82 protein-coding genes, 2 pseudogenes and 1 riboswitch are annotated in these 103,707 nt (G+C 41.4%); of the genes and pseudogenes, 13 read left to right on the top strand and 71 right to left on the bottom strand.

Annotation, left to right across the window (positions count from 1 at the left end):
- Positions 1 to 241: 241 nt before the first annotated feature.
- From C509_RS24135 to C509_RS0116705, 4 genes and pseudogenes are all read right to left on the bottom strand, one after another.
- A complete protein-coding gene (locus C509_RS24135) occupies positions 242 to 1,180 on the bottom strand; it encodes a phytoene desaturase family protein (RefSeq protein ID WP_018708084.1) in 939 nt (312 codons plus the stop codon).
- 439 nt (positions 1,181 to 1,619) lie between these two features.
- Positions 1,620 to 1,748 (bottom strand): annotated as a pseudogene (locus tag C509_RS27375) (VOC family protein); the annotation flags it as partial.
- A gap of 393 nt (positions 1,749 to 2,141) precedes the next feature.
- A complete protein-coding gene (locus tag C509_RS0116710) occupies positions 2,142 to 3,155 on the bottom strand; it encodes an HAAS signaling domain-containing protein (protein ID WP_018708082.1) in 1,014 nt (337 codons plus the stop codon).
- Positions 3,142 to 3,492: a PadR family transcriptional regulator gene (locus tag C509_RS0116705; RefSeq protein WP_018708081.1), complete on the bottom strand. Its 351-nt coding sequence runs from the start codon at positions 3,490 to 3,492 to the stop codon at positions 3,142 to 3,144. The genes C509_RS0116710 and C509_RS0116705 overlap by 14 nt, the downstream gene beginning before the upstream one ends.
- Positions 3,493 to 4,419: 927 nt before the next feature.
- Between C509_RS0116705 and bla the strand changes: the two genes are divergently transcribed.
- Entirely contained in the window at positions 4,420 to 5,310 is an 891-nt protein-coding gene (gene bla, locus C509_RS0116700; protein WP_373315373.1) for a class A beta-lactamase, read from the top strand.
- Between the two features lie 393 nt (positions 5,311 to 5,703).
- Positions 5,704 to 5,981: pseudogene (locus C509_RS0116695) on the top strand (tyrosine-type recombinase/integrase); the annotation flags it as partial.
- A 73-nt stretch (positions 5,982 to 6,054) separates the two neighbouring features.
- Here C509_RS0116695 and guaA (C509_RS0116690) read toward each other — a convergent pair.
- The 21 genes from guaA (C509_RS0116690) to C509_RS0116585 form a co-directional block, all read right to left on the bottom strand.
- A complete protein-coding gene (guaA, locus tag C509_RS0116690; RefSeq protein ID WP_018708078.1) occupies positions 6,055 to 7,608 on the bottom strand; it encodes a glutamine-hydrolyzing GMP synthase in 1,554 nt (517 codons plus the stop codon).
- A 251-nt stretch (positions 7,609 to 7,859) separates the two neighbouring features.
- Complete coding sequence (locus C509_RS0116685; RefSeq protein WP_018708077.1) at positions 7,860 to 9,194, bottom strand: NCS2 family permease; 1,335 nt, start codon at positions 9,192 to 9,194, stop codon at positions 7,860 to 7,862.
- A gap of 236 nt (positions 9,195 to 9,430) precedes the next feature.
- Positions 9,431 to 9,532, bottom strand: a riboswitch (purine riboswitch).
- A gap of 140 nt (positions 9,533 to 9,672) precedes the next feature.
- Positions 9,673 to 10,287: a glutamine-hydrolyzing GMP synthase gene (gene guaA / locus C509_RS0116675; protein ID WP_018708075.1), complete on the bottom strand. Its 615-nt coding sequence runs from the start codon at positions 10,285 to 10,287 to the stop codon at positions 9,673 to 9,675.
- 77 nt (positions 10,288 to 10,364) lie between these two features.
- Positions 10,365 to 12,128, bottom strand: coding sequence for a DUF4129 domain-containing transglutaminase family protein (locus tag C509_RS0116670; RefSeq protein WP_169509229.1), 1,764 nt, complete (start codon positions 12,126 to 12,128; stop codon positions 10,365 to 10,367).
- Positions 12,129 to 12,547: 419 nt separating this feature from the next.
- A complete protein-coding gene (locus tag C509_RS0116665) occupies positions 12,548 to 13,756 on the bottom strand; it encodes a DUF58 domain-containing protein (RefSeq protein ID WP_018708073.1) in 1,209 nt (402 codons plus the stop codon).
- Between the two features lie 2 nt (positions 13,757 to 13,758).
- The gene (locus C509_RS0116660) at positions 13,759 to 14,715 is read right to left on the bottom strand and encodes an AAA family ATPase (protein WP_026319922.1); all 957 of its coding nucleotides are present in this window, start codon (positions 14,713 to 14,715) and stop codon (positions 13,759 to 13,761) included.
- A 132-nt stretch (positions 14,716 to 14,847) separates the two neighbouring features.
- Complete coding sequence (nadE, locus tag C509_RS0116655; RefSeq protein ID WP_018708071.1) at positions 14,848 to 15,672, bottom strand: ammonia-dependent NAD(+) synthetase; 825 nt, start codon at positions 15,670 to 15,672, stop codon at positions 14,848 to 14,850.
- A 29-nt stretch (positions 15,673 to 15,701) separates the two neighbouring features.
- Complete coding sequence (locus C509_RS0116650; RefSeq protein ID WP_018708070.1) at positions 15,702 to 17,168, bottom strand: nicotinate phosphoribosyltransferase; 1,467 nt, start codon at positions 17,166 to 17,168, stop codon at positions 15,702 to 15,704.
- Positions 17,169 to 17,186: 18 nt separating this feature from the next.
- Positions 17,187 to 17,735, bottom strand: coding sequence for a cysteine hydrolase family protein (locus tag C509_RS0116645; protein ID WP_018708069.1), 549 nt, complete (start codon positions 17,733 to 17,735; stop codon positions 17,187 to 17,189).
- A gap of 27 nt (positions 17,736 to 17,762) precedes the next feature.
- Entirely contained in the window at positions 17,763 to 18,428 is a 666-nt protein-coding gene (locus C509_RS0116640; RefSeq protein WP_018708068.1) for a DNA alkylation repair protein, read from the bottom strand.
- 33 nt (positions 18,429 to 18,461) lie between these two features.
- Positions 18,462 to 18,776, bottom strand: a complete 315-nt coding sequence (locus C509_RS0116635; RefSeq protein WP_018708067.1) for a DMT family transporter — start codon at positions 18,774 to 18,776, stop codon at positions 18,462 to 18,464.
- Between the two features lies 1 nt (position 18,777).
- Positions 18,778 to 19,131, bottom strand: coding sequence for a DMT family transporter (locus C509_RS0116630; RefSeq protein ID WP_018708066.1), 354 nt, complete (start codon positions 19,129 to 19,131; stop codon positions 18,778 to 18,780).
- Positions 19,132 to 20,002: 871 nt separating this feature from the next.
- A complete protein-coding gene (locus C509_RS24130) occupies positions 20,003 to 20,746 on the bottom strand; it encodes a type 1 glutamine amidotransferase (RefSeq protein WP_018708065.1) in 744 nt (247 codons plus the stop codon).
- An 83-nt stretch (positions 20,747 to 20,829) separates the two neighbouring features.
- A complete protein-coding gene (locus C509_RS0116620; protein WP_018708064.1) occupies positions 20,830 to 22,224 on the bottom strand; it encodes a purine-cytosine permease family protein in 1,395 nt (464 codons plus the stop codon).
- Positions 22,225 to 22,339: 115 nt separating this feature from the next.
- Positions 22,340 to 23,635, bottom strand: coding sequence for a M20 family metallopeptidase (locus C509_RS0116615; protein ID WP_018708063.1), 1,296 nt, complete (start codon positions 23,633 to 23,635; stop codon positions 22,340 to 22,342).
- 66 nt (positions 23,636 to 23,701) lie between these two features.
- Positions 23,702 to 25,069, bottom strand: coding sequence for a glutamine synthetase family protein (locus C509_RS0116610; protein WP_018708062.1), 1,368 nt, complete (start codon positions 25,067 to 25,069; stop codon positions 23,702 to 23,704).
- A gap of 14 nt (positions 25,070 to 25,083) precedes the next feature.
- The gene (locus C509_RS0116605) at positions 25,084 to 26,265 is read right to left on the bottom strand and encodes a M20 metallopeptidase family protein (RefSeq protein ID WP_051088716.1); all 1,182 of its coding nucleotides are present in this window, start codon (positions 26,263 to 26,265) and stop codon (positions 25,084 to 25,086) included.
- A gap of 22 nt (positions 26,266 to 26,287) precedes the next feature.
- A complete protein-coding gene (locus C509_RS0116600; protein WP_018708060.1) occupies positions 26,288 to 27,445 on the bottom strand; it encodes an amidohydrolase family protein in 1,158 nt (385 codons plus the stop codon).
- A gap of 36 nt (positions 27,446 to 27,481) precedes the next feature.
- Positions 27,482 to 28,816, bottom strand: coding sequence for an aspartate aminotransferase family protein (locus tag C509_RS0116595; protein WP_018708059.1), 1,335 nt, complete (start codon positions 28,814 to 28,816; stop codon positions 27,482 to 27,484).
- A 40-nt stretch (positions 28,817 to 28,856) separates the two neighbouring features.
- A complete protein-coding gene (locus tag C509_RS0116590) occupies positions 28,857 to 30,197 on the bottom strand; it encodes a glutamine synthetase family protein (protein WP_018708058.1) in 1,341 nt (446 codons plus the stop codon).
- A gap of 103 nt (positions 30,198 to 30,300) precedes the next feature.
- A complete protein-coding gene (locus C509_RS0116585) occupies positions 30,301 to 31,662 on the bottom strand; it encodes an APC family permease (RefSeq protein ID WP_018708057.1) in 1,362 nt (453 codons plus the stop codon).
- Between the two features lie 309 nt (positions 31,663 to 31,971).
- Here C509_RS0116585 and C509_RS0116580 point away from each other — a divergent pair, with 309 nt between their 5' ends.
- Positions 31,972 to 33,717 carry a sigma 54-interacting transcriptional regulator gene (locus tag C509_RS0116580; RefSeq protein WP_018708056.1) on the top strand — a complete coding sequence of 582 codons (1,746 nt, stop codon included), beginning with the start codon at positions 31,972 to 31,974 and terminating at the stop codon, positions 33,715 to 33,717.
- Positions 33,718 to 33,830: 113 nt separating this feature from the next.
- Here C509_RS0116580 and glaH read toward each other — a convergent pair whose 3' ends face one another.
- From glaH to C509_RS0116535, 8 genes are all read right to left on the bottom strand, one after another.
- Positions 33,831 to 34,763, bottom strand: a complete 933-nt coding sequence (glaH, locus tag C509_RS0116575) for a glutarate dioxygenase GlaH (protein WP_018708055.1) — start codon at positions 34,761 to 34,763, stop codon at positions 33,831 to 33,833.
- Between the two features lie 919 nt (positions 34,764 to 35,682).
- Positions 35,683 to 36,012: a DUF3870 domain-containing protein gene (locus tag C509_RS0116560; protein ID WP_018708052.1), complete on the bottom strand. Its 330-nt coding sequence runs from the start codon at positions 36,010 to 36,012 to the stop codon at positions 35,683 to 35,685.
- Between the two features lie 23 nt (positions 36,013 to 36,035).
- Positions 36,036 to 37,253 (bottom strand): L-2-hydroxyglutarate oxidase, encoded by a 1,218-nt coding sequence (gene lhgO / locus C509_RS0116555; protein ID WP_018708051.1) that lies wholly within the window; start codon positions 37,251 to 37,253, stop codon positions 36,036 to 36,038.
- 257 nt (positions 37,254 to 37,510) lie between these two features.
- Positions 37,511 to 38,182 (bottom strand): GntR family transcriptional regulator, encoded by a 672-nt coding sequence (locus tag C509_RS0116550; protein ID WP_245542494.1) that lies wholly within the window; start codon positions 38,180 to 38,182, stop codon positions 37,511 to 37,513.
- Between the two features lie 118 nt (positions 38,183 to 38,300).
- Positions 38,301 to 39,689, bottom strand: coding sequence for an APC family permease (locus C509_RS0116545; RefSeq protein WP_018708049.1), 1,389 nt, complete (start codon positions 39,687 to 39,689; stop codon positions 38,301 to 38,303).
- Between the two features lie 558 nt (positions 39,690 to 40,247).
- Positions 40,248 to 41,705 carry an aldehyde dehydrogenase family protein gene (locus C509_RS0116540; protein WP_018708048.1) on the bottom strand — a complete coding sequence of 486 codons (1,458 nt, stop codon included), beginning with the start codon at positions 41,703 to 41,705 and terminating at the stop codon, positions 40,248 to 40,250.
- Positions 41,706 to 41,862: 157 nt separating this feature from the next.
- Positions 41,863 to 42,252, bottom strand: a complete 390-nt coding sequence (locus tag C509_RS26560; protein ID WP_169509228.1) for a hypothetical protein — start codon at positions 42,250 to 42,252, stop codon at positions 41,863 to 41,865.
- Between the two features lie 540 nt (positions 42,253 to 42,792).
- On the bottom strand, positions 42,793 to 43,248 hold the full coding sequence (locus C509_RS0116535; protein ID WP_018708047.1) for an N-acetyltransferase: 456 nt from the start codon (positions 43,246 to 43,248) through the stop codon (positions 42,793 to 42,795).
- Positions 43,249 to 43,426: 178 nt separating this feature from the next.
- Between C509_RS0116535 and argJ the strand changes: the two genes are divergently transcribed.
- Positions 43,427 to 44,581, top strand: coding sequence for a bifunctional glutamate N-acetyltransferase/amino-acid acetyltransferase ArgJ (argJ, locus tag C509_RS0116530; RefSeq protein ID WP_018708046.1), 1,155 nt, complete (start codon positions 43,427 to 43,429; stop codon positions 44,579 to 44,581).
- 253 nt (positions 44,582 to 44,834) lie between these two features.
- On the opposite strand, the gene C509_RS26205 is transcribed toward argJ, so the two are convergent.
- The 5 genes from C509_RS26205 to C509_RS0116505 all read right to left on the bottom strand — a co-directional run bounded on the left by C509_RS26205 (position 44,835) and on the right by C509_RS0116505 (position 48,370).
- Positions 44,835 to 44,984 (bottom strand): hypothetical protein, encoded by a 150-nt coding sequence (locus C509_RS26205; RefSeq protein WP_018708045.1) that lies wholly within the window; start codon positions 44,982 to 44,984, stop codon positions 44,835 to 44,837.
- Positions 44,985 to 45,236: 252 nt separating this feature from the next.
- Positions 45,237 to 45,965 (bottom strand): amino acid ABC transporter permease, encoded by a 729-nt coding sequence (locus C509_RS0116520; protein ID WP_018708044.1) that lies wholly within the window; start codon positions 45,963 to 45,965, stop codon positions 45,237 to 45,239.
- Between the two features lie 21 nt (positions 45,966 to 45,986).
- Positions 45,987 to 46,688: an amino acid ABC transporter permease gene (locus tag C509_RS0116515; protein ID WP_018708043.1), complete on the bottom strand. Its 702-nt coding sequence runs from the start codon at positions 46,686 to 46,688 to the stop codon at positions 45,987 to 45,989.
- Between the two features lie 65 nt (positions 46,689 to 46,753).
- The gene (locus C509_RS0116510; protein ID WP_018708042.1) at positions 46,754 to 47,602 is read right to left on the bottom strand and encodes a transporter substrate-binding domain-containing protein; all 849 of its coding nucleotides are present in this window, start codon (positions 47,600 to 47,602) and stop codon (positions 46,754 to 46,756) included.
- 15 nt (positions 47,603 to 47,617) lie between these two features.
- Positions 47,618 to 48,370: an amino acid ABC transporter ATP-binding protein gene (locus tag C509_RS0116505; RefSeq protein ID WP_018708041.1), complete on the bottom strand. Its 753-nt coding sequence runs from the start codon at positions 48,368 to 48,370 to the stop codon at positions 47,618 to 47,620.
- Positions 48,371 to 48,575: 205 nt separating this feature from the next.
- On the opposite strand from C509_RS0116505, the gene C509_RS0116500 reads away from it, so the two are divergent.
- Positions 48,576 to 49,751 carry an acyl-CoA dehydrogenase family protein gene (locus C509_RS0116500; RefSeq protein ID WP_018708040.1) on the top strand — a complete coding sequence of 392 codons (1,176 nt, stop codon included), beginning with the start codon at positions 48,576 to 48,578 and terminating at the stop codon, positions 49,749 to 49,751.
- A 786-nt stretch (positions 49,752 to 50,537) separates the two neighbouring features.
- Here the strand turns inward: C509_RS0116500 and C509_RS0116490 are convergent.
- Positions 50,538 to 51,965 carry a sigma-54 interaction domain-containing protein gene (locus tag C509_RS0116490; RefSeq protein ID WP_018708039.1) on the bottom strand — a complete coding sequence of 476 codons (1,428 nt, stop codon included), beginning with the start codon at positions 51,963 to 51,965 and terminating at the stop codon, positions 50,538 to 50,540.
- A 305-nt stretch (positions 51,966 to 52,270) separates the two neighbouring features.
- Here C509_RS0116490 and C509_RS0116485 point away from each other — a divergent pair, with 305 nt between their 5' ends.
- The 6 genes from C509_RS0116485 to C509_RS0116460 all read left to right on the top strand — a co-directional run bounded on the left by C509_RS0116485 (position 52,271) and on the right by C509_RS0116460 (position 62,059).
- The gene (locus C509_RS0116485; protein WP_018708038.1) at positions 52,271 to 53,509 is read left to right on the top strand and encodes a M20 family metallo-hydrolase; all 1,239 of its coding nucleotides are present in this window, start codon (positions 52,271 to 52,273) and stop codon (positions 53,507 to 53,509) included.
- A 39-nt stretch (positions 53,510 to 53,548) separates the two neighbouring features.
- On the top strand, positions 53,549 to 55,174 hold the full coding sequence (locus C509_RS24125; RefSeq protein ID WP_018708037.1) for an amidohydrolase: 1,626 nt from the start codon (positions 53,549 to 53,551) through the stop codon (positions 55,172 to 55,174).
- 16 nt (positions 55,175 to 55,190) lie between these two features.
- Positions 55,191 to 56,633: a sodium:solute symporter family protein gene (locus C509_RS0116475; protein ID WP_018708036.1), complete on the top strand. Its 1,443-nt coding sequence runs from the start codon at positions 55,191 to 55,193 to the stop codon at positions 56,631 to 56,633.
- A gap of 788 nt (positions 56,634 to 57,421) precedes the next feature.
- Positions 57,422 to 59,041, top strand: coding sequence for an amidohydrolase (locus tag C509_RS0116470; protein ID WP_018708035.1), 1,620 nt, complete (start codon positions 57,422 to 57,424; stop codon positions 59,039 to 59,041).
- A 114-nt stretch (positions 59,042 to 59,155) separates the two neighbouring features.
- Positions 59,156 to 60,511, top strand: coding sequence for an APC family permease (locus tag C509_RS0116465; protein WP_018708034.1), 1,356 nt, complete (start codon positions 59,156 to 59,158; stop codon positions 60,509 to 60,511).
- Positions 60,512 to 60,736: 225 nt separating this feature from the next.
- Positions 60,737 to 62,059: an aminotransferase family protein gene (locus C509_RS0116460; protein ID WP_018708033.1), complete on the top strand. Its 1,323-nt coding sequence runs from the start codon at positions 60,737 to 60,739 to the stop codon at positions 62,057 to 62,059.
- Between the two features lie 58 nt (positions 62,060 to 62,117).
- Here C509_RS0116460 and C509_RS0116455 read toward each other — a convergent pair whose 3' ends face one another.
- Entirely contained in the window at positions 62,118 to 63,068 is a 951-nt protein-coding gene (locus tag C509_RS0116455; RefSeq protein WP_211214284.1) for a carbon-nitrogen hydrolase family protein, read from the bottom strand.
- 135 nt (positions 63,069 to 63,203) lie between these two features.
- Here C509_RS0116455 and rraA point away from each other — a divergent pair, with 135 nt between their 5' ends.
- Complete coding sequence (gene rraA, locus C509_RS0116450) at positions 63,204 to 63,686, top strand: ribonuclease E activity regulator RraA (RefSeq protein WP_018708031.1); 483 nt, start codon at positions 63,204 to 63,206, stop codon at positions 63,684 to 63,686.
- A 120-nt stretch (positions 63,687 to 63,806) separates the two neighbouring features.
- Here rraA and C509_RS0116445 read toward each other — a convergent pair whose 3' ends face one another.
- The 20 genes from C509_RS0116445 to C509_RS0116345 form a co-directional block, all read right to left on the bottom strand.
- A complete protein-coding gene (locus tag C509_RS0116445) occupies positions 63,807 to 64,550 on the bottom strand; it encodes an SDR family NAD(P)-dependent oxidoreductase (RefSeq protein ID WP_026319918.1) in 744 nt (247 codons plus the stop codon).
- Positions 64,551 to 64,914: 364 nt separating this feature from the next.
- Positions 64,915 to 66,873: a hydantoinase B/oxoprolinase family protein gene (locus C509_RS0116440; protein ID WP_018708029.1), complete on the bottom strand. Its 1,959-nt coding sequence runs from the start codon at positions 66,871 to 66,873 to the stop codon at positions 64,915 to 64,917.
- Positions 66,874 to 66,922: 49 nt separating this feature from the next.
- Positions 66,923 to 68,965 (bottom strand): hydantoinase/oxoprolinase family protein, encoded by a 2,043-nt coding sequence (locus C509_RS0116435; RefSeq protein ID WP_018708028.1) that lies wholly within the window; start codon positions 68,963 to 68,965, stop codon positions 66,923 to 66,925.
- A gap of 97 nt (positions 68,966 to 69,062) precedes the next feature.
- Complete coding sequence (locus C509_RS0116430; protein WP_018708027.1) at positions 69,063 to 70,034, bottom strand: 5-oxoprolinase subunit C family protein; 972 nt, start codon at positions 70,032 to 70,034, stop codon at positions 69,063 to 69,065.
- On the bottom strand, positions 70,031 to 70,921 hold the full coding sequence (locus C509_RS0116425; protein ID WP_018708026.1) for a 5-oxoprolinase subunit B family protein: 891 nt from the start codon (positions 70,919 to 70,921) through the stop codon (positions 70,031 to 70,033). Before C509_RS0116425 ends, C509_RS0116430 begins: the two co-directional genes overlap by 4 nt.
- Positions 70,905 to 73,034, bottom strand: coding sequence for a sigma 54-interacting transcriptional regulator (locus C509_RS24120; protein ID WP_018708025.1), 2,130 nt, complete (start codon positions 73,032 to 73,034; stop codon positions 70,905 to 70,907). The genes C509_RS0116425 and C509_RS24120 overlap by 17 nt, the downstream gene beginning before the upstream one ends.
- 295 nt (positions 73,035 to 73,329) lie before the next feature.
- Positions 73,330 to 75,288, bottom strand: coding sequence for a TRAP transporter permease (locus C509_RS0116415; protein WP_018708024.1), 1,959 nt, complete (start codon positions 75,286 to 75,288; stop codon positions 73,330 to 73,332).
- Between the two features lie 236 nt (positions 75,289 to 75,524).
- Positions 75,525 to 76,562, bottom strand: coding sequence for a TAXI family TRAP transporter solute-binding subunit (locus tag C509_RS0116410; protein ID WP_018708023.1), 1,038 nt, complete (start codon positions 76,560 to 76,562; stop codon positions 75,525 to 75,527).
- A 214-nt stretch (positions 76,563 to 76,776) separates the two neighbouring features.
- A complete protein-coding gene (locus C509_RS0116405) occupies positions 76,777 to 78,744 on the bottom strand; it encodes a TRAP transporter permease (RefSeq protein WP_018708022.1) in 1,968 nt (655 codons plus the stop codon).
- A 4-nt stretch (positions 78,745 to 78,748) separates the two neighbouring features.
- On the bottom strand, positions 78,749 to 79,192 hold the full coding sequence (locus tag C509_RS0116400; protein ID WP_018708021.1) for a DUF1850 domain-containing protein: 444 nt from the start codon (positions 79,190 to 79,192) through the stop codon (positions 78,749 to 78,751).
- A 68-nt stretch (positions 79,193 to 79,260) separates the two neighbouring features.
- The gene (locus tag C509_RS0116395; protein WP_018708020.1) at positions 79,261 to 80,253 is read right to left on the bottom strand and encodes a TAXI family TRAP transporter solute-binding subunit; all 993 of its coding nucleotides are present in this window, start codon (positions 80,251 to 80,253) and stop codon (positions 79,261 to 79,263) included.
- 129 nt (positions 80,254 to 80,382) lie between these two features.
- Positions 80,383 to 81,762 (bottom strand): sigma-54-dependent transcriptional regulator, encoded by a 1,380-nt coding sequence (locus C509_RS0116390; protein WP_018708019.1) that lies wholly within the window; start codon positions 81,760 to 81,762, stop codon positions 80,383 to 80,385.
- On the bottom strand, positions 81,759 to 83,792 hold the full coding sequence (locus C509_RS24115) for a transporter substrate-binding domain-containing protein (RefSeq protein WP_018708018.1): 2,034 nt from the start codon (positions 83,790 to 83,792) through the stop codon (positions 81,759 to 81,761). Before C509_RS24115 ends, C509_RS0116390 begins: the two co-directional genes overlap by 4 nt.
- 90 nt (positions 83,793 to 83,882) lie before the next feature.
- Positions 83,883 to 84,413, bottom strand: a complete 531-nt coding sequence (locus C509_RS0116380; RefSeq protein WP_018708017.1) for a chromate transporter — start codon at positions 84,411 to 84,413, stop codon at positions 83,883 to 83,885.
- Positions 84,414 to 84,453: 40 nt separating this feature from the next.
- Positions 84,454 to 85,014, bottom strand: a complete 561-nt coding sequence (locus tag C509_RS0116375) for a chromate transporter (protein WP_018708016.1) — start codon at positions 85,012 to 85,014, stop codon at positions 84,454 to 84,456.
- A 53-nt stretch (positions 85,015 to 85,067) separates the two neighbouring features.
- Positions 85,068 to 86,237: an ROK family protein gene (locus C509_RS0116370; protein ID WP_018708015.1), complete on the bottom strand. Its 1,170-nt coding sequence runs from the start codon at positions 86,235 to 86,237 to the stop codon at positions 85,068 to 85,070.
- Between the two features lie 606 nt (positions 86,238 to 86,843).
- Positions 86,844 to 87,344: an HAD family hydrolase gene (locus C509_RS25165; RefSeq protein ID WP_018708013.1), complete on the bottom strand. Its 501-nt coding sequence runs from the start codon at positions 87,342 to 87,344 to the stop codon at positions 86,844 to 86,846.
- 439 nt (positions 87,345 to 87,783) lie between these two features.
- Complete coding sequence (locus C509_RS0116355; protein ID WP_018708012.1) at positions 87,784 to 88,611, bottom strand: alpha/beta hydrolase; 828 nt, start codon at positions 88,609 to 88,611, stop codon at positions 87,784 to 87,786.
- Positions 88,612 to 88,713: 102 nt separating this feature from the next.
- Positions 88,714 to 89,448: an SDR family NAD(P)-dependent oxidoreductase gene (locus tag C509_RS0116350; RefSeq protein ID WP_018708011.1), complete on the bottom strand. Its 735-nt coding sequence runs from the start codon at positions 89,446 to 89,448 to the stop codon at positions 88,714 to 88,716.
- Between the two features lie 36 nt (positions 89,449 to 89,484).
- Positions 89,485 to 91,110, bottom strand: coding sequence for a flavin-containing monooxygenase (locus tag C509_RS0116345; protein WP_018708010.1), 1,626 nt, complete (start codon positions 91,108 to 91,110; stop codon positions 89,485 to 89,487).
- 177 nt (positions 91,111 to 91,287) lie between these two features.
- Here C509_RS0116345 and C509_RS0116340 point away from each other — a divergent pair, with 177 nt between their 5' ends.
- On the top strand, positions 91,288 to 91,986 hold the full coding sequence (locus C509_RS0116340) for a response regulator transcription factor (RefSeq protein ID WP_018708009.1): 699 nt from the start codon (positions 91,288 to 91,290) through the stop codon (positions 91,984 to 91,986).
- A gap of 101 nt (positions 91,987 to 92,087) precedes the next feature.
- Here C509_RS0116340 and C509_RS0116335 read toward each other — a convergent pair whose 3' ends face one another.
- The 11 genes from C509_RS0116335 to C509_RS0116280 form a co-directional block, all read right to left on the bottom strand.
- Complete coding sequence (locus tag C509_RS0116335) at positions 92,088 to 93,251, bottom strand: MerR family transcriptional regulator (protein WP_245542493.1); 1,164 nt, start codon at positions 93,249 to 93,251, stop codon at positions 92,088 to 92,090.
- Positions 93,252 to 93,280: 29 nt separating this feature from the next.
- Positions 93,281 to 93,601, bottom strand: coding sequence for a uroporphyrinogen decarboxylase/cobalamine-independent methonine synthase family protein (locus tag C509_RS0116330; RefSeq protein WP_018708007.1), 321 nt, complete (start codon positions 93,599 to 93,601; stop codon positions 93,281 to 93,283).
- A gap of 19 nt (positions 93,602 to 93,620) precedes the next feature.
- Positions 93,621 to 94,343: a sulfurtransferase TusA family protein gene (locus C509_RS0116325; RefSeq protein WP_018708006.1), complete on the bottom strand. Its 723-nt coding sequence runs from the start codon at positions 94,341 to 94,343 to the stop codon at positions 93,621 to 93,623.
- A gap of 11 nt (positions 94,344 to 94,354) precedes the next feature.
- Positions 94,355 to 94,714, bottom strand: a complete 360-nt coding sequence (locus C509_RS0116320; protein ID WP_018708005.1) for a DsrE family protein — start codon at positions 94,712 to 94,714, stop codon at positions 94,355 to 94,357.
- 20 nt (positions 94,715 to 94,734) lie between these two features.
- Positions 94,735 to 95,010 (bottom strand): sulfurtransferase TusA family protein, encoded by a 276-nt coding sequence (locus C509_RS27060; RefSeq protein ID WP_245542492.1) that lies wholly within the window; start codon positions 95,008 to 95,010, stop codon positions 94,735 to 94,737.
- 408 nt (positions 95,011 to 95,418) lie between these two features.
- Entirely contained in the window at positions 95,419 to 96,756 is a 1,338-nt protein-coding gene (locus C509_RS0116305) for an aminotransferase family protein (RefSeq protein WP_018708002.1), read from the bottom strand.
- 26 nt (positions 96,757 to 96,782) lie between these two features.
- On the bottom strand, positions 96,783 to 98,333 hold the full coding sequence (locus C509_RS0116300) for a BCCT family transporter (RefSeq protein WP_018708001.1): 1,551 nt from the start codon (positions 98,331 to 98,333) through the stop codon (positions 96,783 to 96,785).
- A 221-nt stretch (positions 98,334 to 98,554) separates the two neighbouring features.
- Positions 98,555 to 100,015: an aldehyde dehydrogenase family protein gene (locus C509_RS0116295; RefSeq protein ID WP_033370278.1), complete on the bottom strand. Its 1,461-nt coding sequence runs from the start codon at positions 100,013 to 100,015 to the stop codon at positions 98,555 to 98,557.
- Positions 100,016 to 100,051: 36 nt separating this feature from the next.
- Complete coding sequence (locus tag C509_RS0116290) at positions 100,052 to 101,257, bottom strand: M20 metallopeptidase family protein (RefSeq protein WP_018707999.1); 1,206 nt, start codon at positions 101,255 to 101,257, stop codon at positions 100,052 to 100,054.
- Between the two features lie 24 nt (positions 101,258 to 101,281).
- Positions 101,282 to 102,289: a cyclodeaminase gene (locus tag C509_RS0116285; RefSeq protein ID WP_018707998.1), complete on the bottom strand. Its 1,008-nt coding sequence runs from the start codon at positions 102,287 to 102,289 to the stop codon at positions 101,282 to 101,284.
- Positions 102,290 to 102,300: 11 nt separating this feature from the next.
- On the bottom strand, positions 102,301 to 103,494 hold the full coding sequence (locus C509_RS0116280) for a M24 family metallopeptidase (protein ID WP_018707997.1): 1,194 nt from the start codon (positions 103,492 to 103,494) through the stop codon (positions 102,301 to 102,303).
- Between the last annotated feature and the right edge of the window lie 213 nt (positions 103,495 to 103,707).

The raw sequence follows: 103,707 nt of genomic DNA, 5'->3' as shown, positions 1-103,707 counted from the left end.
GGATTGAAATCTTCCATGTCGGAATACTTTTTCACCGTCCGCCGATCTACCCCCATCTGCCGTGCTACTTCTGCATAGCTGCGACCTTTTGTATTCGTTTCGTATCTGATATAATTAACTTCAGCCATTGCTAACATCTCCTATACTACCTCCTGTAAAGATATGCCCAAACAGGAGTGTATGTATTTTTTCGGATGTTGGCAAGTGGCCTTTTTTATGTACATAAATTAGCTGCCGTTTCCTACATTTCTAGTGTGCCATAAACAAAAAATAACGATTGATCAAGACCGATTGCAAATTGGTGTCGTGAAGTAGGTAATTTTTTCAACCCTAAATCAATACAGCTTGCCGTGATAGGAATCGCCTGTTTATTCCATAGACCTAATGAAGTGTGTTCTGCATCTTTAATCATTTTCACGGCTTCTTTAGGAGGAGCCGCAACGATACAATCAGTTACATTAAAGACTGTTCCATCTGAACAGAGTATACTTTGATAGTCCCCATAATGCTCAATCTTTACGACATTTTTACTCGGAAATATTTCAACTCCTGCGGCAATTGCCTGCTGCCTAAGTTTCTCTACTATCGTTCCCCAACCTCCATCAACATACAAAACTCCACCCTTCAAAGAACGTTGCACTTGCTTCAATACTGGCTTTGCAAGCTGTAAGGTCGGTGCATTAGTATATGTCGTCAATCTGCAGATTGAATAAAAAATATGCCTTACCATCGGATCGCTTATTTCCGCATCAGCCCACTCCGTAAGGCTAACCTCTGGAATAGAATCAACATTTAATTTCATTAAATTTAACATTAATTTTCCGAACACAAACTTAGATTTCCATGATAAGAGAGAAGATGACATAATTGATGAAAAATCCGTTGGAATGACTTGAACTGACTTATTAAGAATGCCATGAATTTGAACAGACTTTGAAGCATTTCCACCCGGAATGGATAATCCAAGTTCAGTTAAAATCGTCATGGTTTCTCCTGAAAGATACAGTCCATGCGTTCCCAAATTCATAAGGATTCCATTTTTATCATTCGTCATTGCCCTGCCACCGAGACGATTCGACTTTTCCAAAACAACGACCTTTTTTCCTTCCTTTACCAGAAAATTAGCTGCTGTCAGCCCAGCCAATCCTCCACCAACGATCGCAACATCATATTTAAACATAAAAAAATCCCTCCTAGATATTGTTCTGTAATCAAAACGATTGAGGAAAGGATTTTGTGACAGCCAATATGAATGATTTAAAATTAGGATAGTTGAGAAATAAGAGGATTTATTTGTCAACCTTGTTTTTCAATATAAAGAATTGCTTCAGTCCAATTAATAAAAATCATCCTTATTTCACTTCTTCAAGTTGTAAATTTGAAATAAAGTTTGGACAAAAATCCCTTTTACCCCCTTATTTTACGATAAATAAGAAGAATCCATATTGAAAAATAAGTGATATATGTCCCACTTAGGTAGACGATAAAAAAATAAATAACATTATTGAAAAATGTTGACAAACTATTAGCTGGTTTTATGGAATAACTGTAAGGCTTATATTTTATGAAACTTTACACATCCACTAGTTAAGTCTAATTCTTTGCAATCTCAATTTCCCTTAGTCGCTTTCGATTGGCTCATAAATTTCAACTAAGTTGTTATCTGGATCTCTGAAATGAACCACTTTAATTCTCCATTCAACTTGGTTATGTGCTTCATTAATAAAATTTATTCCCTGTTTTTTAAGAGAATGAAAAGTATTATATTACACTTTCAACTAATATGGATCCTAGAATTAATGTCTGGAGATAATGGTTCTGTATCGATTGTTTTAGCCATAGCTGTTCAGTCGAATAAACCTATACCTGCTTCTCCTGCCTTAAATTCAGCATATCGGGATTCTTCATTTCCCCAAATAGCTTCGAATCCAAGAATATCCCGATAAACAAAAAACACTCTCTAAAAATTATAATCTAACATGGCTTAACCTCAAGCGAATCAATCTTACTTTTAAATTATAGTTCATCACACTAATCAATCTTCCTTTAATACTATCAACCAAATTTAAAGAACATTTCAAACACTTTAAACAGGTAAATGGAATGCTAAAAAACATTTGACGGAATAAATAGTTCAGTTTCTATTTATTTATGCCTGTTTTTATAGTTGCCCTTTTATACACATCAAAAATTCCCCAACCTGCAAACGCTACAAAAATCGTGATCGTCCCCCAAATGAGGCTGTTCTCAATCCTTGTTGGAGTCGCTGTAAAAATATCGCCCATTTGATTAAGAAATTCTGGAGTAAAAAGATTGGCGTGCGTTAAAATGATGACCAAGATGACAAGCGATGCAATTTGATGAATCGAAAAAAATGTCGCTAATTTATATGTCCATTGTTTATTAATTAGTTTGTAAATAGCCAAGGCAATTTCTGCTCCAATCAACAAAACGATTAATGGCCAAAAGGATAGAAGTACATCTTGATTAAACGCTGGCGTTACCATTCGCAGACCATTTTCGCCATTCTCATAAATCCCCAGTAAATGATTGGCATAAAAATAAGTCGTTCCCCACATTGCCGTCCATACTAAACCACAAGACAATTCAAAGCTTTTGATCTTCTTATACTTGGGAACGTAGATACTATGCTTTAAATCCTCAGGTGACCATGGTTTGAAACCTGAGGATACAGGGGAATTATCCTTGATCCCATCTACACGTTCAGCAATGACAAAGGTGACAGTAAACCAAAAAAATGTATGAATCAACACATTGAAGGTATTCCCAATCCCTTGCCCCATAATAGAAAGCATGGTTTCTAAAACGGCGCCATCATCAACTGGGCTAAAAACTTTCACAGCTACAATTGCAATAAACGAAATAATGGCCGCTATGGGCAGGACTAATTTCAGTAATGTAATATACGCATCATAGTACTTCGGACCGATCAAATGCATCGGTTTATCATTATATTTACTAGCTAGGACAGCAGGATTGCCTAATGTTTCAAGCACCCGGTGAACGTCCTCTTCCGAATAATCCTCAGGCAACATATCATAAATCGTTGACTCTAATTCCAACGCAATATCATTTCGGGTTTTATCCGGCAGCCTCCGGGTGACCTCCTGAATGTAGAGCTTAATTAAATTCATGTTCATCATTCTCCTCTTTTAGGACTTCATAAAGTTTTCTTGTGTTTTTCATCCATTCCGCTTTTATTTGCTGAAAAACGACTTCGCCATCACGACTTAATTCGTAATATTTGCGTGGCCTTGTACTGGACGTATCCCAATAACTTGTCACTAGCTTTTGTTTTTCTAACCTCCTTAGCAGAGGATAAAGTGTGCTTTGCTCGATTACCACACCAAGTTCTGCGAGCAATTGCACAAGTGAATATCCATATTGCGGCGTTCGCAGTTGACTTAAAACTGCAAGCGTTAAATTTCCCCTTCTTAATTCAGTTGAAAGTGAATCGATTATTTGCTCCATTCAATTCCCTTCTCCTTTATACTGTATGATGTACATTATTGTTTATACTGTGCATAATACACTATTGTATAAAGTAAAATCAAGCGTTTTTCCAAAAATGGGCGTTACTAATAAATATTTGGCAGCAATATACGCTAGGCAAGATTCGGCAAATAAATTCCAGTTATTCCTGTTACTTTGAGAGGTAATTAGATAATTTGCACACCCAACGTTAAAAACCCAGCCATCACAATGTGGCTGGGTTTCTTAATAATTTACATCCTATATTAATGAAGCATTTTGATTTGTTTAGGTCGATTTGGTATAAATTGTTCCCTGCAATAATGCTTTGAGATTCAATAAAAAGCTTTAAGGTATTGCTGAAAGCACTGTTCAATAGCTCATTAAATATATTAATGCAAATATCTTTTAAGTTCTTTACTTCCTTATAAGTGATCACTAATTTGTTTTCTATTTTCCCTATCCTTTTGTAGTTTTATAACTCTTTATAGTACTCGAAGTTTAACACTTCATTACTAGTTTATCAATTTTTGGTATAAAGGATTGAAACTAATAGCCTTAGAGCATGATGGACTTTATGATCTTTTTCTGACAGAAAGAGTGTGGAATTATTTTAGTTTAAGGGATTGACATTAAAATACTACAATTGTAGTATTTGACTATAGTTGTAGTCTGATGATTAAAGGAGGGAAATATTAGGTATTATGTGGCTACATCAGTAATTTTGGATGGTTGCTGTAAGTAATGACACAGCAACCAGCTAACAAATTCATATTTTTTATTAGCAATTAGTGAAAACAGTGCACATTTATCATTGCTAGGTAAAAGAAACCAGTTATATTTTGGATAGATAAAAACTAGAAAGAGGTTATGAATTTGACAAAAACATATAAATGCAAATCTTGCATGCACCATTTTACATTGCTTATGTTGTTGGTCGCAGTGATGACACTTACTGCTTGCATGGATAAAGACAATCCGACTAATGCTCTGTCTAAAGAGGAAAATGAAGTAGGACAAACAGCAAATATAGATGAAAAGTTTACCCAACTCGAGAATGAGTTTGACGCTCGAATTGGTGTCTATGCAATTGATACGGGCTCGAATCAGACCATTGAATATAGACCTGAAGAGCGCTTCGCTTTTGCATCTACTTACAAAGCTTTAGCCGCAGCCATCTTGCTTCAGCAAAACTCTTTGGAAGAGCTCCAGGAAGTTATTACTTACACCGAGGATGACTTGGTTACCTATTCTCCAATTACAGAGAAACATGTGGATACCGGGATGACCCTTTTGGAATTAAGTGAGGCGGCGGTCCGTTTCAGTGATAACACCGCAGGAAACCTATTATATGAAGCATTGGGAGGTCCTAAAGGATTTGAACAAGCCTTAAGAGAAATAGGTGATAATGTTACCAAGGCGGATCGCTTTGAACCAGATTTAAATAATTTCACCCCGGAAGATACTCGTGACACCAGCACACCGAGAGCTCTTGCCACCAGTCTTCAGGCTTTCGCAGTCAGCGACTTACTTACCGACGATAAACAAGAATTGTTCACGGATTGGCTAAAAGGCAATGCTACAGGAGATACACTAATTCGTGCAGGCGCACCTGAAGGCTGGGAGGTTGGTGATAAGAGCGGTGCCGGAGGTTATGGAACAAGGAATGACGTTGCCATTGTTTGGCCGCCAAACAGAGAACCAATTGTCATTGCGATTCTGTCTAGACATAATACGGAGGATGCTGAGTATGACGATACGCTGATCTCGCAGGCTGCTGAGATCGCACTGAACGCAATAAAGGGAATGAGAGACTGATTAGTTTTTAACAAGAAGCTGGAAGATTGAAGCGTTTTTGGATATGCGTTGCTCATATGAGGTTATATTGAACCTGTCATAAAGAAATGAGCAAAGTTGTTAAAAGTTTTATAGGTGGGATAGCGTCAGGAAAAGCATTTTCCTGATGCTACACCTGTTAAAAAATCCTTGATTTTAGCTGCAGCATATTAGCATTATTTGGGATATCTTTTCCCTTTACCGTCTATTGAGGCCCGTTAGGATAGGTACATATAAACTTTCTAGGGGGACATTCACTTAAAACGGAGAATTCGAACTTCATACATTCCCTGTTTCACTTAGGTTCGTATAAAGGAATATTTATGTGCTCAATTGAAAAAAAGGAATATAGATGCGTGCCATTACAAGCTATTCAAAAAGGCTGTAGTTCATCAAATCAGATTGCATGCTTTAAGACATTCTCACGCTTCTCTGCTTATTAGTATGGGTAAAATCCGTTGATCATCGAAGATCTTTTAGAACATGAAATTATTGAAACGACACTCGTCATCTATGGGCAACTGTATCCTAATAGTAACTTTGAAGTAGTTCAAAAACTAGAAGGTATTCTCTCGTATCAAACATCTACTGAAAATAAAGATACTTCTCCTAAGAATCAATTCACTGCTCATTACCTACGTAAAGATTTTTAAAAAATTAATGCAATGAAAATAAAGAAAAGAGCCGAAACCCTTATGAACAAAGGGTTTCCGACTCTCCTTCTACCTATTCCCACTCAATCGTCGCAGGCGGCTTACTTGTAATATCGTATACCACTCTGTTGACATGCTCCACTTCATTAACGATCCGGGTGGAGATCTTTTCAAGAACTTCCCATGGTATACGCGCCCAATCGGAAGTCATTCCATCAATGGAAGTAACAGCTCTGATTCCAATGGTATGATCATATGTGCGAGCATCACCCATTACACCGACGCTTCGAATATCAGGAAGCACTGTAAAATATTGCCAAATTTCTCTATCGAGACCAGCTTTTTTAATTTCTTCACGTAAAATATAATCGGATTCTCGAACGATTTCGAGCTTGTCGTCTGTAATTTCTCCAAGAACTCTGATTCCAAGACCAGGCCCAGGAAATGGCTGGCGCCATACGATTTCATCAGGGATTCCCAGTTCTGTACCAAGTGCTCTTACTTCATCCTTAAATAATGTGTTTAAAGGCTCAATTAATTTAAATTCCATATCTTCCGGCAATCCGCCGACATTATGGTGAGACTTAATAGTTTGTGCAGTCGCTGTTCCACTTTCAATAATATCCGTATAAAGGGTTCCTTGAGCAAGGAATTCAATGCCTTCCAGTTTTGCCGCTTCATCGTCAAAGACGTAGATAAATTCGTTTCCGATAATTTTTCTTTTTTGCTCTGGATCAGACACACCTTTTAATTTAGATAAAAAGCGGTCTTTCGCATCCACTTTGATGACATTCATGTGGAAGCCTTCACGGAACGTTTTCATGACGCTGTCGGCTTCGCCTTTTCTAAGTAAACCGTGATCGACAAAAATACAGGTTAACTGGTCACCGATTGCTTTGTGAATAAGAACCGCTACAACGGAGGAATCCACACCGCCGCTTAGTGCACATAAAACTTTCTTATCTCCGACCTCTTGTCGGATTTTTTCCATTTCAACATCAATGAAACTGCCCATTGTCCACTCGCCTTTACAGCCGCACGCATCAAAAACAAAATTTTTCAACAGGTCATTGCCATATTGAGAGTGTTGGACTTCCGGATGGAATTGAACTCCGAATAACTTTTTCTCTTCATTACTGATCGCAGCAATCGGGCAGGAAGCACTAACAGCATCCACAACAAAACCTTCAGGTGCTTGTTTGACCAAATCACCATGGCTCATCCATGCCACTTGCTCTGCAGGAAGGCCTTTAAAAAGGTCAGCGCCTTCTCTTACTTCAATGGAAGCTTTTCCGTATTCCCTTCCCTTCGCTCTTTCGACAATGCCTCCAAAATGCATCGTCATTAGTTGCATTCCGTAGCAGATCCCAAGAATAGGAATTCCCAATTCAAAGATTTTCTCGTCAGCACGAAAAGCATTTTCTCCATACACACTATTTGGTCCACCGGATAAAATAATTCCCGCTGGTTTAATGGCTTCAATCTCTTCAATGGTAACAGTGTGCGGATGAAGCTCACTGTAAACACCGAATTCCCGGATTCTTCGAGTTATCAACTGATTATATTGACTTCCGAAGTCTAATACCATAATCATTTCTTGATTTTGCAGTTCTGTTTTTCCTGGCATGTAGGTACCCTCCATATCTCAAAACTCCACCATGAACATAAGCGGAGCACTTCTACAAATATCATATCATGATTTCTTGTCTTAAAAGGTTATTATCAAGATTGGTTCCTATGATAGTCAATTTTTTTCATTTTATACTCGTTTTTCTTCATGGTCAACCTGTTGTCATTATGATTTAATTTTCCATTAAATTACTTCATTCAAAAAAGCTTGCAGAGTAAAGAGGCCTTACTCTGCAAGCTGCAGCGATATTATTTTATAAATATGAAGTAAAGAACGAAGATCACGAAAAAGAAATACATTATTGGGTGAATTTCTTTCGCTTTTCCTTTAACGATCATTGTAATTGGATAAAAGATAAAGCCAATTCCGATACCGGTAGCAATGGAATAAGTCAATGGCATGGAAACAATTGTAAAAAATGCCGGAACAGCAATTTCAAATCTCTTCCAGTTAATTCCACCAATCCCAGACACCATCAATACCCCGACGATGATCAGCGCTGGTGCAGTGACAGATGCGGTGATGACACCTAACAATGGATAGAAAAACAGGGAAAGCAAGAATAAAATCGCTGTAACGATATTAGCAAAACCTGTTCTTGCACCTGCAGCCACCCCTGCAGTTGATTCAACATAAGAAGTTGTAGTTGAAGTTCCCAAAATGGCGCCCGCCACTGTTGCTGTAGAGTCAGCCAACAATGCTTTGCCGGCACGTGGAAGCGTATTGCCTTTCATTAATCCGGCCTGCTGCGCAACGGCTACAAGCGTACCTGCTGTATCAAAGAAATCAACAAATAAGAATGTCAATACAACAACTAGCATTTGAAGTGTAAATACCTCAGCCGGCGTACTAAAAATCGGTTCCAATGCAACCCCGAAAGTAGGAGCAATACTTGGTACGGAACCAACAATCGCATCAGGTTTAGGTACAACCCCTGCAACCATACCAATGATGCCGGTAATTAAAATCCCGAAGAAAATACCGCCTTTGACGCCTCTCGTCATTAAAATCACCGTAATAGCAATTCCAACAACCGCCAAGATGACATTTCCGTCTCTTAAGTTTCCGAGACCAACAAGAACGGCATCATCATTCACAATCAGGCCTGCATTTTGCAATCCAACAAATGTGATGAATAGCCCGATTCCTGATCCGACTGCTATTTTTAATTCAGGTGGGATCGAATTGATCAGTTTTTCCCGGATACCAGTTAGTGTTAAGCATATAAATATAATTCCTGAAAATAGTACGCCGGTTAAAGCCGTTTGCCATGGAATCCCCATTGTTAAAATGACGGTATAGGCAAAAAATGCATTTAATCCCATTCCCGGAGCAAGAGCAATCGGATATTTTGCAATAAGCCCCATCAGAAGTGTACCAAGAGCAGCAGCCAAAGCTGTTGCAACAAAAACTGATCCGTGGTCCATCCTCAAAGCATCAGGAAGATCTTTTACGGTTTCAAGGGATAAGGTAATTGGATTCAAAATAAGAATATAAGCCATGGATAAAAACGTTGTGATTCCGCCGATGGTCTCTCTGCGATAGTTTGTGCCTAATTCATCAAACCTAAAATAATTCCTCAATAGTTTTTCCTCCAAGATGAGGTCTGATCGTCAAACCTGCATAATATAATCATTATCATTAAATGAGCTTTTTTCATCATCCCTTTGAAAACCTTCAAAGTTATGTTGTACCAGCCCGGTCAATATATCCTCTCGCCCCCCTTTCAGAAAACAGAAAAACGCCTTAAGCGACTACGGCTCAAGGCGTTGACTGAGATAGATAACTTATAAAATAAGGGATTACACAAAAATAAAATAATCCCCGTTTTTTATCTCGTAGTCAAGCTATTTACGGCAGCCTGGTAGAAACTTGTGGGCCATATCCCCACGATTATACGATATAAAACGACAAATTTCTGTTTTATTCTACTTTATCAGCATTGTTACAACCGGTCAATACTTTGTTCCTATTCAATGGAGTGTGAATACTCTTTAGAGCAAAGCTTCCGCCTCATAATGCGCATAGTACTTTTCACCCCGACTGTAACCATAAAATACTTTATGATTGTTCATTACAATGGCACAAACCAAAGACAAAGTTTTTAAGTATTTCAGTCCCATACTCCGATTGTTCTGCTTCCGGATGAAACTGGATGCCATAAAACTTGCTGGCCGTATTACTGATCGCTGCAACCGGAACCTTTTCGCTTTCCGCATCAATGACAAAACCTGCAGGAATTCCCTTCAAACTATCACCAAAGCTCATCCAGACGTCTAATTTTTCAGGGATTCCTTTGAATAGTTCGGGGCCTCCGTCCTTGATTTGAATAGTGTCTTGGCCATACGTGCGCTTTTCTCTTCTTTCGACCTTTCCATCGAATTGGGCTGCTATCAGCTGCATGCCATAACAGATGCCCAAAATAGGAATCCTAAGGTTAAATATTTCCTTATTAAGCGAAATAGCATTGTCTGAATGGACATGCCTCGGGCCTCCGGATAAAATAATCCCTTTCGGATTTAACTTTTTGATTTCATCTGTACTCGCCGTTCTCGGGTGCAGAAGCTTGCTATTGACCCCCAACTCGCGAATTCTCCGAACGATGAGCTGATCGAATGGATCGCCGAAATCGAGAACAACGATCATCTCTTGTCTGATTTCATTGTTTTCAGTCATTCCAGAACCTCCGTCAATAATATTTTTATCAAACATATGTGTTCAAAAACGCTCTGGAAGGAAGTATTGATTTCATGTTAAATTTTTGTTTTCTTGATTAAATTTCCCCATACCTCTCTGCTATATTCCCAATTGACAGCATCTTCATCACCGCCGTAGACAAATTTTTCGTACCGCTCTGTCAAAAGGCTCATGTCAGTCGTATCAAAATGGCTGTCAATATAAGTTGCATAACTTCGCAGCGTCTGTCCGGGTTCTCTTTTTAACCCTAATCTGTCCAGCCGTTTAAGTAATGCTTCGTATGCTGAGGCAAATGTTTCATCTGCTGGTCTTTTGTTATATTTCCATATTAATAGTCGGGGAATCCAGCGATTCCTGCTTATCAGTAATCCAACAACAATTATACTGATAAAAATGATTCCAAGACCAATTGCCACCCAATATTCATTGAGTTTGGCTGCCTTTGCTTTTTTATCCTTCATGTTCACGGACGTTATTTTTTTCTCTTCCTTCTCTACTGGCTGATTTTCAGAAGTTTCCTCGGAATCCTGACGGGCAACTGGTGCGGTAAATGAACTTTTCTCTTCATCATTGATTACATTTACAGGATTGTTAAATCCTTTTGTCGGTTCAAATGGCACCCATCCCAATGAAGGAAAAAATACTTCGACCCATGAGTGCGCCTCATTGTTTGTTATTTCATAAATTCGATTTTCATTTTCGCCCCTTCCTTTGTACTGGCCTGGAGCATATCCTTTCGCCCATCTTGCAGGGATATCCAATGACCGCAGCATGACAACCATCGACGTGGAAAAGTTATCGCAATACCCTCTTTTTGTATCAAAAAGGAATTGATCAACATAATCTTCATCTCCCGCTGGAACTGCCACCCGAGTTTGGTCGTACGAAAATCCACCTGTCTGAAAATACTTTTCAATCGCTTTGGCCTTATCATACCAGTTATCGTATTCGGCAGTCAGTTCGACAGCAAGATTCCGGACACGCTCCGGAAGAGTCTCCGGCAATTGGGTATACTGTTTTTGAAGGGTTGAAAAATCCGATTCATCCATCATGCCTTTTGTTCCCCGTAAATCCTTCAAACTATAAGATGCAAGCCGGTATTTAATTGTATACTTGGATAACCGCACCTCTTTAAAATCGCCAGTGTAATCGCCAGTGTAAGAGGTAAGTTTATCTAATCGCATATCATAGCGAAGAAAGCCTGTACCTTCGTTTTCCATAAATAAAAACCCATAGGGCCTGACAACATGCGGATATACGATGTCAAAGTTAAACATTGCTTCCCGTACAGGATCATTGCTCGATGAGCTCTCATCAATCTTCCGTTCCTCGCCATACTGGATTACTTCCGGTTCCACTCCCGCCTGATTGGAAGCAACCCACCCTTTTCCGGTATATACATCTTTCGTTTCAATCTTCCAGTATTGTCTTGTCGGGGTTGACACAGTAAAAACGACTCGGTCATCATTAATAAAAGGTCCGCCTAAGTGAGTATCGTCCATCCCATAGCCGATTTTTGAAATCCCGCCCCTGCCCACATTTTCAGCCTTCGACTCAATAAACGGGACGGGATCTGGCCAGATTGATGCAGCTTTCGGCGACAAGTAACCGATTGCCACCCCAAAGGAGATCATGAAAACCAATGGGACCATCCAGCGTTTCAGCAGAAACCCCTGTCCATCTATTTGTTCCTTCTCAAGCATTCTTTTGAAAGACAGCAAGCTTAAAAGAATGAACCCGGTAATGACAGTACGGACAATAGCTCGCTCCCCATTATATTCTGTAAAGGTATCCAGTAAGGTAATATAAAAAACGGTCATAAGATAAAATGCAAATATTTTCCTTTTGACCGTCAACCAATACCTCAGCAAATAGGTAATTTGCCAAAGCAACAGAAAAAAAAGCAGGCTTCTGTATGATGAAGATAGATTAAGCCAGTCCCTTGACAAAACCTTTACAGTATTAACCTTAACCGACTCAAACATCTGGAAAACCCAGGGAAACAATCCGAGACCGTCAGAAAAAATGGCAAAAAGGGAATAAAAGATAAAAATTCCTTTTACCGGCCATGTGATATACCAAGGGCAATGAAAGAAATTAAGGAGCAATGAAAAAATAACAAAAAATATAAAATATTGGACTTCAGTTGTCTTTGTAATTTGCTCAAGTGGTAAAAGCCATTCCCAAAGCAACATAAAACCGAGAGAATAAAGGACAAATGAGAATAATTTACTTCTATTCAACGTGCCTTTTTCACCCCCGCAAAGGCCATACGGAAATTTTGCTCATCAAAAGAGTGGACAATTGGTCCATTCCCTGCCGCTATCGCCTTTAGAGCTGTTTCCTCCGAAGTCAATTTTTGTCCTCTTGCCTTAATAAGACAAATAATCACCCGTCTTTTCTTATTGAACATTTTTGCCGCACCATCAACCAATTCTTTGGACAGTTTGGAAGTAACAACAAAAACAGTGTATTGCCCGGCCAATATCTGGTCCTCTAAGTGATCTTCCAATCCAACCGAGTCATCTTCCCTCACTTTTGCCAACTGATAAAATATGGCCTCTTCCTGGCCTACACCGCTGCGGGGCGGGATCAGCACCCGCTCTTTTCCACCTATCAAAATTCCTATTTTACCTCCGTTCCTGACGATATTCCTTGTAGCGGATGCAGCAAAACTAACGAGCCCCTCAAAGTTTTTTGCAGGAATCGTATCTAATACGATAAAAAAATCATTAGACTCACTCGCTTCAAATTCCTTTGTCATTATTTGATTCGATCTTGCGGACGCTTTCCAATCTATCCAAGAAAATCGGTCACCCGGTTCATATTCCCGAATCCCACCAACCAAGGAGGTGCTATTGCGCGATGCTGAAACCGATACTCCCTCTCCATGATCTAGCAAATTGCGAAATGATTTGTAGGTAATATCTTCATATGGGGGATAGACAAGTATGGCTTGTTTGCAGGGTATTCTCTTTCCTTTCGAAAGAAGTCCGAGTGCATCACCCGTTTTTAGCCTGATATATTGGAAATTGTGCTCTCCACGAGCAGCATTTCTGATTGTATACGTCACCTTGAAATGCTTTTTAAATCCTGGGAAAAACACCCGCTTTATTTCTTTTTGATTTAGAGAATCCAACATAACATCTTCTATTAAAAGAAATAGAAGAGGGAATGGAAACTTCCTTATTAAAGTTAAATTTACTTCAATGTCATCTCCGGCATTGTACATTCGCGGGGAGATGGATCTTTCCACCTGGAAATTCATCGGGTAAAAGAAGAGGAGTATGGAATACAATGCAAATGGCAAAAAACTGTAAAATAAGAACCAACTGACGAAACCGCCTTGAAACATAGCGTAGGCGAAAGCTGAGGCAAGCAAGATGAAGACAGTTACAAAAGAGAGAATGGCTTTTACCTTTTTTAATTTGGACAGAACCGCCAGCATTTTTATTTCACTGCCCTTTTCACTGGAACATGAACACTTGAAAGTATGTTCTCCATTATTTCATCCGCAGTGATTCCCTGATATTTCGATTCTGATTTTAAGATAAGGCGATGACAAAAAACAAAAGGTGCCAAGTATTGAACATCGTCTGGGAGAACGAAATCGCGGCCTGATATGAACGCCAATGCCTTGGAGGCTTTCAGCAAAGCAATGGCTGCCCGCGGACTTGCACCAAGCTGAACCTGCTGATGCATTCTTGTTTTATTCGCCAGCTCGACAATATACTGCTTCATCGCTTCCTCGACAAAAACATCTTTTACATGATCCTGGAGGCTCCTTAAGTCATCCAGGGAAATCATCGGCTGAAGTTCATCAATTGGAGATGCCTTTTGGCTTAGTGTCAACATTTCGACTTCTTCTTCCACGGTAGGATAACCCATTTCAAGCTTTAATAAAAAACGGTCCAACTGCGCTTCGGGAAGAGGATAAGTTCCTTCATACTCAATCGGATTTTGAGTAGCCATCACAAAAAAAGGCTTCTCCATGTCCAAGGTGACCCCATCAATCGTTACACTATGCTCTTCCATTGCTTCCAACAGAGCTGACTGGGTCTTTGGCGATGTCCTATTGATTTCATCCGCTAAAATAATATTCCCCATGATAGGCCCGGGGCGGAATGTGAATTCCATTTCTTTTGGATTATAGATGGAAACCCCGACTACGTCTGATGGCAAAAGATCCGGAGTAAATTGAATCCGCTTGAACTCAGCATTCACAGATTTTGACAAAGCTTTGACCATCATCGTCTTACCCACGCCCGGTACATCTTCCAGAAGCACATGGCCTTCTGCCAATAAGGCGACAATGCAGAGCCTTGCCACTTCGTTCTTTCCGATCATGACCTTTTCGATATTTTGGATAATCTTTTTGATTTGCTGCTGAGTGATCTCGACCGTCACATTATTCACCTGCCGCTCAATTTTTTCCTGCAAACATTCTTTGAAACTCTCAAAATTATTTTTCAATTCAAGATAGCCCAGAGAAAGTGAACAAGAATAACGCTCAAAGCAAATTCCCGTTCACTTAACATTTCACTTCCAGAAATCATCGAACACACTGACAGGCAAGTGCCGCTTATGTTCCGATTTCCGGTATAAAGCTTCAATTGTATTTTTTGCTGTTTCTGAAACCTGCTTTCCTTCTAGATAGTCATCAATATCCTCATAAGTGACTCCTAGAGCCACTTCATCTGCCAGCATCGGGCGGTCGTCCTCCAAATCTGCTGTAGGTACTTTCTTATATAAATGCTCGGGGCATCCCAGTTCCTGAAGCAGCTTTCGCCCTTGCCTTTTATTCAATCTGAAAATCGGAACTACATCAGATGCACCGTCGCCGTATTTTGTGAAAAAGCCTGTTAAAGCCTCAGCTGCATGATCTGTCCCCAATACGACACACCCGTTCATAGCAGCAATGCTGTATTGGGCTTTCATTCGTTCGCGGGCCTTTTCGTTCCCTTTTGTAAAATCAGAAATCTTCACTCCTGCTTTTTCAAGAGAAGCAACACTTGCATCAACCGCTGGTTTAATATTCACTTCGTACGTGAGGGAAGGCTGGATGAACTTCAGGGCATCATCCACATCTTTCGAGTCCCTTTGCTTGCCGTAGGGAAGCCTGACAGCGATGAATGTATACTTATTCGTACCATGTGATTTGTTCAATTCATCTACTGCTATTTGAGCAAGCTTCCCAACCAGAGTGGAGTCTTGCCCGCCTGAGATGCCAAGTACAAATCCGTTAAAAAAATCATGTGCCTCCATGTATTCCTTGAGAAAATCCACACTTATGCGGATTTCCTCCTTAGGATCGATTGACGGCTTCACTTTCAGCTCGCCAATGATTTTCTGCTGTAAATCCATGATGGGATTTCCTCCTTCAAGAGCCCAATCTACTTTTTCAACTCATCAGTCTTTTCTTTGACCGCTTCAATATTCTTCATTTTATTGTCCCAGCACTTTTGGCTTAGATCGACCGGATATTCTTCCGGATTAAGCATACGCCGATATTCATCCCACAACACATTGAGACTCTTAACGGCATACGATTTGATCTGCTCAAGTTCAGGAAGTTCGTAAACCAGTTCGCCGTCCACAAATATATCATGAAGCAGATTTTTCGCTTCGAAATTTGTAACAAACTTGCTGATGAATGTATGGACTGGGTGAAACATTTTTAGCCTTTTTTCTTCCTGGGGATTTTCATCCCATAAAGTGATATAGTCACCCTCTGATTTATGATTTAACCTATTAATGATCCTGTAAACCTTTTTACGGCCCGGTGTTGTAACTTTTTCTGCATTTCCGGAAATCTTGATTGTATCCTGCCACTCACCATGTTCATCCTGAATCGCAACGATTTTATATACGGCACCAAGAGCAGGCTGGTCATAGGCGGTAATCAGCTTTGTCCCGACGCCCCAGGAGTCGATCTTTGCTCCCTGCGCTTTCAGGTGAAAGATGGTGTACTCATCCAAATCACTTGACGCTACAATTTTCGTGTCATGGTAACCTGCCTCATCCAACATCTTTCTCGCTTCTTTTGACAAAAATGCCATGTCTCCGCTGTCGATCCTGATACCAGCAAAATTGATCCGATCTCCCATTTCTTTAGCCACTTTGATGGCAGCCGGTACGCCTGACCTCAATGTGTCGTATGTATCAACTAGAAAAACGCAATCATAGTGGCTCTCCGCATACTTTTTGAATGAAGTGTAATCATCTTTATAAGCCTGTACAAGAGAATGGGCGTGTGTACCAGCGACAGGCATCCCGAACAGTTTTCCTGCCCTGACATTGCTCGTTGCATCGAAGCCACCGATATAGGCAGCCCTGGTTCCCCACAATGCAGCGTCCATCTCCTGGGCACGCCTTGTTCCGAATTCAAGGGCGGCTCCGTCACCGACAACCTCTCTGATTCGAGATGCTTTTGTCGCTATCAAAGTCTGATAATTGACTATGTTTAAAAGCGCTGTTTCAATAAGCTGGGCTTCAGCAAGCGGCGCTTCTATCTGCATGATCGGTTCATTGCCAAAAACAATTTCACCTTCACGCATTGAACGGACCGTTCCGGTAAATCGCATGTCTGCAAGATAGTCTATAAATCCGTTGTCATATTCCAATTCTTCACGCAAATATTTGAGATCACTGTCCGTAAATCGAAACTCGCTTAAATAATGGATGGCTTTTTCAAGCCCCGCAAATATAGCATACCCGTTTTTGAAGGGAAGCTTCCTGAAATACAAGTCGAACACCGTTTTACGGTCATGCACCCCGTCCTGCCAGTATGTTTTGGCCATGTTAATTTGATATAAATCGGTATGAAGCATTAAGCTGTCATCCGGATGATGATATTTCATTTGTTGTCCACTCCTCTACTAAACGACCTCCGCACCAAGCGTGTGGGTAAAATGGGACAATGCCCATTCATGGCCCGCTTCATTGAAGCTTGCCACAGCATCTTGATGAATGACGATTTTAAAGCCCTTATTATAGGCATCCACGGCCGTGTGCAGCACACAAATATCTGTGCAGACGCCGCAAATATGCACCTCTTCTACCCCTCGTTCACGCAATTTAATTTCAAGATCTGTTCCTGCAAAAGCGCTGTACCTCGTTTTATCCATATAATGTACATTCGAGTCATCTTTATGTCGCTCATATAAATCTTTCAGGGACCCGTAAAAATCGCGCCCTGATGTGCCTGCTATGTTATGTGGAGGGAAGAGTTTTGTTTCCGGGTGCAGCTTGTCACCCTCAATGTGTTTATCAACAGCAAATACGACAAAGTCGCCAGCTTCCAAAAATTGTTTCGACAGCCCGACAATCGCCTGCTCAATATCCTGTCCTGGCTTCCCGCATGTGAGCTTTCCATCTTCCGCCACAAAATCATAAGTATAGTCGACATTCACCAAAGCTTTTTTCATGATTGAAACCTCCATATTCAGATTTTTTCACAGGCCGACTTTTTGTAAATGCTTTAAGCCTTCTTTTCTCGCCAAGTTCGATAAACTTCGGGATTCAATGAACCGGACAACTTCAGCCGGATTTGTCTTCGAATATTCCCTCAAAGCCCAGCCAATTGCTTTTTGAATGAAAAATTCTTCAGTATGCTTTGTCCGTTCGATAATAGAAAATAATAATTCCTTGTCGGTCTTTTCCTTATATTTCAGTTGAAAGAGGATCATCGACCTTTGGAGCCAGATATTTTCAGAGTTTCCCCAATCTGTTCCTCTACTTTGAACCAATTCCGGACTTTTCGAAAATACCGCTCCGACTAATTGCGAGGCAATCGGATCCACTGTATCCCACCATGATTTTGTAAGGATTAAATTTTCAAGCAAATCAACATGACTTTCATCCAGGTGCTTTTTCATTTTCACAAGAAAATCAACCGCAACGTATTGATACTCTCTTTCAGGCATCTCCCACAAGTTTAAAACATACGGTTCAAAGTCTTCAACCGCACAAAGCTCTTGGATGAAAGACTTCGACAGCTTTTTGCGCTCCGGCGCCTTTATTCCAATAAACGGAAAAAGATTTTTCATATATTTTTTCATAGCTGCAGCATTTTCCGGATTACGGCATTCTTCCATTTGCCTCAAAAATGAAGAGAACATTTTTTATCACCCATCATTTTGTCTCCCTGATTGTTATTCCAGGACTTTCAAGCCTACCGCTCCTGCTATAATAAAGGAGAGAAACAGCATACGCTTCCAACTCGCAGGCTCCTTAAAAAACAAAATGCCCATCAAAACAGCACCCGCAGCGCCAAGCCCAGTCCAAATGGCATACGCGGTTCCAAGCTGTATCTCCTTCATTGCCAATGATAAAAAATAAAAGCCGAAGCCGAAGGTCAATATCATGATGAGAAGCCAGAAAAACGACTTTCTTTCATTGTAAATATTAATGGCCATGACGCCAAATATTTCTCCGAAACTTGCAATGACAAGAAATAGCCAAGCCATTTTATTTTCCCTCCGCTGATGGAGTATTGGTCTTTGATTCTACCTGACCGTCCGTTGTTATTTTAATTCCCACTACACCAACGATAATAAGAGCAATAAAAAACACTTTAGATAAAGAAAAGTCAGCTCCGAAAAACAAAAAATCAATGAGGACAATCACTGCTGCCCCGGAACCCGTAAATACAGCGTAAACGGTCCCAGAAGGTAATTTTTCACATGCCTTGATAATAAAAAAGAAACTAAGTATGATTGCAACGGTGGTTCCGAGCCACTCCGGTAATGTTTCGGAATATCGCAGACCAATCACCCAGAACACCTCTACAATTGCGGCAAACAGCACATACGTCCAGGCCATTTTCTTCCCCTTTCATTATTTACTCCCAATTATTATATTATCACAGAAGACACGGCTTTGTTATGTTATGCACAATATGTAAAATGGAGAGAAAATGCTGACTTGGAGGGGCTGTTGGTATATCTCCTTTTTAGTACGGGCCAATATGCTGGTTCCCGATAACGCATTTCGAAAGCGACCAGCAATTTTTTTCTTTGGACTGATGGTATCCGGCACTAGATTGACACATACAAAATGTATAGATAACTCTTTTCTTCTTACAAAGAAAAAGCCCGTCGTAAAGAAGAATCACAAGAAAAGCAGCTGCAAATTCCGGAGACCCCCACTTTGAATTAAAAGATGCAGGAGAGAGGACAGTCCTCAAATTCAGCCTACTGGAGTTTTAAATGTTAAAACCGGGTTAGATGAGATATAGGAGTATAAGTTAGAGAGGAAAACTGATGCATGATCGATATGTGGAAAAGCAGTTAAACTGATTCGTTTTCTTACAAACTTGATGAAGGAAAAATGATAACAGTTTTCCTTATCCACTTTCACTTTCAACGTTAATACTTCCTTGTAGTTATGGGTCTGTCACTGATCATTATTCCATGCCCGCACTTTCTTTAATGCGAAATAGCTAGTCGGGTTAGGGACAGGCTGAAAAATGAATCAATGAACACTTTTTAAATGAAATTTTTGCCGATTAGGTATCACTGTGGATTGTTGATCGGTTATCCTGATTGGGCTGGTCTTTCTTCGAAAAGCTCTGTTCCACTTTTCCTGCCGTGTTTCAGATTTTACTTATTTTACCTGTCGGTCTTTTTTTCGTAAAAACGATCATCAACTTTAGAGAGCGCATTCAGTGATGATCTGCGCTCTCTTTCTTTTTTCACTTCACAACATTAAAATCATTTTCTTCCCCCAGCCCTGTCTTCCGTAACAGCTTAGCCCATTTAGTAACCATCTCCCTGCATAACTGCGTTGAATGTAATAGAGAAGGCTTAACGGTGGAATCAATTTTCTCCAAAAAGTCGGGATCTTGCTTTAAAATCCATCCTTTTTCCTCATTCAACCAGCTCTGCAAAATAGATTCATTGACTTCCGGGTGAAATTGAAACCCATAAATATTATCCTTGATACGGAACGCTTGATTTACGCAATGGGCACCTGATGCCAATAGGGTTGCTTCTTCGGGCAATTCAAAATAATCTTCATGCCACTCCATAAATGAAAAAGTGTCCGGAAGATTTTTAAATAACGGGTCATTCCTGCCTCCATCCGTCTTTTTCAACTCCGTAATCCCAAATTCCGGAGTTGACATCTTTCCAACCTTTTGATTGAAAGAGCTTGCAATCAGTTGGGCGCCAAGGCAAACACCCAAAACCGGCCTGTTGCTTCTGTAAAAAAACTGAATGGCTTTTTTCACTTCGGTTAAAAACGGAAATTTCGTATCATCATTGGCGCCCATCGTTCCGCCAAGTATGATCAAACCATTGTATTTGCTAAAATCTTTCGGAAGCCTATCGCCTTCCTCGATCCGGAAAATCTCATAAGTTTCCTCCGCCGAATCTAATGCTGTAACAATTTCTCCAGGCGGAGCAAGATTGACTGGTTGGATAATTAAAATACTCACTATACTCCCCCCTTGTTATTAAAGTACAAAGAATATTCTTTATTTTTTAAAAAACATAATGACTAACATAATGTTGTAATTTATTAAATTGCTGATTTATCTTGTTTTTCTAGCTTTAGTAACTGATTTCTTTCATTTTTAATTTGCCCACTATAAAGTTGCGTATAATAATACCCAATACTTACAACGGTAATACAGACGGCTGTTTGAAAGTAATTGGTTGGAATCAAATTATATATTATTAAACCAGCGATAACCCAAAGACAGGCAGATACATTCCATCCCTTCGTATAACGGTAAATACCGTTATGATTATATAATTCATCAACTATTAAATTTCCTTTCTTAATGAATATATAATCAGTAATTAACACTGCAGCTACACTTGGATAAACAGATCCCAGATAGTTCATTGTACCGAGAAGCGAGTCTAATAACGTAGGAACTAGCGAGAAAGCAATCCCCAACACTGAAACTATAAATGCAGACCAAAAACGTCCTAACCGAGGGGCTATATTTACTAAAGAAAGGGAACCTGTGTACAGATTTAATACATTTATCGTCCAATTATCAAATATTATTAAAAGGAAGATAACAATTAAAGCAAAAGTACCATCTGCTATATTCGCAGCTCCTTCAAGTCCATTTGGTACAGTACCAAATGTTGCTGCAGCGGAATACGCACCGATAAAAGCGGATAGAAATGTCCCTGTGCATGCAGCCAATATACTAGCTACCCACATACTTACTCTAGAGGTTGAATAGCGACAAATATCCGCTGAATCGGTTACCATAGAAAGCCAAGTTGCAGCCACCGTACTTAACGTAAAGATAAAAATTCCCCACTCCCAACCAACAGTTCCTTGATAACTAAAAACTTTAGCTGGAGAAAAGTTTGGGTCGTTGTGTGTCATAAAAAGATATACAACATAAAACAGGGCAAAAACTTTAATCGGTAAACCAATTCGAGAGAGGTGTTTCATCCAGTTATACCCAAATAACGAAACAACTACTTGCAAGACTGCAAATATTAAACTAACAATTACTATGCTTAATTCTATTCCAGATATTTCTTTAATAATTACCACCAATGCAGCTGCGCCCGCAAGAGTTTGAACAGCAAACCAAAAAATAGCATAAACCGTTCTGAAGGCCGAAATGACATACTTGGAACCCTGTATACCAAAGACCATTCTAGTAGCAACTGCACCTGGAACACCGTAATCTACTCCAATCGTTGCCATAATAACATACCCCACAAAAGCAAAAAAGATTCCAAGCACTACTGAGGTAATAGATGCCCAAAAAGAAAGTCCTGAAGCTACAGCCGTTCCAGCAATTAAAATCATTCCCGGGTTTACTAAAAAGTTGAAGATCATTGTAAATAAATCGTGCCACTTAACATTTCGCTCTTCCAATGGAACTTGTTCTATGCCATACTGCTCAGTATTTTTCGGCTGTCTAAAAGACTGTTCCATTTAATCTCCCCTAAAATATAATATTTTGTATATATGTTCCAATTATAGTTTTACAGTTGATATTGTTTTTTCCGTTAAAGCAGAGGTGATTATGAAATGGAACAATCTCTTGAGATCAATTAGTTGTACCCCATTTATTATTCCACTTTAATGTTGAAGCAATTAAAACTTTTATTGTTTGAAAATATGATTCAATATCCACACATTCATTGACCCCGTGAATTCTTTCAGATTTCGGACCATAAATAATGGCAGGAATTCCCTTTCCGGCATAAAAAGCTGCATCTGAAACAGCAACAAACCCTTGGAATTCAGGTACAATATTAAATTCTCTATGAGAACTGCTGCATGCTTCAACTAGTGGGTGATCTAGAGATGTATCTACTGGTGGAAAGGAAATACCTCTAATTCCCCATTCAATCGTAGGAACATGATCCCTCAACCAATCATCTGTCAGAGAAACTTTTTTAATGAAATTTTCAAATTCTTCTTTTACCTCTTTTACGTTTTCATTAGGCAAAAATTTAAGATCAAACTCAATGATACAACTATCGGGAGTGATAGCTGGATTAGTAGTAATTTCCGGACCTTCTTGGCCTTTGCTAGCCCCTCCAATCATAACACCTGGATTTATAGTGGTAATTCCATAAGGTAATAGAGGATGCGATTTTTTTCGAGCCCAAGTTCTTTCGAGATCTTGAACAGCTGCTATAATCTTCGCTGCTTTTTCAATCGCATTAACTCCTTCTCCGTTGTACCCTGGATAAATATCACTATACCTCCAGCCCGCATGGGATGAGACACCTTCAATATGAATCCGAACCCATTCTAATCCTCCTTCCGTAGGATTAATGATATTGTCAGTTGGTTCGGTTACAATTACACCACCCCCATTTGAATATTTTTCTAGGACCGCCCTTGATCCACCACCTCCTCCTTCCTCATCTACAACAACATGGATTTGTAAATCATTCTCTAGATAAATTTGATGATCATGTAAAAACTTTGCGACAAGTAAATTCGCTGCGACTCCAGCTTTCATATCTCCAGATCCACGGCCGTATAGCTTTCCGCCGTGGATCACCGGATCCCATGGATTCGTACTCCATTTATTTAAATCTCCTGGTGGGACAACATCAATATGACCATTTAATATTAAACTATTGCTGGGACTTTCACCTTTTAGTATGCCAACCACATTCGGCAAATCATCTTCAACTTCCCAGTAATCCACTGCCATTCCATGTTTAATCATAAAATCTTGAACATATTTTTGTAATTTAATAGTTTCTTTTCTGTCAGCTGACTTTGAAAATTTCGGATTTACTGTCCGAAAACGAACCAAATCTTCTAATATCCCTATACACGTTTCCCTTTGACTCTCTAACCATTGCTCAATGATTGTTTTCACTTAAAATCATCTCCATTATTTGTTTCATAAAATATGAAAATTCAATATAATCATAATTAGAAAAACTTAAAACCTGTCCGAAAATACTTGTAGTTCCCAATCACTAATATATTGTGAGAATTTTATCGACTCGGTTCTTTTCACTTTAATAAACTCCTCCCAAATTTCTCTTCCGATAGATTCCGCCAGAATCGTATCTTCCTCCAAAGCATCCATCGCTTCATCAAGAGTACGGGGAACCCAATTCACTCCTTTTTCCAACAACTCAGCCTCATTAAGGTTACTTACATCCACATCCATTGGCTCTCCAGGTTCTATTTTATTTTTAATCCCGTCCAATCCAGATGCCAATAAGCATGTGGTTAATAGATAGGGGTTACAGGTTCCATCGGCTCCTCTAAATTCAAAACGTCTCTCTCTTCGCTTTTCCGGAATCCGAACTAAAACTGAACGGTTGGCAGATCCGTAGCAAATATGAGCAGGAGCCCAAGAACCAGGTTGCATACGCTTATAGGAGTTGGCGCTGGGAGCGCCAACAGCGATCAGTGAACGAGCGTGTTTTAATAAACCGCCAATAAAATAATACGCTTCTTCAGAAAGATCAAATCCTTTTTGGTCTGTAATATCCTTAAATAAATTGTCACCCTCCTCATTGTAAAGACTTATATGAACATGGAGTCCACTTCCTGCCAGGTTGGAAAACGGCTTGGGCATTAATGTCCCGATCAAATCTTGACTTCGTGCTACTTGCTTAAAGACATGCATGAACGTTACCTGATCATCCGTTGCCTTCAGTGACGGAGCATATTTTAGATTTATCTCAACTTGTCCAGGGCCATACTCGCTAGAAATTTGTTCTGTCTCCACTCCCATTGCTTCCATTGAGTGAACAAATGACTGTATAAATTCCTCTTGTATATCAATACCATCAGAAGAAAAACAATGACTGTTATCGGCAGGAACTCTTTTTCCATTCTCTTCTTTTAATAAATAAGCTTCCTGCTCATAAGCCATATAAAGCTTTCCGCCTAAAGTGGTTTCCAATTCTTTTAAAAGTCTTTTTAAAGCGCCTCTCGGACACCCTGGCCAAGGCGAACCATCTACATCTACCAGGTCACACAACATTCTGGCTGTATTTTTTCGATAGGGCAGGATAGCAAATGTTTCAGGATCCGGGACCGCAAAAAAGTCACCGTCATTCGCCCCGTACATTGGATTGGGTATATACTCATCAAATACATCAAAGCTCATAATAGCTGTGCTAAAATTTACTCCTTTTTCCATTGCAGCCCTGAGTCTATTTTTCCGTATCGTTCTTCCCCTTGTAACACCTGCATAGTCTAAAAATTCAATTCTAATAAACTCAATATTATTTTCCTCTACTTGCTTTAATACATTTTCTATTTGTGGATTCTTGTTTGCTGTAAAGTTCATTTGTGCTCTCCTTTTTATCTGTTAAATGTATATTCGGTGAGTATCTTTGCACCAATAGGGATTACTCTTTCATTAAATTGAAACTTCGGATGATGTAAATCGAAAGCTTCCTTATGCCTTTCCCGAACACCTAAACGAAAATAACAACTTGAAACTTTATCTGCAAAAAAGCCAAAATCGTCAGCTCCCATAGAGACGTTATTCAGTTCATTGATATTCCCGATGCCGATGATTTTTTCGGCCGCCTTCCTGACTTTCTCAACGACAACTGTGTCATTCATGATTGAAGGAATGCCATCATCGTATTTAATATCCGCTTCTCCTCCATACTGTTTTGCCATTTCGGTTACAAAGGAGATGAACTTTCTTTTTATTCGCAGTCTTGTCTCTGGGAGTACAGAACGTATTGTACCTTCCATTCTGATTTCATCTGCTATTACATTCCTAGCGTTTCCGCCTTCAAGTTTTCCCACATGAATAACTAGTGGATCAGCCGGATCCTTCCATTTTGCCGTAAAATATTGAAGGGAGCGTATAATTTCGGCTCCGATTGAAATAGCATCTATTCCTTCGTGAGGTCTGGCTGCATGTCCGCTTTTTCCTTTGATCGTAATGTCAAAATCATCACATGCTGCTGTAACCGGTCCTGTTTTTATTCCTATTGATCCAATTGGCAGCTTTGGCCAAAGGTGGAGGGCCACAACCTCTTCAATTTCAGGCTGCTGAAGTACCCCTTCGTCTATCATGATTTGTGCCGCTCCATCCGCCTCTTCTCCCGGCTGAAAAATACACCTGACCATTCCCTTTAAATTGTGCCTGTATTTCCATATATGGTAGACTGTTCCCAACAAGATCGTTGTATGGCCGTCGTGTCCGCACGCATGCATGACACCTTCTCGTTTTGAGGAAAAAGCAAGTCCGCTTTCCTCATGTATCGGCAGTGCATCGATATCAGCCCTAAGTGCAATATTTGGACCATCTCCAGCTTCCCCTAATATGTCAACAACAACCCCGGTATCTGCCATCACTTTAAACGGTATGCCCCAGTTCTCAAGGCACGATTGGATATATTTGCTGGTTTCATATTCTTGGAATGATAATTCCGGATATTGATGAAGATGCCTTCGGATCTCAAATAACTGTTCATCAAGTGTATGATCCCATTTCCATGATGTATGTTCTTCCACGTCATTCATCCTCCCTGCAAATGCCTATATTTTAAATATAGTCACTATATACCCGTTCAAAGTTTTTATACATCATGTGTTCTGCAACTTCGATAGCCATGGCATGATCCATATATCCTTTTTCTACCCAGTCTGTAAGCACCCGTTCGAAGCATTCCTTGAATAATTGGACACCAAGCCAGTTCATTTCCGGTACGGTGAATGCGTCTGACCCATACATGACTTTGTCGAATGGGGACAATTCATACACTTGTGATATGATTCGTTCCACTCCATGCCCGACAAATGGATTCTGCAATGAAATATCCAAATATACATTTGGTAAAATACTCGTAATGAAAGCTGCCTCCTCCATCCATGGGTATCCTCCGTGAACAAGATGTACTTTGGTATCAGCATATTTTTCCTGACGAAGCAAATCGATCAAAAAAGATGGACTTGCTTTTGGAAGTACAACTTCCCCGTCACCGAAGCCCGTGTGGATATGTAGAACTTTATTGAAATTCGTACACTCCTCCATTGCCACATGGAGGCAATAATCTCTCAACCCTTTCACTCTGGCGCGGTCATTTAAACGGAATTCTTCATACTGATCTTTTGCCATCTGTTCATTTTTATCTCCAATTTCTAAACCGCTCCGGTAAGCAATAATGGTTTTTAGCCCAACAATATGCTTTTGTTTTAAAGCTTCCTTAAGATCTTCACGATAAGCCTCGATAAAGGCGCCAAAGGTTTCGTGGTTTTCACGGAGTCTGACCATGGCCGGCTCAATTCGATATACTTCCCATATAGGAACTCCCGTTAAGTGTTGATAATCATCCTTTGATAACGGAGGGGTGGGATATCCAAAATCAACGACCATTCCTTCAAGCTTTACATTCTTGAATAGATTTTGTGTAAAAGCTGTAAAGTCTTTTGCCTCCTCGTTTCTTTTGGCAACCACCTCCTCAAGTATAGGGGAGCATTCAAAGTACTTTGCGAGCCGCTGTATTGTAATTTGCATATACATGTTCATGCCCGGAAAAATTTTTTCGGATGAGCCTTTTTCGGCTTTTTTAAACATATTCGGCAATACGGATAACGACAGTTTCCGCAAATACTCTTCAGGTGAATATGGTTCCTCATTCGCAACATAGGGGTGGCAATGCACATCAACTGCTTTTATAGAAGCCAAATCAATTTTTGTCATCATATTCCTCCTCATTGGAATCATTTTTTTCACTTCCTACCAGCCGGCATATTGGCGGACTTTATCCATATTGACATTCCCTCGTTCAACATCTGCCATTGCTTGATCAAGAATGGCGACAGCTATGTCAATTTCTTTACGATTGATGATAAGGGGAGGTGTAATTTCAATAACATTGCTATGTACACCTACATAAAACACAAGTAATCCAAGCTCAAAAGCCCGATAGCACACAGCGGCAGTTTTTTCAGATGCAGTTTTTTTCGTAATCCTATCCTCAACTAGCTCTATTCCTAAGGCAAGACCTTTCCCTCGAACATCACCGATCATCTCATGTTTAGCTTGCAAATCCAGAAGTTGCTTCTTAAAATACTTACCTTGTTCTATTACATTCTGAATCAACTTCTCTTCCTCAATGATTGCTAGATTCGTCAATGCGGCTTTTGTACTGACCGGATTACCGCTCGATGTAAATAAATGAAGAGCATGTCCACAGTCCAAAATTTCTTTTCTAGCGATAACAGCACTAATCGGAACTCCGCCCCCGAGCGGTTTCCCCAAGGAAACCGCATCCACTTCGATCCCGCTATGCTCAAAGGCAAACCACTTGCCCGTTCTGCCGATTCCCACTTTCACTTCGTCAACTATTAAATAAATACCGTGCCGGTCACACAACCTTCTAAGTTCAGGTAGGAAATCCTCCGGCGGAACAATTACGCCGCCGTCACTCTGAATTGCCTCAATAATGATGCCGGCGGTATTCTCCGGCGGACAAATCGTAGTAAACATCTCATTTTCAATGTAATCAATCACCTGTTGAGTCAGATTTTCCGTTTTGCCGAAAGGAGGGCGATATGGATTGGGATACGGAACCTTAACAACGTTTGTCCCGCTGAGAAACCGTGCTTGGGCCGTATGTCCCGATAACCCCAAAGAACCCATTGTCTGTCCATGATAAGAGCCCATGAACGAAATCATCCGGGGACGTTCTGCACTTAGCGGGATTAATTTAGCTATGCAGTCATTTGCATCTGAACCTGTAAGACCATACCAAACTTTTTTTTCAAACTCCCCCGGAAGCATCCCTGTCAGCTTTTCCGACAGTTGGATCATTTGATGATCCGGGATTGTAATGTTTGAAGAAAATGAGAGAGTCTCATATTGCTCTTTAAGCGCAGATGCCATTTTCTCATTGCCATATCCTATATTCGCAACGGCCCAGCCGGCGGAAATATCGAGATATTCCTTGTCTTCAAAATCACGCAGCAGCACTCCTTTCCCACTTTTTACTGCAAGTGGGTAAAAGCGGATTTTTAAAGCTTCACTTACATATTGGCGATCCTTTTCCAACCACATTTCTGTTTGGCTCATCACGATCCTCCTTCCCTCCATGAGATAGGCAATCTTTATATTAGAATCGGCGGCTTAGCTCCGCCCTTTCCCAATCAGTCACATAGCGCGCTGCTTTTTCTACTTCAGTCCTTTTAACTTTGATAAACTCTTCCCAAATTTTCCTGCCAATCATTTCTCCTAATTTTTCATTTCCGGCAAGTTCCGTAATAGCTTCATCCAAAGTGCTTGGAATCCACTCAATGCCTTGGCGCTTCATCTCCTCATCAGTCAGGATTCCTGCATCCGAGCTAAGCGGCTCACCCGGATCAAGTTTCTCCCTCACTCCATCCAGTCCGGCTGAAACTAATGCAGCAGCCAACAAATAAGGATTACAAGTACCATCTGCCCCGCGAAACTCAAAGCGGCTTCCCCGGCGTTTTTCCGTAACACGGATTAAAGTGGAGCGGTTACCGATTCCATAACATACCTGTGCAGGAGCGAAAGAACCTGGATACATACGCTTATACGAATTGATGCTTGGAGCTCCTATTGCAACCAGTGATCGTGCATGTTTCAATAAGCCTCCAACAAAGAACCTTGCCTGTTCTGTAAGTCCAAGAGGGTCGCCAAGATCTTCAAACACATTTTTGCCATCATTGTCAGACATACTTATATGGACATGCAGGCCGCTCCCCGACAAATGTTGAAAAGGTTTTGGTATGAGCGTTCCAATCAAACCATTTTCAAGTGCAATATGTTTAAAAAGCTGCATAAAAAGCACCTGTTCGTCGGCTGCTCTGACAGCGTGAGCATATTTTAAGTTAATTTCAAATTGGCCAGGCCCATACTCGCTCGATATTTTTTCAATTTTTACACCGGCTTCTTCCATGGCCTTTACAAATTCATGCAAAAACTTTTCCTGCATTTGGATGCCCTCTATGGAAAAACAATGGCTATTGTCTGCTGAAACAAGCTTTCCCTCCACTTCGTTCAACAAATAAGCCTCTTGCTCGAATGCCATACTGATATGACCGCCAAGCTCGGCTTGCGCATTCCTCAATACTTTCTTAAGAGCATATCTTGGACACCCGTCCCATGGCTCACCATTTTCATCCACAAGATCACAAAACATTCGAGCGGTATTTTGCCTATGAGGTAAAATGGCAAACGTAGAAGGATCAGGGATAGCAAAGAAATCCCCGTCCCCAATTCCATACATCGGATTTGGAATATATTCATCAAAAGCATTAAAGCTCATCATTCCTGAAAAAAAATTCAGACCCTGGGCAAATAAACTGTCCAGCTGATCCACGCGGACGGTACGAATTCTTGAAAGTGCTGCGTAATCCATATATCCAATATCAAGAAACTCAATATTATTCACTTCAATCAATTGTTTAACTTTTTCTTTTGTAATCAAGATACGGACCTCCAGGCTATTAGTATGTTTGTGTGATAGTTAATCTGTATCCCCTTGTAACTATAGTAAAGTCAAGGGAACAGTTTATATCCCGGCGGATTGACTAAATAACCTTCTCTTGATCGTTGCTTTGATTCTGGTTGGGTTTATAATAGACCTTATAGAATATGAAGAGCACAGCTATCCAGATGCATCCTCTGACCAGCGTCATGGGGGTTCCCAGAAAAGTGCCGTAAAAAACGATGCAAATTCCGATAAGCCCTAAGATTGGAAATAATGGAAATAGAGGTTGTTTCCAAGCCAGTTTATCCACTTCATCTTTACATTTTTTTCTATAAAGGATGGCCGCTACTACTGCCAGCGCCCAAGAAACAATCCATGCGAATGTCAACTGCAATGAAAACTCGACATAAATCAGATCCGGGTTGACACTGCCAATCAAAATAAAGGCAACCGAACATATCCAAATGAAGACAATTCCATAAACAGGTGTACGTGTTTTGGGATGCAAATAACCAAAAAACTTCGGTAAATAACCTCTTCTTGCCTGAGAGAAGAATATCCGGGATGCTGTGTAGAATGTTCCCATTAAAATACATGTTGCTGCAGCAATCCATGCAACTAAATTAATAATGAAAGCACCTGCATATCCAAAGACGATGTTAGCGGCTTCAGTAAACGGAGAACTGTCCATCGTTACTTGATCCCATGGGATAATCCCTTGGAGTACAATTTGAGCAACTGTGTATATGATAAGGAACGTAACACTGGACCATATTAAGGCCCTCGGCAAATCTTTTGGATTGACTACTTCCGACCCCGCGGTCACTATTGACACAGCCCCTAGATACGCATACGTACCAAGAGGAATCGCACTTAAGAATCCGGATGTGCCATAAGGCATCCATTCTTTGAAGTTGTCCACATTAATATCTTTTATCCCAATTAAAGCAAACAACAGCATTCCTGCTGTTAACAGCAGCACAAGATATAATTGAGTTCTTGCAGCGATTGATGTTCCATAGATGTTTAATATTGCAAAAATGCTTACAAATATAATCGCAAATATAGTTGTCCACACTTTTCCGGTCAATTGAGGGAAAAACCACGAAGTAATTGTCCCGAGGGCCATACTGACACCACCACCCGCAAGGACCCAGCCTGCTGCAAAAGCAAATCCCGATAAGAATCCCCACCACTTTCCTAAAAACCGTTCAACCCATACTGACATTCCTCCGGCAAACGGCATGCCAATCGCTATTTCTGCCAATGCAATCATTAAAAAGAATTGAAATAGCCCAGCAATAAAATAAGCTAAAATAGCACTCGGCCCAGCCGTAGCAATTCCTTCTCCAATCAAGAGAAAAATTCCATCACCAACTACTGCACCGACACCCAATGCCCAAAGATGCCGGAATTTTAGATTCCTTATCGGTTCAATTTCCAATAATTGTACTTTCGCCATCTTTACACTCCTTTCTCTTTTTTGAAAACGCTAACAAAAAAACATTTGCAGTCGGCCCTATCAACACTTTTATTGGTTAACCATCCCCTTTTTCCAATTTGCTATGAAAGTTATAATGCAAAACTCATGCCAAATATTTTTCTCCTGTAATTAACGGTATTACTAGAAAAAATAGATGTATCACAGAAAAAATTTTTTCATAGAAAGATATTTTTCGAAAAATATTTGTCTTTCTTATCAAATTATTTATAATAAAACAATAAGAATAAATAGTTTTATAACTTTTATAGATAGGAGTGATTTATCAATTTGAAACATGTAGTACTTGAAAAAGTATGGAATGTTTGCTTCGAGAGCATGTTGATTGTTAATCATGAAGGCCAGATTAAAAGGGCAAACAGGTCTGCCCTTCGACTATTTGAACTCAGCTCCAAAAATTTGGGAGAAACATCTATTTTTGAATTAATACCACTCGATTATCAAAAATTCTTGAAGACCAATAAGGAAACGACCGGCATATCACTGTCATTTGGAACCAAGGAGTTAATGATGAATGTTGTTCCTTTTAAAGATCATTCCCTTTTGATCATTAAGGACATTACCCAGCAACAGCTTTTAAAATATGAACTCCGACAGGCAACTGAACAAAAATTCCTCTATGACTCCATTCTCGATATGCTCGAAGAAGGCATATGCGCTATTAATATGGAAGGAAAAATCCTTTTCTATAATAAAAAGATGGGAGAGATCGACCTGCGAGAACCAGAATCGGTGAAACACAAGCTGTTCCGGGAAGCCTTTCCTGATCGGGATGAGCACTCCAGCATCCTTTTAAAAACATCAAGGCTATCAAAATCATTAAACTATCGGGAAACCCATTTCACTAACAGCGGGAAAGCTGTAACCACACTCTCTAAATCACTAACTCTCAATATAGGTTCAAGACAGGTCGGAGCTGTTGAAATTTTGAAAGATATTACGGAACAGAAGCAATTGGAAGAAACTATCCGTAACATAAAAAATGATTCGGTCACGGAAATTACTAAAAAACCAAAAGGCAAAAATAATAACACTCGGTTTAATTTCAGGGACATCGTTTTTAAAAGCAGAGTAATGCGCCAAACAGTAGATCAAGCCAGAAGAGCTGCTCGGACATCATCTTCTACCCTGATTATCGGGGATACCGGAACGGGCAAGGAGTTATTTGCTCAAAGCATACATAACCACAGCCCCAGAAAAAACTACCCTTTTATCGCCCAAAATTGCGCTGCCCTTCCTGAACATTTATTGGAGGGGTTGTTATTCGGAACTTCTGTAGGCAGTTTCACCGGAGCTATCGATAGGGAAGGATTGATAGAACAAGCACATAACGGCACTTTGCTCTTAGATGAAATCAATTCCATGGGAATTAATCTGCAGGCCAAACTTTTGCGTTTTTTACAAGAGAAGACAATACAGCGTCTTGGAGCAAAAAGATCCATTGACGTTGATGTCAGGGTAATTGCCACAATCAATGAAGACCCTTACACAGCCATGGAAAATGGAAGATTAAGAGAAGATTTATTTTACCGTTTAAGTGTGGTCAATATAATCATCCAACCTTTGAAAAACCGGAAAGAGGATATCCCTGTATTAATCGACCACTTCCTTCAAAAACACAGTGAAAGATTACAGATAAGGGTGGATAAAGTGGAATCAGAGGTCATGGATATTTTTCTGAATTACGAATGGCCCGGAAATATAAGGGAATTAGAACATACAATTGAAGGCTGTATCAATATGCTGGATGGAGAAAGTACTATTGCTTATCACCATTTGTCTCCAACCTTCCAGTCAAGGGTTAATGAATATACCCAGAATAACACAGACCGCGAGATTCCAAAGCTTTCATTGCTTTCAGGAGGAAGTTTGGAAGAGCAAAAAGAAAAATTAGAACGCACTCTTATACAACTTGCTTTAGAAGAGGAAAAAGGAAATGTAACGAAGGCTGGCAAAGTATTAGGTATCTCAAGACAAAACCTCAACTATAAAATAAAGAAATATAACCTTAAATAGTCCAACACGGCTTCATTGATTTCAAAAAAAAAAAAAAACGCACCCGATGTCGGGTGCGCAAAATATGAAGGTAGAGGTTATTAACAATTGAGTAACAAATGACTTAATTGAGCTTATTCAACAAATCGTCCACGTTGGCGCATCAATTCACGGTTCAAGTCAGGGTTCACTTCGAACGCTGCACGTCCGTGCATCCAGAACAAGTTGTTCAGTACGACAAGATCTCCAACTGGAAGTTCCAATTCAATGACACTGTCGTCAGATTCCAATGATGCAGAAAGGTCTTCCAGGTATTTTGCCTGTTCAATTGTTTCTGGATATACGAACTGATCGATGAAACAGATGCATGGCTTGTCATTCACATTAAAGAATGTAGCACGGTCTACTGTTTGGGTTACGTTTTTGCTTGGAGGTGCAATGTATGTGAACTTATGTTTTCCAAGCGGATTGTTCGCAAATTTATCAAGCTCTTTCCAGTCATCCAAGTGAAGAAGTCTTGATTCACCGCCGACTGCATTTTCTTCAACCATTTTCATCATAAGCAACCAGTCAGTTGGCTCGTCAACGAATGTTCCGTCAGTGTGCATTGTGAATAGACGGTATGCTTGACGAAGGAAAGAGTCACTGTTGTCAGTGTGCTTAACTGTGAAGCGTGCATAATATTTACCAGTCATTGCATCAAAGTTTGGCATACCAACCAAGTGAGAGATTGCTGTTCCGAAGATGACAAACTCATCAGTGTCTTCTGTTACACCTTCCAAACCAACTGTGAAACCACCGGACTCACGGTCATGAACAATGCCTCTTAGAATTTCACCAAGATCTTCGCCGACAAAATCTTGAAGAAGAGAAGCGATGATTTGACGCTTATATGGTGTGTATTCCAATGTTTGGACAGTGATGCCTTTTTCTTCAACAGCTGCCAAGAATTTAGCAATGGCTTCTTTGTTGATTTCAATATGATACAGACGATCGGACTGCGGATGAGACTTCACTTCATATGCTTTTCCTGTTTTAAGAAACTTTTTTTCTTTTGTAACGCCCATTAGATATTCCTCCTGTTTAATGAAAAGTATAATTTTAACTATGGAGAAACAGAAACATAAAAAGCCAGCTGTCGATACACCTATTCTGATTAAAATAGGTTTCATATCGGCAACTGGCTTATATTCACTTCACCGCTCTATGGTTGTAGAGTCACAGTGAATATTGCAGTCAGCATATTTTATTTTCCTGTCTCCAAAAAAATCTATACTATTCACGGATTTTGAAAAGGCATTTTTCAAAAGGTGAATATGTTATAATGATTGCTTAATTCAAGAATAGCACCTTGGGTAAAATATGTCAACAAAATTGTCATAAATTTTTCTTCTGCCAGAAAACACCCTACATATTTATATCGTATGCCGTCTAGTGGATAATCCCTAATGCAAGGCAGCAGTCCCAGAAAAAGCGCATGCTCCGCGCGATAGCTAGAGGAGGTCTTCTTCGGCCAAGTCAGAGAAGTTTCACGTTATATGCAGAAATCAGTACTTTTCTGTCCCTTTTAAAAATGTTATGTAATAAGTTGATTCTACATTATTTGAAACTTTGACATACACTCTTCCTTCGTCGAAAATCCTAATTTCCGCTTCACTGAGGTCCCCGTCGTTTTTCCACGATCGTGTCCGGGACTCACCCTTCATCTTGGGTATGATATAAAAGCGCAAATCCTTGTCCAATTAATCACGCAACTTATACCCCCATGTTCCATCTTGGATTTCTTCAGATATAACTGAATTGATCGCTTTTCTTGCTACATTTTCGCTTTCTTCTTGATCTGGGGATCGAACCTTCCAGTATATGAAGAAGTTGATAAAGTCGTAGATACATCGATTTATTTGAAAGTCTATAAAATAAAAAGTTCCTTTTCGGTGAAATACACCGAAAAGGAACTTTTTTATTTCAATATTTACCAAACAAATATTATTTCTCAGCCGCCTTGATTTGTTTGTAATGGAGATCAAGGTCCTTCATAGCGGCAATAAGTGCATTGGTCGCTTTTCCTCTATAGTACGTTTGGATAGCTTCAATCTGTTCATCAATTCCGTCCTGTAAGCTGGTCCCCCGTAAAAGACGCCCAATAAAATCACTGCCGTGTTCCGTTGCAAGTGTGGCAGAAGCTTTAAGAATTACTCCGTATTTCACATCTACTTCAGCTGTAATCGTCAAGGTTTCATACACACTCTTTGCAGCCATTCCTTGTGGCAGGCGAGCATGTCCGGCAATAAACATTGTCTTGGCATTGAACTCCATGGATCAATCTCCTCTTTCAAAAATTATAATGTTACAGCTGCTTCTTTCAGATGTGTTTGTTCAGGAATTCGTCTAACCACTTCTTTTCCTATTTCGATGGATGCAGTGGCAGCTGGTGATGGTGCATTACATATGTGAATTGATCTGTCTCCCATGATAATGTTGAAATCATCGACCATAGATCCGTCATCTTTAAGCGCTTGGGCGCGAACACCCGCAGGAGCCGGAATCAAGTCGTCTTCCTGAATTTCAGGAATTAGAGCTTGAAGGCTTTTTGTAAATTGAGCTTTGCTGAATGAACGGACGTATTCATCCAATCCTTCTTTTGCGAACTTTCCAGCCATTTTCCATAAGCCTGGGAATGCAAGGCTTTCTGCTAAATCTCTTGCACTGAAATCAAGCTTTTTGTACCCCTCGCGTTTAAATGCTAATACAGCATTTGGACCTGCATCAACTTCCCCGCTGATCATGCGCGTAAAGTGGACACCAAGGAATGGGAATTTCGGGTTAGGAACCGGATAAATCAAGTGTTTGACCAAATGACGCTTTTCAGGTACTAATTTATAATATTCCCCTCGGAAAGGCAAAATTTTCATATCTGTTTTATACCCTGCTGCAGCAGCTACACGGTCACTATGAAGACCTGCACAGTTGATGACCATGCTGGCCTTGACTGTTCCCTTTGTTGTTTCAATAACAACTGAGTCGGAGCTTTCGTTGATTTTTTCAACCTTCGTATTTAAAAGGATGTCCCCGCCGTTTTCCTGAATGATTTCAGCGAACTTTTCACTTACCTGCTTGTAGTTGATAATTCCGGCCATTGGAACACGAATAGCTCCAAGCCCTGCAACATGCGGCTCAATCTCATTCAATTCTTCTTTGCCGATTTTTGTAATGGCAAGTTCGTTTTGCAAACCTCTTTCATAGAGATTATCAAGAAGCGGAAGCTCCTCCTGCTTTGTCGCAACAATGACTTTACCGCAAATATCGTGTTCGATGCCATATTTTTCTGCAAACTCTCTCATTGATTGGCTGCCCTGTCTCGCAAATCGTGCTTTAAAGCTGCCCGGTTTATAGTAAATTCCGGAATGGATAACACCACTGTTATGGCCGGTTTGGTGCTCTGCCACAGATGCTTCTTTTTCGATAACAACAACTTTTGCATTTGGGAACCTTTCATAAATGGCCATTCCTGTCGATAAACCTACAATACCGCCGCCTACAATCGCGAAATCATACATAGTTTTATGCCTCCATTTGTTCAAGCCTGTTTATTTTGTATTGTTCAGTTGCAGCGCCCTCGTACAGCAAGCTTCGCACTCCACTCAACGCATGGATTTCAGGAAAGTCAGCATCGCCTCGAAGTTAAAAGACAATTATTATCGAAGGCCAACTGCCCCCTCTTTAGTCCTCGTCTTATGCTTAAAGCAGACACACTCACACTTCCTTATCCTTCACATTGAAAAATGCTCCAATTTGCAGGTCGCTAAACGGACGCTTACGCTTTTCTTATACTTTCCATACAATCTATTAAATTATTTTTTGTGCGCAATATATGATATTCCACTGCAGCCCGCAGTTCAGCCGGATCTCCTCTTAACGCAGCCTCATAAATAAGCCTGTGTTCCCGCTGTGTCTCCTGATAATAATCAATCAACAGGTTGGGAGCGATAGGTGAAATACCAAGAGTCTCAACCATCTTTCGAAGTCTCGGCCACGGACAACCACTCCTTAGGATCTGATGAAAAGATGCATTCAAACGGATATACTCTCCATTTGTCTCATCCGTCAAATCCAGTGTTTCCATCTGGACCACAATATCGTGCAAATGCCGTTTGTCCTCATCCGTCAGAAATGGGAGTGACTTTTCTACTGCCAAGCCTTCCAGCATGGACCGAATATAGTAGATTTCCTCTATATTCTCCTTTGTAATTGGGGTTACAACTGCGCCCTTGTGTGGGACGATTTCCACGAGCCCTTCCATTTGCAGTTGTGTAAGTGCTTCTCGAATCGGCATTCTGCTGACCTTCAGCTTTTCTGCCCATTCTTCCTGAATCAACCGGTCACCCTTTTTCAAAGTACCGTCCAAAATGACTTCTCTAAGACGTTTCGTGACATTGTTAACAACTGTCGACTTTTGCTGAGCCAATTTCTCCGACAAAATATCCACCCCAATTCACTTTGGATACAATTTAGAGTTTATCATACCTAAAATTAGCTTTCAAGGGAGTAAAATAAAAAAAATGAATCCAATCTATGTTAGATTGGATTCAATTCCATGTCTGCATTTACTTTTTATCGTTATACGTCAATTTTTCTTTAGGAAAGTTTTTCCTCATCACAACCATGAGAAGAATACCTAGTAAAGCCCATCCTGCGAAAATAGCCCATTCGTATGGCCAAACAAGAGCCGCAGGCATACCTGGCATGTAAAGGATGACAAAGAAAATACTCATGATGATGGCAATCCATCCGATGATGCTGGATTTTCCAGCTTGGAAAGGACGAACCATGTTCGGTTCATTTTTACGCAATTGGACAAATGCAACAGCAGCCAAAAGGTAAGCAATAACGATAGCAAGTCCACCTGCATCAACGAGCCAAACAAGCATAGGACGTCCAAGCAATGGAGCTATAGTAGCCAAAACACCAATAAATAAAACAGCATTTGTAGGTGTACCGTGTTTCTGATCGACTTTACCGAACCATGCAGGTATCATCTTTTTATCAGCCATGGCATACAGAATCCGGCTTCCACCAATGATGAATGCGTTCCAGCTTGTGATGATCCCGGCAACCCCGCCAAGAATTAAGATAATACCGAAGATGTCGCTTCCAAACACTGTAGCCATAGCGTCAGCAGTTGGCAATGTTGAAGCAGCCAACGAGTCTTTATCCAAACCAAGACCAACTGCCAAAATGATTGCCACATACCATACTACCGCTAAAACAACAGATAAAATAAGGATTTTACCGATTGCTTTTGCCGGTACATTCATTTCTTCCGCCGTTTGTGGGATGACGTCAAACCCAACAAACATGAAAGGAGTCATAATAGCGACCACCATGATACCACCGAGTCCGCCTTCGAATAGCGGCTGAGCATTTGACGCTTCCCCATTGAAAACTCCGCCAAAAATTAATAATAAACCGATAAGTCCAATGATAATGGTTAAAACCATTTGTAAAAAGGCCGCGGATTTTACCCCCATATAGTTTACGATTGTTACGAAAATAGAGGCTCCAACACCTACCAATACCCATGAAGCGTATACATCATAATCATTAATTGTATACATATACCCAACCTTATAGTTCGGGAAGATATATTCAATAACGGTTGGAAGGGCAACTGCTTCAAATGCTACAACAGAAATGTATCCGAGCGCGAGCATCCATGATGCCGTAAAAGCTGATTTAGGCCCGACGCCCCTAAAAACATAAATAAGAGCTCCACCTGTCGTAGGCATAGACGATGCAAGTTCTGCATATGTCAAACCGACAAATATTACGAGAATTCCACCGGCGACAAATGCGATCATCGCACCTACTGTACCAGCCCCAAGGATCCACTCTCCTGACATTACAACCCAGCCCCATCCGATCATGGCGCCGAAAGCCAAAAACAGGACATCCCAACGTGATAATACCTTTTTAACATCATGTTCGTTTTGCATTCTTTTACTCCTTTGGTATATTCTTCCTTTTCCCAAAAACACTAATTCCTCAAAGCGGACTTGGTGGTCGAGCAAGCGCTTTGACTATCGTCCGTTATTGAAAAACTCTTTCGCTTTTTTTATTGGCTAGCTTCAGCGTCTATCGACTAGCAGACTTCACTTCTCTTCCTACGATAAGTCAACATCGGCTTCGACGGACAGGAGGTCCTAGTGCAAGCGAAGCGACAGGATGTCGCGTATTAAGCCTGCCGACGGACAGGAGGTCCGCACTTCGCCGTGTTTCCTTTATCTCCTCAGAGTCGCTCCAGTCTGTACGTTGATGATCAGACGCTTTCGCTTTTCTTATTGGCTAGCTTCAGCGTCTATCGACTAGCAGACTTCACTTCTCTTCCTACGATAAGTCAACATCGGCTACGGTGGACAGGAGGTCCGCACTTCGCCGTGTTTCCTTTATCTCGTCAGAGTCGCTCCAGTCTGTACGTTGATGATCAGACGCTTTCGCTTTTCTATTAAGAATCCTGCCGAAAGACTTTCACTTTCGGCAGGTGAAACACTTTATTATTTGGCGAATGGATTAATCGTAACAGTCTTGTTTGTTGTAAAGAACTCAACAGCTGACTGCCCTTGTTCTTTCGGACCTTGACCAGATGCTTTTGTTCCTCCAAACGGAGCCTGCGGTTCAGCACCCCCAGTCTCACCATTGATCTGTACCATTCCCACTTCACTGTTTTCCATGAAATGGAACGCTTTTTCAAGACTATTTGTAAATACGGCAGCGCTTAATCCGTAAATTGTATCATTGGCTTTTTCAAGGGCTTCGTCATAATCAGCCACTTTCATCAGCGCTACGACCGGGCCGAATATTTCTTCCTTCATAATCGTCATTTCGTGGTTAGCATTTCCAAAAATCGTCGGCTCAATGTAGTATCCTCCATCGATATCCAACGTGCTTCCTCCATACAGAAGGTCAGCCCCTTCGTCTTTCCCTTTTTGGATATAGCCTGTAACTGTTTCAAATTGCTTTTTGGATGCAACAGGACCCATTGTGATCCCATCTTCAAGCCCATTACCGATTGTGATTTGTTTGGCATTTTCAATCACTTTTTCAACAAACTCTTCGTATATGCTTGCTTCTACATAAGCACGGCTTGTTGCAGTACAACGCTGGCCTGTCTGTTTCATAGCACCTTCCACAACGAGGCGTGCAGCAAGGTCTAGGTTTGCATCCGCTAGTACAACAGCCGGGTTTTTACCGCCAAGTTCCAATTGGAATTTCTTTCCACTTTCAGTTGCTAGTTTTGCAATGTTTTGGCCTACTGCATTGGAGCCAGTGAATGTAACAGCCGCTACATGTTTGTTTGTTGTAAGAACATCGCCGATTACAGAGCCCCTGCCCAATACAAGGTTAAGAACACCGGAAGGAAGTCCTGCATCTTCAAATACTTTTGCCACTTTTGCCGCTGTAATTCCTGTTTCCTGTCCTGGCTTCCACACAACCGGATTACCGAATACGAGCGCAGGAGCTATTTTCCAAATTGGAATGGCAATTGGGAAGTTCCAAGGAGTAATGGCTGCTACAACACCTACAGGTACACGGACCGAAAGCAAAGTGGTTCCGTCCGCTGCCGAAGGAAGAACTTCTCCTTTTTTGCGATAGCCTTCTTGAGCGTAGTATCTTAGGATCGACGCCCCTCTAAGTGCTTCACCTTTTGTTTCGACAAATCTTTTACCCATCTCCTGCGTAGCAGTTTTGGCAATATCGTCTGCACGTTCTTCCAAAATATCAGCTGCTTTTCGAAGGATTTCACCACGGTTAACTGAAGACATCGCTTTCCAACCCGCTGCCGCAGCATTTGCAGCTTCAATCGCTTTTTCTACATCTTCTACTGTAGAAATTTCAGTAAATCCAATAGTTTCGGAAGGTTTTGCCGGATTAAAATGTTCATGCTTTTCTCCCGAAGAAGCACTTACCCATTCTCCGCCGATAAAATTCAAATAATTCTCCACAATGTTCACTCTCCCTGAATCTCCATAATATTCCTGATTCATCTTTTAAAACTCGAGACAACAAATAACTTTGCACCTGGACGAACTCTATCAAGACTGCTGGAATCTTCATCGGCTTCACTGAAATATGTTCTACAAGTCTATTTGACATCAGCTCATTTGCTTCCTACAATTGTTTTTTTACATAGTATAGATGTGGAAGCCTGTAGATCTTGCTTGGAATGGGACCGAATGATAAACCATGACTTCCCCGTAAGGTCATCCGTAAAGGTACGGCTGAAAACTGCGATTCCCCGGTTTGCCCGTGTCTTTCTGGCCATTTTAATGGCGTTTTCATTTCTTTTGTAACGCTGTTTATAAATACCAGCTTGGAAAAACCTCCGGTCACAAAGTTATTGTGCCTAGACTGGATATACCTGATGCGGCACCATGCGAAAACACGAATAAGACAAACTTTGACAGTCGGTCCTGAATGGCACTGATCGTAGGTGATGATTAAAACTGTATATTTGACACGGTGCATCTCACGAAATGAATGTGCACATTCACCTAGCATTCTTAGAAAGTGAACCGCTTGCAGAATTGATATAATTTCCTTTTATGCTGTTCAATCCTTTGGGGATAGTTCTTCCACAGCTTTTGACCTATTCCCGATGAATAAACAACGACAAGCCTTTTTAGATAAAAATGCAAAGCATAAAAGAAAAGCTTAAGCCCCCCTGCCTTAGCATGGGCTATCAAGAAGATTCCCGAGAAATTGAAAACAGTTCATAAGTCAACAGGAGTCCGCTTATCCCCTTTAAGGATTGGGCACAGTAGCCGAACAGAATGTCCCTACTGCTTTACGCTTTCCTAAGCAATAAAAAAGCCAGTTTTACCTTAAATGCCCCTTTTTCAGTAACGGTCATTTACTAAGTAAACTGGCTCTAATCTACGTTAGGCTTTGCTTCTCCAACAAAGTCCGGTTAGATTCGACAGTCTTTCTTAAATAGTGTTATTCAGTCATGAATATCTATGACGATATAAATATAGCAACTATATAAAGAAACTGTCAATCTAATTTTTCAGGAATAAGACATATTTTTTCCCTATCTTTTTAAAAGGTGATTGCCATTGCCACTTCATCACATGCTGGAAATTTTGGACAATGGATGCAATCTGTCCAGACCTTTTGGGGCATCTCTTCCTTTTGTATAATTTCAAACCCGCATTTCTTAAAAAACGTAACTTGATAAGTTAACGAAATCAACTTGGAAATCCCTATTTTTTTTGTTTCTTCAATAATTTTAGACACCAATATTTTTCCAACACCACGCCCCTGCGCCTTTTCGTCAACTGCGAGAGAACGAATTTCCGCCATGTCCTGCCCAAGGACAGCAAGGCAGGCAACCCCAAGAACTTCACCCTTTTCTTCCGCTACGAATATGGATTGTATATTTATGATGAGAGATTCACGTGTTCTGGGAAGCAGCAGCTCCTCGTTGGCATACTGGTTGACAAGCGCATAGACTTTATCAATATCCTTGAGAACAGCCTTACGGACTGCGATCATTTTCATCACCTTTTGATTCAATATATAATGTTAATCTTACCGATTGGAGAAGGAAAGTCAATAGATTTTTAAATAAATATTCATTTTATCTAATAATTATTCAATTATACCTTTCTTTTTATGAAGACCCCTGTATAATATTCTTAAATGGAAAATAATGAAGATAGGAGAACTTACAATGGATAATACACTGCTTCCAAAGGGCTTTTATTCATGCGCGAAAAAACTTGGGATAAAAGACAACACACCTGATTTTACTGTCATTTACTCCGAAACTCGCGCAGCAGCGGCTGCCATGTTTACAAAAAACCAATTTTGCGGTGCACCAGTAACTGTCGGAAAAGAACATATTAAAGATGGCTTTCTCCAAGCATTCGTCATCAATAGCAAAAATGCGAATGTCGCGACAGGAAAACAAGGAATTAAGGATGTTCATACAATCATTTCAGCAGTTGCGGAAGAATTAACGATTAATCCTGAAGACATTCTCCCTTCCTCGACAGGGGTCATCGGCGTCCCGCTACCGGTCCAAAGAATTGTTGATGGAATTCCAGGCTTGAAAAGCGAGTTGAAAAAAGATGGTCTGAAGGACTCTGCTGAAGCCATTATGACTACGGATACCTTTGCAAAATTCCGCTCCAAAAAAATCGATGGCACCACTTTATGTGCCATTGCAAAAGGTTCTGGCATGATTGAGCCGAACATGGCGACAATGCTCAGCTATATTATGACTGATGCTAAAATTGAACAAGAAGTGCTTAAAACAATGTTGAAACGGGCGGTGGATGTCTCTTTCAATATGGTTTCTGTCGACGGAGACACGAGCACAAGCGATACTGTCGCAGCAATGGCAAACGGGCTCGCAGGCCCGGTTGACCTTGAAAAATTCGAGAAAGCACTGACCGATATGTTGATCAGCCTGGCCAAAGACTTGGCAAAGGATGGGGAAGGTGCCACCAAGCTTGTCGAGGTACGAGTGGAAGGTGCCAAAAACGATGATGAAGCTAAAGTGATGATGAAGTCGATCATCAACTCGCCGTTAGTCAAAACGGCGATCTTCGGATCGGACCCCAACTGGGGAAGGATTATTTCAACCATTGGAAATGCAAAGTATCCTATTGAACGGGAGAAGGTTTCCGTGGCATTTGGTGACCTTACTGTGTTTAGGAATGGAGAACCGGCAGACTCGAATCTGAAGGAACTCACAAATTACTTGGAAAGCAATGAGATTGTCATTTCCATCTCTCTTGGAAGCGGTCCAGGTAAAGCGACCGGCTGGGGTTGTGATTTATCTTACGATTATGTAAGGATCAATGGAGAATACACGACTTGATAATTGAAGCACAGGTATGTACCTTATGGGCAATTATGAAAGAAACATGCCATTCTAAAACTTATATATCATCCTGCATCATGTGATGAATAAGTTGTATAAGGTATCGAGTTCATTACAAAATGGTGCGTTAGCCGTACGACCTTGCCCCACTATACACTGCCGATTGAGTTTCTTTAAAGGCACATCTTTATCAGAGGTATCAATTTTTTATCCAGTCATAGCATGTGCAGCTTGGAGTACCAGCTAATTTTTAATAACTGCCTTCATAATACCTTGCTCTTTTTTCATGAATAGATGTCCTTTTCTTTTGTATCAGGGCGTCTATTCCCTTTATTGTTGCCATTGCCAAAAAGTATCCTTGATTTAATAGTTTAGCAATTTCAATTGATAGACGTTCCATTTACCTCCAATTTATATTGGATGATTTGTATAACAATGTAAGACAGCTTTATCTATATATTTTTTCCAATCTATTACCAAGACACTGTAGTATCTCCTGTTTTATTCGGGGTTGTATTGTAGCCTTCATTCCTCCTTAAATATCGGTTATTCTAATTCAAACGTAATACCTAGCCATAAAAAAAGCACTCCGAAATTTTAGATGGTTTCCAAAAAATCCGGGTGCAGTTTATTCACCGATCTTCTTTTTACATTACGCAGCCTCTCCTGCAGCCCGGTCTTCATAACGCCTCATTTTCTTTTCGGCCACCGCAAACAGCACTTCAAAAACCCAGGAGATGACCCAATAGATAAGTGAGGCAACCAGATACATTTCCAGGAACCTGTAACCGTCATTGGCAATGATTCTGGCTATTGCCAAAATCTCAACCACTTTTACAGCAAATGCAAGTGATGTAGCTTTAATGAGACCGATAAAGGTGTTTCCCAAGTTGGGAAGGGCCACAACAAATGCCTGCGGTAAAATAATTCTCCAGAGCCCTTGCGCTGTTGTCATTCCCACTGATTGTGCAGCTTCCATCTGTCCGGCGCTAACCGCATTGATAGACGAACGAAAAATCTCCGCCTGATACGCCGAAGTATTCAATGTAAAAGCGATGAAGGCATAAATCAATGGAGATATTTCCGAAGCATCAAAACTTGTTCCCGTTTGTTCGTTCAGAAACTCAAGAAGGACTGGCACACCATAAAAAAACACATACAACTGGACTAGTAACGGTGTTCCTCTGATAAAGGAAATATAGACGATAAAAAAACGATTCAATACTGGGACTTGATAAATTCTGCACAAAGCAATCAAAAGGCCGAAAACCAGCCCGAAAATCATTGCAACAACCGCAATGGCCAGTGTTGCAGGCACTCCTTTTAATACCTCCGGAAATTGTTCAAGCGCAAATTCCAGATTAATGATTGAGAAAAGCAACGTTGACCCTCCCTTCTTATATTATTGCCTTGATAAACTCACCCGGCCTTTTTTAAATACTTTTTCCAAATAGCCGATGACACTTTCTATCAAAATACACGTTCCCCAATATACCAAGGAAATCACGACATAGATCTGGAACATTCCCATGCCGTGGTTGTTGCCGAGGATAATTCTGACCTGACCCATGATATCGATAATTCCGATCGTAAAAGCCAACGATGTATCTTTTAACAGTTCAATAATGTTGTTTCCCAGATTAGGCAGTGAAATGACAAAAGCCTGCGGCAATATGATCCTGAATAGTGCCTGCGGGTAACTCATTCCGACACTGTATGCCGCTTCCAGTTGATCCTGCCCGACAGCAAGATATGCAGATCTGAACACCTCTGATAAATAAGCAGCTGTATGAAACGAAAAAGCAATGATAAGGAAGACAAGACGGTCCCATCCATTGATATCAATGTTAAAGGCCAAAAGGAGTTGCGGAAGTCCGAAGTAAACTAGAAACAACTGGACAAGCAACGGTGTACAACGTGTAAAAGATAAATAAAAGGTCGCCAATTGATAGAGAACGGGTTGTTTCTGAATCCGGATAACGGCAACCGCTACACCGAGAATAATAGAAAAGAATAAAGATAGCCCCAGCATAAGTAAAGTGAGCGGAAGCTTTTCAAGTACTTTTATAAATAAATCAATCCAGCCCGCTAGCCCGGAAGTCATTAAAATTCACCACCTAATGAAAATCCGTATTGAGCTGTTAAGCAACCCAATACGGAAAGTCGGATTTACTTTTCAAAATTAAATCCTTCTTCATTGATATACTCAAGATCCTGGAAGAAGTCTACCCCAAACCATTTTTCAGCCAGTTTGGATAATGTGCCGTCTTCTGTTAGTTCAACAGTTGCCTGGTCAATCTCTTTTGCAAGTTCCGCATTTTCTTTGCTGTAAACTGTAAAAATCGGTTCTTTGGATATGATGCCAGCGACCTTAAGATTGAGATTTAATTCCTTTTGAATTTCATTGAATGTCGTTACATTGATGAACATGGCGTCCGCTTTTCCTTTATCCACCATTTTCAAATTTTCTGCATTTGACGGAGAATCCATACTTTCCAATGTTAGAGGATCATCTGGATGCTGGTCATTATAGGAATTCAAGATTGCTCTTAACCCGCCGCTTGGAGAAACTGGTGGAAATTTTTTCCCAACCATATCATCCAATGTTTTAATATCATCTCTGTCTTTCTTGGTTACCAGAGAAGTCAAAGAGTAGCCAAATTCGTGCTCTGGGTAAAGGAATTTTTCCTGTCTTTCCGGATTTTTGAAGAACCAGTTTATGGCAAAATCATATTTTCCCGTGTCCACACCGACGAGATTGGACTCTTCCTCTCCCCAAATGTATTCGAATTTATAATCCGGCAGCTTTTTTTCTACTTCCTTCAAATAGTCGATATCATATCCGATTGGTTCGTTATTTTCATCGGCATATAAAAATGGAGGATTGACTTCGTCGCTGATCGCGATTTTGACCACTTTTTTTCCATCATCCGATTCCTTTGCTGTACTTTGGGAGCAGCCAGAAATAATAAATATAAAACCTAATAACGCCACTGCTCCTGCCCATAATTTCTTCATCCCCATGTTCCTCCCCTAAATCGCATAATCCGGTTCTTTGACCAGTCTCTTTAAAAATCTTTTCGTTCGTTCATGCTGTGGATGTATCAATACTTCTTCAGGAGATCCTTGCTCGATGATACTTCCTCCGTCCATGAAAACGACACGGTTTGCCACTTCTCTGGCAAAATCAATCTCGTGTGTGACGACAACCATCGTTATCCCTTCTTTGGCAATCTGTTTGATGATGGAAAGCACTTCGCCAACCATCTCAGGATCCAATGCAGAGGTCGGTTCATCAAATAAAATAACAGACGGATTTAATGCCAATGCCCGGGCAATGCCCACACGCTGTTGCTGTCCCCCTGAAAGCTGAGAAGGATACTCATCCATTTTTTCCGCCAGTCCGACCTTCTCCAATAAAGAGGCACTGATTTCCTTCGCTTCTTTTTTGGGGATCTTTTTTGCCACGATGAGCCCCTCCATTACGTTTTCCACAACAGTCTTGTTTTTGAATAAATTGTAATGCTGGAAAACCATGGCTGTCTTTCTTCTTAAAGCAAGCACATCACGCTTTGATGCATGCTTTCCTTGGACAGTAAACCCATCGATTGTAATGGAACCTTCATCAGGGCGCTCCAAATAGTTGATACATCTGAGCAAAGTAGTTTTTCCTGATCCACTCGGACCGACAATAACTAATACATCCCCCTTTTCCACATCGAGATCAATTCCGTTTAACACAAGATTCTTTTGAAATTGTTTTTTTATTTTTTTTAATTTAATCATATTGATCCCTGCTTTATTATTCTTAAATTTATCCCAAAGATTAACACAACTATTCTTAGTTGTAAAGTGGGTTTTAAATCTCTTTCTTCACTATCGAGTAAAGCTTGACGCTTAAAATCAAGTTCGATAAGATTAAAACCAATCAAACTAATAGGATTTGTTGATTTTAAGCATCTTATGCATATACAATATTAGAGGTGAAGAGATGAGAAACTTATTTATAAAAAACGACATTCAAAAGCAATGGCTGAACAATTTATATAAAAAAGAAGCGGAATTTAAAAGCAGATCAGCCAAAACGGATGAACAGGCAAAGTTTCCTAAAGAGAATATTCAGGAACTGGTCAATATGGGGTATACGAGCTTGACCTTGACTAAAGAATTTGGCGGTGAAGGATTAAGGGTATATGATATGGTGCTTTTGCAGGAGACAATCGCCAGCTTTGATGCAGCTACAGGACTTTCCATCGGCTGGCACCTCGGTACTGTTGGCGAACTTTACGAGAAAAGACTATGGTCAGGCGACCGATTAAATTTTTTCGCAAAGAAAGTACTGGACGGAGCACTTGTGAACCGTGCTGTGAGCGAAGCTCAAACGGGCAGCCCGACAAGGGGTGGACGTCCAGGTACTACAGCTGTAAGGGAAAATGGCCGTTGGATCATCAATGGACGGAAAAACTTTACTACAATGTCTCCGGCGTTAACCTATTTCCTCACTTCCGCTTGGATTGAAGAAAAAGAAGCAATCGGATTTTTCCTATTGCATAAAGATACTGAAGGACTCTCCATTGAAGAAACATGGGACGTCATCTCCATGAGAGGGACAGAAAGCCATGACTTACTCTTGGATAATGTCAATGCGGATGATTCTATGCTTGTCGAGATCAATGACGGCCCGCGCGGGAACAAAATCAACGGTTGGGTATTACATATTCCAGCCTGCTATCTAGGAATCGCGCAAGCCGCTAGGGATTACGCCATCCAATTTGCTAACGAACATTCGCCCAACAGTATAAAAGGAACAATCAGCGAGCTTCCGAATGTCCAGCGCTTGTTAGGCGAGATCGAGCTTGACCTGATGAGAGCAAGACATTTCATATACAACGTGGCCGAAGCGTACGATGATGAGGAGCGGAGACCGTTGATTGCTAATGAACTCGGAGCGGTTAAGCATACAGTTACCAACTCAGCGATTTCCATTGTCGATAAGGCAATGCGAGTGGCTGGAGCAAAAAGCCTTCAGCGCTCCAATCCGTTGCAGCGGTATTACCGGGACGTTCGGGCAGGCCTGCATAACCCGCCGATGGACGATATGACAATTCAAAAACTGGCACTGGCCGCCATTGAACAAGGAAAGAAAAAATCGGAAAGCCTAGGATAAGATTAGAAGGAGCAGTAATTCCTGATGAAAAGCCAGGTTCAAGTTTACGAACCTGGTTTTTCAACATAGTTTAGATAAAAATGGAAAAGGTAGTGGGGATAAAGACCATTTTTTCGGGATCATTGGTGATCACTCCATTACCGATTGAATACTCAATCCAGTGATACTTTTTAACACTTATACATATTTTTAATAGTTGGTTGTGTAATTGTTTCCGTTTCCCGGTTTACAAGCCTTATCCGCGAGATGATCGTAAAGGTTCCCGTTCTATTGGTGCCGGCTTCGTCTGTCGTATCACTTCCCTTGAACGCAAAAAGAACAGGGATATCATCCCTGTTCTTTTTGCGTTTGGCCCCTTATTTTTTCTTATCGTTTTTTGCCGCTTTAGAGCCTTTGCAGTTGCCGCATAATTTACAGCCTGATTTAGCGAGACACATGTTCTTTTCCTCCTAAGAATCATTTGTCCGTTGAATCAGAAAACCGGCGTAAAAAAACCAGTCGCCATCAGCCCTTTACAAAAAAGGGTTGGATGAGCGACTGGTTTGTTCTGCGTTTGTCCCGCGGTTAAACCCGCTGGTTGACAGATTCGGCAGTCTTCTTATTGAACGATGTTATGTGATAAGGTTGCGCACTATTTTACCTGAACCGAAAAAAGGTAATTAATCCGGAAAGCAAATTTTGTACGTCTTAAATACAATATTACCGGCTGGCTAAATTTCTGTCAATACTAAAAATAATTGATAAACGTTTTATTTTCTGATAAAAACATTAGTAAATTTAATACAATCATTGACCCTCAAAAGAACTTTCCTCATTTTTTGTCAAATTGTATTTCTTCAAACGCCTCATCAGCAAGGATTGCGTGATACCAAGTTCCTCTGCTGTTTTCCTTGTAGTTTTAAACTGGGCATACGCCTTGGATATGATGGTTTTTTCAACGGATTCCAAAACCTCCGTCAATGAATCTCCCTTATTGAGACCGGCAAGGTCAAAGTCTATGTCATCATGATTTCTCATATTAGCCGGTAAGTCTCTCATTTGAATCTCATCTTCCGGTGCAATAATTACAAGACGTTCAATGAGGTTCTCAAGCTCTCGAATATTCCCCGGCCAATCATAATTTTGCAGACATTCCATCACATCAGCAGAAAGTCGGCATTGCCTTTTATGCTTTCGATTATATTTTTCCATATTGAATTGAAGCAAGCCGACGATATCATCTTTTCTTTCCCGGAGGGACGGAACGTGAATCGGAAGGACATTCAGTCTGTAGTAAAGATCTGAACGAAAGTTCCCTTTCTTCACTTCTTCCAACAAATCCAAATTTGTTGCAGCGATAATCCTTACATTTGCTGTTTGATATTCTGTCGATCCTATAGGAAGAAATTGCTTCCGTTGTAAAAACTGAAGTAATTTAGCCTGCAAATGAACAGGGAGCTCCCCAATTTCATCAAGGAATAAAGTACCGCCATCAGCCATCTTGATCAAGCCGGCTTTCCCCGCTTTGTTGGCACCGGTGAACGCCCCTTTGGCATAGCCAAACAATTCTGATTCGATTAAGGATTCCGGTATCGCTCCGCAATTTATCTCAACAAACGGTCCATTCTCCCGTTCACTCAACTTATGAATCCGCTGGGCAACAACGTTTTTACCGACCCCTGTTTCCCCACTTAGCAGAACAGTCGACTCCGTAAGAGCTATCTTATCAATTGTTTGCATCAATGATAGATAGGCAGGGCTCTGACCAGTAAAATAATACGAATCTATTTGTTTTTCATAGTTAATGCGCATAATCTCTTGGCTGTATCTCTTCAATAATGATTGAGTTTCTTCCAATTCATTCGTTGTTTGCACTATTTCCGTAATGTCCTTGGTCTGGGCAATAATAAAGATTATTTTTCCCTCATCATCCTTGATTGGATATCCAGTCACAATAAATCTGCTGTCTTTACCAGTTGTTGTTTGCACTGTACTCACTGATGCTTGCTTTTCAATCACCATTTTTGTCACAGATGGCTTAAAGACACCTAACTCTTCAAGCAAGTAAACATCCTTTCCGATAAAAAATGACTTCGGCCTGTTCGAAAAGTTTGCACAAGCTTTATTTAACCATATGACTCTTCCTTCTCCATCAGAAATCAAAACTCCGTCAGAAAGGGCATTAAGAATTTTTGTAAAATACGGGTGTTCCAAAATTTCTTGAATTTTTTCCAATTAAATCACCCTTTCATTTTATCTATATGATTAGAATACCATGAAATATGAATCAATTACGATTCAAACTTAAATTTTTCTTTATATTTAGAGTAATATCGATTCGATTTCAATTCAAATTATCTCAAATTGAGTCGTTTTTGTTACATGTTGTTTATAAAATGGTCGACAAATGTAGCCAAAATTTGCTTTTATCTACGAAAACAACACAAGAACTTGGCACATATATTGCTTTATAAAAAAATGCAAGAACAAAACTTAGGTCTGATGCGAATCTATTAGATATTAAAAAAGGAGGATCACTGGTGATTGAAAAGGATCTCAAGATTGATATTAAACGGCTTATGAAAACAATTAACGAGAGTGCCGAAATAGGGAGGCTTTCCCGTGGAGGAATTTGCCGCCTTGCGCTTACGGATGAGGATAAAGAGATGCGTGATTTATATGTTAAGTGGTTAAAAAAGATCGGACTGCAAGTTAGAATCGATGATTTCGGTAATATTTACGGAAGGAAAGAAGGTAAAAATCCTGATGCTCCCCCGGTTCTTATCGGATCCCATCTTGACACTCAACCTGAGGGTGGGCGCTACGATGGAATTCTTGGCGTACTGGCAGGTCTCGAAGTATTAACTGTATTGAATGAAAGCGCTATTCAGACAGAAAGACCGATTGAAATTATTAATTTTACGAATGAAGAAGGATCAAGGTTTGAGCCCCCTATATTAGGTGCTGGCGGACTTTCAGGCCACTTTAATCAAGATTTTGTTTATACACGAACAGACCGGGAAGGAAAAGCATTTCTCGAAGAGTTACAACGGATTGGTTACCACGGAGAGAAAAGAAACCGGATTCAAAACAGTTACTGCTATCTTGAACTTCATATTGAGCAAGGTCCCGTCTTGGAACATAAGAACTTAGATATCGGGGTTGTTACCGGCATCCAGGGAATGGACTGGCTGGAGGTCAAAATAACCGGACAATCCGACCACGCTGGCCCGACCCCGATGAACATGAGAAAAGATGCATTATATGTTGCATCCAAACTTATTCAGCTCATCAGAGATACCATCATTAACTACAATGAGGAAGCAACGGCTACCGTAGGCCGGATGGCAATTAAGCCTAACTCGATAAACTGTGTTCCCGGAGAGGTTATTTTTTCGGTTGATGTCAGACATTCAGATGATACAGTTAAAGAATATCTAAGCCAAGTAATTATTGAAAAGTTGAGCATTGCAGCAGCAACTGAAAACGTTTCAATAGAAATCAACAAGATCTGGGAAACGTCTTCGAGCCACTTTTCCGAAGAATTGATCCAAGTCATTTCCAAAACAACCGAAGAGTTAGGGTACACCAGCCAGAAAATGATAAGTGGAGCTGGGCATGACTCTAAATACATGAATGAAATAACACCTACTGCCATGATTTTTATTCCATGCGTCGATGGAAAAAGTCATTGCCAAGAGGAATTTACAAGCCAAGAAGCCATTGAAAAAGGCGCAAATCTGTTGCTGCATACTGTTTGCAAATTGGCCAATGCTTAGGGAAAATCTGCTAAATCGGCAACTATGAGGAGGTTCAATATGTTCGCGGATCTTATTATTACAAATGCTAACATTTATACAATGGATGAGATAAATCCAAAAGCGACCAAAGTGGCGGTTAAACATGGAAAAATCATTGCTTTTGACGAAAAGGCGGATGAGGTCAAAGGTCCTTCAACGAAGTGTATCGATATGGACGGAAAAACAATTTTGCCAGGGCTCATCGAGAGTCATGCTCATCCTTTGACTTTTGCTTCAAATTTATTTCACCTTGACTTAAGAGCTGAAGTCACTCCGGATATCGAAAGCATACTCGAAGCAGTAAAAGAGAAGGCAAGAGTAACACCAAAAGGACAGTGGATTACAGGAATGGGTTGGGATGACAGCAAATTAAAAGAAAAACGATTCCCTACAATAGATGAACTTAGTGAAGCTGCCCCTGAGCATCCAGTATTTTTAACAAGGACATGTGTACACAATGCAGTGGCTAACCGAATGGCCTTTATAAAAAGCGGTCTCCCGGAAAGCCCAAAAGATCCTGAAGGCGGACATTTTCATATCGATCCAACAACAGGAAAACCGAGCGGCCTTATTCAAGAGAATGCCATGATGGAATTTACAGTTCCTACATTAAACACCGAACAGTTAATTGAATCAATGCTGCAGGCCCAACAAAAATTTTTCAAATGGGGAATTACAACCATTCACGACATGGCGGTCGCTAAGGAAGAAATGACCGTTTACCAACGACTGCAGACGGAGAAAGAATTTCGTATGAAAGTCCGTATGTGGCTATGGGCCGTAGATTCAATGAATTGGATTGGGGTTCAGGATGAGACCTTGGCTCTTGGGGTGGAAAGTCTCTTCGGAAATGACCGTTTGAATATACAAGGATTGAAATATATGTTGGATGGAAGTGTCGGCGGGAGAACAGCTGCTGTTAATGAGCCTTATGAAAATGAGGAGGATAACTGCGGGATTCTCTATATGCAGCAGGAGAAATTAGACGAGCTTGTTTCCCAGGCTATTCAAAACAGGATGCGTGTCTCCATCCACGGCATTGGAGAACGTGCAATTGATATGGCGCTTAAAGCGATAGTGAATGCGAATTCAGCCGAAGAAAACAAAAAAATGCGGAATAGAATTGAACACTGCGCTTTGCCCACAGAAGAACACTTACATTTGATGTCACAGCACGGAATTATAGCAGGGTCATCCATTGGTTTTATTTATTCAATTGGAGATAGCTACTTAGCAAATCTCGGAAAAGATCGAGCCGAGTGGGTCTTTCCACACGCTTCCTTTAAGAAATACGGTATTGCCGCTCCAGGAAATTCTGACTTGCCAGTAGCTGATGGAAACCCTTTCTTTGGAATCTATTCAGCGGTCACCCGTAAAACGGTCAGCGGCCAGCAATTAGGAACAAAAGAAGCCATTTCCGTCGAGGATGCCATTAAGGCATACACAACAGATGCCGCTGTCTCGGGATTTGATGAAGACAAGGTAGGATCCCTTTCAATCGGAAAATATGCTGATCTAATCGTTTTAAGTCAAGATCCATTTATGATCGATCCGGAGTCCCTCAAGGAAATTGAAGTGATTCAAACGATTGTCGAGGGACAGACAGTTTATGCTAAATGCGCTGAGAAATTGGATTCCAAGTAAATGAGGGGGTTATACAATGTTTAATGGACAGGAACAAACAATCTTAGGTGGACTCGTTATCATCTATTTCTTATTTTTGTTTGGAGTTTCACTCTATATAAACCATAAGAGCATTAAGACGTACGATGATTACAATGTAGCAGGTAGATCAGTTTCCATTTTTCCACTAATTCTGACATTTGTTGGAACGGCGGTCGGCGGCTCTACTTTACTCGGTTTCATGGAAAACGGCTACAAATTTGGCATGGGCCAACAATGGCTGAATTTCGGCCTCCTCCTTGCCGGGATCATCATGTTGTTTTTCTTTGTAAAGAAGATAAGAGGATATGGAGAAAAATATAACATGGTTACCATTGCCGACTTCACTGTTTTACGCTTTGGCGAAGGGGCACGCTTTCCTACTGTTCTCAGTATTTTAATTGCGTATAGCGCCATCACGGGTATGCAATTTGTCGCGATTGCCACTATATTGAATTTAACCATTGGACTGAGTATAACTGCCGGAATCATCATTAGCTGGATTTTACTGACGCTTAAAACCTATTTCGGTGGTATGAAATCTGTCATTTGGCAGGATGCTTTTCACGGAACCATTCAAACAATTGGGATTTTCATCTTATTTGTAGTTGTAATCGCAGTGTCTGGCGGCTGGGAAAACATTTCACAAAGTGCCGCTGCCATAAATGAGGGCACCCATTTAAGCATTTTTACCATATCCCCCAAAGAAGTGTTCGTGTACCTGTTGACCATTGGTGCATATCAATTCGTGAGACAGGATCTATGGCAGCGCTTTTGGGCAGCAAAAAACCTAAAAACAGCAACACGTGGTTATTGGATTTCAATCACTCTGGCATTTTTAACAGGATTTTTCGTCATTGTCATTGGAGTGGCTGGCAAATATGGTCTGCAGATGGGAGAAATCAACCCAACACTAAGCTATTATGAAATAATTGCAAATGTCTTTAATTTCCCCATGGTTGTCGTTATGATCATAGCCTTGTTGGCTACAGTTATTTCTACAGCAGATTCATTTTTTATGGCAGGGGCTTCCTCCATTGTAAATGATCTGATCAGGCCGCGCCTTAAAGTTCAGGACGATAAAAAACTTTTATTTTTCAGCCGGATGTCAGTCCTATTCGTTTCCGTTTTTGCATTGTTATTGGCACTTTATATTCCCCAACTCGTTAATTTATGGGTCACGGGCACAGCCATGCTAGTTTCATCACTACTTGCCCCGGTCATATTCGGGCTATTTTGGAAAGGTGCTACAAAAGCCGGCGGTGCATGGGCGATGTGGATCGGTCTCATCATTGCAGTTGGCTGGCAATTGGCTGGACATCCATTTGGGATTCACCCAGTATTTATAGGGTTGCCTGTTTCCACTGTGTTGGTACTTGTTATTTCCTTGTTAACAAGTGAAAAGAACAGTGTTCGGACACCAGAAGGAGAACACATCTAAACTACCCTTAAAAAGCTTTCAAGAGGAGATTCATAGCTTCAATTTGAAAACGCCACCTTTGATTGTAGAGGAAGGCCCCTGAATATGCTATATTCCTCTAAAGTGATCATAATAACTATATAATATCGTCATAATATCGTCCTTTCTCAAATGATAGTTTCGTCACTTTCATTTGAATGGACGATTTTTTTATAACGTATCATTGGAGCCTTTTATTTATCGGAAATAGCCGGATGTCGCAACCATTTTTCCCTTTGTTTGAGGGATTCAAAGAACAAAATAGATTAAAAGTACATCCCAAGTGATAAAGGTTCACTTTATCAAGCTGTCAGTCTTTGGCAATCCCATCTTATTTTTCTATCCCTTTCACATATTCACAGAAACCTATTAAGATGAAGTCATTTTCCATACTCCATTGTATAACTTGGCAGAGCATCAAATTTTTTCTCTCTCCTTCCCCCTTAAAACCTACTAATATAATATAAACATTTGCTGAATCAGGTTGAAATCTGAATCGATTATGATTCAGTAGTTTGAAAAATTGTGCTGTTAAAGGGTTTTACTGATTCGATTTCCTTTCAAACTCAATTTTATCCGATTCACTTCCGCATGGACTTATGCAAAAATGATTTAAATATATAATTCATACTAATAAAATATCTACTTTTCCTTATGAATACAGAGGATTTTTATCTCCTCCCTCATTATGTCTTAAATTAAAATTGTGGCACATATTTTGCATAATAGATTTAAACAGAAAAGGATCTAAGTACGTGAGGGGTGCAAAAATGAAAGCGGATATCATCATACAAAGCAATGCGGTTTTTACCGGAATAAAGGATCATCCTGAAAAGTTGTCCATCGCAGTTAAAGATAACAAGATTATTGATGTCGATACTCATGCTGCTGTTAAAAAATACATTGACGAAGAAACACGCATAGTTGATGCTGAAGACAAATTGGTCATGCCTGGATTCTTCGATTCTCATATTCACCTCATGATGGGAAGCCTGTTTAATCATTATGCCGTACCACTAAGCGATACCGTTTCGGCTGAAGATGCCGCCGAAAAAGTGAAGGCGTATGCAGATGAGCATCCTGATGCAGCATGGATTATCGGGAGTGGCTGGGACTACACAGCATGGGGAGACAACGATTTCCCTGACAGGTATTTACTTGATCAGTATATTCCCGACCGGCCCGTATTCCTCATTCATGCGGAAGCCCATTACGGTTGGGTGAACTCAAAGGCAATTGAAATTGCAGGCATTACAAAGGATACAGCCAATCCGGATTATGGCAACATTTATAAGGACGAAAACGGCGAGCCAACAGGCATCCTCATTGAATCAGCCATGGCCCTTGTTGGAAAATATGCGTATGACTTTCCAGCGGAACAAAAGAGACAAATGCTTCAGCTTTTCCTGGATCATGCGGCAAGCCTTGGTGTGACTTCTGTGAACGACCTTTATATGAGCCGTGCCCACGAACAATTGCAGGGTTACACAGTTTTCAAAGAGTTTGATGAAAAAAACCAATTGACTGTCCGAATCCATTTATACCCACCGTTGGACGGTGACTTGGAAAAAGCAGCTGAACTCAGGAAGACATTCAATTCTCCGAACTTGAAAATGGCCGGTTTAAAGCAATTCATTGACGGTGTTGTAACCGGCTACACGGCGTATATGCTCGATCCATATAAAGATAAACCGGAAACACGTGGGGAAATTGGTTTTTCCGAAGAGCAGCTTCAAGAATGGGTAACAGCTGCCGATAAGGAAGGTTATCAAATCAAGTTCCATACAATCGGAGACGGGGCGGTAAGGCTTGGACTGGATTTATATGAACATGCCCAAAAAGAAAACGGAAAACGTGATTCCCGCCATACACTTGAGCATATTGAAGTCATTTCACCCGAGGATATACCAAGGTTCAGGGAACTTGGTGTCATGCCTTCCGTCCAACCTTATCACATGGCGTTGATGCCTAGAGAAAGCCACACGGAAAGAGTGGACGAAGATAAATTCCCTTATCTTTATCCGAACGCTACTTTCTTTAATGAAGGGAATATCATGCCGTACAGCAGTGACTATCCAGTCATTCCTTTGAATCCAATGCTTGGAATCTATCATGCAGTCACACGGAAAGATTATACATTGGTAGATACGTGGAATGAACAGGAAAAAGTCACACTTGCACAGGCACTGAAAGCCTACACTTACGGTTCAGCCTATAGCGTCTTCCGCGAAAACGAAATCGGAACGCTGGAAAAAGGCAAGCTTGCAGACATTGTCATTCTTGATAGAAACTTGTTTGACATACCAGAAAAAGAAATTTTAGACACAAATGTAGAACTGACAATTGTTGATGGCCAAATCGTTTATGAAAAAGCGACTAAAACAGTTTAATCATAAACAGCAATTGAAGAAGCCTCCGTCGAGGTAAGGTTTCTGCGCTATTTCAACATAGAAATCGTTTACAGCATAGACATATAATTTTTTCAGCTAATGAGGAGGATTTACATGCAACAAGAAAAAATGAAGCGCTCACTCACCCTTCTGCCGGTTGTTCTTTTCGGGTTTTCTTTTATGGCCCTTGCAACCGTGTTCAGTACCTATGGTGTTGCTGCTGAAATATCACACGGAATGGTTTCAGGCTCTTATTTATTGGCACTGGTCGTTATGCTCTTCACTGCATACAGTTATGGACAAATGGCTAAAGTCGTGCCGTCTGCAGGTTCCGCTTATGCTTATACCCAAAAATCAATCAACCCGAGCGTCGGTTTTATGGTAGGCTGGGCCATACTCATGGATTATCTCTTTATTCCAATGGTCAACTACCTGCTGTTTGGAATCTTTTTCTCGGCAGCTTTTCCGGCCATCCCAAGTTATGTTTGGATTTTAGGTATGCTTTTGTTGGTCACATTTGTTAACGTAAAAGGAATAAGACTAGCGACAATGGCAAACGCCTTTATTAGTGTATCCTCTATATTGTTCATACTCATTTTTATTGGGTTATCTGCCAAAGATATATTGGGGGGCACAGGTACAGGTACTATTTTTAATTTCGAACCTTTTTATAACCCTGATCAGTCTTTATCTTATATTGTAGCTGGAGCGGCTTTACTGTGCTTCTCTTTTCTTGGATTTGATTCAGCCACTGCTTTTGCGGAGGAAACGATCAACCCTAAGAAAACGATTCCAAAGGCCGTCATTATCATCACCCTTGTTGGTGGAGTCATATTCATGTCCGTTTCGTATTTTGCCCATAATGTTTGGCCGGATTACACTACTTTTACTGATCCAGATTCCGCTGCCCATGAAATTATCACTTTTGTTGGCGGAAAAACATTGGCATCCATTTTCCTGGCAGTCTACTTCTGCACTTGTTTCGGATCCGCGATGTCATCCCAGGCCAGTGCATCCCGTGTATTGTTTGCAATGGGCCGTGACGGACAGCTTCCGAAATTCTTCGGTAAGCTTCATCGCAAATACCAAACGCCGATAAACAATATCCTTTTAATCAGTGCGGTGTCTCTTCTTTCACTCGTTTTGAGCCTGACACTTGTTGCTTCATTTATTAACTTCGGGGCATTTATTGCGTTTATAAGCGTCAACGTGGGAGTCATTGTTTACTATTTCGTTCGCAAGAAAGAGCGTTCGGTTAAAGGAACCATCCTATATTTGATTCTGCCTGGGCTTGGCGCAGCACTTGATTTTTGGCTGCTTCTTAATTTGGACATCCATTCAAAGGTTTTGGGAAGCATCTGGTTTGCGCTTGGGATTGTTTATCTTTTCTTTTTAACGAAAGGATTTAAGCAGAGTCCCCCGCAACTGAGTTTGGATGAAGGGGCTGCACCATCCGAAGAAACAGCTTAGGAAGAGGTTGAAATTTTACGAAAGCGGAAGTTTTCAGCCTCTTTCGGGATTATTCTGCCTCTGATATTAGCAAAACATCGTTTTTTAAGAAATTTTTAGTGAATTTACAGGATTTCTACAAAAAAAGAGTTTGCTCCCCTTTCTTTTATAAAAGCAAAGGGATATAATATATAATTGTGCAGAGCAATTTTTTCATAGTATCAACATTGAAAAGGAGCGATTCTAATGAGCAATGAAGCATTAAGACAAGAATTGGTTGAATTGGACAAGAAGTATTTCATCCACCCAACATCTTCATTACAAGACCAGCAGGCAAACGGACCAGCTATTATTTTTGATAGAGCTGAGGGCGTTCATTGCTATGACATTAATGGTAAAAAGTACCTTGAAGGTATGTCTTCCTTATGGAACGTAAATATTGGATATGGAAGAAAAGAACTTGCTGAAGTTGCAAAAGAACAACTTGAAAAATGCGCTTACTCTAACAGTTTTTCTGGTTTCAGTAATGAACCTGCTATTCGTCTCGCTGCTAAAATTGCTGAAATGACACCTGGCGACCTGAATGGTGTATTCTTCACTTCCGGTGGTTCTGAGTCAAACGATTCAGCATACAAGCTTGTACGCCACTACTGGAAAGTAAAAGGCAAACCAGAAAAAACTAAAATTGTTGCTCGTAAAAGAGCTTATCACGGAGTAGCTTCCGGATCTACAAGTGCTACAGGAATCGAATCATTCCATGATTTCACAACTTCTTTGGCACCAGGATTCCTTCACGTTGACCCTGATTCTCCAGAAGCTTTCAGACAACTAATTAAAGAAGAAGGCGCAGATACAATTGCAGCATTCTTGACTGAACCAATTCAAGGTGCAGGTGGAGTTAACTTCCCTAAAGAAGGCTACCTCAAAGAAATCCGCCAAATCTGTGATGAAAACGACATCTTATTCATCGCTGACGAAGTAATCAACGGATTTGGACGTACTGGAAAAATGTTCGCTTCCGAACACTTTGACATCGTTCCTGACGTACTGCTTCTTGCAAAAGGTATTTCCAGCGGATACGTTCAATTAGGTGCAGTCGTATTGCGTGAGAAACTCCATAAAGAGTTGATCGAACTTTCTAGCGGCGTATTAATGCACGGATTTACTTACAGCGGCCATCCAACTGCATGTGCAGTAGGCTTGAAGAACATCGAAATCATGGAAAACGAAAACATGGTTGAGAATTCTAAAGTGATGGGTGACCTGCTTGCAGAAAAATTAACTGAGCTTCAAAAAGAAACTGACATCGTTGGTGAAGTTCGCCACCTCGGTTTACTTGGTGCAATTGAAATCGTTAAAGACCAAGAATCTGGCGAACGTTTTGCTGAAAAACTCTCAGGTAAAGTTGTAGCGGCAGCAAGAGAACGTGGCCTAATCCTACGTAACGTTGTTTATTGGGAAAAAGATACTATCGTTTATGCGCCTCCGCTTTGCATGACTGAAGAAGATGTAAATGAATTTGCAAGCATCTTCAAAGAAGCTGTGTTAGAAGTTCAAAAATCACTTTAATATCATTTGTAAAGAGCGATCCGGCGGATCGCTCTTTTATTAATTGCCTGCCTATATTTTACAACCTTCTCATATGTTTATTTACCTGCAAAGAAAATACATCATTCCGAGTATAGTGTCCAGTAACATCGAGTGTCATTGATTCTTCATGTATTTTGTTTAAATCAATTTCCGCCATTACAATAGTTTCTTCATCATAAACCGGTTCCACAACATATTGACCATCCGGACCGATAATTGCACTGCCTCCCCTTTGAAGCAGCTTGTCTGGATGATCACTCAGCTCTTTAGGGATACTGAATTGTCTCGGCAAATCATCAACCGAGCTGATCAGCCCAGTAGCGAGAACAAAGCACCTTCCCTCAAAAGCATAATGCCTGCTAGCCATTTGATGCATCTCATTTACAGTCGGCCAAACAGCAATGTGAATTTGTTCGGCAGAGTTATGAAGCGTTTGCCTTGCTAATGGCATCCAATGTTCCCAGCAAATCAAACCACCCACTTTTCCTGCTTTTGTGTCCACTGCCTGAAGTCCATCTCCATCTCCCTGCCCCCATATGATTCTCTCCGTAAAGGTAGGCACCAGTTTCCTATGATGGTTTAATATCCTTCCTCCCGATCCGATCGTTATGAGGCTGTTATAAATCGTTCCATGCCCGGGAGCATCTTGGACCTTTTCATTTAATCCCATGACCACAGTAACATTATGCGTTTTAGCAGCCTCTGATAATACATCAATTTCTTTGCCTTGTATCGTGGGACTGTTCTGTAAAAGCAATGAATACACTTCTTTTGTTGGCTTATGATTCCAGAGGCAAGCCGCTGGTACGTAGTCAAGAAATGTGGGATAGCCCGTCAACCAAGTTTCACCAAAGGCAATCAAATCAGCACCTTGTTTAGCAGCATCTTCAATATTTGTAACAGCTTTTTCCAGCGAAGCTTTTATATCCAAATAGACTGGTTTCACTTGAACGATCGCAACATTAACTTTATTTTCTATTGATCTCACTCCTATAAAATATAGTCTACAAATTTACTATACAGGCAATAATCCGATAAATTAATAGAAATACAGTAAAATTCCTTTAAATTCAGTATAATCGAATAAGTAGACTCTTTACTTCATCCCAAGGAGGAGATTGTATTGACAAAGTTTAAAACTGCTGATCTATGTGATGAACACTACGGACGCCTACAGATTTCCAAAACCATTTTCTATTCTTATGGTAAAAGACCGCGCTTTTCCGGAAAGATTGAGACGGTCAAAGTTTTTGAAGATAATGTTCTCTTTTTGGAGGCGCTGAAATCGGTATCTCCAGGGTCTATTGTTGTGGTCGATGGCGAAGGGTCTAGGAACTGCGCGTTGATGGGGGATCGACTAGCTGGGATTGCTGCTTCCAGGGGCTTGGCAGGAGTCATCATTAATGGATGCGTACGTGATTCAGCCGATCTTGCCCATATTGATATCGGGATTTTTGCCATAGGGACAAGCCCGCTAAGAAGCAATAAGGCTGGCAAAGGCGAACGGAATGGCACTCTAAACTTCGGAGGCGTGACCTGGAAGCCCGGTGATTACGTATATGCGGATGAGGACGGGGTGATTGTCTCAAGGGATTCCCTTGTTTAATTTCAAGGGTTCGGTCCTCAAGAGTTGATTGTTTTTATAAATAACGGCTTTCAAAGATAAAAAACAAAGCAGTCCAAAACATCTATGTTTAGGACCGCCTTGGCAATTAGAACATTCCAATCAGTGTGCGGTATAACCGCCATCCACAAGAAGTGTTGTGCCATTAACAAAGCTGGCATCATCACTTGCCAAGAATAGGACTGCTTTTGCTACTTCTTCCGGTTTTCCAAGTCTTCCTTGTGGATGAAGAGAAACTAAATATTCTTTCGTTTGAGAATCTACATCTTTGAGCAAAGGCGTATCAATATAACCGGGGCAAATTGCATTAATACGAATACCATCTTTTGCGTAAGCTGTGCATAAATTTTGAGTTAACAGCTTTACGCCTCCTTTTGCTGAAGAATAGGCAGTTGGATTCGGTAATGAAACGAAGCTGTGAATCGAACCAGCATTAACAATAACACCGCCTGTATTTTGTTTGAGAAACTGTTCAATCGAATATTTATTGGAAAGAAATACTCCCGAAAGGTTAATATCTATAGTTCTTTTCCATTTTTCGTAGCTCAATTCATGTGCTGGCGCATCAGCCGCAATACCTGCATTTGCATACATAATATCTAGCCTGCCGTATTTATTAACGGTTTCATTGATCATATTGATCGTATCTTCTTCTTTGGTTACATCTGTTTTTACAAAGAACTTGTCATGTCCGCTATTATTTAATTCTTCAGACAGATCGTTTCCCCGCTCCGAATAATCAGCAACGACCACTTTTGCGCCTTCTTCAGCAAAAAGACGGACAGTCGCTTCACCAATTCCACTTGCCCCACCTGTGACAATCGCTACTTTATCTTTTAATTTCATATTCATTCCACCGCCTCTTTAAAGGTTGTTAGGATCCAAGCCTCTTTTTAGATGATGCCCTATAGGATTCACTTATAAACGTAAACCTAAAAGAGAGCTGCCCGCAGGACAGCTCTCTTTTTTTTAATCGGTAAAAAAGTACATAAAATATAATATTGAACTCCAATTTTATTAAGAAGGAATTGGTACAAAGGCGATTTCAGTAATATCCTCAATCTCGGTCATTGGCAGAGCGGCAAGTGACCGAGATTGAAGTTGACTCGCCAATTAATCATTAAGGTAGGTCCTTATGGACGGCTAAAGAACTGCCACCATGGGGATCGTATTGTGTTTACAGTGTCTGATCAACGCGATTACGCTTTTCTTACTTCCAATAAGCCATAGAGCGATTTCTCATCGCTTCCCTGTTTTGCGCTGTTGTTTTAGGCAAGTATTCCCCTGTTTGTTGGTCTATTATGATTCCATAACGACGGATCAGGTCAAGAATGTCCACTTCCCCATTATGGAATTTTTCCATGACGGATTCAGGGTCTTCCTTAAGCCATTTTTCACGGTTCAAACGAATCCATTCACGTGTATTGGCTGTTCCATCTTCGTCAATTTCAAACAGATCGATTTCACGGTCGATCTCTTTGATGACGACACCATAATCCTTTTCGGCACGTTCGATAGATACGTATTCATCGATGACATCTTCAAGGACAGCTTTCGGATCCCTTTCAAGCGGGTCTCCCAGTCCTCCCCCACCAGCAGATGGACGTGTAAAATAGTCGTCTTTTCCGACTTTTACATTGGAGAAGATTGTTCCAAGGAACTCCGTTTCCATTCCTTTTCTTTGCAGTTTAACACCATGCGGTGTTGATGGAAGTCCGCCAAAAATTCCCCATGTAACCGAACGGGATCTGTCACAACAGTAGGACATAACAGCATCGTGTGCTTCCGTAAGGATTCCGCCTTTTTCTACACCACAGCCTCCCCGGAACTTACCAGGACCGCCGGAATCAGTGACAATTTCATGTTTGGTTGTAATTACCGGTGAAAGCCGCTCCTGTCCTTCACAAGGTTGGATACTCAACCCTACTCCAAATACCGGTGAAGTTGCGTTGGCTCCGTCTTTTGAACTGCGGCCTCCATGTCCTCCGGCCATCCAGTCATACCACATAAAGTAATTATTATAGCCTTTACGCTTGTCGTCTCCGCCAATGAGTAGGTACTCCAAGTTAAAGGAGCAGGCCAAAGCCCGTTCCGGCATGATGCTTGACCAGAGCTCGAAGCAGGCATTCATAATTTTTTCATAGGCTCCTGAACAGAATCCTGTAACCGCCACCGGCCAGCTTGCATTCACAACTGTATTTTCCGGAAGGTCCACATGTACAACGCGGTAAAAGCCAGAGTTTAATGGAATATCCGGGAAGAATGTTTTAGTTCCCGCATAAGCAGCGGATAAGGATGAACCGAATGCCGAATTCAGAAAGCAGGCAATATGCCCATGGGAACCGGCCAAATCATAATGAATTTCATCATCTTTGATGGTCATTTTCACTTTGATTGGAATCAGTCCATCTCCCACTTCAGGATCCATATCAATGTAATCGGTTGTTTCCCATACACCATCAGGGAGTTCCTTCACTCTTGCTCGCGTCAAACGTTCAACATAGTTTTGAACTTCCTCAAATGCGGTCAACACTGTATCAAGTCCATATTTTTCAATAAACGCAATCAATTGCCTTTCACCTGTTTTTGTCGCTTCTGCCTGTGAACGGAGGTCTCCCAGCCGTTCTTCAGGAACACGCATGTTGGAGACAAGCAAGTTTGCTACGTCTTCCAGATACTCCCCTTTGCTCCAAATGCGGAGCGGAGGAATCCGTACACCTTCCCCATAATGAGTTTTGGCGTTTACATCGAACGAACCTGGAGTGGACCCTCCCATATCAGCCCAGTGCCCGTTCACCTGCATGAAGGAAATCAACTTCCCGTCATAAAATACAGGTCGGATAATCCGTGTATCGTTAAAGTGGGTTCCTCCACGATACGGGTCATTAACTATAAAGACGTCCCCAGGATGGATATCATCTCCAAAGTCATCAATGACCGCTTTCGCCGTCAAATGAAGTGTCCCAACATGAACGGAAATATCCTGGGTACCCTGCATGATGGTATTTCCTTTGGCATCACATAACGCTGAGCTGAAGTCACGATTATAAATAACGAATGAATAACATGTACGCAATACCTGCTCCGACATCTGGTCAACAAGGTTCACAAATCCATTTTTCAACACTTCAAATGTAACCGGATCGAGTTTCGTATCGACATTAAACATCATATCTCCCCTTTTTCTGGCTCATTATAGAAATATTCTTTTGATACTCTTATCCCCGGCTCATGATGATATTTCGATATTCATCAATTTTGACAGAGTAATCAGGCGGAACAACGATGGTTGAATCAAGCTGTTCAATGACGGCCGGTCCATTGAATTCGGACAATACAGGAATTTTTGTGCGGTCAAAGATTTTAGACTCGACCATTCCACCGGCTTCTTCAAAATAAACATTCCTTGTTTCTTTGATTGCCTCTTCAAGTGTCCCTTTTGGCCCTTCTTTGGCAAAGACCGGCTTATTAACTGCACCGATCGCTTCTACACGCAGGCCGTAAATTTCAATTCCTTTATCCCTGTCAGCGAAGGCGAATTCACGCTCATGCTCCAAGTGGAATCTTTCAACCGCTTCGTCAAGCGATATGATGGGACGGTCGATTGTTACAGACAACGTTCTCCATTGTCCGATATAACGCATATCAATGTAGCGGATAAGATGCATTTGCTCTTCTTCAATACCTTCTTCTGCCAAAAGATCTGTGGCCTCTTTTTCCATCTCAATGAATTCTTTATCCAACTCTTCTTTTGTCACTTCTGTCGCGTTAGCAAAATAAGTCTTTGAAATATCGTGACGTACGTCAACAAGCAGACAGCCCATAGCGGCAGCTACTCCAGGGTGTGCAGGAACGATAACAGTAGGAATTTCCATTTCTCTTGCAAGATCCGCTCCATGCAGGGCTCCTGCTCCTCCGAATGCAACTAGCGCAAAGTCGCGCGGATCATAACCACGGCGTACGGAAATCAAGTTGAGGGCATCACACATATTGGCATTAGCCACTTGAATCATCGCATTGGCCGCTCCATGAATATCATAACCCAAAGGCTTTCCGACTTTTTCTTCAATCGCTTTTTTCGATAATTCCTTATCCAATTCCATTTGGCCATCAATCAGCTTCGTGCTCAAACGGCCCAGAATAAGATTAGCATCCGTGTTTGTCGGCTCATTTCCGCCTTGCCCATAGCAGGCCGGTCCCGGATCTGCCCCTGCACTATGAGGACCGTTCCTTAGTGATCCGCCATCATCAATCCAGGAAATGCTTCCACCTCCGGCACCGATTGTTAAAATTTCAATACTTGGGAAACCGATTGGATACCCATATTCGATATACCAATCTTTCGTAATTCGGAGTTCATTGTCATACATTAATGAGATGTCCGTACTTGTCCCTCCCATATCCAGACCAATAGCATTTTTGTAACCACAAAGGTTGGCAATATGCTTGCTTGCTATTGCTCCTGCAGCAATCCCGGAACTCGCGAGTCTCGCTGCATATTTGGGAACGGTTTGTGAAGTCATGACCCCTCCGCCGGAATGAAGAACGATAATATCTCCGTTATATCCCAGATCCTTCATATTTCCTTCAAGTGTATGAATGTATTTGCTTACAGTCGGTCCAAGTACAGCGTTTACAATTGTTGTGCTCATCCGCTCGTGCTCGAAGATTTCTGGAAGCGTGTCTGAAGAGGTGCAGATGTAGGCATCAGGAAGCTCTTCCTGCAAAATTTCTTTTGTTTTTCTTTCATTTTCTGCATTTACATATGCGTTCATGAAACAGATGGCGACTGCTTCGACTTCTCTCCTTTTTAAAATTCTTGCCAGTTCACGGATGTCCTCTTCATTGACTTCTTCCAGCATTTGTCCATCAAAACCAACACGCTCCTCAAGTTCAAAGCGGTCTCTCCGCTTGATATATGGCTCAGCAACATCATTATAAGCATCCCATAGGTCAAGCTTTGTCCCGCGACGGATTTCTGGTACATCGCGGAACCCTTTTGTCGTCACAAGGGCTGCTTTTGGAAGTTTGCGTTCGATCAATGCGTTCGTACCGACTGTTGTTCCGTGCGAGAACATTTTTATTTTATCGCCTGTCAATTCAGCTTTTAGTATTCCGTTCAGAATCCCTTTTTCTGGGTTGGACGGCGTAGAAGATGTTTTCGTTACAAACATCTCTCCTGTCTTTTCATCATAAACAAACACATCGGTAAAAGTTCCACCAACGTCAACTGCAACATGGTAGCCTGTAGATTTACTCATATTTTCGCCTCCGTTTAATCGGTTTTCGTCATATTCATCCGTTTCCAGTCAATCTATAGTCCGTTATGAGGGCATCACCACCTTTAAGCTATTGAGTTCAAATACTCCCTGCAACCCTTTCTATTAACCTTTCTTTCTCGCGTCTAATCGATATCGCCTGGTCCACTGTAATCGTCTGAAACCTCACTTTCGACATCGGCCTCATTTGGGACAACTTGCTGATATCCGACCATATGATTGTTCCAATCGTTACAAAACCTCCTCCGCCTGTACCATCGTTCAGTAAAACAATCACCTCTTCCTCATTCGGCACAATGACTGCGCCGATGGGGTAAGGGATATCGACTATATTTCCTGGTGTTCCCCCAGAACCAAAAGGCGGGTCGATTTCTGAATAACTGATGTGCCCCCCTTTCATCCTGCATGCTGTTCGATTTGATTGGGGCTGGATTGTCCAGTGACTGTTTAAAAAGGAAACGAGGCCTTCATCTCGAATCAAATCACAAGTAATGCCAAGAACGACATGTACTGTTTCAGTTTTTCCAAATTCAGGCATAGCTTCACGGATCAATTCTCTGCCTATGTATTGAACCGCCCCGGGGAGTGGCTCGGAAAGCGGAATTTTGTCACCTGCCAACAAAAGTCTTCCAGTAATGCCTGGAAAAACACTGGCAAGACAGGTCGACTTGCTCCCCAGCACTTCTGGAACATCAAACCCTCCAGAAACGCACAGATAGCTGAACAATCCTTTCTCAATAAGTCCGATTTCCAGTAAATCCCCTTTTTGAATCTCAAACACGGTCCACATCGGCAGCTCACGCCCGTTCAAAAATACTTCCACCGGGGCTCCTGTAACAACAGCAGTTGTTTTTTTGTGAAATTCAACCGCTGCTCCTTTAACCATCATTTCAAGTGCTGCAACATGGCGGGGATTACCAAGAAGCAGGTTTCCGAACATAAAAGAAAATTTATCTGCCGCCCCAGCCGGCGGAACTCCCTGGTGATAGTGACCAATTCTTCCCATATCCTGAATTGTTGTGCGAATGCCCGGTTCTTTCAGCTCAATCATCGGTTGAACTCCTCTTTCAATTGATCTGTATATGCCGTTCCCATCTCATTATATTTTGCAGCCGAAAAGGAGACGGGCTTTATCTTATATTCATACGTTCCATTAATAACCTCTTCACGGATGTTCCGGTATTCCGCTTTTGATACCGGCCTGTATTTCCATAAGTCTCCCGGTCTGGCCAAAACAAAGCTTTCATTAAATGGGGCAAGTCTTTGATAGACATCGTATACAGGAACCGCTGACCTTCCGATCAACTGGTAGCTTCCGGGAGATTCCGATGGATATACTACAGTAAACACGCCCCCGAGCCCGACCGCCCTTTCCGGTGTAAAAGGCCTGGGGCTTTTATATTTTGGAACTTCAATCATATCGGATTTTGAACCGGATAAAGGAAAACACCACGCTGTTCCCGGTTTAAAACCGATTGCTGTTACCAAATAAAGCGGGTCTGAATGGCGCTTGATTACTTCTTCTACGCTTTTGAATCCACCAAGTTTCATGACAAAGTCAAAGTTGGATTCCTCACTCTCCCCATGATGATGGCAATACTGAAGCGAAATCTTTCTTGTTTCTTCATCGTCATATAAAACAGGAATTTCGATAATTTTGCTATCCACAATCAGGCTTTCTTCTTCATTTTTCATTCTGTCTACATCCCGCAAATAATCTAATAAATGGTGCGGTGATATGATATTTGGATCATATCGTACTAGATAGGAAGTATTGTTCGGATAAATTTCAATAATGCCGGGAATGTTGCGTTTACTTAATTCTTTTGTAATGGACAATGCCTTTAATGTACTTTCAATCTTCATTTCCCGGGAAATTTCGCCAAAAATATACTCATCTCCACAAAAATCGAACTTTGTCTCAGAAAAAAAGATCATGAGCCATACCTCCTGAGACCTGATCGCCATTAAATCTTTTCATCCGTCTGCTGACCGTCGAAATACTGACTTCAAGGGCTTTTGCTGCATCCGTTGCTGTACCATATTTCTCTACCGCTAACTCGATTAGCTGTTTCTCCGTCTCCTCGACCGCCTTTTTCAGTGGGATGATTCCTTTGATCGTTAGAAAGCCTTGCTCATTGGAATCCGTTTCCCACAACACGCGGTAAACATCTTTTTCCGAAATTTCTTCCCCTTTGGAAATGACAATCAATCTTTCAATGACGTTTCGAAGTTCTCTAATATTTCCAGGCCACTGGTAGCTTTCCAGAAGATTTAAAGCATTAGTAGAAATTTTCTTTTCGTACTCATTTTGCTCATTCAGCTCTTGCAAAAAATAAACAGCAAGTGGGGCAATATCTTTTTTTCTGCTTCTCAAAGCTGGAATTTGGATCGGGACGACGTGCAGACGATAATACAAATCTTCACGAAATTGCTTCTCTTGAACCAATTGACGCAAGCTTTTATTTGTTGCTGCAATGACCCTGACATTGATTTTCACCGGAACAGTGGAGCCCACACGTATGACCTCTCTTTCCTGCAACACACGAAGCAGCTTCACCTGCATGGCATAGGGGAGCTCGGAAACTTCATCCAAAAAAACCGTTCCTTCATGCCCCTGCTCAAAAAGTCCGACTCTTTTGGATTCTGCCCCAGTAAAGGCTCCCTTTTCATGGCCGAATAATTCACTTTCCATCAGATGTTCAGGTATAGCCCCGCAGTTAATGGCTACAAACGAACCGGAAGACCTACGACTCAACTGGTGAATCCTCCGGGCAATGACTTCTTTACCAACTCCGGATTCGCCTGTGATTAAAACAGTGGAATCAAGTGGGGCAACCGCCTTCACTTCTTCCATCAGAACAGACATCTCGGAAGAACGGTAAATGACAGGCTCACTATGAAATTCGGCTTCGTCCTCAGACATGTGGAACGCTTTCTCCTCCGCTGAAACGTCTTTGGACAAGACAATGATTCTTTTAATCTTTCCATCTTCCATCACGGGAGTGGCCGTCGACAGGACTGTCCCGTTCTTTCCCTTCTGTGTCAGCATGACCCTGCTGTTCTTTTCGATGCAGACTGAAATGATATTTGGAGTGAAAATCCCCCTTCTTTCCAATTCTGCTGCACTTTCTCCAATCAATTCGTTGTGTTCGATATCTCCCCAAAAACTATTAAAATAAGCTCCCGCTACTTTTGTAATAATCCCGTTGGAATTGGCAACCAAAATCTGCTCATTCGACAATGAATAAATCGCCTGAAGATCTTCATTCATTTCACGGACAAAATCAATTTCATGCACTGCTTCTTCCAATTGATCTTTCAAATAGAAATTATGGATGATGCCAATTATTTTACCGCTTTCATAAATGGGGGAAAATTGACCGGAAATAACTTTGAAGTTGAATGTATTTTCAACCCCAAACCACTTTTGCCCCTTTAATACCTCATCGAAAGATGCGTCCATCCTGATTAACTTCCGGTAATCACGACCTTGGATGATTGATCTTTTCATTCCGAGGATTTGTTCCGCTTTTTCATTCATGAAAATAACCTGAAAAGATGCATCCATTGTGACAATCCCCATTTCGGCATTGTTTAGAGCATCATTGAAGTTCTTTAATTGCACTTCACTTAAAAATTGGTTCAGACGATCCATGAACATATAGCCGGTTGGCCGATTCGCATGATCGGCACCTATGACTAGGTGACAATTGTGAATATTTTTGGCGAAAGCCTCTTCTCGGACAAACAAAAAATCTTTTTCCGGCTTAATTCTTCTGGCAGGTCCTCCTTCTTCCAGCAGTTGATCTAATAAAGATAGAGGCGTTATATACCCAACAATCTCTTCATCTTCTAAAACAAAACCGACTTCTGCTTCTTTTGCTTTCAGTTGTGCAAAAACATGTTTCACCGTCATATCAGAATTAACGAAAAGCCTGATAGGCTGCAGTACACCCTTCCAATCCCAGTGCATGAAAATTCCCCCGATTCTTCGCATTCTTTGTAAAGTGAAGGCATGCTTTATATCTTTCAATATTGCAAGATGCATGCCAAACTACCCAAACCATCTTTTTCCCCATAAAGACAACGTTTTCAAAAATAACAATAACGATTGATATACTTCATATTTTGCAGTACTGCAAATTACTTTTCAATAATGCAAAAACAAAAACCAATGTCAATGATTCCCTTACCCAGATATATCTTTAAATTGATTGTCTTGTGAAAATCTATTTTAACGTTAGAAAATCGATTTAGAACAAAGGCCTATCTCTTCAAAGTCATATTTCACTCCCATAAAAAAAATCCCCATCCACATAAAAGTGAATGGAGAAAATGTACTTTTACACTGTCACTTGCTTGTTCATTTGACTGCTGTCATCTTTACGCTGTTTTTGTATAATCCAAATGCCCAACAGAATGGCTGCGCCGACAAAGTCGCTGATCGTTTCTGGGAAGATCATCATGAGTCCGCCAGCAAAAAGGGCAAGTCTCTCCCACATAAATGAATTCCGTGCGTAGAATCCGACGACTGCACTGCTAATGCCAGCCATGCCAATCAGCGAAGTAACGATCGCAAATACAAGTGCCAGAGGCGTTACATCCACAAGTACCAAAATTGGATTGTAAATAAAAATGTACGGTACGATAAAAGCCGCTATGGCAAGCTTTACTGCAATGACCCCTGTTTTGAATGGGTTCGCCCTGGCAATGCCCGCTCCGGCATAAGCAGCCAAGCAGACCGGCGGAGTGATGTCCGCCACAATTCCAAAATAGAATACAAACATATGGACCGCAATCGGTGCCAAGCCGAACTCATTGATGAGAGCCGGTGCCGCAACCGTTGCCGTAACAACATAATTGGCCGTTGTCGGAAGTCCCATTCCGAGTATGATACAGGCAACCATTGTAAAGAACAGTGCCAAAATTAAATGCCCACTTGATAGAGCGATAATTCCCGAAGCAAATTTGGCTCCAAGTCCCGTCATGCTCACAACCCCTGCAATGATTCCTGCAGTTGCTACAGCTGCAATAACCGGCAGCGCTACCCTTGCACCCTGTTCAAGCACTTCAAAGATTTTCCGAATGGAAAGCCTCGTGTCTTTCCTGACCAAGCTTACGATAAAAACAGCTCCAATCCCCAGAAGCGCCGCTCTTTGCGGTGTAAATCCCGAGAGAATCGTACCGATCATTATAACAACCGGTAAAAGCATAAACCCGTTTTTTAGCATTAAATCTTTGAATACTGGAAGCTGCGATTTTGGCAAGCCAAATATCTTTAATCTTTTCGCTTCGAAATGAGTTCCAATAAAAATACCTGTAAAGTACAGAACAGCCGGAATCATAGCTGAAAGCATGATCGTGGAATAGGGAACACCAAGGTATTCCATCATGATAAAGGCGGCTGCTCCCATAATTGGAGGCATAATCTGCCCGCCCGTTGATGCCGAAGCCTCCGTTGCACCTGCAAACTCAGGGGTAAATCCTGATTTTTTCATCATGGGGATGGTAAATGATCCAGAAGCAACCGTATTTCCGACAGAACTTCCGGAAACCATACCTTGGAGAGCACTGGCAACAACAGCCGTCTTTGCAGTCCCTCCCGTAAAGCGTCCAGTCAGCGAAAATGCCAAATCATTGAAAAACTGTCCGATTTTCGTGTGGACAAGCATGACACCAAAAAACAGGAATAGAAAGATAAATTTGGCCGAAATTTGGACAGGTGTTCCAAAAACACCACTCTCCTGATACCAAAGATTTGGGGCAATCCTGTCCACCGAGAATCCGGGATGCGACAAAATGGTTGTCGGAATATGCTTACCAAAAATAGCATATAAAATTGTGATGCTCGCCACAACAACAATAGGTACCCCTACTGTTCTGCGGGTCGCTTCCAAAACGAGGAGTATCCCGATAATAGAAATGATAATATCAATTGTGCTATATCCAGTGATCCTGCTTTTTAAAATAGAGTCAAAGAAGAAGATTTTATGGTAAGTGACATACATGGCACCGAACGCCAACACAACATCATACCAAGGAACTTTCTTTTGTAGCTTGTGCATTCCTTTTTTAGCAGGAAAAAGTAAATAAATGATCCCAAGAGCTGTGCCCAAATGGATCGCCCCCTGCTTCTGAGAAGGCAGTGTTCCAAAATAACCAGTATATAGATGGAACACCGTCAAAGAAACTCCTAGAAGCGTAACAACCCATGCCCATTTTCCAATTGAAGTCCTGAATTGATTTTCCCTATCATACTTCTCAAGTATTTCCTGGGCATCCAGATGTTCTTTCTCTTTCATAAAGACACCTCACTCTATGTTTATTTCGAAAAGCGCTAACAACTTTCATCAGCCTTTCCAAAGTGAAAAAAGGGATGACGGTATGTACAATCATCCCTTTTCCATCGCTTTTTATTGTGATAAGGTATGTCAGGTTCTACCATTGGTTTAATGATACGAGCCCGATTGCTGTCGTAGTTTTATAAACTCCCTCGTCACATTCGTCTTGTGCTTGATCCTATGACTGGCGCTTTACTTTATTTCAGATCCTCCAAGCTCTTGATTCCTGTTTTTTCACGTGTGACAATCTGAACGACCTCAGGATAAATATGACCAATGAAAGCAGCATTCTCTACTTTTGCCCCTTCAAAGTCCCCTTCGCCTTCAATAGCAGACAGTGCCGGCACGTGGACAGTCATGCCTAAATCCATGTTTCCATCACGGATACTCGCAAGGTTTTCAATGGAAGCACCTGTTTCTGTGTTCGTTACATTAACGCCATCGATATGTTTATTCCAAATATTAGCCATTTCTCCCCCGAGTGGATAATAAGTTCCACCCTGGCTTCCCGTACCAAGGATCAACTCACTCTTTCTATTTTTCTTATCAGCCTTAAGTTCAGCTACAGGATTATCAACCTTCAATCCTTGTTCTTCATAATATTTCTTAGCACCTGGATGGATAGGAAGCCCTTCCGCCCCATTCAGTGCATTTTCAAGTGTCATCTGTTTTGCCTGATCATGTGTGTTTTCACTCGCATTTTCTACCATGATTTTGGCAAGCTCATACCCAAGTTCTTCATCAATCGTATCCGTGTTCCCCATTAAAACGGCATAAGCAGTTACTGTTTCGACATCAGCATCAAGAAAATCATACGTGTCTTTCGGAATAGTGTGTCGCTTGTATCCGCTTTTCTCCTCAATATGCTTGATTGCCTCATCAGAAAGCCCAAGCATTTTAACATCACCGGCTGAAGCTTGTAAGCTTTCAATGCTACCGGCCGGTAAACCAAGGATTCCTATTGATACTTCAATATTCCCATCCTGGACTCCGTCAGCCGCATCTCCAAAGGCTTCCTGAAAGGCCTCATAATCTCCTTCTTCAATACCATAAGCTTCCATGATTAGTTTTGAGACAGAATTCGTTTCACTCGCAGGCGGTCCGATAGCTACTTTCTTCTTGCCGCCTCCGCTTCCTCCGCCTCCATCACCGCTTGAACCGCTGCTGCACGCTGCTAGTAATGCGGCGATCATGAATAATACTGCAATGAACGAAATTCTTTTTTTAATAAACATCCATTTTCCCCTTTCATACAAATTTATATATTTTTACAAACATTGACACCGCTTTCATATGGTCATAAAAAACTAGTACTGATGTCTATTAGTATATCAAAATTATATTCACACTTCAATAAAATATTCAGACATCTCATTTTAAAAAAGATTACGTCTCCAGTATTTTATTAACAGGAGGCAGTCAAAGATTCAGCCGCCTCCTGTTAGTAAACTAAGATGCTATAGCTATATTTTTATTCTTTTTTACTTTGAACAGCTGAATAACAAGCACGATGACTATAATAGAAACACCAATCACATCCTGCAACATATTTGGAGTGATCAATAAAACAGAACCAGCAAGCGACAGTATTCTAAACAGCCAATTCATCTCGGTGAATAAAAAGCCTTCGGCAGCAACCCCCAGCATAATCACACCCACTACAGAAGTGACAATAACGATCGCACCTTCGACAAATGTTGTGTCAATCATCAACAGAGAATGATTATATACAAAAGTAAATGGCACGATAAATCCGGCGATCGCCAGTTTCATAGAGACAAATCCCGTTCGCATCGGACTTCCTCCAGAAATACCGGCAGCTGCAAAGGCAGCAAGGGCAACCGGAGGAGTAAGATTCGCAAATAGGCCGAAATAAAAGACAAACATATGTGCAACAAACGGCGGTACACCTTGTTGTACAAGTGCAGGCGCAGCCATTGTCGCTGTGATGATGTATGTCGGAATACTTGGAAGCCCCATCCCCAGTATGATACAGGCTATCATTGTAAATACTAAAGTCAAGAACAGGCTGTCCCCGCCGATAGCAACAATTCCGCTCGCAAGCTTCAAACCGAAACCTGTCAACGTTGCTACTCCGACTATGATTCCAACTGCCGCACACGCAACAGCAACAGACAACGCTGACCTCGCACCATCTTCCAAAGCACCCAGAATTTCCTTCAATGACATTCTTGTCGTTTTTCTCAGCTGCGCCGCGAGGATTGTTACAACGATCGTCCAGAAGGCAGCAAAAATTATCGTTTTGCCACTGAAAAACAGCATGTAAATTAGGAATAAAAGCGGCAGGAACAGATGACCTCTTTCTTTTAACACTTCGGAGACCTTCGGCAGTTCGGATCTCTTCATTCCTTGTAACCCGTCTTTTGATGCTCTTAAATGAATCTGCGTGATGATCCCCAAATAATATAGGCCTGCTGGTAAAATAGCTGCCAATGCCACTTGAGAATATGGCATATTCAGCATTTCTGCCATAATAAAAGCAGCGGCTCCCATGACTGGCGGAAGAATTTGTCCCCCCACCGAAGCAGTGGCTTCTACAGCTCCAGCAAAATCTTTTTTATAACCGATTTTTTTCATGAGAGGAATGGTAAATGCGCCCGTTGTAACAACATTGGCTATCGCGGATCCGTTAATACTTCCCAACAGCCCGCTCGCCATAACAGCAACTTTTGCAGGTCCTCCTTTTGTATGACCTGCGACCGCAAGGGCAAAGTCATTGAAGAACTGGCCCATTCCAGACCTTCCCAATACCGCTCCGAATAGGATGAACAGGAAAATATATGTGGCTGAAACACCAACAGCTGTTCCGAATATCCCTTCCGTCGTCACATAAAGCTGATTGACTACCATATCCCATTCATAGCCCCTGTGCCTGAATATGCCGGAGAAACTGCGGCCATACAGTGCATAAAGGAAAAATAACACAGCTAAAAGAGGCAGCGCCCAGCCTGTCACCCTTCGTGCTGCTTCTAGAACAAGAAGCACTAGCAGAACACCAAAAACGACATCCATACTGTTCGGAATTCCGCCCCTTTGGATGATTCCTAAATAATCTGCAAAGATGTACACTGCCGTAGAAACAGATAAAACGGCTAAAATGGCATCAAACCAGTTAAGCTTGCTTCTGCTCATCTTTTTGCTTGCTGGATATAATAAAAAGATCAAGACAAGAACAAGTGCAACGTGAATCGCCCGGTGCTTGATTGTTGCAGGTGCTCCAAAAACAGATGTATATAAATGATATAAAGAAAACCCGACCGCAATGATAGAAATCAACATTGTCATGTACTTGTTCTTGAACATCCGAAAACGTGACTCTGCATCATATTTTTCCAAAATCTCCACATGACCTTGTTCTAATTCGGCGGTCTCCTGTCCAATCGTTTCTTTTTTCATTTTGTCACCCCTTCTCTATAATCATCTCCACTTTATGATGATGAGGAATATCATCAGGCAGCAGAAGTTCTTTTCCATTTTTATATACCGTCAATTCAGCCAGTTGGGAATGAATCCAATAATAAGCCGGCTTTGTCTCATTTAAATCTTCCATGACTACATATCCATCTTTGATTGATACTTTCCCGCCCTTTTCATTGGGAACTCCTGCTCCAAATGATTGAAAACGGGTTTCTGTCAAAGTAAAGGTTCCATCTTTTTCAATCTTCAGTTTTTCTTCCCAAATCGTTCTTTCCACCGAATGTCTCCAGTGAACGATGATTTCATCGTCTGGGTTGACTTCTTCTCTTATGTACTCAGTCCCATCTTCTTGATCGCACAGGACCAGTTCGAGAGATTGATGTTTATAATACATAAAAAAGGATGTAAGAATAATAAAAATGATCATGACAATCCAAAAGCTTTTTTTAAGAAGAAGGAGTTGGAGCCAACTCCTTCTTTTTTGTGTTTGACTGTTTATTTTATAACGCCTTCTTCTTTATAATACTTCTCAGCCCCCGGATGCAATGGAATGCCAAGTCCTTCCGGAGCATTCTTCACATCGATATCTTCTGCTGCACTGTGGGCATTTTTCAAAGTATCGAGATTTTCATAAATCGCTTTCGTAATATGGTACACTTCTTCTTCTGATAAGTCCTTGCTTACAATCAATGCATTTGTAATAGAAATTGCCGGAATATCTTCCTTATTGCTGTATGAGCCGGCAGGGATTTTTGCCTCTTTTAGATAAGAGTATTTTTCTGTCAGATATTTCATTGCATCGTCTTCGATTGGAAGGAAGTTAACACCATGCGTTGTTTCCAAATCCATAATGGCAGAGTTTGGAATTCCACTGCTTAAAATAGCCGCATCAATAATACCGTTTTTCATTTGCTCTGCTGCTTCTGCAAAAGATAAGTAGTCAGGTGTAATATCATCATAGCTCATTCCATGGCCTTCCAACAGAACCCGTGCAGCAAGCTCAGTACCAGAGTTTGGTGCACCGACCGCAATCTTTTTCCCTTTTAAGTCTTTAAAAGATTTGATACCTGAATCTTCAGTTGCAATGATTTGCAGGTAGTTAGGATAAAACGAAGCAAGTGCTCTTAAGTCTTTTTTTGCTCCTTCCTTTTCAAATGCACCTGATCCTTCATAAGCCTGGAATCCAGTGTCCCCAGTGATAAAGGCCAACTCAGCGCGATCACTCAGAATCAAATTTACGTTCTCAACCGAGGCCTGTGTTGCCTGAACCGAAGCATCGATCCCAAGATTGTCTTCCAAAATCGTTGCAAGCGCTCCCCCCATTGGGTAGTAGACTCCTGACGTACCGCCTGTGGCGATGGTAACGAACAAGTCGTCAAATGAGGCTTCTCCGTCTTTCCCCTTACTGTCCGAGGCACTCTTATCTTTGCCCCCGCATGCTGCTAATACAAGTATTAGAGCAAAAAGTAATACCCATAATTTTTTCATCTTTTTTGACCCTCCATTTGTAATATTGCTCTCGTATTCTTAAATTGCAAAATCCATGCCAACTAAAAAAGCCTGTCTTTTCAAGCGCTTCCATTGTCGAACATAAAAAAATGCGGCAAAAATTTCCGCTCAAGGGAATGTTTTGCCGCTTTCTTTATAATTTTTCAGCTTTTCACGCAATCCTCGCTCACTGATCCCCAGCATCTCCGCTGTTTTTTTTCTGTGGTTACCATTCTTCTTTAGTGTGGCCAGTATCACTTTCTTTTCAATTTCCTTCAATGGATTTCCCGCAAGCATATTGGCTGCCGCTTCAATTGTATCAACATCTTCCCCCTGCTGTACCAGCTTTTGGGTATACCTTCTTGGCAGGTCCACCAATCCGTGTTTGTCCACTTTTTCAACAATCATGGCAGACTCCACAATATTGGCAAGCTCGCGAATATTTCCCGGATAGTCATAATGTAAAAGCCATTTTAGTGCTTCTTCTGAAAAACCTTTAATCTTCTTGTTCAGCTCTTTATTGAATTCATCGATAAAGTGATTGATCAAAAGCGGCAAATCTTGCCGCCTTTCCCTTAATGAGGGTAAAGTGATTTCCAATACATTGAGGCGGTAGTAAAGATCTTCCCTAAAAATTCCTTGTTCTACTGCTTGTTTTAAATCTCTGTTTGTTGCTGCGATGATTCTGACATCAAGCTTGACCGGTTTAACCGCTCCAAGCGGAGTCACTTCCCGCTGCTGTATGACCCGAAGAAGTTTGGCTTGCAGGGATAAAGGCATTTCTCCTATTTCATCAAGGAAAATCGTTCCACCCTGGGCAAGCTCGAACTTACCCTCCCTTTTAGACATAGCTCCAGTAAAAGCGCCCTTTTCATGGCCGAACAGTTCGCTTTCAAGTAGATTTTCCGGGATGGCAGAACAATTGACTACTTCAAAATGCTCCCTTTTCCTTTTTCCAGAATAATGGATTGCCCTGACGACCAATTCCTTGCCTGTCCCGCTTTCTCCTGTGACAAGTATGTTTGAATCAATATCTTTCACTTTATCTATCAATTCAAAAACATGTTTCATGGCCGGACTGTTCCCGATGATCCCTTCGTAAGCATACCTCTTTTCCAGTTCCTGGCTTAAATATTCCACTTTTTTGTTCAACTGCTGGAATTTTACTGCCTGTCGCATCGTAGAAAATAGTTCTTCCATATGAAGGGGCTTTGTAAGATAAGAATAAGCTCCCTTCTTTATTGCTTCCACAGAAGAAGAAATGGAACCGTACGCTGTCATCATCACAACAACTGTGGCGGGCTGGATAATTTTAATTTCTTCTAATATATCAAGCCCGTTCACAGCACCGATTTTAAGGTCAAGCAGACAAAAGTCAAACTCCTGTTCTTTTAATATTGCAAGCCCTTTATAGGGATCTGTCATTGCTTTCACTTCAAACTCATCTTCCAACGCAAACTTCAATGAAGAACAAATGGCCTGTTCATCATCTATGATTAAAACTTTCATTCTTGATTCTCCTTTTTAGGAAACCTCAGCTCAAATATACTTCCGATGCCCGGTTCACTTTCGACTGTCAGGGATCCGTTATTCTCTATTATATATTGCTTTGAAAGAGAGAGCCCAAGCCCGGCGCCTGATGCTTTTGACGTATAGAAAGGTTCGAAAATTTTTCCTATCTCTTCTTCCGATATCCCTTCCCCTTGGTCGGAAAGTTTCACGACCACCGTTTCTCCGGACCGACAGGCCCTTATAAAAAGGGATAATGTCTCCTGTTCTTGATTATTTTTCCTTTTGTTATCCATCGATTCAATAGCATTGAGAAACAGGTTGATCAATACTTGGCTTATTTGGCTCTCATCCGCCTCAATCCATAAATCAGCCTCCACTTCCCACCTGATTTCGATATTTTTATTTTCTGCCTCCTGTTTAAATAAAATAATCGTAGATTGGATGAGCTTTTCCAAATTAAGGGGTTTTGCAACACCGCTCTCCGGCTTGGCGTAATTAATCAACCCTTCCACAAGCTGATTAAGGCGCTCGATCTCTTTCGGTACAAGAGTGGAGATTTCATTTCGGAACCTCTCATTGTCCATTTTTATCGGGATAAGTTGAACAAATGTTTTGATGGATGTGAGTGGGTTTCGGATCTCATGTGCCAGTCCTGCAACAAGCTGAATCAGGGCACGGCTCTTTTCCTGTTCCTGCAATTGGTCCTTAATTCTCTTTTCCGCTGTAATATCTTCAAAAAAGAGGAGGACGCCTGTAGTTCTTTTCTCGAAATTATATAACGGCTGGATATCATAACGTAAATAGGAATCTTCCCTACCCGGAAGTGCCGCCTTCCGTTCTTTTCCGATTAACTTCTTTCCCGATTTGATTGTTTCATCCATATTCCCTTCAAGCATATTCCATAGAAAAGGAAAATCACTTGCTTTTTTTCCTTCCGGCTTTTGCTTTTCCCCCATCATTTCGAGGGCGACACTATTGATTGTTGTAATGATGCCATTATGGTTACACGTGACGACTCCTCTGGCGCTGGATTCTAAAATCTGCTCTTTGAACTGGTCGCTGTTTTTGGTTTTTTGAACCTGTTCTATTAAAGACAGATTCATTGCTTGCAAGTCTTTCGTCTTTCGATTGACTTCCCGCTGGAGGATTCGGTTCCAACGAAATCCCAGCAAGAAGATGATAAGCGCCGAGACAACAATAAAAATGAGCATCTCACGGATTTTCTTTAATTTTTCGCTCAATGGCGACTCAAAATCTTCAAACCACTCATTATATATTTCGGAATAGCTGTCCGTCAGTTTAAGTTGCCGAATTCCTATATTCAAATGATGCATCAATTGATAGTTCCCTTTTTGAACAGCAAAAGAGTATTCAAGCGGCAATAAGTGGCTGTCTAAAAATTGATATTGATCTTCCAGCCCTTTTTCTTTCAATAGATATTTTGCTGTAATCTGATTCCCGACATAGGCATCCGCTCGTTCCTTGTACAAAACCTCAAGACCGGTTTTCACATTGTGGGCAGAGTGATAATGGATATGCCGAATATTCCTCAGAAAGCCATATTCCATTGTATTGTACTGAATAGCAACCCTCTTGCCTTGAAGATCAGTGAGCTCCTTGATCGGACTGCCCTCTGGAACTAAGACGCCAACTGAAGAAGTCAAATACCGATCAGTAAAATCAACCACTTCACTAAATTCGGCCGTGAACGGTACCCCCAGGATGATATCGATCTCTCCTTCACGAAGGGCTTCAATGCTCTGGTTGATGGTAAGCGGAACATATTGCACCCGGAAATTCTGATCCTCGGCAATTTTTTCTATCAAATCAATATTAAAACCGACATACCGGTCATCACGGATAAATTGATAAGGCGGAGATTTCGGATCAAAACCAACCTTCAAAACCTTAATTTCAAGAGAATTCACACTTTTCCCATTTGCAGGGCTTTCATCTTGATCCCCTTGAGCTGATACAGGAAAGAATACTAAAATAAAACTTATAAAAATAATGACAAGTTTTTTCAACAGAAAGCTACACCTCCCGACAGAGCCTTCCAGTCCGTGATACTAGATTAGCCTAGCCTGGCAGAAGGTGCAATATCAAATGTAATTGTCTCAGTATATGACAATGCCTGCAAAACCGGCGATGAGGATGATCAATGCGGGATGCCATTTGAATTTCATCAGGGCAAATAAGCAGAATAAAAACAGGAGGCCTCCTGGCAACGCCTCTTCCGAAAGAGAGAATAGGCCGTTAGAGCCAGCGAATGAATAGGCTGCAAATATGATTAGCGCGGTAACGACAGGACGGAGTCCATAAAAAGCGGATTGTACCGCGGGGGCTTCGTACAATTTGTAAAAGAAAGCGGCGATGATGAATACAATCAGAACCGAAGGAAGTGTGATTGCAACTGCCGCTACAATAGCTCCGAGCAATCCAGCTGTATGAAAACCAATAAAAACGGCTGTGTTCGTGGCAATCGGCCCCGGCGACATCCCGGCAACCGCAATGACATCGATCAGTTCCTGGGATGTCATCCAGCCATGACGTGTAACTTCCAATTCAACCATCGGGATGATGGCGTATCCACCTCCGAATGAAACAAAACCGACCAGCAAAAACGTAAGAAATAGATCCAATAGCATATGCGGTTCCCCTCCTTAGTCGACCTCTGATCTAGACGATTTACTCCCTCTTTGATGACTTCAACTTTTTAATTGAGATCCCGCTTAAGATTCCTGCTGTAATCAGAAGGACAGGATGCATATGAAAGAAAATAAGCAGTATGACTGCCAATGCCATAATAGTCAAGGTTGTCTTATCAGAAATAGAGGATCGGCCGGTTGTCCATGCAGCGTATACAATCAGGGCGACGACCGCCGGCCTGATCCCTTTAAAAGCTTCCTCTGCATAATGATTATTTCTGACGGTAAGAAATAAAAGGCTTAAAATGATGACTATAAAAAAAGTCGGAATCATCATACCGATTGTCGCGGCAATCGCTCCCTTCACTCCCCCAATCCGATATCCGACAAAAGCGGCCGAATTGACCGCCACTGAGCCAGGGGCTGCTTGTGCAAGTGCAATGGAATCGACGATTTCTTCGTCTTTAATCCATTTTTTCTTATCAACAACTTCTTTCTTCATTAGAGGCATCATGACAAATCCCCCGCCAAATGTGACCGGGCTGATCTTCATGAACGTCCAAAACAGCTGCAGGAGTAAATGAACCTTTTTTTCTTTCATTTGTAAAGACGCCCCCTTTCTTCTTTTTTCCTTTTAAGAATAAAGTATACCTGTTAGCCCACATCAAAATATGACTGTAACACCTGCATGGCCGCTCCAAGTGCAATGGCTTCTTCTTTTAAGGAGCCTTTTTTAAATGCAGGAGACAAGGCACCCGGCATATACATATGGGATTTTGCGCAGTCAGTCGCTTCTTCATAAAAAAAAGGGACCTCATAGACAAGGCTGCCGTGGAGAACAACGAGTTCCGGACGAACCGAATTGATGATGTTTGCCAGACCGATTCCGAAGTAGAAAGCGCCTTTTTTTGCAATCCGGACTGCTTCGGGGTCATTCTCTTTCAGTAATTGCAAAAAACCCTCAAAGGATATTTCCTTTTTACCGCTGGCTCTTCTGTATTCTTCAACCATCACAGGGAAAGATGCATACGCGCTCAAACATCCTTCCCTGCCACATATGCAGACCCTGCCGTTTGCCTGTACAATAACATGTCCCAAGGCACTTGTATCCCCCCGGTCGGAATTAAATACTTTTCCATCACTCATGACACCGCCCCTGATTCCGTATCCTTGGACAAAATAAAGAATATTGCGGAACGATTCGCCATGCCTGACAAATTCAGCCACCGCCGCACTATTTTCTCCATTATCAACTAAAATGCGCACGGGGAATCGGGAAAGCCTTTCCCTGATATCAACATTTTCCCATCCGGAAGAAAGAAATGATTCGGGATTCACCATTTTTCCTTCTTTCCTTTGAATTGGTCCAACTGCTCCTACCCCGATACCGAGCAAGTCTTTAAAGGATATATTATATTTCGCCAGCCATTTGTCGATTAAATTATTGATCTCTTGAAAAACAACATCAGGCGTCTGTTCCTTCGTCATCGGGATGACATGCCGCTCCAATATGGAAAAATCAACCGTCGTCAGAACCGTTCTTACGGCAGCCCGAGATATATCGATCCCGATAACCCATGCAGCTTCCTTGACCGTTTCATATAAGATTGGCGGACGGCCACCGCTGGAAGGACCGATTCCTCCTTCCTTAATCCAGCCGTTTTGGAGCAATTCCTCGATCGTCCTGGTCATCGTTGTCGGCCTTGCCTGTAAAAGCTCGATCAACTCCGCTTTTGAAATGAATTTGCGCTTTTGGATCTGTCTGTATGTCTCTTTTAAAAGTGAATTTTTTCTAGAATCGTCAGCCAGGAATTCTTTCAGCAATTTTCATCCCCCTGATAAAATATATCTGTGTCCATCACCTTTATTCCTTTTTGGAATTAAGCTCTGTTTATAATGTAAATGACAGAGGATAAATCTTCAAGTGTTTTTATTTGATACTGCAGGTATTGTTAGACATCCCCCACTGCGTTTTACTCTCGGGGAAGGAAATACACTGGATGTCCACCATAGTAATATATGGCTATGGTACAATCTGAGGAAGTTAGAAAAACATGACAAGGACGACTCCATCGCCCCAAGTTGCCAAATATACGAGCTCGGATCTCTAAAGTGGAGATAATGAATTCAAAAAAATGGAAAATACCTTGAAACCTATAATAGGCAAAGCTTTTTTCATCCGTATGTTTATTCTAGTTTTGTCTTTTATGAATCTAGATAATAAACACTTTATTGATGTTGATTTTCATTTATTTCTCCTGAATTTCTCTCTATGTATTCCATGAAAACCATTTTCCTTTTAAACAGGATTTGCACACCATAGCAGGTTAATGTTTTATCTGCCACCCATCCTTTAACGTTTTCCGGATCATGCATTATTTACTTAGAAACAAATTTTCCGCTCCCCTCATACAAAATTAAACGTGCCCTTCAAAAGGGCACATTTTGATCATCCTTGTTATAGGTTTGAATCAGTCCTTTTACCAGTAAAGTAAAAGTTGTCATATCCCCTACCAGATAGGTTTCTTTTACACTAGCAGGGCGTACTTCGCCATATCGATTAATCCAACAAGTTTTTATGCCAAGCTCTGAAGCAGGAATAACGTCATATTTAAAACCGAAACCAGCATGCAGGATTTCTGATTTATCAAGGCCTAATTTTTCAAGTGCTAAATGGAAACCATCACGATTTGGTTTATAATTACCCGCCTGTTCAGCAGTAACAATTGCGTCGAATTCAACCCCCAAATGCTTGACTGTTTCAGAGATAATTGCGTCATCCGTATTTGTAATGAGGGCAATTTTTGTATATTTCTTTAATTCATTTAAAGCATCTACAGTATCAGGAAAGGGCTTCCAGCTTCCCATTGAATCCGAAAAACGAATGGCATCTTCGGTACTGAAAGGATACCCATAATCTCTAAACGCCATCGGTAAAGTATTTCTAAGAACCTCCTTATAAGGCCGATATTTTTCTTGAATATATTCAAATTGTAAGTTTTCCCAATGTCGCTGGAGAGCTACCACATCTGCATGATTTATGTAACGCGCCTTTGCCGCGCTGGGGTGGATGTTGAGTTCCACCTATATCCAGGGTGTTATCACGGGTTTGAGGGGGTTGAAAAGAAAGTTAACAGGTCCGGAAATGTTTCTTCGAGTAAGTCATTTAATAAGAAACCAGATCTGTAAATTTAGGTTGGGTTCAAAATGATTCTTGTCAGCAATATCGGATGTTCAATACATTTCTTTCAGCCGCGCTTGCATTGGCGCGGTTATTATGTGTGTCCTGCGATTGCATAGTTTAAGTAGTTCAAATCCATTCAGTAACATGCTAATGGCTCCCTATGTATTTGCGATGTCTCCCTGCCAACTACGCCAAGGTTTCTTGCATAAGAATATCCCATTTTGGGTGATCCAGTATTTCGTCACGGAAGGGATCTAATTGTCCGACGCATGTATAGGTATATGGCAAACCTGTTAAATCAGTTGCCCTGGCTGGGGAGGCATACTGAGATACATGTTCTGTTCCATTTTTACCATTTAAGTACATGGACCATCCTTTTTGATTCAAATCATGATTCCAGATCATATTCCCTGTTATTTCTAAACTTGAAGGCGTATTATTCCGATCGTCTATCATTGGGTACAATGGCATTTGAAAGCATAATTCGGGACCTTTTCTATCTCTGGCTAGTAATGATAGGGCTGCTGTTAATCCGCCTCCTGCGCTTGCCCCCGCCACTCCAATTCTAGAAGAATCGACTCCTAATTGGGATGCACGTTCAGAAAACCAATTGAGTGCAGCATAGCAGTCCTCAAGTCCTGCCGGATACGGATGTTCCGGCGCTAAGCGATAATCGACGGAGACAACAACACAATTTGCTTCAGTGACATATCGCTGACACAAAACGTCATCACCTTCCGGGTCTCCCATAACATAGCCGCCCCCATGGATCCATAAAAGCCCAGGCAAGATTCCGCTTTTTTCTTTCGGTTCATAAATCCGTACCCGAACAGAAGGGTTATCATCCAGACCAGGAACCATTCTCGTAGAAATTTGAACAGACGGATCCATCGGGATTCCTATAGCTTGCGACATTTCAGCCATCATCTTCCTAGTCGCTTCAATATTATCTAAATCAAGGGGTGGGAAAAAATCGAGTGTCTCTTGTAATTCGGGATCAATTCTATTTTTCATTCTTAATCTCCTCCAGTTTATTTTTTAAAAGATGTATGTGCCTTCAAATTATTTTGCAATAGGTTAGGCCATTGTTCCGAATAGTTTTCTTTCTGCAGCAAACTATGCCGTTAAACCTCCATCAATGGTGACTATGGATCCGTTCATATAACTGGCTTCATCTGAAGCGAGAAAACTGACCACATTCGCTATCTCCTCCGGGTTTGCAGGTCTTCCAAGCGGCCCGTTTTGTTCGGAGTCACTCATATCCAGGTGTTTCGTCATATTAGTGATGACACCGCCTGGACAAATAGCATTTATCCTTATCCCCAGCGGTCCATATTCAACGGCGGACGTTTTTGTAAGACCGACAATTCCATGTTTGGCCGCAGCATAAACGCTTAAATATGGCGTACTATGAATCCCCCCTGTTGAGGCTGAATTTATAATCACTCCTGATTTCTGCTTTTCCATCACATTTAATACATGTTTCAGTCCCAGAAATGCACCTTTCAAATTAACCGCTATGATTTGATCAAACATTTCCTCACTATGGTCCGCCAATAGAGCTGGTTGATTAAGGATGGCTGCATTATTGACAAATACATCGATTCTGCCATATTTCTCCCTTACAGTGGAAACATACTTTTCAAGATCCCCATTTTTCGAAACATCCGCTTTGATAAAAATGCCTTCTCCACCCTTTTCTTTTACAAAAGCAAGAGTCTCTTCACCCCGTTTATGATCAAGGTCAACAACCACCACACGCATTCCTTGCTCTGCCAATTTGAAGCTAACGGATCGGCCGATACCGCTCCCGGCACCAGTTATGACCGCAACTTTATTTTTCATAGTCATTGAATTCCTCCATTCTGAATTTAGACTATCTATCTACTAATTCATTACCTGCATAGGGGATAAGGTAAATCCGCTGTATCCATCAGATACCACTTCATCGCATCTCTGCTTATATACATCAAACCCGGCAAGGTAAATAAGGAAGCTACGGGGTTTGCCTTCGATATTCGCACCGGTATACCAGGAATCTGTTTTCACATATAGTGTGTTGTCGGCTACTTCCCGGCAATGTTTGCTCCAAGCCTCTTCTGCCTTTGCGGTAGGCTCCATTGTTTCTACACCATACTTTCGATGATATTCCATACAATCGGCAATCCACTCCACATGCTGCTCAATGGCTGACGGCATATTAACCAATACGGATGGACTTTCAGGACCTGTAATCATCAAGAAGTTCGGAAAGCCTGCGGTTGCGAGGCCAAGATATGTCCTTACTCTAGAGCCATCTTCCCATTTTTCCTTCAAAGATACGCCTTCCCTTCCGCGAATATCAATCTTGAATAGTGGGCCGGTCATGCCATCATAACCGGTGGCGAAGATGATAATATCTAATTCGTATTCCGCTTCCGTTGTTCTAAGCCCCTTTGGAGTGATTTCTTCAATTGGAACTTTCTTGATATCTACTAAGGTAACGTTATCCCGGTTGTATGTCTCGTAATAATCCGTATCCAAGATTGGACGCTTCGTCCCAAAATAGTAGTCAGGTAACAGCTTTTCCGCTACTTCAGGGTCATGTACCGTCTCCTTGATTTTCGAACGGATAAAATCGGCCGCCGTTTTATTGGCATCTTCATTGATAATAAGGTCGTAATAGGCGGACGTCAGTGCATAGCCTCCTTCCTCCCAAGCTTTCTCATATACCTGTTGACGCTCTTCCGGTGAATCGGACAGTGCAGAAATAGGTCGAAGTTGAATACCGTTTCCAGTTGGAGAGTTGCGCATGATCTCCTTGATTTTTTTAAAATTTGCTTTTGTTTCCTTAATAAACTTTGGGTCATAGCGACGGTTTCTTGCAGGCATTGTATACTGTGGGGTTCTCTGAAAAACAGTAAGGTGGTCCGCTTCTTTCGCAATTACAGGAATTGCCTGGACCCCGCTTGATCCGGTACCAATGACGCCAACCCGCTTCCCTTTAAAATCGACTTTTTTCTGCGGCCAGTGTCCGGTATGATACCATTCTCCCTCAAAACAATCTAAGCCTTTAAAATCAGGAACATTGGCAGCGGACAAACATCCTACTCCTGATATTAAATACTTTGCCGAAACGCATGTACCATCATTTATCTGAATATCCCATCTATTCTTTGTCTCGTCATAATGTGCTGCGGTTATTCGGGTATTAAACTGAATGTCCTTACGCAAATCAAATGTATCTGCTACAAAATTAAGATACCTTAAAATTTCAGGCTGTTCAGGGTATCTGGAAGTCCAAGTCCATTTTTTATAGAGCTCTTCAGAGAAGGTATAATTATAATAAATACTTTCTACATCACAACGTGCTCCTGGATAACGGTTCCAATACCAGACCCCGCCTACTCCATCCCCAGCTTCATACACTCGGGTTGAGAAACCTGACTCCCGCAAACGATGGAGCATATATAATCCAGAAAAGCCGGCTCCAATGACAACTGCATCCAAATCTTCCACAAGAGTAGTTGACATCTTTTTACTACCTCCCTAATTAAGATAATGAAGGAACAAAGTTTCTTAAAAACCGTTTGTCTTTTCCCACGATTCCTCTTACTAGATAATACGCTTATCTAAATAATACATATTTTCAAAATGTTTGAACATTGCCTATTTTTAAGATATTATATACCTTAAAAAGGGGATGATTCAGTGATCTCACACTATACCATTCAACAATCCATACAAAATTTAGAGTCTGCCTCAAGTCATGAACAGCATCTTTTTAACATTCTAGAACTCTATATAGATATTTTCCCTGTGGAAAATGGGTATTTGTTAAGATATTCGCCACTTGGCTATCTTGCAGAAGGACTGATTTTCCTTAACTCAGAAGGCGGTGTACATATAGGGCAAATCCGGGATGATATTCGGAACTTCCCCATTATTTATTCCGCCATTAGTGAAAAGAAAGCAAAATATTGCACTGGGCTTGAGTACTTGAAAAAAATGAGCAGTAAATATTCCATTTCTTCCGACTTCAATACCCTCGTTGTTGTCCCAATCTATTATGGCACCGTTGTCTTTGGCTATATATGCAGTTCAGAATTTGAAGAAAACACCCTCATTGACGATCACCTGCTTTCTTCTTTTACCCTCTATGGGAAACTAGTAGGGAAAGTATTAATTAACAGTTCAAACGAAGATGCAGGCACTCAAATCTTAAGCAGAAGAGAATTAGAAGTAATGAAACGGATTGCTGCAGGAGAAAGTACAAAGGAAATGGCATACTTAATGGACATTAGCGAATTAACTGTCAATCAATACGTTAAAACAGCCATTAAAAAACTTGGTGCCAAAAACCGTTCACATGCAGTCGCTAAACTATTCATAAATGGAGTCATTTCATAATTTTTCAGGGGGAATTACCGGAATTTTCTGCTTTTAAATACATTTAATTGTACAATTCCCATAAAAATACCTCCTTCCCCAGTTGGAAAAGAGGTTTAACATCATTTACTCTCCGCAGTGTATGCCACACAATGCAGCTTTTCATTTTCATAGTGGTAATCAATATATTCTCCAGGGTTTTCTGTATTTCCGATATTTTCCTTTTCCTTCAGAAAAAACCCGCTACATGCAAGATTACTTTCAAGAAAACTGAATTGAAGATTCTCTACGTGTCCATTGGGATAGAGCTCCTGCAACCTTTTATAGGAACGGGATTGCTTTTCATAATAAATGCTATAACCGAAAATCGCAGTTGCCTGCTTAAAATACGGGGTTAGTTTCTTCAGAGGAAGAGCATTGTTAAACAGCGAATAATCATTAAAAGATAAGACATCCAGGACAACGTCGATTGACTGGTACTTAAAGGGCAAGTCCAACTGGCTGTTCACAATATATATCACATTCAGTTTTGGGTTGAAATGCTCTATTTTTCTCTTCAATTTCCTAAGCATCTCCACCGTATTTCCACAAAAAACATAGAGGGCATCAGGACATAGTGTATATAGCAACTTCGGTGGAAAAACATATGTTTCTATGTTTGTTTCGAGTATTACCTTATTTGAAAAGTGTTTCCGTTGCATCCGTTTATAAATCCACTGATTAGCTTTCTCAAGCAGACTGATGAAGCTTGGAGTGATCTCTTTAATCATTTGCTGATCATATATATAATGTTCGTTCTGGGGCGAAGTAGAAAGGTTCGGCGTGATAATAATCCCATCCCTGATTGCTGCTTCATATCCGCAGGAGCAGCGGAAAGCCCCCTTTAATACATACTGCTCTTTAATAAAAGCATCTGTGACATGAAGAGCTTCTTGGCAATGCGGGCAGTAAAACATCGGTAAAAATATCAACGGGACGCCGGTTTCTTCTGTTGAAACATTCTTCTGATGAATCGATTCGATTTTTTCATCCAGCAACTGGAGGGACTTGTTTAATTTTTCCCTTTCCCTGAGAAGTTCCTGCTTCTTTTCAATCAACACTTTCAAATAAAAATCTATTTCCTGGATATCAACGAAATGGGTCAAACGCTTCAAAGATATAACTTTATGAATTTCCTGCAAAGTAAATTGCAGCCGTTTTAACTTGACGATCAATTCCATATCATCCGTGCAAGTTGAGTCGAAATAATAATGGGACCCTTTCTTCGTCGGAATTAACAAGCCCATCTCTATATAATGACGAACCGTATCAATCGTTACATGAAAGGTTTTTGCGAAAAGCCAAGCAATTTTAATAGATGTTGGAACGACGAATAAAACCCGAATCCGCGACTACGATTATCTAATTTTCCAGCTACAAAAGAGATAAAATTGTCCCGTCGCTGCTCTCCGTCTGATACAATGTCAAGATCAACTTCTTCCTGCAATCTCAAACAATCGATTACCGCCTTGTCGGCAATTTTATTAAATTCGCTCTCATTTATTCTGCCAGCCTTTTTGTCGCGAAGTCCATGTAATATCTCCTTGGACCTAGGCCAGCTTCCAACAACTGTAGTAGGAAACAACGGTAGCTCCATTTCCTGCCCCTCCTTCTTCCTAAAAAACTGGTGCAAATCTAATATCAATATGTACGGTTCGGGATAATGTTTGAAAAATTGGAGATCGTTCCAAAGTCAATTCCCAAGCTTCTTCCAGCAAATTTGCTTCTTCCGGTGAACTTACATAAAACGTACCGCTTATCTCTATAAGCATTGGACTTCCTTCATCTTCAAGCTGCATATGATAAAGGACATTGTCGATCCTTCCTTTTACACTACACTCCAAAGCATCTATAGTTAAGCCTCTGCGAGATGCATGCTGTTTGTAACCTACAACAAGACAAGTCCCAAGAGAACCCAACAAATAATCGACCGCACTGGGTGCATCCACAGCAGCTGAAAAATCAGCCGGCTGGCCTGCTTTAAACGTATGATTTCGACTGTGGACATTGGCCGTCAATCCTTCTTTCGCTTGAACGCGTACGCTCCATTGGTAATTTCGAGCTGCTTCAAAGTCTTCCTGAAGGCTGCTTTCTGTTCCGCCTTTTCTGATAAAGTAACTCACATCCTCTTCATTTTTCCTGGAATCAAGATATTCATGTTTAACCATTCTGCACCAGGCTGGCAAATCTTCTGCAACAGTCCGCTCCCGACTCCGGACCTCTAATACTTCCCCATTTTGGATACCATCGATATGTTTCTTAATAATAAGGAGAAGACCTGAACCACAGTCCAAGTCTCCTCCATCGCAAGTTGCTGCAACCGCCGGAATTTCCTTCATTCTTATTCCCCCTAATAAGTGATACAGGCAGCACCTTGAGAAAGGAATTCAATAAGCTTTGCACCACCGACTATTTTTGCTCCATTTACCAGTTTCTCCTCATCCAACCCGCGTTTTTTAAAACATGGGCTGCAAACCCACAGTTGTCCTCCTGCTTCCAGGTATTGACTCATTAGTTCTTTTAATGGAGCGAAACCTTCTTCATGGATATCATTTGTATATCCCTCTTCACTCAGATAGACGCCATCAACAGTTAGAAAAACGACCGTTTCTTGTCCTGATGCAACAGAAGCGTTTGCTACAACAAATCCAACAGTTGCTTTATCCGTATCATTTTTAGCACAAGTAATACTGACTGCAATTTTCCCCATGTATATTTCCCCCTTGAAATTTATGTATTATTCCGAATGTAATATACACTTTCTTTCCCTTGATCCACCCGCTTCAATAACGTATGCCCCTGCAAGCGGCACCATGCCGGGATATCTTCCCTTGCACCCAAGTCGTAGGATTTGACCTCTATCACTTGATTCTTATTCATTTTATTCATTTTCATAAATAGATTCATGATCAATTCTCCACAACCCGTAGGGCCCGCATCATAAACAACATCTGCTTTTAAGGAATTTTGAACCAACTTTTCACCCCGCCAATATGTATGCTTCAAAAGGTTCAGTTTTTAGCTGCCAACTCCAACTGACTGCCCACCTTTCAACAAATATTTCGAATATATACATAATAACATAAGTTTATTTAAAATATAAGTTTTATTTATAATATTTTGATAGTTATTGACTCAGAAAGCTGAAATGTAGACAGGGATACATGAATGCGGACACCTATTATTAAGGAGACCAGAGATCCTTCGAACGAAAAAGAAGAAATGGGCCTGTCTCCTAAGAAATCCACCCAATGGTATTGAAATATATTTCTGTTATCGTACTCGATTGATTTCCTCAAAAAAATTCTCCATAATAAAGTTTCCCGCTACAACCTCCATCTTTTGTGTTGCAAAAGAATTCAAGCTAAAAAACTGCACCTCCTAATAGGGTGCAGTTCATAAAAAACAGAAACTTTACAGCTCTTTTTTCACTTCAACAATAGAATCGTCAATAATGGAAATCATAGTTCCAATTTCTTCTTGTGTAATGCAGAACGGTGGTGCGAATGCCAATGTATCTTGGCCCCCATACACAATACTTCTGCCCAGCAGGCCACGGTCAAGGGCTTTGGCTACCACTTTTGCAGAAATCGCCTCCGCATATCTTTCTTTCGTTTCTACATTTTTGAAGAACTCAATGGCACCAAGCAGGCCGACTCCCCTGCGGTTACCCATGAATGCATGCGTCTCTTCAAGATACTTTAGACCTTTTTGAAGCTCTTCTCCCATGTAGCGGACATTTTCGACCATGTTCTCATTTTCGATGATTTCCAGGTTTTTAAGCGCAACAGCACAGCACATCGGATGACCGCTATATGTGTAGCCATGCCAGAAGTTACCCTCATAGTTTTCCATCAACTCATTTTTGATTTTGTCAGAAATGACCATTCCACCAATTGGAGCATAGCCACTGGAAATTCCTTTAGCCATACAGATGATGTCTGGAACGACTCCAAATAGATCCATACCAAAGTTCTTGCCCGTTCTTCCGAATCCGCAAATAACCTCGTCAGCGATGAACAGAATATCGTTCTCGTCACAGATTTTGCGGACTTCCTGGAAATAGCCCTCTGACGGTGGATTAACTCCTCCGGATCCTTGAATTGGCTCGGAAATAAATGCAGCTATGTTCTCTGCGCCCTCTTTTTCAATCAATGCTTTTAGCGATTCAATTGTCGAATCTACATATAGGAAGCCTTGCGCCAAAGACGTAGTGAACTCCCTGAATGGCTCGATTCCTGTTGCGCTTGTCGCTCCCATTGCTACGCCATGATAAGAGAGGCTACGGGAAATAATTTTGGTTTTATTCGGCTGGCCTTTCACTTTCCAATAATGGCGGACCGTTTTAAAAGCCGTATCATTTGATTCAGAGCCGCCGGACGTAAAGAACGTTGTGTTTAAATCACCAGGTGCCCATTCAGCCACTTTCTGAGCCAGTTCGATAACCGGTTCGTGACTGTTCCCAGCGAATGTTGAACTGAATGCCAGCTTTGACATTTGCTCTGCCGCCGCATGGCCCAGTTCCGATCTGCCATGACCGATATTTACATTCCAAAGGGAAGATAAGCTGTCAATCAGTTTTCTGCCTCTGACATCTTTTAAATAAATCCCTTCACCTTCTGTAAAAATAAATCCAGGTCCGTTTTCCATATGCTGTTTGATGGAAGTTGACGGATGTAAAAAGTGCTTTTTATCAAGAGTAGAAAGTTCCTCGAATTTCACTTGTGCATCGTTCCTTATTTGCATAGCCATATTACATTCCTCCTAGTTTTTTAATTTTATTGAGCCTTTCTTTTTCTTACAAACTCTGGCACTGATTCCGATGTGATTTTCGGTTTGTGATCCTCTTTGATTGTTTTGATCAGCGAATAGGTAATAAGTAGCAATATAACAGTAAATGGAAGCGCTGTGACAAGCGACGCCGTCTGCAGCCCTTGCAATCCGCTGCTGATGATGAGCACAGCAACGATAGCGGCCATAAGAACACCCCAGATCACTTTAACCAAAGTCGATGGATTCATATCACCATTTGATGTCATCATTCCTAGAATAAAGGTAGCCGAGTCTGCCGAAGTAACCAAGAATGTGACAATCAACAAAATAAATACAATTGAAAGAGCAGTACTCATCGGGAAGTTACCGAATGTGGCGAACAAGGCACTTGTCACGTCAGTTTGAACGGCATCCGCAATATTGCCACCTTGGAAAAGATCCATATGAATTGCAGTGCCTCCAAAAACTCCGATCCACATAGTAGCTATCAATGGAGGGACGATCAATACGCCGAAGATAAATTCCCGGATTGTTCTTCCCTGCGAAATCCTTGCGATGAATGCACCGACAAATGGAGACCAGGCAATGACCCATGCCCAATAGGCGATCGTCCATTCCTTCGTCCAAGTACTTCCTTGGTAGGGCGACAATGCCAAGCTCATGCCGAAAAAATTCTGGATATAGTCGCCGATACCTAAAGTAAAGCTTTCAAGTATAAATCTAGTCGGTCCCAATAGCAGGACGATAACAACCAATCCCAATGCCATACTTAGGTTTAAAATGCTTAAAATTTTGATTCCTCTATCAAGCCCAGTGACCGCTGAAGTAAGGTACATGACCAGTAAAATTGCGGTGATGATCAGGAGACTCGGGGTATTTTGCGGGATTGAAAATAAATAGTCCAGCCCGCCGTTGATTTGCAGAATCCCCATGCCCAGTGAAGTAGCAACCCCCATCACCGTTGCAATGACAGCCAGTACATTGATTGTTTTACGAATTCCGTTTTTACCTCTTCTCCCGATCAACGGGTTCAATGTCGTACTAATTTCCGCTTTCTCACCTTTCCTGAACTGGAAATAGGCCAACACTAACCCGACAATGGTGAATACGGACCATTGATGTATACCCCAGTTGAAAAATGAATACTGCATGGCGACCCTTGCCGCTTCAGGGGACTTTCCCTCCAATGCCAGCGGACTGTTGACAAAATGGCTCATCGGCTCGGCAACTCCCCAAAAAACAAGTCCTGCACCAAATCCGGTGCTGAACAGCATGCCGATCCATGTGTAGAAGGAGTACTTCGGCTTTTCATCATCTTTTCCAAGCTTCAAGCTGCCATATTTACTAAGAGCCAATCCAATGAGAAATACGACAATAAACAATACGGCTAACAGGTAAAACCATCCAAAAGTATTCGTTGTAAATTCATATGCAGCATTTGCCGCATTCGACAAGCCAGCAGGATCTACCGCACCCCACAGTACGGCTAAAAATACGATGATGGCTGAAATCCAAAAGGTACTATTCATAAAACTCGGCTTCGTTTTTTTCTTCATAAGATGCTCCCCACTTATTAGTATCAAATGCGCCTTGGCGTATTTGCGCCCAGATTTTTCTCGAGCTCCACTCGATAAATTTCCTCTGAAAATCTGTGGCATCCGCCGGAGGCTTTAACTTTATTCAGCCGGTGTTTGACCCCCCACTGAAATGGAGTACCAATATGCGTTCATCTCAACAATTACAGAAGTGGGAGACTTCTGCTGAATGAAGTTATAATCTATAGCTGGGTTCCGACATTCTGAAGTTTAAAACTGACCACCTTTGGTTCGGTCATATCCTGTATGGCAAATTTGACGCCCTCTCTACCTAGCCCTGAGCCTTTGACCCCGCCAAACGGCATGCCGTCAATCCGGTAATCGCCGCTGTCATTGATCATGATGCCCCCAACATTGAGCTGATGAATGGCAGAAAATGCCTTTTCAATATCCTTCGTAAAAATTCCTGCGTGAAGTCCAAAGTTAACATCATTTGATCTTTCAATTGCCTCTTCTATATCAGTAACGGGGTATAACAAAACAACTGGCCCAAAAATTTCTTCTTTGGCAATCATTGCGCTTTCCGGTACATTTTCCAATACAGTCGGAGTATAAAACGCACCGTCCCTTTTTCCTCCGATTAAAAGTTCTGCCCCCATATCCACTGCTTCATTTACCCACGTTTCAATTCTGATGGCTTCTTTTTCATTGATTAAAGGACCCATGTCAGTTGTTTCCAAGCTCTTGTCCCCAAATTTGTATAAAGCCGTCTTTTGCAAGAAAGAAGATTTGAAATCTGCATAGACTTCTTCTTCAATGAAAATCCTTTGGACGCCAATGCAGTTTTGTCCTGCTGCGGAATAAGCACCGGATACACATGCATCAACAGCTTCCTTGATATTGGCATCTTTTAAAACAATAGCTGGAGAATTAGATCCAAGCTCCATGCTCAGTTTTTTCAAACCGGCTTTACGTGCAATGCTTTCACCAGTCTCCAGACCACCGGTAAAAGATATCATCCTGACGTCCGGATGAGTTACAAGGACATCACCAACGTCCCTGCCGCTCCCCGTTACGACAGATAGTATTTTCTCAGGAAGTCCTGCATGGTCAAACGCCTTTGCCAGGAGAAGGGCACTTAAGGGGGTCATTGTCGCCGGCTTGACGATGATCGCATTCCCCGATGCAATAGCCGGACCAATTTTATGGGCAACCAGGTTCAGCGGATCATTGAATGGCGTAATCGCACCGATGATGCCAATTGGGAAACGGTAAAAGTAACCGACCCGGTTTTCGCCGCTTTCAGATTGGTCGAACGGGATTGTTTCTCCATTGATCCGTCTTGCTTCTTCCGCGCTCAATCTTAGCGTCTGAATACAGCGTTTTACCTCGTTCCTTGCTTCCTTTATCGTCTTGCTGCCTTCCTGCGAGATGGTCACTGCATATGCTTCGCTTCTTTCTTTAATGTAATCTGCTGCTTTATTGATGATGCCCATTCTAAGGTGAACCGGCATGTTTGCAGCAATTTCCGCCCCTTTTTTCGCTTCCTCTATCGCAAATAGCATATCCTCTGCAGTGGCTGCGGGAACAGTAGTAATCAACGAGTTATCCTGGGGGTTGAGAACATCTGTCGTCCGGTCGCTCCCCACCCACTTTCCGGCCAGATACATTTCTCTTCCCCTTACTTTTGTAGACAAATTCATCACGCCTTTCCAGATGATTGTATGACCCTGAATTTCTTATAGACCTTTTCCTGCAAGCAAACGGTCGGCCGTTTCCGCCAATATGGATACTCCCATCTCCAAGCAGCGTTCATCGATATCAAAAATATTTGTATGAAGATCCCGGTTCTTTCCGTCTTCAAGCGAGCAGCCTAGGAAAAACATGGCCCCTGGTATTTTTTGCGTCATATAGCCGAAATCTTCCCCTCCCATTCCGAAAGGTTCCCTTTCCACTTGTATTTCCGGATACAGGTCCCTCGCTGTTTGGACCAATAATGCATTGACAGCCGGATCATTTTTTAATGCAGGTTCCCCTCTTTCAACATTGAAGGTATAGCTGCCACCGAAGGATTCTGTTATTTTAAAAACGTTTTCAACTTCTTTGATCAGCTGCTCTCTTGCTTCCGGAGAGTAGGTTCGAAGAGTTCCTGTAATGGACACTTCCTCCGGAATAATGTTGCTGGCCGTTCCAGTATTGATTTTCCCGATGCTTGCCGCTGCTGTATCAAGCGGTGATATCCTTCTTGAGACCAATCCATAGAACGCCTGTAAAACAGAGCCAAGCATCCAAATCGGATCTTTTGTCAGATGCGGATAGCCGCCGTGTCCGCCTGATCCGATGATTTTCGCATGAAAAACATCGACATTGGCCATGCTGTAGCCGTCATTGACCTGGATTACGCCGACAGGATGCCAAGGGCAGACATGAAGGGCGACTACCGTTTCGACATCGTCAAGGATTCCTTCCTGAATCATCCTGGGTGCACCTGATAACCCCTCATCATCAGGATCCTCTTCAGCAGGCTGGAATAAAAACTTGATTGTGCCGGACATTTTCCCTTCTTTACATCTATCGGAAAAAATTTTGGCGATGCCGAGTAAGATTGCCGTATGGGCATCATGACCGCAAGCATGCATCACTCCGTCCCTTTTCGATCGATAAGAGTGGGTGTTCTGCTCCAAGATAGGCAAGGCATCCATGTCGGCACGGATGGCAATCGTCGGTCCGCTTCCTGATGAAAGCGTACCGACGACACCCGTTTTGGCAACGTTTGTCTGAACAGAGATATTTCCAAATTCATTTAACTTGCTGCTGACAAACCGGCCAGTTTCATATTCTTGAAAACTCAATTCAGGGTATTGATGAAGATGACGGCGCCACTCGCACAGTTGATGTGAAATCGCCCGAACTTCTTCAATGATTGTCTGTTTATCCGTGATCATGGTTTAACCCCCGTCTACCGCTGTTCATGTGAAGTGAAGAGACTTTTTGTTATCAATCTGTAATCCAATGCCTTCTTTTTCTGTTAAAAGCTTGAATGCCAGAAGGGCGATGGCTGTATCTTGGACACCAGTCCCTGTCAAATCACATACAGTAATTTCCTCGTCGCTCAGTCTTCCTTCTGTTTTTCCTGAAGTCACTTCACCCAATTCTATAATTGAGGCATCTTCTGAAATAAATCCTTGATCAATCGAGTGATGGAGCTCGCCAAGCCTTGCACATTGCGCCTTCGTATCACAGACGAACCTGTCAGCTTTCTTTAAAACATCCGCTTCGAGTTCCTGCTTTTCCTCTGCATCCGAGCCCATCGCCGTGATATGGAGACCAGGGTGCAGCCAATCCGCTTTGATCAGGGGCTCTGTGGCAGGTGTTGTTGTTACAACAATGTCACTGTTGCGGACAACCGTTTCCACATCTTCAGCAATTTGGATATCAGCATCCAGAATATCCTCCATATCTGCTTGCAGCTGTTTCGCGTTTTCAAGAGAGCGCCCGTAAACCAACACTTTTTCAAAATCGCGGACCAAGTTCAACGCCTTCAACTGGTAGCGCGCCTGTGCTCCTGTCCCGATGATCCCTACTGTTTGAACATCCTTTTTTGCGATATGCTTTGCGGCAATCGCTCCTGCTGCGGCAGTCCTGACCTCTGTCAAGTAGCCATTATCCAGCAGTAATGCTTTTGGTTCACCGGTGACTGTGCTTATCAGCATCATCAGTCCGTTTGCACTTGGCAGGCCAAGCTTGTAATTATTAAAGAAGCCGGATGAAACTTTCAAGGCAAACATATCTTTTCCCGGAATGTACGCGGTTTTAACATCGACTTCCCCGTTACTCTCTTTTACATCCACCCGCATAATTGGGGGCATGATGACATCCTTTACGGCCAACTGTGTAAAAGCATCTTCAATGACAGGCAGAATTTTTTCTTCAAGCTGGATCATTTGTTTAATCTCTGATTCAGTAAAAATACGCATTTCCCCACCACCTAGCTAATAATAGTTAAATCCAAATCTTCCTTTATGATTAACTCTCTTCTGTAATCGGCGAGTACCTCGCATCCGTTTTCCGTCACCCGGAACGACTCGCTTATCTCGATTCCATAGTCATCAAACCAAAGACCAGGAATCATATGAAAAGTCATGTTTGGCTCCAATACTGTAAGATCTCCGCGTCTGATACTTGCGGTATGCTCGCCCCAATCAGGTGGATAGTTCAATCCCATTGAATAGCCAAGGCGGGATTCCTTTTCGATCCCATATTTTTTAATGACGTTATACCAGGCAAGTTCAACTTCTTCGCAGGTGACACCTGGTTTAACCGCTTCAAGTGCCGTGTTCAGACCTTCAACTACAATCTGAGAAACATTATAGGCTTCTTCACTCGGCTGGCCGATCGAAACCGTTCTTGCCAGCGGCGAATGATAACGCTGGTGACAGCCTGCCAGTTCGATGATGACCATCTCTCCGTATTTATACTGTCTGTCTGTCCATGTTAAATGCGGTGTTGAAGTATTTTCTCCTGATGGAAGCATCGGAACGATTGATGGATAATCGCCTCCGAATTCCGGAGTTCCGGAAACCAGGTTTTTATAGATTTCTGCGACTACATCACATTCGCGGACACCTGCTGCGATATTTTGAACAGCTGCGTCCATTCCTTTTTCAACAATTTTTGCAGCCCGCTTGATATATTCAATCTCCTGGTCCGACTTAACTAGCCGGACATAGTTAACTAGCAAACTAGCATCTGTAAACACCGCATTCGGAAGACTTTGCTTCAGCTTTTCATAAGCAAGGGCCGAAAAATAGTAAGATTCCATTTCAAGCCCGATTCTGCGGTTTGATTGTCCAATCTGATTTAATATATCCGCTACGAATTCCATAGGATGTTTGTCGGAATGTACATAGGTTTCCGGATAAGGGATGATGCGTTCATCAAACAGCCAAGTCGTAGCTCTTGCGCCGTTGGCATCCATATGTCTGCCAATCCAGATCGGCTGCTCTTCGTCAATAATGACTACAAGCAGTTGGTCAACATAAAATGACCAGCCGTTATACCCGGATAAATAGTTCATATTTGCTGGGTTCGTGATGAGCAATACTTCGATACCTTTTTCCAACATTTTTTTCTTCGTCTGTTCCAGCCTGTGCTGATATTCTTCATAGCTGAATGGCAACATATAAAATCCCCCTTTGCAAGTGCTTACAATTTTAAATTCATTATATTAAATAAAAATTGTAAAAACATCGTCAAATGTGTATGAAAATAAATTATACGCTTTTATACAGATTGGAAAAGAAAAGCGGAGGGCGACGTTTAGCGACGTACAGACTGGAGTGGCTTCGACGAGATAAAGGAAACACGCGGAACGCAGTGGAGCGATGTTGACTTA

The sequence above is a fragment of the Siminovitchia fordii DSM 16014 = CIP 108821 genome (assembly GCF_000374565.1).
GTDB lineage: Bacteria > Bacillota > Bacilli > Bacillales > Bacillaceae_C > Siminovitchia > Siminovitchia fordii.
This window is presented reverse-complemented; position numbering and strand designations above follow the sequence as displayed.

Bases quoted from the DNA above. Each gene is read 5' to 3' on its own strand.
- C509_RS0116390 (WP_018708019.1), bottom strand. From the start codon at position 81,762: ATGAAAGTTTTAATCATAGATGATGAACAGGCCATTTGTTCTTCATTG.
- C509_RS0116305 (WP_018708002.1), bottom strand. From the start codon at position 96,756: ATGGCTATGCAAATAAGGAACGATGCACAAGTGAAATTCGAGGAACTT.
- guaA (WP_018708075.1), bottom strand. From the start codon at position 10,287: ATGACTGAAAACAATGAAATCAGACAAGAGATGATCGTTGTTCTCGAT.
- C509_RS0116650 (WP_018708070.1), bottom strand. From the start codon at position 17,168: ATGAAATATCATCATCCGGATGACAGCTTAATGCTTCATACCGATTTA.
- C509_RS0116475 (WP_018708036.1), top strand. From the start codon at position 55,191: ATGTTTAATGGACAGGAACAAACAATCTTAGGTGGACTCGTTATCATC.
- C509_RS0116295 (WP_033370278.1), bottom strand. From the start codon at position 100,015: ATGAATTTGTCTACAAAAGTAAGGGGAAGAGAAATGTATCTGGCCGGA.
- C509_RS25165 (WP_018708013.1), bottom strand. From the start codon at position 87,344: ATGGCGTTTAGAGATTATGGGTATCCTTTCAGTACCGAAGATGCCATT.
- C509_RS0116535 (WP_018708047.1), bottom strand. From the start codon at position 43,248: ATGATCGCAGTCCGTAAGGCTGTTCTCAAGGATATTGATAAAGTCTAT.
- C509_RS0116465 (WP_018708034.1), top strand. From the start codon at position 59,156: ATGCAACAAGAAAAAATGAAGCGCTCACTCACCCTTCTGCCGGTTGTT.
- glaH (WP_018708055.1), bottom strand. From the start codon at position 34,763: ATGGGCGTTACAAAAGAAAAAAAGTTTCTTAAAACAGGAAAAGCATAT.
- C509_RS0116325 (WP_018708006.1), bottom strand. From the start codon at position 94,343: ATGAAGGAAATTCCGGCGGTTGCAGCAACTTGCGATGGAGGAGACTTG.
- C509_RS0116635 (WP_018708067.1), bottom strand. From the start codon at position 18,776: ATGGCTTGGCTATTTCTTGTCATTGCAAGTTTCGGAGAAATATTTGGC.
- C509_RS24135 (WP_018708084.1), bottom strand. From the start codon at position 1,180: ATGTTTAAATATGATGTTGCGATCGTTGGTGGAGGATTGGCTGGGCTG.
- C509_RS0116560 (WP_018708052.1), bottom strand. From the start codon at position 36,012: ATGGAGTTCAATGCCAAGACAATGTTTATTGCCGGACATGCTCGCCTG.
- C509_RS0116460 (WP_018708033.1), top strand. From the start codon at position 60,737: ATGAGCAATGAAGCATTAAGACAAGAATTGGTTGAATTGGACAAGAAG.
- C509_RS0116665 (WP_018708073.1), bottom strand. From the start codon at position 13,756: ATGCTGGCGGTTCTGTCCAAATTAAAAAAGGTAAAAGCCATTCTCTCT.
- C509_RS0116640 (WP_018708068.1), bottom strand. From the start codon at position 18,428: ATGTTCTCTTCATTTTTGAGGCAAATGGAAGAATGCCGTAATCCGGAA.
- C509_RS0116710 (WP_018708082.1), bottom strand. From the start codon at position 3,155: ATGAATTTAATTAAGCTCTACATTCAGGAGGTCACCCGGAGGCTGCCG.
- C509_RS0116620 (WP_018708064.1), bottom strand. From the start codon at position 22,224: ATGGAACAGTCTTTTAGACAGCCGAAAAATACTGAGCAGTATGGCATA.
- argJ (WP_018708046.1), top strand. From the start codon at position 43,427: ATGGATAATACACTGCTTCCAAAGGGCTTTTATTCATGCGCGAAAAAA.
- C509_RS0116290 (WP_018707999.1), bottom strand. From the start codon at position 101,257: ATGATCACGGATAAACAGACAATCATTGAAGAAGTTCGGGCGATTTCA.
- C509_RS0116705 (WP_018708081.1), bottom strand. From the start codon at position 3,492: ATGGAGCAAATAATCGATTCACTTTCAACTGAATTAAGAAGGGGAAAT.
- C509_RS0116345 (WP_018708010.1), bottom strand. From the start codon at position 91,110: ATGTCAACTACTCTTGTGGAAGATTTGGATGCAGTTGTCATTGGAGCC.
- C509_RS0116445 (WP_026319918.1), bottom strand. From the start codon at position 64,550: ATGAAATTAAAAGATAAAGTAGCGATTGTCACAGGTGGGGCAAGTGGA.
- C509_RS0116335 (WP_245542493.1), bottom strand. From the start codon at position 93,251: ATGGGCTTGTTAATTCCGACGAAGAAAGGGTCCCATTATTATTTCGAC.
- C509_RS0116280 (WP_018707997.1), bottom strand. From the start codon at position 103,494: ATGTTGCCATTCAGCTATGAAGAATATCAGCACAGGCTGGAACAGACG.
- C509_RS0116515 (WP_018708043.1), bottom strand. From the start codon at position 46,688: ATGACTTCCGGGCTAGCGGGCTGGATTGATTTATTTATAAAAGTACTT.
- C509_RS0116425 (WP_018708026.1), bottom strand. From the start codon at position 70,921: ATGATCTTTTTTTCTGAGACAAAGTTCGATTTTTGTGGAGATGAGTAT.
- C509_RS26560 (WP_169509228.1), bottom strand. From the start codon at position 42,252: ATGCTAGGTGAATGTGCACATTCATTTCGTGAGATGCACCGTGTCAAA.
- C509_RS0116300 (WP_018708001.1), bottom strand. From the start codon at position 98,333: ATGAAGAAAAAAACGAAGCCGAGTTTTATGAATAGTACCTTTTGGATT.
- C509_RS0116585 (WP_018708057.1), bottom strand. From the start codon at position 31,662: ATGGCGAAAGTACAATTATTGGAAATTGAACCGATAAGGAATCTAAAA.
- C509_RS0116605 (WP_051088716.1), bottom strand. From the start codon at position 26,265: ATGAATGACGTGGAAGAACATACATCATGGAAATGGGATCATACACTT.
- C509_RS0116440 (WP_018708029.1), bottom strand. From the start codon at position 66,873: ATGTTTAATGTCGATACGAAACTCGATCCGGTTACATTTGAAGTGTTG.
- C509_RS26205 (WP_018708045.1), bottom strand. From the start codon at position 44,984: ATGGAACGTCTATCAATTGAAATTGCTAAACTATTAAATCAAGGATAC.
- C509_RS0116610 (WP_018708062.1), bottom strand. From the start codon at position 25,069: ATGAACTTTACAGCAAACAAGAATCCACAAATAGAAAATGTATTAAAG.
- bla (WP_373315373.1), top strand. From the start codon at position 4,420: ATGTTGTTGGTCGCAGTGATGACACTTACTGCTTGCATGGATAAAGAC.
- C509_RS0116630 (WP_018708066.1), bottom strand. From the start codon at position 19,131: ATGGCCTGGACGTATGTGCTGTTTGCCGCAATTGTAGAGGTGTTCTGG.
- nadE (WP_018708071.1), bottom strand. From the start codon at position 15,672: ATGGATTTACAGCAGAAAATCATTGGCGAGCTGAAAGTGAAGCCGTCA.
- C509_RS0116400 (WP_018708021.1), bottom strand. From the start codon at position 79,192: ATGATCATTTTTATTATTCTTACATCCTTTTTTATGTATTATAAACAT.
- C509_RS24120 (WP_018708025.1), bottom strand. From the start codon at position 73,034: ATGCATCTTGCAATATTGAAAGATATAAAGCATGCCTTCACTTTACAA.
- C509_RS0116375 (WP_018708016.1), bottom strand. From the start codon at position 85,014: ATGAAAGAAAAAAAGGTTCATTTACTCCTGCAGCTGTTTTGGACGTTC.
- C509_RS24125 (WP_018708037.1), top strand. From the start codon at position 53,549: ATGTTCGCGGATCTTATTATTACAAATGCTAACATTTATACAATGGAT.
- C509_RS0116645 (WP_018708069.1), bottom strand. From the start codon at position 17,735: ATGAAAAAAGCTTTGGTGAATGTCGACTATACTTATGATTTTGTGGCG.
- C509_RS0116505 (WP_018708041.1), bottom strand. From the start codon at position 48,370: ATGATTAAATTAAAAAAAATAAAAAAACAATTTCAAAAGAATCTTGTG.
- C509_RS0116405 (WP_018708022.1), bottom strand. From the start codon at position 78,744: ATGAAAAAAGAAACGATTGGACAGGAGACCGCCGAATTAGAACAAGGT.
- C509_RS0116355 (WP_018708012.1), bottom strand. From the start codon at position 88,611: ATGAAAAATAGAATTGATCCCGAATTACAAGAGACACTCGATTTTTTC.
- C509_RS0116470 (WP_018708035.1), top strand. From the start codon at position 57,422: ATGAAAGCGGATATCATCATACAAAGCAATGCGGTTTTTACCGGAATA.
- C509_RS0116500 (WP_018708040.1), top strand. From the start codon at position 48,576: ATGAGAAACTTATTTATAAAAAACGACATTCAAAAGCAATGGCTGAAC.
- C509_RS0116410 (WP_018708023.1), bottom strand. From the start codon at position 76,562: ATGTTTATTAAAAAAAGAATTTCGTTCATTGCAGTATTATTCATGATC.
- C509_RS0116545 (WP_018708049.1), bottom strand. From the start codon at position 39,689: ATGCAAAACGAACATGATGTTAAAAAGGTATTATCACGTTGGGATGTC.
- C509_RS0116595 (WP_018708059.1), bottom strand. From the start codon at position 28,816: ATGAGCCAAACAGAAATGTGGTTGGAAAAGGATCGCCAATATGTAAGT.
- C509_RS0116330 (WP_018708007.1), bottom strand. From the start codon at position 93,601: ATGGAGCTACCGTTGTTTCCTACTACAGTTGTTGGAAGCTGGCCTAGG.
- C509_RS0116395 (WP_018708020.1), bottom strand. From the start codon at position 80,253: ATGAAAAAATTATGGGTATTACTTTTTGCTCTAATACTTGTATTAGCA.
- lhgO (WP_018708051.1), bottom strand. From the start codon at position 37,253: ATGTATGATTTCGCGATTGTAGGCGGCGGTATTGTAGGTTTATCGACA.
- C509_RS0116435 (WP_018708028.1), bottom strand. From the start codon at position 68,965: ATGAGTAAATCTACAGGCTACCATGTTGCAGTTGACGTTGGTGGAACT.
- C509_RS0116285 (WP_018707998.1), bottom strand. From the start codon at position 102,289: ATGCGTATTTTTACTGAATCAGAGATTAAACAAATGATCCAGCTTGAA.
- C509_RS0116600 (WP_018708060.1), bottom strand. From the start codon at position 27,445: ATGACAAAAATTGATTTGGCTTCTATAAAAGCAGTTGATGTGCATTGC.
- C509_RS0116415 (WP_018708024.1), bottom strand. From the start codon at position 75,288: ATGAAAGAGAAAGAACATCTGGATGCCCAGGAAATACTTGAGAAGTAT.
- guaA (WP_018708078.1), bottom strand. From the start codon at position 7,608: ATGCCAGGAAAAACAGAACTGCAAAATCAAGAAATGATTATGGTATTA.
- C509_RS0116510 (WP_018708042.1), bottom strand. From the start codon at position 47,602: ATGAAGAAATTATGGGCAGGAGCAGTGGCGTTATTAGGTTTTATATTT.
- C509_RS0116430 (WP_018708027.1), bottom strand. From the start codon at position 70,034: ATGATTGAGCTGAAAGAACCGGGCATTCGCACAACAATTCAGGATATG.
- C509_RS0116350 (WP_018708011.1), bottom strand. From the start codon at position 89,448: ATGACTATGAAAAATAAAGTTGCGGTCATAACTGGTGCCGGGAGCGGT.
- C509_RS0116670 (WP_169509229.1), bottom strand. From the start codon at position 12,128: ATGACCGTTTTTTATATTACCTTACTGGATACCTTTACAGAATATAAT.
- C509_RS0116320 (WP_018708005.1), bottom strand. From the start codon at position 94,714: ATGGGGAAAATTGCAGTCAGTATTACTTGTGCTAAAAATGATACGGAT.
- C509_RS0116380 (WP_018708017.1), bottom strand. From the start codon at position 84,413: ATGCTATTGGATCTATTTCTTACGTTTTTGCTGGTCGGTTTTGTTTCA.